Raw genomic sequence first — 114098 nt, 5'->3', positions numbered from 1 at the left:
TGATTTTCCTTTTGTTATTTCGAGTGTCGGCAGCGCTTTTGGCTCACGTGAAAGCTGCGTCTCTACCTGCTCGATATGATTCGTGTAAATGTGCGCATCGCCAATCGTGTGGACGAATTCGCCCACCTCTAAGCCGCATTCATTCGCAATTAAATGCGTCAGCAGCGAATAGCCGGCAATGTTAAATGGAATTCCAAGGAAAGTATCACCCGATCTTTGGTAAAGCTGGCAGGAAAGTTTGCCATCCGCTACGTAAAATTGAAACATCGTATGGCATGGCGGCAGCGCCATCGACGGCACATCTTCTGGATTCCAGGCGGATACAATCAAGCGTCTGGAGTCCGGTGTTTTTTTGATCATCTCGATTACATCGCCGATTTGGTCAATGGTTTCGCCCTGTGAGGTTTTCCATGCGCGCCACTGGCGGCCGTATACGTCACCGAGTTCGCCAAACTTTTCCGCAAAGTCCGCGTCTTCAAGCACACGCTGCTTAAAGAGCGCCATCTGCTCATTATACTGCGCCGCAAATGCTTCATCAGCCAAAGCACGCCGGCCGAAGTCAGTCATATCCGGTCCTTCGTATTCCTCGCTTTCTACCCAGCGTTTAAATGCCCATTCATTCCAAATATTATTGTTGTGCTGAAGTAAATAACGGATATTGGTGTCTCCTTTTAAAAACCAAAGCATTTCGGAGGCTACCAGTTTAAAAGACACCCGCTTCGTCGTTAAAAGAGGAAAGCCTTCCGCTAAATTAAACCGCATCTGCCGGCCAAATACAGAAATGGTTCCCGTACCGGTCCGGTCTTCTTTTCTGTTTCCGTTCGCTAAAATTTCCCGGCTTAAGTCAAGGTATTGTTGTTCACTGCTACTCACCTGTTTCCTCCTACTGATCCGTGTGGACCGTTCATTTCTCTGTACCCTCCGCATCATACCAAGAGAACTTTTTCGATTCAAGCCCTGACCCGGTCTTTTGATGGGACACAAAAACAATTGGGTCCTTATACGGTAATCCACCTTCTTCACCGATTGCCTGCACAGATCGAGCGCGTTCTAGAAATCGATCAGCTCCCTCTGTCACAATGGAAATAGCCAAGCTTAGTGATCGGGATCAAATAAGCCAAAAAGCGACCTTCCCTGTGATGGAAGATCGCTTTTTTTGCCTGTACGTATATAAAATATGTCCGTAACCGTCCATTCATATCGAGCAGCTGTGTGTGCAGAAAAAGAATGAGTTTGTGAGCACCTTTCAAAATCACTCTTTGAGAACTATACTTTATGGAGACCACATTCTGTTTTCTCAAGGGAAGCCCATCGGCCTGCACGCGAATTTTGCCCTGCCTCAACCGCAATGGTGCAATATTCGCAGCCAATACTCGGGTAGCCTTTGTCGTGAAGAGTATTATACGGAAGTCCAAATGCTTTGACATAATTCCAGACATCTTCTTCTGTCCAATGAATTAACGGGCAAACTTTAATCGATTCAAATTTGTTGTCAAAGTTGATAAATTCAACATGACGCCGTGTTTCGGATTGTTCTCTTCTTAAGCCGGATATCCAAGCTTTTGGGCCCGTCAATACTTTCTTTAAAGGCTCTACTTTGCGAATACTGCAGCAAAGATCGGGCTGGCTTTTCCAGAGCTCCTCCCCGTACTGTGCAGCTTGCTCTTCCGGCGTTAATTCTGGTTTTTGCATTTCAATACGAAGTGTCGGATACTTTTTCTTTACTTTTTCAATTAATTCATACGTTTCTTGAAAGTGAAAGTCTGTATCAAGAAACACAATCTTTGCGTTTGGATTTACTTTTGAGATAAGGTCGATTAAGACAATGCCTTCTATTCCAAAGCTGCACGCATATACAATTTCTTCTCCATATTCTTCAAAAGCCCACTTTAATACATTGCGGCTGCCTTTTAAAGAATTGTCTATTGGAAAATCGATCTGCACGCCATCCCAGTTTTCATATGTTAAAGCTGCCATTTTTCCTGATCCTCCAATCCTGAGTTTACATTCAGCTTGAATATAATTGCTTTACATTCATCGCGGCAAACTGTAACGATTTTTATTACATTTAAAGCAGATGAAAACACGAGGTAAAACCATTATTCCGGCTTCACCTGTGTAATCCTCTTTTCTAAGGAACCATGAAGAATCATCATCAGAAGTGATTCTTTATTAAGTGCTTCGAACGAGTTATTTCCATTGTGCCACTCGGTTTATTGGAAGGCGGACAGACGTGTGCCCTGTATCTGCAGCTTTGCCGATAGAGATCAGCATAACCGGCACATAACGTTCCTTGTCTAAACCAAATGCTTCGGCAATTTTGTCTTTTTCATAACCGCCGATCGGATTTGTATCATACCCATATGCTCGGGCAGCAAGCATGATCTGCATGGATACAAGGCCGCCGTCCACTAGTACGACATCTTCCATCTCTGCACGGGAAATGGTTTCAAAGTAGCCAGCAAATGACTTGTGAATGCCTTCTTTTACTTCAAGCGGCATATGCCCCTCTTCTACTGCTTTTCCATAAATTTCTTCAAACTTCTCAAAGTTGTTGATATCGCCGAACACTGCAATCACCGCAGCAGAAGTTTCCACCTGGTTTTGATTAAAGCGTGCCAGAGGAGCAAGCTTTGCTTTTGCTTCGGGACTCTCGATCACAAGAAATCTCCACGGCTGCATGTTAACGGAAGAAGGTGCGGTAGTCGCGAGTGTAAGAATCTCTTCCATTTCCTGCTTGCTGATTTTCACCGCTGGATCGTAATTTTTAATGGACCGGCGTCCTTTTACAATTTCATTAAAGTCGTTTATTTTTTGTGTAATCATAGCTGTAAAACTCCTTTTATTAAATCGTTATGTTTTCAAAATTACCTGTTGTACATGAGTGTTTTTAAATCCATGTCTAATTTGCTGCCAGCAGAAGCTGCTCGTTTATTTCGGCCTGCTGCTGCATTTGTTGTGTATCCTGTTTTTATTTTATATCCCTTGTTTCTTTTTGTAGGTTTCCTAAAATTTGTTTCATTTGCGCTAGCAAATCCACATACTGCTCTTGTGTAATACCGTAATGAGGGGAACACATTTGCGATACACATACCGCTTCTTTCCTCATTTCATTTGCTTTCTCTGTTACCTCAATCCATACCTTCCGTTCATCATCCAATGACCTTACACGCTTGACTAAGTCCATCGCTTCCATTCGCTTTAGCATGGGCGTTAATGTACCGCTGTCAAGATGAAGCAATTCTCCAATTTCCTTTACTGTAAGCCGATTATGCTCCCAAAGTACAAGTAACGTTAAATACTGGGGGTACGTGATGTTAAATTGCTCAAGGACTGGACGGTATAACCGGGTGATTTCACGGGAACAAGCATAGATCGCAAAACAAAGCTGATTCTCAAGCTTTAAGTTCTCATTCACAATTCCACCATTCCTTCGCCTATATAAATTGTCCGAAATTATATTTTTTAAAATTAAGTTGTGCACAATTAAATATTACACAATCAAAGTGAGGTTGTCAACAATCTTGCACAGTTCCTCCCTGTTCTTATTTAAAATCATTATTTCCAGGAAGATCTCTTTAAGCTGTCCCGAATTTCTACAGACCGTTTTTTAGTATGCCTATTCCCATCCTGTTCTTTACGCCTTTTTCTCAAAGAGAAGACTGGCTTGGCGGAGTGATCTGCTTGCCTAGGACAAGCAGCGAGCGGCTTCTGAAGGTGGGACTGCAGCAATTCTTTCTCCATTAACGAATAAAACCATGCCTCGATACCAGGCATGGTTTTATCATTTCAAAACAATATTTTTATAAAAAAAGGCCGATAAAGTTCATTTACCGGACTCAGACTGTGGACAACTGATATGAATGACCGTGCAGATAAATGGGATGGATCTTCAATACCACTTAGTGAAGCCTGCCGGACGAAGACTCCTGCGGGAAGTACAGTGAGTCGGGAGACCCCGCAGGCGCAGCCGAGGAGGCTCCCGCACTGCCCGCGGAACGCGAAGTCCGGCAGGCTTCACTTATCGGCTCTTGTTTTAAAGCAAAAGACTTTGTCTACACAATGAGACCGATAAAGTTCATTTATCGGCCTGATAGTATCTTTTCTTGATTGTATTTTTTAAAGGGTACGACTAATTTTACTTTTCAATCGTGCCGAAATGAAACTTCGATGTTTTACGGATGTGCTGAGTAAAACCGAATTCTCCAAACCGCTGAGAACGGAAATGGTCTTTCAGCACCACGCGATGTCTGGCAACCCGCTTTGCTTCCCCGACAGCCTCCATGGTCAAATCATGGTAAGCGGCAAATGACCGAAGCGGAGCAATTCCGCTTGAATCAACCGCGGTTTCAAACATCGGATCAAAATAAACCACATCAAATGATTCATCCGGCACTTCTTTTAAATACGTATGATAATCGGCCGGCCGAACCTCGATTCTTTTCATGGCCGCAAGCAGCGGCTCCGGTCCGTCTGTCCATGACCCAAGCCCTTCCCCGACAATATGGGCAATAAAAGGATTTGCTTCTATCGATTGCACGCGTCCTGCCTCTCCTACAGCCGCAGAAGCTGTAATACTGTCGGCCGCCGGTCCCATTGTGCAGTCTAAAAACGACATGCCGCTCTTCAGGCCGCACACGTTTACCAGCTCATCTTCTCCGCCCGCGAGCAGCCGCTTGACGCGAAACATCGCAGACCCGGGATGGAAAAAGAAAGGCGTCCCGCTGCCATCATGCAGTTCAAGCCGCTCCTTTGATACCAACAGAACCGGACATTCATAAAAAGCAGCCAGCTTATTCACCGGCTGCTTTTTCCGTTCTATAAAGGGCACTCCAAACTGCTCAGCAAGCGCCGCTGCCCTCGCTCTTACCTGGGCATCAGCCCGCTGAGATGTAGTGACAATCACTGGCAATGCTGATCAAAAGCCGTTGTTAAATTCGAGATAATCGCACCGAGATCCTGGCCTTCAATTTCCTCACGCGGCACAAAATGTACGACTTTATTTCCTTTTAAAAGCGCCATCGATGGAGAAGATGGTTCGAATTCCGGCATCCAGGCGCGCATCGCAGCTGTTGCTTCCCGGTCCTGTCCGGCAAAAACCGTCATGAGGCGGTCCGGTGCAGGCTCATTCATAGACGCTTGAACCGCTGCCGGGCGGGCAAGGCCTGCCGCACAGCCGCACACTGAGTTGATCACGACAAGTGTTGTGCCTTCCGCGGATTCCATAAAACTATTTACTTCTTCTTCTGTTGTCAGTTCTGTAAAACCGGCGTTTGTCAGTTCCGCACGCATCGGGATCACCATTTGTTTCATGTATTCTTCGTAAGCATTCATCTTTATTCCTCCTTATTGGTTCCGGGCTTCTGTCATTTGCTTCCACACTGAGCCTTTTGCTTCTTCTCCGCCTTCGATCCGTTCAATGGCCATCAAAACCTGCATTTTCACTTCAAATTCCGGATCCTCCGCTGCCTCGCGCAGGGCCGGAAGCGCTGATTCATCGCCTGCTTCATATAAAAACATTGCGGCGCGCCAGCGGACAATTTTACTTTTATCCTTCAGCGCCTGAGTCATTGCATCTGCTGCTTCCGGAAAACCAAGATCACTCATACAGTCACCCGCTGTGCGGCGCACCGTCACGGCTGGATCTTCGAGTGCTTTACGCAGTACAGGCAAAATACGCTTGTCTTCAATCATTCCCGCATACACGACTGCCAAACGCCGGATGGCGGCTTTTTCGTCCTGAAGCGCGGCTTCTAACAGTGGCATATCCGCAAGATCGGGATCTGGCATTTGCTCCAGCTGCTGGTATCGTTTGCGCCAGTCTGCCTCCTTGAGCCACGCTTCTTTGTCCGGCTTTACGCCGTGCTCTTTATGCTGCACAAGCGGGCCTCCTGCCTGCGCTGCTTCGACAAGGCGCTCCACCCGTTCTTTCGGATAAGCGGCCATCACTTCTTCCAGCAGTTCAGGGGCAATCGCATCCAGCTCTCCGTAACGGATACCGAACTCCTGCCACTTACGTTCTAAAATGTAATTATCACCGCCGCTTTCAGTCAGCTGCCGGAACGCATCCTGGCAGTAGTCCGGGAGCGCCAGCCGTTTTTCTTCGTCTGCTGATACAAGCTTTAGCTGCAGGGGAATGCCTTTATACACTTGAATAAAGGTTTCCACTTCGCCAAAATGCTCAAGCGGTTTTGTTTCTCTTTCTTCTGTGCTGCTTTCGCCAAAGGCGGCGCGGACGTTCGGCAAAATATCCTGCCAGTCGTAACGGCCGTTTCGCTCAAGCGCGATAAAGTCTGCCACATGGTAAACACCGCGGACGCCTTCAATTTTCAAAATTGCTTGAATGACTTCAGGCGCCCCTTCTGCCGTTTCCGGCTTGTAATTCGTACTTTTACCAGCCGCAAGCTCCTCGTCCAAAATCACTTTCATCGTATTCGGGCTCGGTGTCGGCTCGATTTTTAAAATCTTCATGCTGGACTCCTCCTCCTTGTTTGGAAAAAAATCCGCCCTAAATGAGGGACGGATTCATTCCTTGTTTCGGTCATTTACTTTTTTCAGCGCTTCGATGCGCGCCGGGTCTTCTTCAAAGTATTCGATCAAGTCCGCGATCCGGTTGATGGAGTCGGAACTTAAGTGGTGTTCAATACCTTCCACATCTTCGTAAATATGTGCTTCATCCACCCCGATCACCGACAGAAACCGTTCAAGCAAATCGTGCCGTTCCACTAAACGCCGGCCGATTTTTTGCCCTTTTGCTGTTAATATAAGACCCCGGTACCGCTCGTACACAAGGTATTCATCTTTATCAAGCTTCTGCACCATTTTCGTTACGCTGGACGGATGAACCGACAGGGCACCCGCGATGTCCGAAACACGTGCATACCCTTTTGTATCAATCAGCAAATAAATCTGTTCTATGTAATCCTCCATACTCGGTGTCGGCATAAGGACGTTCCCCCTGACATTGTCATCAATAAAAGTGTACTATAACTATTCTTTTCAAACAAGGAAAAAGCCGGGCATAGGCCGGCTTAAGAAAGCTTATCTCCGTACTGTTTTAATTTTTCTCCGATTGTGCATTGGGTAATACAAAATTTATGAGCAGCGGTTTTGCCTCTTTCTTTACGCAGTGTATTTTTTACGAGGCAGTCTTTGCAGTACGTATTCAGCAACTCTTCTACTTCGAGTAAAAGTTCTGTTCGGTTCAACGCGTGGCACCTGCCTTTCCCATTAACTCCCAATCTCGGCATGACTTGAGATGGGTGTGCCTTCGAGCGCTTGCCTCGCAAGCTGGTCAGCTTCTTTATTGTGCCTTCTATCCACTGGTTTGTAAAGCGGCTTGAGTCGCATGGATGCAATTTTTTCTTCAATCCGTGCCAGGAACCGGGCATGGCTTTCCTCAAAACACGGCCAGTCTCCGCCAAGCTGGTTCAACACGGTGAGCGAGTCACCCGTGATGGTCACCGGCTGGCTGTTTACCCCTAGTTCCTCAAGCTTTTGCATCGCAAAGTAAAGAGCCGCATATTCTGCTTCATTGTTTGAATCAAGCCCTTCAAGCCGGGCATTTTCACGCAGCCGGTAGCGGCGGCCTCCTTTTGTATAATAAATCGCCGTACCTACCCCTGTACTAGCCGATTCGACGTCAAAGCCGCCATCAAACAGCACCGTAATATTTTCCGGCTCTTCGTCCAGTTTTTCATTCAGCTTTTTAAATTCCTTCAATGTCCATTCCTGGCCAAGCTCATCCATGATCTCTACTTCTTTCACGCGGCCGGTTTTCAGCAGGTCATCGGCGGTTTTCTGCACAAGGTGCCGGTCAATCGGTTGGGACGTAAACGTCGTTTTCACACCTTTAAAATCATACATAAAGCGGATTGTCATTTGCATTTCGCTGCCTCCATTCTTTAAAATAAAAAAGAAAAGATCGGGGGGAATCAATATGTTTGAAGTATACACAGATGGAGCCTCAACCGGCGATCCCGGCCGGGCAGGCGCAGGTGTCGTGATTCGCTGGGATGGCAAAACAGAACGATTTTCCATTCCGCTTGGAGAAATGGATACGCATGCAGCCGAGTTTACCGCTGTTATTAAAGCACTTGAGCTGTGCAAGGAGCGGGGCGCCCAGACCATCTCACTCCGGAGCGATTCTCAAACGGTTGTAGCGGCTATTGAAAAAGAGTATATCCATAAGCCGGATTATAAACCGCTATTGCAGACTATTTTAACGATGGCGGATGAATTCCCGTTATTTTTTGTTAAATGGATTCCATCGAAGCAAAATAAAGCAGACCAGGAAGCCAAAAACGCCATTCGGGCAAACCCTTAAACGGTGTTTTAAAGACTTTCTCCTGATCAGTTTCTTCAAAAAAAGAAATGATTATGTACACGTCCTGCCTCAATCAAAGCCAAACGGATCTACTTCTGTATAGCCTGTATGGCGGGCGAGGCGGGACAGTCCCTTCATTCCATTTTCCTCAATAAAGCGGACGGCCTCTTCTGTTGTCCCTGTAAAAGCGGCCTGCTCCCACGTCCACTCAAGCGGTACATCGCAATGGATCTCCGCCAGTTTTTCCGACATGCGCAGCATATCTTCCCCTTCACGCAATTTTTTTTGAAGCGCAGGGGTCATATCATTAAGTCCTGCTAATACACCTTCTGTCGTTCCATACTCGCGAATGAGCTTCAGTGCCGTTTTTTCTCCAATTCCTTTTACACCGGGATAGCCGTCGGCTGCATCTCCCATCAGCGCCTTCACATAATGAAACTGCTCCGGGTCAATCCCATATTCCTCACGAAACAGCGCGGCGTCATATGACTTCCAATTTCCATAGCCCGTCTGCAGCAGCCACACATAATTATGGCCATTTAACAGCTGCAAAAGATCCCGGTCCCCGGTTAAGATGTAGGTTTCCTCTCCTTTTGTCCATTTGGAAATGGTGCCAATGCAGTCATCTGCTTCGTAGTTTCTTACCCCGGCATTGTGAAGAGAAAACGCAGCCGTTGCCTGCTGCGCTAAATCGAATTGCGGCGCAAGCTCTGCCGGCGGAGCCGGGCGATGTGCTTTATACGAGTCGAACATATCGGTACGAAACGTGTCTTTCCCCATATCCCAGCAGACCGTAATGTGCGTCGGGCGAATGCGGTCTGCCGCCGCAAACAAATGACGGATCAGCCCCTGCACAGCGTTTGTTGGAATTCCTTTTTCATTAAACATAAAACGGCCGCTCGGCGCCGTTTGAAAAAAAGAACGGAATAGAAGAGCCATTCCGTCCACAAGCAGTAATTTCTTGGTTGTCATCTTATCGATCATGCCTTTCCGTTTCAATCGGGCGCGATTCGTCACTTGACCATTCGCTGTAGCTGCCCGGATAAAGCTTTACATTGGTGAAGCCCGCCTGCTGCAGGGCTAAAATATTTGGTGTTGCGGATACGCCTGAACCGCAATACACAATAACCGGCTCATCCGGCTCTATCCCGGTAAACCGTACCTGCTGCGCTTCGGCAGGCTTCCATTTGCCGTTATCCATCGCTTCGGCGAAAAAACGATTGATCGCACCTGGAATATGGCCTGGCACCCGGTCAAGCGGCTCGGTTTCTCCTAAATAGCGTTCAGGTGCCCTCGAGTCAATTAAAAGCGCTCCCCCTTCTGCGACTTCTTCGGCAGAGGCGATCATACCCGGCTGAAGCTGAAGGGTGAGCTCACCTGTTTTGCGCGCCGGCTGCTTTTTTGTTACCGGCAGTCCTTCGCTTGTCCAAGCAGAAAAGCCGCCGTCTAAAATGCAGGCATGTTTGTGGCCGGCATACGTCAGAAGCCACCAGAGACGGCCGGCAAACATCGATACGCCATCATCATAAGCGACTACAAACGTGTCGTCCGACACACCGCAGCTTTCCATAAACGCAGCAAAAACCGTCATATCCGGCAGCGGATGGCGTCCGCCTCCCTGCCCTTTTTCACCAGATAGATGATGATCTAAATGCGCATAATAAGCGCCTGGAATATGGCTTTCTTCATATAAAGCAGCTCCTTTTGCCGGATCGGCTAAATCAAACCGGCAGTCAATCACTACCACTTGATCCTCGTTTTGATTCTGCTTCTCTCTCAGCCATTCCGTTGTGACGATCATCCAACCACTCCTTTTTCATTAGCTTTTTTACATGCTCCTTCGGGTCCCAGCAGTCGAACCGGTAATCCGGCTTCGTCTCGAACCCGAGCCGGCTGCATGTATACTTCATTCCGCCCGGCTGTCGTGAGGCTTCGAAATGCCGGCACGTGGCACAGGCGTGAAACCGTGAATTAAGAAATGTCACGAAGAACCTGCTCCCACTCTTCGATATTGCCAGTTTGTTCGAATAGGAGAAGCCACGCGTCAAACTGCTCCGTTACATCAAGGAGCATCGCTTGTTTTAGTTCCTCGGTTTCCTGATCAATAAACTGGTTTGCACTCATTAACAGCCGGCTTTTTTGTTCGGATAAGTAGCCGTCTGCCAGCTGCTCGATTTGCTCCTGCAGCTTTTGCATCATCGTCTGCTTTTCATTTTTCTCAAAAAAGGCTTTTGCATTTTTAAACAGGGACAGCGTACCGGAAAACGGCTCAAGCGGCTGATCTTCAAAAGCTGTTTTAAAATCGGGTACGATAAGCTTTCCAGTTTGAACGTTTGAGAGCAGCAGTTCCGGTTCAATCATGCTGGCTTTGTTTGTTAGCCGCACTTGCTTATCCTGCATCAATTTCGCGCCATGATTTTCTACGCGGATGGATGTAGCACGCATTTCCTGCGCAAGGTCATAGCCGACTGATTGAAGCAGTTCTGCGAGTGCCCGCTGGAGTGCCCTTTTCGTTTCGTTCTGGCCGCTCAGCGTAGCTGGATTAAACGATTCCTTGAATAAATCTGAGAACCGGTAAAAAACACGCTGCTTCACATAATGAACCAGTTCATCGAGCTCCTGCGCCAGCCGTTTTTCCTCTACCTCTGTTGTCTCAGCGTCGATCGCTGCGATCATTTGGGCCTGCTTCGTTGTTAGTTCTTCCCGCTTCTGCTCTCCTTGATGGACACTTTCTTTGGCAGCGGCAATCAGCTTTTGAAGCTGGCTGACACCCCGCTCGGCTTCCGCTTCAGCAGATTGAACGGCCATCTGGGCAAGATCGCCCGTTAAAAAGGCACGGAATGATTCTTTAAATGGCTTCATGCCTGACTGCGGATGATCCCACTCGCCGCGCATAGCTTCTTCAACCGCCAGCATGCTCGAGACACCATGCAGCCTTGGAAACCGGATTCCATACTGAAGCAGCTGATCCTGAACATACGCTTTTACATCGTTTAGTTCTTCTTCGTCTGCTGCCAGGTCGATCGCGTTAATCACAAAAAACATCTTATCAAGCTCGAACGCATCTTTTACACGGCCAAGCTGAATTAAAAACTCGCGGTCTGCTTTTGAAAAAGCATGATTGTAATACGTAACAAACAAAATCGCATCGGCATTTTTAATGTATTCAAATGCCACACCCGTATGACGGGCATTGATTGAGTCTGCTCCCGGCGTGTCTACTAGTGTAATGCCAAGCCGTGTAAAATCACAGTCATAATATAAATCGATCGAATTTACAAAACAGCTTTTTTGCTCTTCGGCTACGAACTGGCGGAACAAATCAAGATCAACGCGCAGCGTTCCATCCGGCTGTCCCTTATAATCGTCAAAGCCGGCTGAAAAAGCCCGCAAGAAAGATAAGTGAATTTTTTCTTTTCCTTCTCCTTCATTCGCAGCGAGAACATCCGGCACCATTTGAACCGCTTCTTCAAGAGACGCAGCACTCCGGCCAAACAGGCCAAGAGAGGCATTAACGTCTTGAAGCATCATTTCTTCCGGCTTTAAGTGCACATCGGCTGTCCGGTGGTGATGCTCACTGTCTACCGGGTGAATACGGTTCACAGCAGCCGTTGTCGGGTTGGGCGATACCGGCAGTACCTTTTCACCGAGCAGTGCGTTCGCAAACGATGATTTTCCGGCCGAAAAAGCGCCGAACAGGGCAATGGTATACGTCTGGTTTTCAAGACGGGCGGCTTTTTGCAGAGCACCATCTACAAACCGGGCAAATCCCGGTATATGATGAAGGCGCTTTGCCATTTGGCGCAGCCTGTTTACAACCGCTTCTTTGTCGCCTGCTGCCTGAAGCTGAGGCCCTTCGGACGCCTTAATGAACTCTACACTGCTTCGTTCTTCTGTCTGCCACTGCTCCACACCGTCATATAAAACCGCTTCTGCATCTTCTGCCTGCCACTTTTCCTGCAGTGTCTGTACAATACGGGGCAGAATCGGATCTTCTTCGGATACGATGCGGCGAAGCAGTGCTTCTCTTTCTTCCCGCTGCTTTTGGAGCTCCTCAAGCGTTTCTTTTGCCTGCAGCCGCTTTGCCCACACTTTATGCTCTTTTTCATATTGCCCATATTCACTGTTGAACTGCTCTGTAAGGACAGGCGCTGCTTCTTCTTTCCACGCCTCTGACACAGCACGCGCCCGCTTTTTCACAAGAGACGCAACATCCTCGGCATAATTCAAAACGGCATCTCCCGTTACACCGGCTCCCGGCTTTACGGCATCCACTGCCAAAGAGGCATCTACCGGTACGGAAAGCTCTTCTGCTTTCAAGGCAAGTGCAGGGTCGTCCAGACGGCTTTCTTTCACCCAGGCCGCGCTTACCTGGCGGATGGCCCATTCAAGCTGCGCTTCCGTTTGTTTTTGGATATCTTCTACAAATAAACGAAGGCGCTGCTCCCGCTCTTCTTCCGTTTTCTTTTTCGCAAACAACAAGCCGACTTTAAAGTCCGGACGGGTTGATTCAAGATAGCTGCGCGCCTTTTCACGTGTGGCAGCCGGCATTAAAATCGCATTTTTTAATACATCGTCACGGTTGGCTTCATATTGCTTGAGCCAAAGAGAGGCGTCCCGCTTTTCCATTTCTGAGCGGATGGCTGCTTCTCTTTCCTCAATCGACTGGGAGCCTGCTTCGGCTACAACCGCTTCGAGCGGCTCTGCCGTTTGTTTTTGCTGCTCGGCCAGCCATTCCATATGCTCATGCACCAGTCGGTTCATCATCGTTTCCGCTGACTGCTCCGCCAGCTGCTCCCGATTTCGGATACTGTCCTGAATGAGTGCCTGCACTTTCTCAAAGTCGTTATACGGAAGGGAACGGTTGCGCAGACTCGTAAAATAAAACGCTTCCGGTTCTACATTCCACGTCGCAAACGAGTCTTTCACTGACTGGCGGAATGCATCAAACGACAATTCTTCTTCCTTGTGCTTATCAATTTGGTTAATAATTAAAAACAGCTTTACGCCATGTGACAAAAGTTCTTTCGTATAAATGAAATTAAGCTCGGATTGAACGTGATTGTAATCCATCACATAAAAAACCATATCAGCCAAGTGAAGCGCAGATTCCGTGGAAATGCGGTGAGCGTCGTCAGTAGAATCTACTCCGGGCGTATCCATTACCGTTACATCCGGCGGCAGGCTGGAGCCGGCATGCCCGATTTCGATTGAAGCCACTTCATCGCCATCTTTGGCGAACTTTTTAACATGTTTCATATCATAAGGCGCTTTGAATAGAAGCGGACGCCCGTGATGATAATGAATTTTCGCAAAATTTTCTTCAGACGGCTTGATTTTCACGACATTGGCGCTCGTCGGGATCGGGCTGGATGGCAGAAGCGCTTCTCCTGTCAGTTCATTAATCATCGTTGATTTTCCAGCTGAAAAATGCCCGCAAAACGCTACAATCAATTCTTTTTCATGCAGCTTGCGCAAAAACAAAGCGGCTTTATCAGCACGCTCCGTGTCCCCATTATGTAAAAACTGCTCATACAAACCGGCGGTGCGTATGCGAATCCCTTCCAGTGTCCGTTCAGCTGTTTGCGTTCCCATATGAACATTCCTTTCGATGCAAAGCGTTTTCTTTTTATTGTATACGATTTTGGCCCAATAAAAAAGGATACAGAGCCCAGCTTCTGCCGGTTTTCTGTACCCTCTGCCACTTTATTTTTTTAAGACAAGCGCTTTGCTTCCTTTTCCAGTATGATCAAGCACATATTTCATCACACCGCCATATGTAACGACTGTTGCGGTAACAAATAACCAGATCATGCAAACGCCCACTTTCTTAATTGATAATAATTTTCATCCTCATTTATATGTTATCACCTTTTAAAAAAGAACTCAACAAAAAAAAGGTGCTTCTTTAAGCACCTTTTTCAATATTGAGCACAAGCCGGTAATCGCCTGCTTCTTTAAACGAAAGCGGCAGTTCAATGGCCTGTTTAAATCCTGAAATTTTCGAATCGCCTACAATGATCGTTGGCGGTGTAATATCGATCTTGATTCCTTTTGCAGCCAGTGCCACACCCATATTCCCAGCAATCATGTTTACGACTTCGCCCGCAAAGGACTCCACCATTTCACCTTCAATCGGCATACCAAACATTTTCTCACCAAGGCAGGCAAACGCATTTTCCGGTCCGTCTAAAATAATACGGCCTGGCAGATCACCGGTAATGCCAATAAACACACCAATCGCATGGTGGTTAAAAGATCCGTTTAAAAGCGTCGGCCGGCCTACCGTCAGCTCTAATGGAACAATCCCTTTAATTGATTCTACTGCGCAGTTAAGCACTTCTTTAATAATCGTATTTTGATCTTGTTGTGTCTGCACCACTTTAGCACCCCCGTGTTTTCTTTTTATTTCACAAGAAAAGCCATATTTCATCACTTTTTCATAATCCATTAGTACTATCGGTCTACTTTTTTATTTGTTTAGACAATTTTTTAAAAATAATGTGCATCATCTTAACTTTTGGAAAAAAAAGACGATACACTACTTATATACTATTCATCTAGTCATTATATCTTAATAATTTGGAGGAATTTAGCATGCGTTTCTTTTTTTTGGCTTTTTACAGCCTCCTGATTTGCTTTGCTGCAAATGGGCTTTTTGTACATCCAGCCAATGCGGCTTCGGTTGTAAAAGGCACTTTTGTGGAAGCAGTCTATGAGTATGTGCAAATTGACGATGAGACAAGTGAAAAACGGCTCACAGGGGTAATTATACAAAATGATCAGGGAAAAACCGCCACATGGGCAATCGATTCAACAGCGGCCTTGTCTGTTAATTCAATCGGCGTGACCATTGACGCTTTTAAAACGGGGATGGCCATCGAAGCGACTGTGAACCTTCGACGGATTAAATCAATGAGCGGCAAGTCTTATGAGGCTCCCGGAGCCATTGACACCCGCGATCGAGCAGTCACCGGCACTATTAACCGGATCGACCCGAATGGAGAGTTTCTTTCAATCCGTTTCGACAACGGCCAAACCAAAACATACTATCTTAACGGCCAGACAGAAGTTTACAAAGGAACCACCCTTGTTGACTTAAGTGTTTTATATGAAGGTGACAGGGTGAAATTAACCTTTTCTTCTTATAATACTTCCTATATACAGTCCATTGATGTCAATACACAAGGAATCAAAATCGAGCGTTTAGTCAAAGGAACGATTCAAGCGATAGATCCGATTCGCCGTAAACTGACGATTAAGAATGAAACGACATTTAAAGACTGGAAATGGGATGACAAACTTCCACGCCAGACGAGTTATACATACACAGCGAAAACGCCAATTTATATCGGCAATCAGCCGATTGCCATTGATAAAGCCCGCTATTATCAAAACAATGAAGCGTATTTTGTTACCGTGCGGCAGTTTAATAAGGAAGTGGTAGAACGAATTGTAATTAGGAAAAACAATGAGCGAACTTTTTATGAGCCTCTTTCTTCTGTCACTCTGGCTCAAAAAAAGCTGACCCTTCAAAAATCAGGTTCTGTTTCGTATCATACAGGCACAATTCTTATTCGAAACGGGCGCATTGTTGATCCCAACAGCCTGCCGTTTAAGGGAGCTGCTTTTGTTGCAACAGACGGGCGGCAAAAAAGCGAATATGCGAACGTTATCCATATTATGAACGATGGCTTTGAAAGTCCGAATCTTGTCAATCATGCTCTTTATTTTGGTCGTATCCATTGGACAAACGGCTACCAGCTGACTTTATCCAATGCACAAAAACTATTAGAAAACAGATGGACATCTGTTTTAAGCCCTTCTCTTGCATTCAGTAATGATACAGCAGCTGTTCATGATTTTGGTTCAGGTGTCCTTAAGATTGTCCCACAGCAGGATGAAGTAAGAGAGCATCTCGGTTCTTACGGATACTTTTATGTAGCAGACGGCCACATTGTCGGCATGCATCTTGTAGGCAAAGACAAGGCGCCACTTATTTCAGTTGGCCGTTTAGAGAAAATCACCTATGAAGCCTCAAAAGATGATCCGGAAAAAATGGAACCTATAAAAATAGATGTCCGAAATGTGAGCCGGATCGTTAATGGTGCCTGGGATGAAGCAGGCCAGATCAAAAATATGGACATTCAGCAAACGACCTTTATCCGTGATGGACATATGATTTCAGCAGATGAATTGAACATCCATGACCGGCTGTATATCGTTCACGAGTCTGTTGTAAAAGGACGGATTATTCTTGTTAATTAATGATTTTTCAATGAAAGGATGTTTCGATGAATAAGCTATTTGCTTTTACCGCAGCAGTTCTGTTTTCTTTAGCTGCCTTTGTTCTTTTTTCCGGAGCCGCCTCGGCCGCTCCGCTTGATTATAATGGCGGTGTGTACAATGAATATGCGTATGAAGAATATGTATTTGTCTCTGCCGAGCCTGTTCAGTTCAGCGGGAAAGTAACGATCTCCGAGCGTGAAACTGCCACTCAGCGGACTGAAACGTACCGTTACACCTTAACAGGCCCGGGAGATAAAGATAAGCTGACCCGCAGTGTTTCTTACGTGACGAATATGAATGTAAAAACAGAAAAAGGCCAGACAACCTCTCAAACATCTGTTAAAAGTTACTCTGAAAAAATCACGATTGGCAGTGAAACATATACACTGGATGATTATCAGCTCTCGCAAGGGACCATTACCGATAATCGCCCTGCTTCAGACTACTATTCCGGAAATATGGCTGGGCGCAAAACGTATAAACTAAAAAGCAATGGAGCGCTTGTTACCATTCATTTCAACGGCAAAAATGTCGGTTATGAGAATTTCTGGGGCGCAACCGAAACGCAAATTATCGATTCCGAGATTGTAACGAATGAAGGTACCTTTTTTGTAACGAGCAAAGTATCCGACAGTAAAACGAAATTTTTGCAATATGAACCGCATGATCCGGACCTATCAAGTTTCACCGGCGGCTACGCTCGTATTAGCGAGCAGTCAATGATCGGTGAATATGCCTATACCCTTCTCGGCAGCAGTATTGAAAAAACCGTTCAAGTCGGCCAGGAAAGAGTTCCGTTAGTTGAACGACTGATTGTGCCCAAATTCCGTGACTTAAATGGACATTGGGCAAAGGAAAATATTGAACAGCTTTATGCCCTCGGTGTATTTGATGATTCAAGTTCCTTCTTCTCGCCAGGCACACAAATGAACCGTTATCCATTTATTGTCGGGGTCATGAAAGCGGCGGATATCCGTGTCCTGGAACAGCCGAAAAAACAAAAAACACCGAGAAAAGCGATTTTCACTGATCTTGACCCGCAGGAAAAAGACTATTTATACATCGAAAGTGCCGTAGCAAAAGGGATTTCCAAAGGATACAGCGCAACAAAGTTCAGCCCAAACAGCGCACTTACCCGGGCCGAAGCAGTGGCCATTTTAATTCGTGCCCTTGGTCTTGAGCACCGTGCGCCAGATCCGGGTTACCATACTGGTTACGTGGATGATTCCTCTATTCCAAAATGGGCCAAGGACAGTGCATACGTAGCTACGGAAATCGGTCTTGTGTATGGTGATTTAAACAACCGTTTTAACCCGACCAAGCCGATGACAAGAGCAGAAGCATCTGCTCTGACCATTCGATTTCTTCATTTTCTTGAAAAAGATTTAAAGCAGAATTATCGGGATGATATGTTATTTTTCCAATAAGCAAAAAGGTGGCTTTTATGAAGGTATTCACTCAAACAAAACGATTCGTTTTCTTGTTAGCTTTTTTCATGATCGGCCTTGTTTCATCCGGATCCGGACAAGCAGCCGTCCCTTTTTCTGATATCAGCTCCAAGCATTGGGCCTATACATCTATTAACTGGGCTTATACAAATAAGATTATATCCGGATACTCAAACGGAACATTTGGACCAAAACGGACTTTGACGGAAGCGGAGTTTCTCGTCATGCTGACCCGGTATGACTGCTCGGGTGATCCATGGCCGAAAAGCCAGCCCGGCGACCGTCACTGGGCCGCTACGCAATATGCGTATGCCAAAAGCAAGCATCTTCCGCTTAAAGGCTACAGCGATTCAACAATTCGGGACAAGCCTGTTACCCGCGGGCAGGTTGCCCGAATCGTGGCGGCTTTTCATGGTTTCGACTTAAACGAGTATCATGCTGTTCAATATATGTATATAAATCAGCTTTCAAGCGGAAAAACAGGCATTAAAAACTTTGCAGATTATGGAGCGGACGAGTCACTAAACCGCGCCGAAGCAGCTGTTTTTCTGCATCGCCTTGCTAAGCAGGGCAAATGTGAAATGAAAGGCCTGAACACCAGCCCTTCAGGTAAAGACAACAGTAAATATCCGCTGCCTGCCAATTTTCTCCCGGAAGGAACAGTCACTTTTCCAGAGTCTGAAGGAGAAACACCGCCATCAGGCGGATCTCCTGCTGGCGACTCGCGTCTTCAGGCAGCAGATATCGAAAAAAGAACGCTCATTGCCAATGGCATTGATTCAACGTTCATTACCTTGTCGCTCAAAGACTGTTATGGCAACCCTATTTCTTATGATGAGTCTCTTTCGTTTCAAGCTTCGTCAAAATCAGGCGGCATGATTTCTAATGAAGACTATTATGAGTACGAACATTGGCCTGAAGAACCCTACTATTCGGCCGCTTCTTCATCCTCTTACGTACAGACTGACGGTCCGGACGTAACGGTAAAAGTGACAGCACCTGCTTTAACAACAGGAAAAAACGACACTATTTCATTACAAGCTACTGAAGGAACCTCGGTAAATGAAAGAATGGCGTGCTACAGGACGCCGGTTACAGTTGATTTGTCCTATGTGCCAAAAGCCGAGCTGCAAGTATCTTCAAGCCAGTCTAAGATTGCAGCAAACGGCAATTCAACGGCATACGTAACAGCGAAAATCGTAAAGCCGGGCGGACAGATTATCTCCGATTACAATGGACAGGTCCGCTTTTATTCAGCAAAAGGCGCTCTTTTATCAGCGAGCAATGTTTCATTCTCAAACGGAACCGCGTCCGCATGGGTGACTTCACTGTCTTCTTCTTCACCAGTTGAAGACACCATTTATGCAGAATTGGTTCAAATGGATTCGAGATATCAAGCAGTAAACAGTGAAATTAAGTCAGCAAAACACAGCACATCGATTTTATATGATCCAGGCCTTTCAACCATTGAAGGATGTGCAAGAGAAAACTTGGAAGTGGCCTTCATTATTGATTCGTCGGGCAGTATGAAACGAAGCGATCCCGAACGGCTGCGTGTGTCTAAGTCACGCGAATTAATGCAAACTTTAAATGCATTGAATAATACCGCTGTAGATTTTAACCATAAGGGCAGATATTTAAGCGGGCCTGATAGTTCAACAATAGTAAGTCCTTACTTAGAATATGTTTTTCAATCAGGCGGCACTAATATTGCCGATGGGATGGATGAAGCCTTCAGCCGATTTACAGCCGGCACAAGAAAGGTAGCCATTCTCGTTACAGATGGAAAATCGAATAAGCAGCAGGTTCTTAACCAAATAGCTGAAGCCAAAAGACAAGGTATCACAGTTTATACTGTTGGGCTCGGTTCAAAAGAGCAGCTCAATGAAGCATTGTTGCAGCAAGTCGCACAGGAAACCGGCGGCCGCTATTTTCATGTAGAAAAAAGCAGTGAGATCAGCACGGCTTATCAGACGATTTTAAATGAATTGTCCTGCGGCGAGCTTTATCTTGGCTGTTCCCCGTCTGGCATGGTTTTTGCTTCGCCGTCACTTCGCCTGACCGAGGATACATTTTATATGGATACGTTTATTGACGAAGGCTGCAGTGAGGTCGAGCGTGTTATCGTCCGCTTCCACGCAGCGGACGGAGACGTGGATTATGACTTGATCTACAGAGGACAGCGGTATTTCGCTTTGAAAAAAGACAGGTCCGAAATTGATCCGTTAGCATTAGAAGACGAAGGTACTTTTCTTGCCTTTGATAAAGACGGCAATTTGATTGGCAGCCGGACGATCCCAATAATATTAAAATGATAAAAAGGATGCCTTCCTGATGGAGGCATCCTTTTTTGCGGACTGCTGTCAGCTTTGAAAGTTATGCTGTTTCTCAATTTGTCCATCTTCGTCATGAATAATAGCCATTGTTCCTGCTTCTTCTGCCATTTTTTTCGCTTCATCTACTGCTTCGGATTTTGAACCGAACGTGTCATTGGGTTCGTCTTTCCCTTCTGTTTTCACAGCCCATTCACCATCACCGTGAGGAACAACATGAAATCTCGCCTCGTCTGTACCAGCCCGGTCTTCAAAATATTCATTGCGCCTATGGTTCTCAGCTATAAGGAATCCTCCTTTTGAGACGGTATTTGTATCACGGTATCTTTACCCGGTTCATCAGCTTAAAAACACAAAATATTTCTCCCCGTCACCAAACTCTTCTGTACTTATAACGGTCTTTAATAAACGCGGCATGATATTTGCCGTGTGAATCTGCTCTCATTAAACTTCTGTAAATATGTTCAGGCACCCCTTCATAGTCATAAATACTTTGGTCCTGAAACTCGATTCGAAGAATTTGGTGAAAAGGATTGTATCCGACTCGTTTTAAATGAGAAGAAAAGACATTGGCCATTTCCATTTTCTCTGCCTCCCCCCTCTTGCTTTTTTCATCTTAAATAAACGCTATTGTTTTCTTTAGACTTTCCTTTTTAACGTTTTGTTTAAACAAAAAAGCGGCTTCTCTTACCGTTCCATATAAAAAAGAGCCATCCGCTCAGGACCGCTCTTTATGCGTTGTAGGCTGCCAGGTATTTTTCTTTCAGCAGAGCGTAACGGCCTATGCTTTCTACAGACTCTTCGGCGCGGGCTGCGTCAAACAACTTGGCCAGCTCGTCAGCATTTGCACGAATGCCGCTTACATCGATACCATCCAGACTCTTCCCTTTAATTTTCGCCAGTAAAGCTTCGTCACCTTTAATGACCATTTCTTCGCCCGTATACAAAATTTCCATTTATCTCTCCCCCTTTTTTAAATTTCAATAAGCCAGCACGCCGTAAAGCTGCCTGCTTGATTCGGTATATCATACAATAATATCTTCTGCCGTACTGCTCTTTCCAGCGCTTAACACCTGATGCTGTTATTGTTTCACCAGCGGCTGATTTCATTCTACATATTCTCCTCGCTGTCACCTTCTGTTTTTGCTTGTTTTAAAAGCAAAAACGAGCCGCCCGCACGGGGCCGCTCAAAGTGATCTGTTATTTAGTTTTTTGTTAATCAGCCATGTCGACTTATTCAACATACGCCTATTTTTGATTTCATCATTATCTTATATGATTGTGAGCGTGTTCATCGTCAAACACATGATTGTCTAAGTACTTATGGAAGAACCATTCACCAGCTGCTACAAGAATCGCTGAGATAAACGCCGCTGTTAAAACATCCCCGCCGTTAATTAAAAGTGATCTGCCCATAAGCGACACAACAAAAAAAGCTAGTATCGCATCTGACACAGAAGCAAGAACGTTTCTTTGAACGTGATCTTCCTTACGCTCATAATCATCGCCTTCTTTGTGGAATATAAGCAAATCGCCGATGATATATGCAACAACTGAAAGAACAGCACTAATGAGGAGTGTATCACTGAGTTCTCCCTGGTAAAATCCAGTAAGCACGATCCCCAGTACAATTGCAATCATCACAAACTTAATGATAATCGCTTTAACGTGATCCAAAAACATTTCCTCCTTTTTCTTCATTGCTCAGTTAATACCCTCTATAGAAATAATAAACATGGAGTTCATGTTTTTTAATATTTATGTAAAGAAGCAATATTTTGTCATTAAGCTGTTATCTTTCTTTTAATGCTTTATATAAGCGTAGATCTTCTGCCGTAAAATGAACCGAAATGAGTCCTGCGCTGCATGAAGTATAATAGACAATACTGTAGGTATGAATGGCATAATCTTTACATTTCCAGCTGGCAGAAAGACTGCCTGCTTCTGTCATATAAACATATCAGTTAAACACAGTTCAATTTTTTTTAAAGTTGAATTTTGCACATTTTGATTTTTGCTTCCTCATGAAGATATACTGATTCTTTTATTACAACAGTCTAGCTGTGAACAACGGCGGCTTCAATGTCCAAATAAAAGCATTATTTCCCTTGATATCTTCAATCAATTGCACTTAATGCTGCGGTTCGTACCGAATTATCACTGGATTGCTTTTCTGATTTCGTCTTCAAATACGGTATACTTTGAACCGTCCGCTTGATCATGGTCACGGCAAAACCATGCAATATCGCGCAGGTTCGGCAGGTCCAGCGCTTGAAAATCATGTCCAATTTCGCGTCCGGCTTCGATAATCTTTTGATTAACGCTCTTTTTCAATGCTGAATAAGACGCAATAGCATAAAGATAATGGGCTTTTGCGGCTTCAATCTCTGCAAGAACTGCTGGCAGCTTCTCCTCATAATCCGCAGCAGCTTCCGCTTTCGCCCGTTCAAAGATTTCTTTTGCACTGGCTTTTAGTTCCGGCGGAGCGACTACCTTATCCTGATGTTCCTTCTGTTTTGCCCGATGCTCCGTGATTAAAATGTTCAATGATTTTTTCCCCATATTAAAACTTCTCCTTTATTTTGTCATTTTCTCAGGTAGAGACAGCTGTCAATGCCCTGCCAATGTATGTAACGAATTAATCGAGTCACTATTTCTGCTTTATCCGATGCTTTTGCTTCATTTGGGCTTAAACAGCTGTTGATTTCTGTTTTAATTTGCACAAATCCATGCCGATCAAAACACCGGTCGCCGCTGGTATAAGCGCAGCTCAATACGTATTTCATTCAGCCCAGTCACTTCTCTGAGCGCTCCATCGCTGCTTCTGCCGCTTTGTATATGTCTTTGTGGGAAGCGTTTTGTAACGATTTTTAACCATTTTATAAAAAGCTGGAACGCACAAGGTGACTTTTTATTGTCGGCTGCCTTCATCCTTAGGATTTCTTTGCTGAGGAAAAATAATCGGAAGCCGGCTGAAACGAAAAGGTAAACTCCTTTCATCGTTTAAAATTTTTTTGTATACAAAAAAGACGTCACCTTCATTTCTTTTAATCGAAAGCAATGAAGGTGACGTCTTTCAAACATGAGAGTTTTTTATCCCGAAACTTCCAGAACCCCGCAGCAAGTTCCGCCAGATAGGCAGCTCCCAGTGCAGTTGTCTCATTATGTCCATAATCGCCGAAATAATGAACTGCTCCGCCTTTTAAAGCCATTTCCGCATGAGTTGGACTCTTCGGAGTTGTCTTACCCAAGTATGCGCGGTGCCTTTTACCTTTTTCAAGCTGGAAGTCCTTACGCGGTTCCCAACGATAAAGCTGCATACAGGATACGCCGACGACCTCCGCAATTTCTGAGCGGCTTAACCGAAGATTGCGGCCACGTTTTTGGTCATAATACGGCTTTATCATAAGTTCCATGGCAAGGTAATGTTGGCCATCTAGCGGCGGCCCTTAAGAGAGCTGTCTACTGTGTTTCTTTTTGCTTTTTGTCATCCGTTTGATACCTCCGGTTTAAATTTTTTGTTCTCTTTCACAAAAAGAGATTATTAGAGAGACAACCGCTCAATCGGATACGCATCTCCGTTCATATCCTATAACATAGATTCAATTATTATAGATTAATTCCGATAGATTGATTTATATAATTGTTTCGCTATCCTTCTGTAAAGGAGGTGAAATGGTATGGGTATGTATGGTGAAGGCGGATACAGCAACGGCAGTGGTTTTGCGCTGATTGTAGTGCTGTTCATTCTTTTAATCATTGTTGGTGCTTCATTCGTTAAATATTAATTAAAAAATGCCCCCACGCTATATCCTGCCGTCAGGCGTCATTTCATCGATTCCCTAGCCCAGAGTTCTCAATCGCCTAGAAATGGCGCTTTTATCGCTGCGGATCTCTTTCCGCGGCTTTTTTTATGTAACCCGGTTTACATTAGCGCCCAAGTGGGTAAATATTATCGTGTGGCACACACCCGCCACTCTATCTCCGAGTTTTACATAGTTCATCTTGTGTGCTGCGGATCTTTTTCCGCGGCCTTTTTTTTGTGCGCCTTTCACCAAACCTGCAGCGGTTCCGTTAATGGAACGGATTCCTGCTGAATCACATCGCGAATATAACGGTCTAGCATACGGCTGATAATACCGTTAAAGAAGCCCGGCAGATTATGAATACGGCGGTTTTTGGTCGACATAACAGCGACATGTAACGCGCTTATAGCGATGTTTTCAAGGTCGCCCTTGTCATAAGCGATTAGGATTGCGGTCTGCCCTTTGTAAACACCAAATAAACGGATGATTAACGGTTGGTTTTCGCCAATGGTTGACGAGATGAGCGACTTGAAACGTTGGTAAAACGTAAGCGGCGCCGTAGGCTGATACGTATTGATATTAATATTAGTACTAGCCTTAAAAGAGTTATTGACTTCATGCTCCCCGTTTTCCTCCGTCTCTTGTCCACGTTTTTCATCTTCCGCTGGCTCAGTCGGCAGTATTTGCACCAAATTTACGGTCTGCTGCATCGTCGGGCTGTGCTTTGTGGGCAGTATGTTAACGATACCTAAAGACGCCAGTTTTTTTAAGCCGTACGCCGATCGTGTCCGGCTCCTCTACGCCAAAGTCAGCAGCAATCGTACGCTGCTTACGGAATGACAAGCCTGGGTACTCACGAGAAATATCGCGCAAATAGTCAAGTAAAATGACAAAATCCCAAAACTGGGGAAAGTTCTCTTTATTCGGTATCTCAAATAATCTTTTTAGTTCATCATCCGTAAGCTTCGTAAATTTCCTTTCATCAGATTTCAGGAGCTTGATCTTGTCGATACTGTTGTCTTTGATTAAGTTCTCATCTTCTAGAAAGCTGTAAAATGTTTTTGAAAATCGCAGCCTTGCGTTGACTGTTTGTACACTTAATCCATTCATTTTGGTTTTATAATTGTAATGATCGTTTTGCATGTAGACTAGATACACTGCCGCACCGTAAACGAGGTTAAATTGGAAGCCATTTTTATTTCTGGATGCGTTCCGGTTAACCACGTCATAAAAAGTTATAATGTTCAAGGTGACTTTTTATTGCTGGCTGCCTTAATCCTTCAGATTTCTTCGTAAATAAAAAGTAGTCAAAAGTCTGTTCAAGTGTAAAACTAAATTCCAATTCGTCACTAGAAGTTTTTTCTTTTTGTTAATCTTTTTGAACACAAAAAAAACGCCACCTCCACCTCTTTTTGTAAAAGAAATGTAGATGACGTCGCGACGTTTTCACGCTTTTAAAATGTGGGAGTACTTTTATTTTTTAATTACGAAACTTTGTTTTCCACTACAGAAACCGATGCTTTTTTACGGCCTAATTCGTTAAATACGATATTAAGGATGATCGCCGTCATACTGCCGGCTACAATACCGTTGCCTGTGAGGATTTGAATGCCGCCTGGCAGGCCTTTAAACAAGTCCGGCACCACTGTTACGCCAAGACCCAGACCGACTGAGCAAGCAATAATAAGCAGGTTTTCCTGCGCATTCATATCCACGCGGCCGAGCATTTTAACGCCCTGCGCAACAACCATTCCGAACATCGCGACCATCGCGCCGCCTAACACGCTAGATGGAATAATCGTCGTAAATGCGCCGATTTTCGGTACAAGGCCAAGGATGATTAAAAAGCCTGCTGTATAGAAAATGACGCTGCGTGATTTTACGCCTGAAAGCTGCATGAGCCCGACGTTTTGTGAAAAAGCCGTGTACGGAAAAGCATTAAAAATGCCGCCAAGTACAATCGCCAGTCCTTCTGCACGGTATCCTTTGGCTAAATCTTTTTCTGTTACTTTTTTATCGCAAATATCTGAGACGGCAAAGTATACACCTGTTGATTCAACGAGGCTGACCATTGCCACTAAAATCATCGTTAAAATGCCTGTCCATTCAAATGACGGCGTTCCAAAATAAAACGGCTGAACTAAATGGAACCATGAGGCATCCGCGACAGCGGAGAAATCGACTTTACCCATGAAAAAAGCAAGGACAGTCCCGAACAATAAACCAAGCAAAACAGAAATCGAGCGGGCAAATCCTTTGAAAAAGCGGTACATCACAATAATGACAGCAAGCGTTGCAAACGCAAGCGTAATATTTTCGGCAGAGCCGAAATCAGGGCTTCCCTGTCCGCCGCCCATATTGTTCATCGCCACTGGAATAAGAGTAACACCAATAATCGTCACAACGGAACCCGTCACGACCGGCGGGAAAAAGCGGACAAGCCGGCTGAAAAATGGAGCAATAACCAATACAAAAATACCAGAAGCGATAATCGCGCCGTAAATAGCGGAAACACCATTTGCCGCCCCAATAGCAATCATCGGGCTGACGGCGGTAAAGGTACAGCCGAGTACAATTGGCAGGCCGATGCCGACCCATTGGCCGCGGTATACTTGAAGAAGCGTCGCAATTCCGCACATAAAAATATCAATTGAAACAAGGTACGTTAACTGAGCCGGCGTCATACCGACCGCTGCGCCTACAATCAGCGGCACAATCACTGCTCCTGCATACATCGCTAACACATGCTGAATACCGAGCGAAGCGGTTTTTAAACGTGTCGGTTTCATTGGTGTACCTCCACTTTAAATTGAATTTTTCCATCATGAAGAGATTCGATTCTGGCAAGTGACTCTACCCGTACGCCTTCCCTTTCCAATAAAGCTCGTCCATCCTGGAACGACTTTTCAATCACGATGCCGATTCCGGCAATCTTGCTTCCTGCCTGCTTTACAATATCCATTAAGCCAAGCGCTGCCTGGCCGTTTGCCAAAAAGTCGTCAATAATAAGCACTGTATCGTCTTCGCTCAAGAAAGATTGAGCAACCGCAATCCGGTTGGTTGTTTCTTTTGTAAAAGAATATACATCCGCCGTCAAGAGATCATCCGTCATCGTTAAAGACTGGCGCTTGCGTGCAAACACAACCGGCACCCCTAACACAAGGCCGGTCATCACAGATGGAGCAATGCCGCTCGATTCTAATGTGACAATTTTTGTGATTCCTGCTCCCTCGAACAACCGGGCAAATTCTTCTCCGATTTCTTTCATTAACTGCGGATCAATCTGGTGATTCAAAAACGAATCTACTTTTAAAACGTGCTCAGAAAGCACGCGTCCGTCCTGTTCCATTTTTTCATGAAGACGCTTCATAGTGTGGGTTTCCTCCTTTGATTCGTCTTCAGGCATAAAAAAAGCCTGAAGCGCAACGTATTCCTCAAAAAAGAGTGAACAATGCCTTCAGGCTTCGAACAGACGGGTCCGTTCTCTTGTTCACTCATAGTCGGAGCATTTACGGTGTCCGGTAGAAACTTGCAGGCCGATTCCTGCGATTATATGAGTGAATATGTTTAGTTGATAATCATTATAATAGCATAACATTCAAGAAAATCAATACAAAACACGAACATTTTATTTTTTTGTTTTCTGATTATTCGTTTTCTTTTTACATATTCTTGCCGCCGGATGTTTTATAGGACAGAAAAAGCCTTTGACAAAAAAACGGTCAAAGGCTCAGTGTGTAGATAAAGTCTTTCCCTTTTAAAAAAGAGCCGATCAGTGAAGCCGGCCGGACTTCGCGCCCCTTAGGGCAGTGCGGGAGCCTCCTCGGCTGCGCCTGCGGGGTCTCCCGACTCACTGTACTTCCCGAAGGAGTCTTCGTCCGGCAGGCTTCACTAAGTGGTATTGAAGATTCACAAACAAGGACTGAATAGGCATTTTCTCTTTTTAAACAGAAAGATACGACCTTATAAGCTCTAAACAATCTTGTCGCAAGCCACTTGGCGGCGGGAAGACGGTGCAGACTCCTATGGGACGAGCGGGCAGCTGAGACCGGTGTAGCCGCCAGGCATTTTATAGAGTAGAAAAAGCCTTTGACCGCAAAATAGTCAAAGGCTTTTTCGATGATTAACTTTCGCGGCGAGGCGGACGTTTGCCCCAGTATTGATAGTAATCACAGCGGATAAATCCGTTAAACAGCTTGCGTTTTTTCGTAGCCGGACGGCCATATACTTCTTCAAATCCTTCATGAGACGTTAATACATAAATGGACCACGTATCGAGCGGCTTAAAAGCACGTCCTAAATCAGCATACAGCTTTTCAACGCCCGGACGGTCGCTGAGGCGTTCTCCGTACGGCGGATTGCCAACAATTACACCATATTCCTTATCAGTTTGAAATTTCGTTGCATCTTCTGTGCGGAACCGGATCAAATCTCCAAGCCCTGCTTCAAACGCGTTCGCTTCGGCAATCCGGGCCATTTTCGGATCTACATCCAGCCCTTCGATATCAAGCGGCTGATCGTAATTCGCTTTATCTTCTGCTTCCGTTCGTACTTCATCCCAAATACTCCCGCCGATCCAGTCCCAGCCTTCGGAAATAAATTCGCGGTTAAAGCCTGGAGCGATGTTCTGGCCGATCAGTGCCGCTTCAATTGGGATGGTACCAGAGCCGCTGAACGGGTCTACAAACGGCTTGTCAGGATACCAATTTGTCAGCTGGACAAGGGCAGCGGCCAGCGTTTCTTTCAGCGGCGCTTCTCCCTGCCCGGTCCGGTAGCCGCGCTTATGCAGGCCGGCACCGCTTGCGTCGATTGTCAAGGTTACTTTATCTTTTAAAAGAGCCACTTCGAGCGGAAAACGCGCTCCTGTTTCAGCCAGCCACGTTTCCACGTGATAAGCGGATTTTAACCGCTCCACGATGGCTTTTTTCACAATCGCCTGGCAGTCAGAAACACTAAACAGGGTAGATTTAACGGACTTCCCTTGTACAGGAAACGAGGCGTCTTTTGGCAGATAGTCTTCCCAGCGAAGCGCTTTTGTTTTTTCAAAAAGCTCATCAAATGTTTTGGCATAAAATTCAGCCACAACCACTTTTATACGGTCAGCTGTACGCAGCCACATGTTGCAGCGTGCAATCGCAGTAGCATCTCCTTCGAAATACACTTTTCCATTTTCTGTTCTCGGTTCATATCCAAGATCTTTTACTTCTTTGGCTACGATGGCTTCAAGTCCCATCGCAGCAGTTGCGATTAATGTATACATAACATCCTCTTTTCGTATCGATTCATTTCGGCCAATCATTTTGCAAAAAAGTGATCAGCTCGGATAAAGAAATCGGTTTTGAATAAAAATAGCCTTGAACGATATCACATGACTCTTCCTGCAGCAGCCGAAATTGACGCTCATTTTCAACACCTTCGGCCACAACCTTCAAATGAAGGCGATGCGCCATCGTAATAATGGCTTCCACAATCGAAGCATCATCCTCGTCTTCATCCATCAGCTGAATAAAGCTTCGGTCGATTTTCAGCTGGTCAATAGGAAATCGGCGCAAATAACTGAGCGACGAATACCCTGTCCCAAAATCATCAATAGATAACCGGAAGCCGAGCCCTTTTAACTGGTCCAGCTTTTGGATGGAAGACTGTGCGTCTGGCATAACGGTACTTTCTGTTAACTCCAGTTCGAGACGCTCCGGCAGAATATTTTCTTCATATAAAATAGCTTGGACGGTTTCCACAAATCCATCCTGTAAAAATTGCAAAGCCGATATATTTACCGCAATTGGTAAATCGGTAAACCCATGTCGGCTCAATGTATGTAAATCACGGCATACCTGCCTTATAATCCATTTTCCAATTGGAATAATCAGGCCGGTTTTCTCTGCCAGCGGAATAAAAACAGCAGGCGGCACATAACCATAATGCTTATTATGCCATCGAAGCAGCGCTTCTGCACCCGCTGCTTTTTTAAAAACTGCATCAACCTGCGGCTGATAATGAAGCATCAGTTCATTTCGCTCAATGGCACGGCGCAGCTCCATTTCCATGGTCAGGGCTTCTTTCGTTTCCTCGTTCATCTCTTCACGGTAAACCGAAAAACGGTTCCGCCCTGTTTGTTTAGAATGGTCCATGGCTTTGTCTGCATGCCGAATTAACGTTTCCACGTCATGGCCGTCTTCAGGAAAAAAACTGATGCCCATACTCGTTGAGATATAAATATCCTGCCCTGCAATATGAAAAGGAGCCGAAAAAGAGGAAATTACTGCTTCCGCCAGCTGAAAAGCCTCGCGTTCGTGATGGAGATGGGTCAGTGTAAGAGAAAATTCATCTCCCCCGAGCCTGGCGATCATATCTTTATTGCCAAGCAGCCGTTTCAGGCGGCTGGTTAAATCCATCAGCAGCTCGTCTCCCGCTTTTTGACCGAACGTATCGTTAATTTGTTTGAAACGATCCAAATCAAGTAAAAATACAGCTAATTTTTGATTGTATGTTTGAGAAGTTTCTATCACAGAAGCCATTCGCGTATAATAAGCGTAACGGTTGGCCACTCCCGTTAAAGCATCCTGATGGGCCAGTCTTTTTGCTTCTGCTTCTGCAGAGCGCTGATCGGAAATATCGGTAAAAACACCAATATAGTGTTCCGCTTTTCCCTGGTCATCATGCACGGCCAAAATGGTCAGCCACTCTGGATAAAGCTCACCGTTGCGGCGCCGGTTCCATATTTCACCGCTCCATTGTCCTTTTTGGGTGATGGTTTTCCACATTTGTTCATAAAATGGGCGATTGTGCAGGCCCGACTGTAAAAAGCTCGGCTGTTTTCCAATCACTTCTTCTGCTTTGTAGCCAGTCACTACTTGAAACGCTGGATTTACAAATAAAATGACACCCGTTTTATCCGTAACCATAACGCCTTCACGGATGTAGTTAACGATTAATTCATTAATTTGTTTTGGATAATCCTTCATAAAAAGGAGTCAGCTCCCCCGCCAAATAGAACAAAAGCTCCCCTATAAAGGAGAGCTGTGTTAGTTAGATTTCATAAACCCTGAATAACGTTCTGTAAGCCATGTTTTGTACCATTGTACTACAAACGGCCAGGGTATGGCCTCGTACTCCGGTGGCAATCATCTATCTGCGAAACACCTATATGTTTCACCTTTCCATTCGTTCGTTTTCGTCCGGAAAGTGCCCCTACCAAAATTTGGGTTGCTCACTCACGGGGTTTACCTCGTTCCACCTTTGCCATTTCTAGCAAAGCTACGTCACTGTGGCACTTTCAAGGTATTCACACCATATCCAAGAAGGACGTAGGTGTTTTCCCTGCCGTCAGCAAAATAAATTGCTGCCCTGGCTTATGGTTTCGCCAGGCGTGATCACTACAGGCATCACAGCACTGTGTGAGCATGGACTTTCCTCTGCGAGCGCAAGACTCACAGCGATTACCCAAACGTTATTCGATTTCGTTCCTTATTATAAAAGAAACCGCGAGATTTCGCAATGGTAATTTATTCATTATGGAGACGGTCGCCAAAAACGTGGCGTTCCAAATTCGATAAGCGTTTTAAAATATCGAAATTGGTTGATCCCGGAGCCGGCTGCTGCTGGCGAATTGGCGCTTCCGGAATCGGCTTCCGGGCTGAAATCGTGCTGTTTTCTTTTTTCAAGCGCAAGTTTTCCTGCTGCAGCTCTTCAATTGCCTGCTGAAATACTTCATAGTCTTTTATGACAAGGTCTAAAAATTGATCTACTTCATCCGGGCTATAGCCCCGCATCGATGTTTTAAATTCTTTTTCCAGGATATCTTTTCCTGTTAACTTAAGTTTATCCGACAACATTGCCTTGCACCACCTTCATCGCATCCTGCCTATTTTTTCATTAATTGTTTCAAAAACAGGGTCGTTTGTCAATCGGAAAGCAGGCAGACAAGAGGTTTTTTTCTTTCCTTATAACAATGCGTAAAAACTATCTTTTAAGTTTGTTAATACGAATGCAGTTAAGCCGACAAACACGAAAAATAAAAATAGAATTGCACGATACAACCTGTCATTCACCCCATATTTATAGTTTATCTCAAAAACAACCATTTATCATTTTACGGTGTTTTTAAAAAAGTTACAACTATATGACAGTCATTTTCGGGTTATTTCGACAACTTTTTTTCAAGCCGGCACAAACGGTGTAACAGCGCGGCTTCAACTGCCGGATTTTCCTGCTTTTGCTGCAGGGCCCATTTGGTTTCTCTTGCCGCCATCGGAACATCCTTCCATTTATGCTCATACAGCTTGGCCAGCTCAACGGCTGCTTCGATGGAGCGGTCCGCCCCAGCCTGACGGACACGGGTAAACAACTGCACCGCTTCTTCAAAAGAATGTTCCTTTTTCAGCTGCATCGCAAGCCGGAACGCCGCATCTAAAGCGACGTCGTCCCGGCTGCTCTTGGCAGCGTTTTGAAAGGATTCTTTTGCTGCCGCACGGTTTCCTGATGCTTCAAACCACTTCCCTACCTCAAGAGTCGTTTGGTCATCGCTTCCTCCTTCTTCATCAAGCACGAGACGGCTGATATGCGTATATAAAGTAATTAAGCTTAAAATGTCGCGCTCGTTGTGCTTCATCACCTGCAGGACACCCTCTGGATCTCCCCGATCGATAAAATCAAAATAAATAATCGGTGCCAAATGGCCGGGAACATCATTCACCCGTTCGAGTCCGAGGTGCTCTTTTTCTACGTTGACAAGCTTAACCGAATCCATTGTATGCTTAAAAAGCCGGCGGGATGCATGATAAAGGTCAAAATGCCCAAAAGCCGGCAGTGCCGGCACCCGCTCGCGCACAAACGTATGACGTGACTTTACCTGCGGCCAGTCAAATGATTTCCCATTGTACGTTACCAGGGTCGTATAGTCCGTTTCCTGCAGAAATTTCGCATACAGTGCCGTTTCATTGCCTGGAGAAGGGAGAAAAAATTGCTTAACCGTCACTTGATGGTCATGAATGCGCGCAGTTCCAAGTAAAAAAATAACACTTCCTGAACCGCTGAGCCCGGTCGTCTCAATATCAAAGAAGTATAAATCAGATGGATGAAATCCTTTAGCCGACAGTGGATGATGTCCACTAAAAGATGACCACTGTGCTATCGTTTTTTGCGCCTCACTAAATGTATACAAGCCGTGGAGCGTGTCGAGCGGATGGTGCGTTTCACGCGTGATGCAATATTCCCCTTCAAATTCAAACAGCTCGGCTCCCGCTGCTCTCCACGTCTCCCAATGCCGAATCTCTTTTGGTGCTTCCACTTTTTTAGCAGCCGGTTTTTCCCCATCACGTACAATATGCTTTTTCTGCCGCTGCAGCTTTTTCATTAAACTCATTGTTAGCCCCCTTAAAACCGGTTGAGCAGCTCAATGCTTTTTTGCTTCACATTCATTCCCTCAAACCCCATGCCAACGCAGGAAGGACAGCCGTTTTCACACGGACATCTGCGAATCAAATCAATGGCTGCCGCCTTGACACTGTCGAACCGCTTGTACACATCTTCTGCAAGACCGATGCCGCCCGGATAATGATCATATAAAAAAATAGTCGGCAGTCCTGTATGGGCCGCTTTAATTTGTGAAACGACGTGAATATCACTCCGGTCGCACATAGTGTGGATGGGCACCACATGGTGCAGAACGTTCGCAATGCCCATGAGCAAATGTTCCAGTGATTTTTCAGGCTCATCGATTTTCAGCTCCAGCCAGACTGCACTCGTATGAATTTCTTCTTCCGGCAGTGTAATCGGCCCGGAGCCAATGTTTTCGAAAGTCGTCAATTTAATTTTTTTAAAGATGGTCGGCAATATATTCACCGTGACGTCACCGTAATGAACAGAGGAAAGCGATTGCTCCCGCGTCCGGTCTATTTCCAGTACTTTCAGCTGAACCGCCAAATTAGCATCTGTATAATATTCCACATCCACCTGGCGGACGTATGCTTTTTTATGCTCCCAATCCAGCTTTTCTACTTGAAACTGCACTCCTTCGTGCAAATAAATCGCTTCATCGTGCAAAAGCGTCATCGCGCTGAGCCGGTCCATTTCGCCGATAATCTTTACATTAGCTGTTTCAGTCTGATCAACAATAACGACATTTTCCTGTGCAGCCGAGCGAAGAGAAATATTGGTCGCCGGAAACGATTCATGAGACCAGTGATATTTGCCTCCATTGTAATGAAGAACCCGCTCCTCCTGCAAATATTCCAGGATTTCGCCTACCTCCATCGGGCCGAACAGTTCGTCTTCCCGAAACGGCAGCTCGTACGCTGCGCACTTTAAATGATCGACTAAAATAATTAAATTTTCGGCATTAATGCGGGCTGATTCAGGATTTCGCTCAAAGAAATAATCCGGATTTTGCACGACATACTGGTCAATCGGCGCCGAGCCTGCCACCATAATGATGACTGCTTCACCATGACGCCGCCCGGCACGGCCGGCCTGCTGCCAGGTGCTTGCGATGCTGCCCGGATAGCCGGTCATCACGCAGACCTGCAGCTGCCCAATATCGACGCCAAGCTCTAGCGCGTTCGTACTGACCACGCCTAAAATGTCTCCGCTTCGGAGCCCCTGCTCAATCGCACGCCGCTCCTTCGGCAAGTAGCCGCCCCGGTAGCCGCGGATCGTTTTCGGGCCGATCTCCCGCTTCACCAGTTCCTGAATATGACTTAAAATCACTTCAACCCGGACCCGGCTTCTCGCAAATACAATCGTTTGAATGTTATTTTTTAAAAATTCCTGCGCCAGGCGGTTTACTTCAACGGTCGCACTACGACGAATATTCAGCGGTTCATTCACAACCGGCGGATTATAAAAAACAAAGTGCTTCCGCCCCCGTGGTGCTCCATTGTTGTCGATCAGCCGCATCGGCCGGTTCGTTAACGCTTCAGCGAGTTCTTTCGGATTGGCAATCGTGGCAGACGTACAAATAAACTGCGGGCTGCTTCCGTAAAAAGCACAAATACGCAGCAGGCGGCGAATTACATTCGCAACATGGCTGCCGAATACACCGCGGTACGTATGCAGTTCATCAATGACGATATATTTTAAGTTCTCAAACAAACTGACCCATTTTGTATGGTTTGGCAAAATAGCCGAATGAAGCATATCAGGATTGGTCATCACAATATGCCCCGCCTGCCGGACTTTTTGGCGGATCGTCGGCGATGTATCTCCATCATAAGTAAAGCTTTTAATATCGGCACCCATTTCAGCAATTATTTCGTTTAATTCACTTTTTTGATCCTGTGCCAGTGCTTTCGTCGGAAACAAATAAAGAGCCCTGCTTGTTGAATCTTCCGCAATTTTTTGCAGGACCGGCAGATTATAGCAAAGCGTTTTGCCCGAAGCGGTCGGGGTCACTGCTACAATATTTTCTCCTTTTTGCACAGCTTCTAAAGCTGAATACTGGTGGGTGTATAACTCGCGCACCCGGCGTGCTTCCAGTGCCCTTTTCAGCCGCTCATCTAAAAAAGCCGGCATCGGACGTGTTTTTGCTTCTACTGGCTCCAATTCATGCCAGTGGATGACATTTTCATCCTGCCGCAGCTCTTCAATCATCTCTACAAGTGTTTTTTTCCACATTGCCCTGCTGGCACCTCTTTTCCTGCTGCTTTCGATCTTAAAAATCGGTTCTTTTCCTTCTATCTTATCGAACAAACGATCTTTTTAAAAGCAAAAAAAAAGAACGCTTGAATGCGCTCTTATTTTTCCAAGTTATGATAAAGCGATTCAAGCACGTACAGGGCTGAATCTGCTGATTGAATAAACTTTGCTTTTCCTGTATCAAAAAAATGGGCATGAGCACCAACCCGCCGGGCGTTATCAGCTGCCTGGATAATCTGGGCAGCATGCACGTATTTTTGCGGATGCTCTTTTAAATACGAAAGCGCCGCTTGTTCCCAAGCGTCCGCTGCAGCATCTACCTCGTCTGCAAACGGCTTTACGGTTTTGAAAAAATCAGCCGGTTCCTTTGTTTGGCGGCCTGCTTCAAAAATAGCTTTCGCTTGTTGGATTAATTCCTGTAATTTCACTGTTTGATCGCCTAAAGACACGTTCTACCCTCATTTCATATTGAGCCAGCTGCTGGCTTCAGCGGCATCACTACATCTCCGCACAAAAAGCGTGCTCCTTCTTCCACTAGAAGCAAACGGTTATGAACCCGCTCTGCGTGGATGCGAAAGCCGGCAATTTTGCGGCTTCGTTCGTCTGCCACCCTCATTTTCAATCGCTGCTCAAGCTCTAATGTATCTTTTTCCAATTGTGCCAGCTCTTCCATCCACTCTTGCTTTGTCATTCCCGTCACCCCTTTGCTTTGTTGACTAGTAAAATTCGCCGCCGGAAGAAGATCTCCTTCCTGCTTGACAAAACTAGTGAACACACGGCAAAGAAAGCGGCAATCCGACAATTTACGCAAAAGTCATGCCCTTTTTCTTCATTAAAAACTGAAGCGCGTGACGGAACGTTAAAAACGTATTCAAATCCGGACGAATCCGCATGCCGCTTCGCATAAGCTCCTGGGTGAACGCTGGTGTAAATCCGACTAAAAATGTTTCAGCACCCATCAAGTTTAACGAACCAACGAGCTGATCGATGGACTGCCCAAGCAGCTCGGTTTCTTCAATTTCTTTTTTGGTAATGGCCGTAAAGTCAATAATAACGGTTTCTATTTCGTTTTGGTAGCATGCATCCATCAGTGCAGAAATAATAAGCTCAAATCGTTCCTGCGACATTTTCCCGGTCAATGGTACTAATATTGTTTCCGGGATAATAGACGGAATAATCGGAGCGGACGTATCCTTCACTAACTGCTTGTATTCGGCCAGCTCTTTTTTTAAAATTCGTATTTCTTCTTGAAGAGCTTCAATCTCTTTGGCTTCTTTTTTCATTGCACATCCCCTGCTTTTATCATGATTCTATTTATCTTAATATACTAGCCGAATGACCGTCGCTTTTCAATGTTCTGCTTCCGGAAAAAGGCATAAAGGAATATGTCTTTTCAAACAGGCGATTTGTTCGCTCATGTGGTATGATATTGATTGGATTCAAGAGGAGGGAATGAGATGGCGATCCGCTATCCGAATGGAAAAGAATATACGCAGCCCGCTCAATCGTCCCAGGCGAAGCAGCAGAACAAGAATCCTGTTTTTTCAAACCGCGGCATGACGCTTGAAGACGATATTAATGAAACGAATGCGTATTATTTGGGCCGAAATATGGCGGTCATTCACAAAAAACCTGTTCCCGTTCAAATTGTACGGGTCGACTATCCAGCCAGAAGCGCGGCTGTCATTAAGGAAGCTTACTTCAGGCAGGCTTCTACAACAGATTACAATGGGGTTTATAAAGGAAAGTATATTGATTTTGAAGCGAAAGAAACGAACAGTGAAACGTCGTTTCCGCTCAAAAACTTTCACGCCCACCAAATTGCCCACATGAAACAAGTGGACGAGCATGGCGGTATCGCTTTTGTAATTATCCGTTTTTCTAAAACGGACGAGCTCTTTTTTCTGCCGTTTCATGCATTGAATGCTTTCTGGGAACGTATGCATAACGGCGGCCGCAAGTCTATTACAAAAGCAGAGCTCACCAGCTGCAGTATCGAGCTGACACTGGGCTTTTCTCCGCGCATTCCATTTTTGGATGCCGTGGAAGATGTATACTTTTAATTTTGAAAGTGAGGAAAAGAGACAAATGTCTGGCGAATACAAATCAAGAACTGAAAAGCGGAACCAGCAAAAGAAAAAGCCGGCCCGCGCACAACGAAAAGCAAAACCAGCCAAATCACCTTCGAACAAAAAACGTTCGATCTTCAAACGGGTTTTTCTCGGCCTGCTTTTAGTTGCTTTACTCGTTTTGATCGGTGGTGCAGGACTGTTTGCTTATTACGTAAAAGATACACCGGAAATTGATGAATCACTTCTAAAAGATCCGATTTCATCAAAAATTAATACCGATGACGGCAAACTGTTGACCAATGTTGGTGCAGAACGCCGTGAATATGTGAAATATGACGATATTCCTGCTTTGGTCCGCGATGCCTTTATCGCAACGGAAGACAGCCGCTTTTTTGACCATCACGGAATCGATCCGATGCGCCTTGCCGGTGCAGCAGTGAAAAACGTGACAAACGGCTTTGGCTCACAAGGGGCCAGTACGATTACCCAGCAGGTTGTTAAGATGTCTTTCTTGACAGCTGATAAAACGTTGAAGCGGAAAGCCCAGGAAGCTTATCTTGCTTACAAACTGGAGCAGAAATACTCCAAAGAAGAAATTTTTGAAATGTATGTTAACAAAATTTATATGTCGGGTACTCCGGCGGTGATGGGTGTTAAAGCAGCTGCCGATTACTACTTCGGTAAAGATTTAGATGAATTGACCCTGCCGGAAGCAGCTTATCTTGCGGGGATGCCGCAAAGCCCGAATAATTACAATGCCTTTAAGCATCCGGAAAGTGCGGAAAAGCGGAAAGACGTTGTTCTCTCTCTCATGAACCAGCATGACAAAATTTCTGAATCCGAAATGAATGAAGCACAATCCGAAAACATTACTGATTTCCTTGTTGAAGAACCAACGAACAAATCAGGTGTCGACAAAGAATATGACGCTTTTGTTGACCAGGTAATTGAAGAAGTAGAAGATATGGGCTACAACGCCTACACAGATGGACTGACGATCGAAACAACGCTTGATAAAGAAGCGCAGGACTTTATGTATGAGCTGTTAAACAGCGATGAGTACATTGACTACCCGAGTGAACTTTTCCAGGCCGGTATCGTTTTAACAGATACGGAAACCGGCGAGATTCGGGCGATTGGCGGAGGCCGCAACCAGGAGGTCGAGCGCGGCTTCAACTACGCGACCGATAACCGGACGCAGCCAGGCTCAACGATTAAGCCTATCTTGGATTATGGCCCAGCGATCGAATATTTAAAATGGTCAACGTATGAACAAGTTGAAGACAGCCCGCTTCAATATACAAATGGCGGTTCCGTTGGAAATGCGGGCGGCTCTTACGCAGGTATGATGTCTATGCGCGATGCGCTCGCCCGTTCAAAAAATACACCGGCCGTCCGGACGTTCCAGGAAGTCGGCTTTGACGACGCTTATGAATTTGCCGGCAAGCTCGGCATCAATTTGAAAAATGAATTTGAATCCTATGCGATTGGCGGAATGGATGGCGACGAAGGGATTTCACCGCTGCAAATGGCCGGCGCTTATGCTGCATTTGGAAACGGCGGTATTTACAACAAACCGCATACGGTTAAACAAATTACACTCGCAGACGGCACAGTCGTTAAAAATGATATTAAATCCGAACCAGCCATGAGCGATTACACGGCTTATATGGTTACGGATATGTTAGAAAGTGTTGTAGACTATGGAACCGGAACGGCAGCGAATATTCCTTCGCTTCATATGGCCGGTAAAACCGGAACAACGAACTACACGCAGGATGAGCGCGAGAAATACAATATTCCATCCAGCGCTTCTCCAGATTCATGGTTTGTCGGCTATACAACGAAATATACAGCGTCCGTTTGGACAGGTTATGAAAAACGCAATGAGTACTTGTCCAAGGACAGCCAGCAGATTGCAAAACAGCTGTTTAAAGAATTGATGACAAAAGTATCTGAGGACGTAGATACACCTGATTTTGAAAAACCAGACAGCGTCATTGAACTGCCAATTGTCAAAGGATCGAATCCAGCAGTTGTGGCAGGAAGCGGTGCTTCAGACAGCGATGTAACATATGAATTATTTGTCCGCGGCGAACAGCCGAAGCGTTCTGCTCCGAAAAAGGAAGAAGAACCGGAAGAAGATGAGCAGACAGAAGATGAAGAACAAACAGAAGAAGAAACATCCAGCGGTGAAGTAACCGGCTTATCGGCAACCGCAGACGAGAGCGGAAATATGTCTGTTTCATGGTCCTATAGCGGTGAAGGCAGTCCATCCTTCAGCGTATCAAATGGATTGGAAACACAGTCTATCGGCGGCTTCTCAACCGTCTTTGGCGGCGGACAGCCGGGGCAGACATACTCCATCACGGTCACAGCCATCGTCGACGGCCAAAGCGTTGATTCGGCTTCTACATCTGTAACCGTTCCTGGTGGTGAAACAACAGAACCGGAACCAACAGAACCGGAACCAACGGAACCGGAACCAACAGATCCTGAACCAACAGAACCGGAACCAGCCGATCCTGAGCCAGCCGATCCGGCTCCAGCAGATCCTGAGCCAGCCGATCCGGCTCCGGCAGATCCTGAGCCAGCCGATCCGGCTCCGGCAGATCCTGAGCCTTCTACTCCACAGCCAAGCACGCCTTCCACAGGCAACAACGGCAATGGAAACGGTAATGGAACTGGTAATACAAATGGAAACACTGGCGGCAATACCAGCGGTACTACTGATGGCGGTACTGGTACAACGCAAGGCAATGGTTCAGCTGAACCAGCACCTGACGTTCAAACCGAAACACCATAAAAAAATCCCCGATGAGATTAAACTCATCGGGGATTTTTTATTGCGTAAACAGCGGCGGCTTTTTTCAGCTCTGTCATCAGCTCGATCAGCTGGCGATAAGCCATGTATGTGTAAGGACGGTTATCAATATAAGTGAACCGCTCCAAAAAATTAATCGGCTTAACCGCAAAATTCGCTTGTTTTTCTTTCCAAAGCACCGGGGCTGCCGGCTGTCCGTTTACCCAAAACAGCGCCATAAAAAACATGGCCAACAGCGCATCCACTTCTTCTTTTACATCTTTACTGCGTATACGCTGTTTTTCATCAAGTGCCTGTTCCATCTTTGCCCAGGCAGACTCAAGCAGCGGGAGACCGCTTTTTTCACTCTCCCACGGTTTTTCTCCGCCCAATTCATATTTAAAATATGGATATACACAAACGGATTCGGGCAGTTCTGCTTCCCCTTCAGTTGAAAAATACCGAAGCTCTTCAGGGATCCTTACTGTCATACACGCGTGCCTCCAAGCTTCATACGTTTTTTTCCTTCCCGGCATATATCAAGCAGCGGACATTCCGGACAGCGAGGTGCCTGCGCTTTACAGTGATAGCGGCCGAAGAAAATCATTCGATGATGTGTATCTGACCATTCTTCCTTTGGAATTTTGCGCATAAGCGTGTTTTCCACTTCGGTTACATTGTCCTTCCAGCGGCAGAAAGCGAGCCGCTTAGACACCCTCTCTACATGTGTATCAACCGCGATAGCAGGAACACCGAATGCAACAGAAGCTACAACATTGGCGGTTTTTCGGCCGACACCCGGCAGCTTAACAAGCTGATCCTGTGTGTCAGGGACAATACCGCCAAAATCCTCCAGCAGCATCCGCGACATTTTTTGAATGTTTTTCGCTTTGTTTCGGTACAATCCAATGGAGCGGATATCCTGCTCCAGCTCTTCAAGCGGAACCGCTAAATAATCTTCCGGCGTTTTGTATTTCTCAAACAGCCCTTTGGTTACTTTGTTGACGAGCGCATCCGTACATTGCGCTGACAGTGCGACTGCTACGGCCAGCTCAAACGGATTTTGGTGATTTAATTCGCAGTGTGCGTCCGGAAACATCTCAGCAAATGTATCCAGGCAGCGGCGAATTTGAATTTTGTTCAGCATATTGATCTGTTCTCCTTACTGCTCCAGCCAGTTGTAAAACGGGACGGCATGTTCGGAACGGGAAATTTGTTCGGTTCCAGTGGGTTTACGAAACTTTTTCCCCTGCTCGCGCGCCTGCTCCACCGTTTTAATCCCTTGCTTTTTCCATTCAAATAAAATGCGGTCAATATAGCGGAAGTTCAATTTCATAGACAGAACTGCTTCTCTGAGCGCTGCTTTGATCACAGGCGGCTCATGGCCATCCTGGTCAATCCAGAGCGCCAATGTTTCACATTCAATAGAGGAAAGCGGCCGGCCGAATTCTTCTTCAAATAAACTGTATAAGTCTTTTTCTTCAACCATAGCCTGCTGCACCGACTGGCCTCTCGCATCTGATTCAAAAATGGAAGCCAGCTTGTGCCAAAGAGGTTCCAGCGAATAAAACTCATAGCCGGTCTGGCTGCCCTGTTCGATTGCGACGACCTGCTTTTGAATCAGCTTTTTCACGCAGCCTGCACAGTCAGAAGACGACATCGACATACGGTTCGACAGCTCTTCAAAGCTCGGGAAGGTAATGCCTTTTTGCGCATATGCGTAAATATGCAGCAGCACCATCATTTCCTGTTCATTTAAGGACAGCCGCTTGTAGTTTTCCAACAGAACGTTCGGAATGCTTGTTGCACCCTTTTCCATCCAGCGAATCATCATTTCTTTTTCTTTCATGTTCATTCCACCTCGACCCTTTGCAATGCTTCATATTATACTAGGACACGGAAAAAAAGAAAAGCCGCCCGAATGGACCGCTTTTCTAATCGATATTACCCTTTTTGGTTTGATTTTACATAATCCGCAATGCGCTCAACTGCTTTTTCCAGCAATTCAAGTGATGTCGCATAGGAAAGACGGATATTATCCGGTGTGCCAAAGCCGCTGCCTGGCACTACCGCTACATTTGCTTCTTCAAGGAGTGCTGTCACAAAGTCATCCACATTTGCGTGACCTGTTAGGGCCGCTGCTTCTGTTACATTCGGGTACAAGTAAAAAGCACCTTGCGGCTTTAAGCATGTAACCCCTGGAATTTCATTTAATTTCGCATGAATAATATTTAAGCGTTCTTCAAACGCTTTTTTCATCACTTCTACAGGCTCCTGCGTGCCTTTATAAGCTGCAATCGCACCGTATTGAGCTGTCGACGTCGGATTGGATGTTGAATGGCTCGCAAGGTCTGTCATCGCTTTGATCACTTGCGCATTACCAGCCGCATATCCGATGCGCCAGCCTGTCATGGAGTGAGATTTCGATACTCCGTTAATCACAATCGTTTGCTCTTTTAATTCAGGAGACAATTGGGCGATCGATACATGCTTGTTGTCGCCGTATACAAGCTTCTCGTAAATTTCATCAGATACAATCCAGATATTATGGCGGAGGGCCACTTTTCCTAACGCTTTCAGCTCATCCGCAGAATAAAGCATGCCCGTTGGGTTGGATGGAGAATTGATAATCACAGCTTTTGTTTTTTCTGTAATAGCAGCTTCAAGCTGATCCGGTGTAATTTTAAAATCGTTGGATTCTTTTCCGTCAATATAAACCGGAACACCATCTGCAAGCTTTACCTGCTCAGGATAACTTACCCAGTAAGGTGTCGGGATGATCACTTCATCGCCTTCGTTTAAAATCACTTGAAATAAATTGTAAAGAGCATGCTTCGCGCCTGTTGTGACAATAATTTCGTTTGCTTTATATGTAATGCCCTGATCCTGCTGGAATTTCTCAATAATCGCATTTTTTAATTCCGCTAAACCGCCAGCCGGTGTGTATTTCGTCTGGCCGCCTTTTAACGATTCATAGGCTGCTTCAATAATATGATCCGGTGTATTAAAGTCCGGCTCCCCAGCTCCAAGGCCAATCACGTCTTTACCCTGTGCTTTCAATTCCTTCGCTTTTGCTGTAATCGCCAAGGTTGTTGAAGGGGTTAATGCTTTTACGCGTTCTGCTAATTGTACATCCATGAATCCATTCTCCATTCTGTTAAATGTTTTCAACCTTTTTCCACCATGTACCATCTGTAAAAGACAAATAGTAATAATTCAAGCGGCCGTTTTTATTTTCAAACGTAAACAGCCAGACAGGGGTTTTGCCTTCTAAGCCAAGTGTCTGCGATAAAATGTCTGCATCGCCCGCTTCCTCCTTGAAGAGAGCGCGTGCTTCCTTTTCCGTTACATTGCCTTTGAGCGGCTGGACGATTGGATCGGACTTGCCGTTTTGCTGGAGCCAAACCGCTACATCTTTTCCGCTTTCATCTTTCCCTGTACCCGTATAATACGCTTTTGTGCCGTTATATACGTACACATCGTCGATTTGCGAAAGAGACGCTTTTTCCTGAAGCTGTTCTAAAGCAGCCTCTCTGGCTTTTTCATACGGTTTTTGTGCATTATTATACATTATTGCGACAATAATCGCAATTAAAAGCAAAGGAATTCCGATTATTAATAACCACTTTTTAAAATTTGTTCGCATATTCACCACATCTTCATTACGTTCGGTAAATTGTAAAAACAGCTTTTGTTTGATCTTCCGCATCCAATGCAAGGCCGAACATTAAGTTCTCCCGCTTCAGCGTCCGGTTCAACGTATCGACAAGCTTATACAAATCGCCGTTATTCTCTACTTTCACCGTGGAAAGTACTTCGATCTTTGACTCCATTAAAATCCCTCCTGGCTCAAATTATAGCAGGAATAATAAGCCTTCATACAATTATTTTTCTCCTGGAAGCCACTTTTCGATCAATTCCATTGTGCCGGTGATATCGAGCTCTTTCGCTGGAACATCTGGAATCGATTGGAGAAACGCTTTTCCATAGCGGCTTGATAGGACACGACGATCAAACAGGACGGCTACTCCCCGGTCTGATTCCGTGCGAATCAGCCTGCCAAATCCCTGTCTGAACCTGATGACAGCCTGCGGAAGCGAGTAGGCAGAAAATGCATTTTCCCCTTCCCGCTTCAGCTGCTCGTTTTTCGCCTCGACAAAAGGATCATCCGGCGGAGCAAATGGAAGACGCACGATAAACAGAACAGATAAATCCTCTCCCGGAATATCGATGCCTTCCCACAGAGCGCCGGTTCCAAGCAGAATTGATTTATCATACTGGCGGAAATTTTTAGCCAGACGTGTTACACTGCCGCCTGTGATGCCCTGTGCAAAAATCGCGTATTCGGCCAGCAGCTCTGTTTCCCGAATAAAATCGTGTGTTTTCTTTAAAATATCAAACGAAGTAAACAAAACAAGCATGCGTCCGCCTGCTGTTTCTGCGGCCGCAATAATATAATCAGCCACAGCCTGCGCGTATGTGTCCTGATCGGTTTCTTTCACATCCGGCACATCGTTTGGAATGACAATCCGGCAGTGGTTCGCATAATCAAACGGTGAAGGAATCACGTGTTTCCGGTATGAAAAAGCTTCCAGACCCATTTCCCGTGCAAAGAATTGGAAAGACTGCTCAACGGTCAGCGTAGCGGAAGTAAAAAGGACGTGATGCCGTTCCAATAAATATGACTGAATAAGAGCACCCGGCTGAACGGGCTGTGTCCGCATGGTCAGCGTATTGGACAGTGAGCGTACATCGCCCTCGATCCACACTACTTCTTCTTCATCAGGACGAAACACGAGTTCAAACAGCTGTTGATTCCAGTTTCGGCACCGGTCTAAAAACAAAAGGGCATCATCCACATATAGTTCATCCCGGGCGGAAAGCTGCTTGCGAATATCTTCAATTGGAAGGACTTTCTCTTCTACCACTTCCACTAAACGGGACACCTTATTGTATAAACGTTCAGCGCCATACTCGATTTGCTGCCAGCCGGCCATATTCCGGCTTTTTTCCGTGATGGCGAGCTGGCGCTTCGCATGGTTTATGCGGGATGTCTGCCGTTCAAAAAAAGCAGAAACAACGCCAAGCCATTCTTCTGCCTCCGTTAAAACGGCGGATACAGCAGTCATTATTTTTTCCGCCGGCCGCTCTGTAAGACGCTTTGATTCAATTCGATTTAAATGATACAGAAGCCGCCTTTCCTCCGTTGTACCGATTTTCCCCATAAAAAACTTTAAGTCTGCTACTGAAAGCTCCCGGCCAAGCCGTTCTCTTGCCGCTCGTTCGAACCGGTGTGCTTCATCGATTAAAATAAAGCTCCCCGGCACCAAAATCGGCTTTGCCGCCTTCATATCGGCAATTAAAAAGGAATGGTTTGTAACAATAATATCTGCACTGGCCGCTACTTCCTTCGCATACCGGGCAAAGTCATGCTTTCTCCATGCCTGCTTTGCTTTATTCATATAATCGTCTGCCTGGCAGACTTCTTTCCAAAATAGGGCGCCGCCTGAAGATAAATTTAATTCATCGCCGTCACCGGTTTCAGTTTCAAGCAGCCAGACAAGCATTTGCATTTTTGTGATAATCCGGTCATAATTCCGCTCTTTTTCACGCAGCGACCGAACAAAGCGGGACAGATCCAGATAGTGGCGCTTTCCCTTTAGTACGGCGGCTTTTACGTGAAAAGGCAGAAGGATTTCAAGCTTTGCAAGCTCCCGTTCAAGCAGCTGATGCTGCAGCAGAACCGTATAAGTGGATACAACAACCGGCCGGCCGCTTCGCCGGCTTTCATAAATAGCCGGCAGCAAATACGCGAGCGACTTGCCGGTTCCGGTTCCGGCTTCAATGACAGTATGCTCTTTGTTTTGGAAAAAGTGCTGCACCGCCTCCATCATTTCCATCTGGCCGTGACGTCTTTGCATGCCGGGAGCCCCTGCAAGCAGCTCCCACTTTTCTTCCTCTGTTTGAGGAAACGAGATCGACTCGTCTGCTTTGCGTTTTTCCGGCTGTTTTTTTGTGCGCAATGCAAGTCCCCGGTACACAGTCCATTCCTCTGGCAGCATTTCTACACGCTGCTTTTTTTCCGCTGCGATACGCGACAGCAGCAAATGAATATCACTTTTCAACCCGGTTGACAGCTTCAGCAATTGTTCAATTGTGACAAGCGGAAGCTCTTCCAGACGGTCGACAAGGTAAATAAACAATTCCGCTGTTGCGCGGGCATCACTGTCCGCTCGATGCTTCTGCCCATGGCTCAGACGAAATTGATCGGATAAATCCCCCAGTTTATAGCTGTCCGAGACAGGCAGGACAATTTTTGCAAGCTCTACTGTATCAATAAAAGAACCGGTAAAAGGCGGATAACCGGCCGCCTCCAGTTCGCTGTTTAAAAAAGGCAAGTCAAAAAAAACATTATGGGCCACAAAAACCGAATCGGCCAGCCATTCCCGAAAGCGCTCTGCTTCTTCCTGAAAAAAAGGCGCCTGCTGGACCGCTTCATCCTCAATTCCAGTCAACTCCTGAATAAAAGGAGGAATCGGCATTTCCGGGTTTAAATACGTGCTGAACTGACTTTCAATCCGGCCATTTTCAACTGCAACAAAAGCAGCCTGCATAATACGGCCGCCGCTTGCGTAAGAATGACCCGTTGTTTCAAAATCTGCCACGGTAAATCGCATATCATTGATCACGGCAAACACACCTTTAAGTAAATTCTTTATCAGTTTACCATAAGAAGAGCAAAAGGTGCCTGCTTATCGGTATCAATTCAAACAAAAGCATCCGCCAGGCGGCTTTTCTCCAAAACAACAGAAGTTGGCAGAACAAAAGCACCTTTGCCAAATTGGAGAAAAAAAAGACCACTGCATAAACAGCGGTCCAGATTGTAGACAAATAAAATCTATTGCCAAGGGATTTCTTTCGTTTCTCTCTTATGCAAGGCGTGCAGGCGGTTGGGATGAGAGCCGATAAGGCGGCGGACGCGCGGCTTCGCTTTCCATGGGGCAGGCGCTGAGCCCCTAGGAGTCTTTGCCGCACACCCGCCGCCTGTACTACACACCCTGACAGATATACTTACCTCTATTACCAAAGCGCTAAAAGCGTATGTGGACATACCGTATTTGCTGCTTTTTCGAAACAAATGGGGAAGCAGGCCGGACGAAGACTCCTGCGGGAAGTACAGTGAGTCAGGAGACCCCACAGGCGCAGCCGAGGAGGCTCCCGCACTGCCCGCGGAAAGCGCAGTCCGGCCGGCTTCCCCTATCGGCCCTTTTTAAGAAACGATGTTTTCCGAAAAGTCTCCTGCCCGTTTCGATGTTGAAAACATTCATAAAAAAAGACTGACGACTTTGTCGCCAGCCTGAGACCGCTAGATAACCAACGGACAACATCCTTACATAATGGTGGAAGCTGGTTCTTGATGAAGCATGTCGGCAATCCGGTTGTCAGCGTCCATAATCAGCACTTTTGGTTTGTGCTCTTTTACTTTTTCTTCCGCTACTAGCACATAAGAAATAATAATAACGGTATCACCGGGCTGAACAAGACGCGCCGCTGCACCGTTTAAACAAACGACGCCGCTGCCGCGCTTACCTGGAATAATATATGTTTCCAGACGTGCACCGTTATTGTTGTTGACAATCTGCACTTTCTCATTCGGCAGCATGCCTGCTGCATCAAGCAGATCCTCATCGATCGTAATACTGCCGACATAGTTTAAATTGGCCTCGGTCACCGTTGCACGGTGGATTTTTCCGTTCATCATTGTGCGGTACATGGCGCACTTCCTTTCACTGGTAAAATCACATTATCAATTAAACGCGCCTGCTTGTACTGCACAGCTGCGGCTGCAATGATTGTTTCGTTTACTTGCTCAACCTGCTCAAGGGCAGGATAAGATAAAATCTCAAGGTAATCGATCACTGCTCCTGTCTCTTCTTCCAGTACGTAACGCGCTTTTTGCTTTAAGGAAGCGATATCGGTTTCTCCTGCTTCAACGGACTGCTTGATCAGCCGAAGCGCTTTATAGATGGCTGGCGCTTTTTCCCGTTCTTCCGGAAGCAGGTATACATTCCGTGAACTTTTTGCGAGGCCGTCCGGCTCTCTCACAGTATCCACACCAATAATTTCGATTGGTACGTTCAGCGCATCCACTAAGCCATGAATCACAGCAAGCTGCTGGGCATCTTTTTTCCCAAAATAAGCACGGTCTGCTTCGGTTAAATGGAACAGCTTCATGACTACCGTTGCCACTCCGTCAAAATGGCCTTCTCGTGAAAGACCGCACAGCGCATTCGTCCGTTTATGAACGGTCAGCGTCACAGCCGGCTCTTCCGGATACATTTCTTCTACTGACGGCAGAAACAAAAGGTCTACGCCCACTTCCCCTGCAAGCAGTGTATCCCGTTCTTCATCACGGGGATATCGCTCAAAATCTTCATTTGGCCCAAATTGAAGCGGGTTGACAAAAATAGACATCACCACAACGTCATTTTGGCTGCGTGCCTGTCGGGCAAGCGTCAGATGGCCTTCATGCAAAAAACCCATCGTAGGCACAAAACCAATGGACTGTCCGGCCGATTGAGCCGCCCGTATTTCTTTTTTTAAACCGGAGATCGTACGGACAATTTTCATCAATGGACGCCTCCGTACAAACGATCCAGCTCTTCTTCCTTCATCGTAAAGGTATGCTCTTTGGCTGGAAATACGCCTGCTTTCACATCTGCTACGTAAGAAGAAACAGCTTGTATGCCGGCTTGGTCAAAATCCGCATAACTTTTCACAAACTTAGCTGTCCGGTCCACTCCATAACGCGTGATGTCATGATACACAAGCACTTGCCCGTCTGTTTCCACACCCGCTCCAATACCAATAACCGGAATGTGAAGCGCTTGTGCAACCGACTGCGCTACTTGATGCGGTACACATTCAAGCACCAGCATAAACGCTCCGGCCTGCTCCATCGCCTTTGCATCGGCTAACAGCTGTTGCGCAGCTTCAGCTGTTTTCCCCTGTACCTTATAGCCGCCGAGTACACCGACGGACTGCGGTGTAAGCCCTAGATGTGCACATACCGGCACCCCGGCTGCCGTTAATTCACGGACGCGCTCCACCACTTCGCCGGCCCCTTCAAGTTTAACGGCATCGGCGCCTCCGTCCTGCATAATGGCACGGGCTGTATTTAACGTTTGTTCTTTGTTTACGTGGTAAGTCATAAACGGCATATCTGTTACGACAAATGTATTGCGGGCGCCCCGCTTAACAGCTTTTGTATGATGAACCATATCTTCAGTTGTCACGTAAACCGTGGATTCATACCCAAGCACGGTCATGCCGAGAGAATCACCGACTAAAATAATGTCTGAACCGCCTGCTTCCGCCTGCTTGGCTGACGGGTAGTCATACGCTGTAATCATCGCGATTTTTTCCTGACCGGCTTTCATCTTAATAAAATCTGCTGTTCGCTTCACGCTGTTTCCTCCTTTTGATCAGAGGAGACGAAACAATAAAAAAAGGGTCCTTTTGCTGGAAAGAAGCAGAAGGACCCCGCTGTAAACGGAATAATGTTTCGACCCTCTGTCCCTGTCCATTCGGATCAAGGCAGTGTTTGTCTTGTTATAAAATACGTTTCACTTTCGGAACGCGGTGCAGTTCAAGCATGATACCGCCCTTGTTCACGATTATTATAACAGGCATCCCCTCATTTGACTACCGTTCAATTTCAATGTCCGCTGAGTAGATCGAGTGAATGATGCCTTCTTCATCCTGCAGCTTTAATACGCCTTCTTCTGTAATCCCAATTGCCTTCCCTCGAATCGAGCCATTCACGGTTCGGGCCGTAATATGACGGCCAATCGAAACGGCAAACGATTCCCATTTTTGTTTGATCGAGGCAAACCCATTTTCCACATACTCTTTATAGTAGATTTCCATATTTTTAAGGATAGCCTGTACAAGCTTAGCGCGGGAGATGGTTTCTCCTTTTTCAATGGCGAGTGAAGTAGCAATGTCTTCAAGCTCAGCCGGAAATGCCTGCTGGTTTACATTCATGCCAATCCCAATAATAATGGAACGGATACGGTCAGCATCCGCTTGAAGTTCTGTTAAAATACCGGTTATTTTTTTCCCGTTCATCAAAAGATCATTGGGCCACTTGATTTCCGGCGTCAGCCCGGTTACATCCTGAATGGCTTCAGCAACGGCCACAGCCGCAATCAACGTAAACTGCGGCGCTTTCACAGGCGGAAGGTTTGGCTTTAAAATAAGGCTCATCCAAATTCCTGTACCCTTAGGAGAATGCCACGCTCTGGTCATGCGGCCGCGCCCTGATGTTTGCTCTTCCGCAATGACCAGCGTTCCTTCCTCTGATTCTTCCGCGATTTTATGTGCTTCTTTCTGCGTAGATTCTACTGTTTCTTTAAAAACAATTTGTTTACCGAGCTGGTCCGTTTGAAGACCGATTAACAATTCATTTTCACTTACTTTATCAGGCTTCCCTGTAATACGGTAGCCTTTGTTTCGTACTGCTTCAAGCTCAAAGCCTTCCTGCCGCAGTGATTCAATATGCTTCCAGACGGCGGTTCGCGAACAGCCAATGTGATCTGCCAATGCCTGGCCGGATACAAACTCACCGTCTGCTTTTGAAAACACCTCGAGCAGCTTATGCTTTACAGAAGATTGCATGCATGCAGCCACCTTTCAATTTCCGTTCGCTCGTTTGGAACGTCGCGTGCAATAACAGCCCGCTCCGTTCGTTCAAGCACTTCTTTTATCCATGGACCCCTTGGCTTGGACGCCCATTGGATCAAATCATTTCCTGTAATGGCGAGATCGTGACGGCTTTTTATCGGAAGCGATTCAAAACGGCTGGCTGCACTGCCGCCATCCAGCTCTTTTCCACCGGTCAGCGCGTACCCTGCAGCCGCTGCGTCAACAGATGACTGGAGCCCGCCTTGAAAAAGCTGCCAATCGGTAACGCCTTTCGCTAAAAACTGAATTAACGTTCGAACACTTCGGCCGATGCTTTTAATTCTTTTTTGCGGAAGCCGCCATTGTGTTAAAAATGGAACCGGATCTTCCTCCGCACACAAGTAAGCTGCCGCTGTCCAAACCTGATCCACTGTCAGCCCTTCAATCGGAAGACCTGCCAATCGGGTAAGCGCGGGCTTTTGTCTATCCAGCCCCGGCAAAAATTGATAAAGTCCTGTTTCAATTAATACAGCCACCGCCTGGCGCTTATCGCACCCGCTAAACAGTTTATCCATTTCGTTCAGCTTCCGCTCAACGGCGATGTGACCGAGCAGCGGCGCATGCTCGGTCATCGCTTCCTTCGTATCGTCATCCAAATGAAAAGACAACTGACTTACGAACCGGGCAGCACGCATCATTCGGAGGGCATCCTCTGAAAAACGTTCGCCTGCACGGCCTACAGTCCGGATTACTCTCCTTTGGATATCTTCTTTTCCGCCAAAGGGGTCAATCCATTCGCCATTTTTATTCATCGCCATTGCATTCATCGTAAAATCACGGCGTTTTAAATCTTCATACAGGGAGCGGACAAACCGAACCTGATCCGGCCTCCTGAAATCAGTGTAGTCGGATTCAGTCCGAAAGGTGGTCACTTCGAATCCAATACCGTTATGCAAAACGAGGATTGTCCCATGATCAATACCGACATCGACCGTATTCTTAAACACTGCTTTTACTTCAGTCGGCACTGCTGATGTGGCAATATCGACATCATGAACAGGACGGCCCAGAAAAAGGTCCCGGACCGCTCCGCCGACAAAAAATGCTTCGAAGCCCGCTTCTTCCAGGCGTGCAATAACCGGCAGCGCCTGGCGAAAAAAAGGATGGTCAATCATAAATGGCTTCCTCCAGCAAGCTGTAATAAATACGTTCATATTGCTTTACAATATCAGATGAATGAAACTGCTCCTGAACGGTCTCCATTGACCGCTGCTTCATCCGTTCATATAAGGCTTCATTTGTCAGCAATTCGATCGCAGCCTCGCTGATCGCTTCGACGTCACCAATGGGACGGACAAAGCCGTTTTCACCGTCCTCAATCACTTCTGGAATGCCGCCTGCATTCGTTCCGATACACGGCACGCCGCATGCCATCGCCTCAAGAGCGACGAGTCCAAAGCTTTCTTTCTCTGACAGAAGAAGCTTTACATCGCTGATTGTGTATAATTCCGCTAAATTGTTTTGCTTTCCAAGATAAAGCACTTGTCCTTCAAGTCCAAGTGATTCGGCCAGCCGGCAGACAACCGTCATCTCCGGCCCATCTCCAACAAGAAGAAGCTTTGCGGGCATTTGCTCAGCAATGTTGGCAAATACTTTTATTACATCTGTGACTCGTTTGACGGCGCGGAAATTCGATACGTGAATCACCACTTTTTCATCATCTTTGATGCCAAACTCTTTTCTTAAATGGCGGGCCGTCTCAACAGGGCGGTATACACGCTCATCAATAAAGTTGTACACGGTTTCAATATGCTTATCCGGCGCGATCATCTCTTTTGTCTGCTTTACAAGCGAGTGAGAAACAGCTGTGACCGCATCCGATTGTTCAATACCGAATTTAATGGCTGGTGCCAGTGCCGAATCTGTGCCAAGCACCGTAATATCTGTTCCATGCAGCGTGGTCACGATTTTTACGTTCGACTTGGCCATCTGCTTGCCTAGAATAGCGCAGACTGCGTGCGGGATGGCATAATGAACGTGTAAAATATCAAGCTTTTCACGCTCAATCACCTCAGCCATTTTGCTTGCGAGGGCAATATCATAAGGCGGGTACTGAAAAACCGAATATTGATTGACTTCCACTTGATGAAAAAAGATATTTGGGTATACCCGATCAAGCCGAAACGGAACAGCCGATGTAATAAAATGAATGGTATGCCCCTGCTCAGCCAGAAGCTTGCCAAGCTCCGTTGCCACGACGCCTGACCCGCCCACAGATGGATAGCATGTAATACCAATGTTTAATCCCATATTTTTTCTCCTGCCGATCATTCACTCTGTTCTTCAATAATACCATCAATCAATACGCGTGCTGTTCCAAGGTTTGTTGCAAGCGGAACAGAATATACATCACAAAGACGGACAAGCGCGGTCACGTCCGGCTCATGCGGCTGCGCCGTAAGCGGATCGCGGAAGAAAAAAACAAAATCCATTTCTCCCCGTGCGATACGGGCGCCGATTTCCTGGTCGCCTCCAAGCGGCCCGGATTGAAACCGGTGCACATCAAGTCCTGTTTTTTCCATTACGCGCGTGCCGGTAGTGCCTGTTGCAAAAAGCGTGTGGGCACCAAACACTTCTTTATGAAGGTCTACAAATTCGATCAAATCGTCTTTTTTCTTATCATGTGCAATCAGTGCAATATTCATTAGAATCCCCCATTAATCCAAGATATTTTCGAGACCATACACCAATGTTTTTGTTTTCATGACCGTTTCCACGCATACTTTTACGCCAGACATAAAGGATGCCCGGTTGTAAGAGTCATGACGGATTGTTAAGGACTCGCCATCCGCACCAAACAGCACCTGCTGATGTGCAATTAAGCCCGGCAGGCGTACACTATGAATATGCATGCCGTCCATTTCGGCACCGCGTGCTCCTGGAATTGTTTCTTTTTCTTCTGGATGTCCCTGGCGTTTCGGTTCACGCACTTCGCTGATCATGTGCGCTGTTTTCACGGCTGTACCAGACGGTGCATCCAGCTTTTTATCGTGGTGAAGCTCGATGATTTCTACGTCGCTAAAGTACTTTGCTGCCATCTGGGAAAACTTCATCATCAGAACGGCGCCAATGGCAAAGTTAGGGGCAATAATGCATCCAAGCTCTTTTGATGAAGAAAGCTCTTTTAGTTCCTCCAGCTGTTCATCGGTAAAGCCCGTTGTCCCTACCACTGGACGAATACCGTGCTCAAGTGCTGTTTTTGTATGTACATAGCCGAATTCAGGTGTTGTTAAATCAATCAATACATCGGCTGGATGCTCTGAGAAGCAGTCTTTTGCGTCTGTATAAATCGGTGCTTTCGAGCCGGAAAACCCGATATCCTCTAGTGTTTCCCCGGCATGTTTTCGGTCCAGGGCCGCCACCAATTCAAACTCTGGTGTATTCATCACCATTTTAACTGCTTCTATTCCCATGCGGCCGCGCGGGCCCGCGATAATAACACGAATACTGCTCATTTTTACTTTTCCTCCTCAATTTTGGTCCAGCGGTCTTTGTCTCTTGTCTGGAATTTGTGCATGACCCGGTCGTGTGCGGTCTGCAAATCAATCTCGAGCGAATTTGCCAGGCAGATGGCTACAAACAAAACATCCCCGAGTTCCTCCTCGATCGTTTTTTCTTCTTCGGATGTTTTCTTTGGCTTCTCTCCGTAGTAATGGTTGACTTCACGGGCCAGTTCGCCCATTTCTTCTGTCAGGCGGGCCATCATCGCAAGCGGACTGAAGTAGCCCTCTTTAAACTGGCCGATATAGCCGTCTACTTCTTTTTGCATATCACGCATCGATTTATCCATTTTTTTCACCACTTTCTTTCTTTTATATGTTACATATTATATAGAGGAGGTGCAATTTTTTCTTATTATTCATCACAATAAAAAGGAGAACGTATATGAAACACGGCATTAAATCCAAAAATGTATTTTTTATTTTGGTTGGCTCAGCTATTTTTTCATTTGGGCTTGTCCATTTTAACATGCAGAACAATTTAGCGGAGGGCGGTTTTACGGGCATTACCCTGCTATTATACAATTTATTTGAAATTGATCCTTCCTACTCGAATATACTTCTTAACATTCCCATTTTTTTGATTGGGTGGAAACTGCTCGGCCGTGTCTCTTTTTATTATACGCTGATTGGCACCTTCAGCGTTTCCTTCTTTTTATCGATCTTTCAAAACTGGCAATTTCACATTCCACTTCGGGATGACCTGTTTCTTGCCGCGCTGTTTGCAGGGGTTTTTATCGGCGCGGGCCTTGGGATTACGTTTCGGTACGGAGGCACAACAGGAGGCGTCGATATTATTGCGCGGCTTGTACATAAATATTGGCAGGTAAGCATGGGCAAAACCATGTTTTTATTTGATGCAGTCGTGATCACGGCTTCTTTTTTAACATACATCAATTACCGGGAAGCGATGTACACGCTCGTTGCCGTTTTTGTTGCAGCACGCGTCATTGACTTTATGCAGGAAGGAGCATACGCGGCACGCGGCGCGATGATTATCTCTTCTGCTCATGAAGAAATTGCGGACGAAATTAACAAACGAATGGAGCGCGGAGTGACGATTTTAAAAGGATATGGCTCTTTCACAAAGCAGGAACGCGATGTTTTATACTGCGTGGTGGGCCGAAATGAAATCGTCCGGCTGAAGAATATTATTCATGCGGTGGATCCGCACGCATTTGTTTCGGTGACAGTTGTGCATGATGTATTCGGAGAAGGCTTTACTCTTGATGAAAACAAACAGCCGATTGAACGTTAAAAAGCACCGGGAAAATTCCCGGTGCTTCAGGCTGTTGACAAACGCCCGCTTTCGGCGTCACTTGCCAGCTGTGAATGCTCATGACCCCAAAAAGGTCACTCCGCTTCCCAGCCGGCGGCGTTCCTGGAAAGTCAGACGTTTTCAATCAGCCTGCTTTCTTACTTTGTCTACACTCTCAAAGCACCGGAAAATTCCGGTGCTTTTTTATTAATCGTCGTTTTGAGCCATTCCCGTGTACATTAGTACGAGGCGAAGCAGCTCTAGAACGGCTACAGCAGCCGCTGCTACATAAGTCATGGCAGCCGCATTTAACACTTTGCGTGCTTCGCGTTCCTCATTGTTGCGGATAATGCCAGAAGCAACAATTTGGTCCATGGCCCGGTTTGATGCATTAAACTCTACCGGCAGTGTGATAACTTGAAATAGGACACCAGCAGCCATTAAAATAATCCCGAGCAGGAGCATATTTGTAGCGCTGGCAAAAATGCCAATCATAATGAAAATCCATGACATATTTGAGCTGAAATTCGCAATTGGAACAAGCGCGTGGCGGAAGCGAAGAAACGCATAGCCGACTTTGTCCTGAATAGCGTGTCCCACCTCATGAGCCGCGACAGCCGCTCCAGCAATAGAATGACCGTGAAAGTTATTCGGTGACAGGTTCACTGTTTTTGTAATTGGATTGTAATGGTCACTTAAAAACCCGCGTGATTCCACTACTTTTACATGCTGCAGACCATTATCGTCCAAGATGCGGCGTGCTGCTTCTGCACCAGTAATTCCTGTTGAAACGGCTACTTTTGAATACTTATTATACGTGCTTTTCACCTTAAATTGCGCCCAGAGCGGCAGCAAAATCAACAGGATAAAATAAATGATCCAAATCATCTAACTCCCTCTACCTCCGTTATGTTGTCGTATTTTGTCTTATCTTTATTTTAACGATTTATACCCCCGGGAGTCAAAGATTATGCTCGTTTTTCCTTTCTTCTTTCATACCTTTGTACTTTTTTCTGCCTGTGTATATGAGCGCTGCCATGATAACCCCGCCCGTGAGCGCAGTAACGTGAATCAGGTCTTCTTTTTTCTCAGGATTCATTTCTTCTGCTCCGCTGACTGGTACAAATATGAGAAGGAAACTCCAGATAAATGCGATAACTTTGTCCATTCTCCATCCCCCCGCCCATCTGCTTTTTTCAGTATATGCGCGGAGATGAAGGAATGATGCCGTTTCTCACCACATTAATCGCTTTGAACGTACACACACCCACCATGTGATGAAAATAGAGAGCAGGCTGAGCCAAAATGTAAAATAACCAATTTCTTGAATGTATAAATCAAGCTGTGAATACACAGGATACTGCATAAAAACATAATCAATCATTTCGTTATGCACAGTCCAGACCGCAGCCACAATCAGGTGAATCGGCTGGACCCGAAAAAATGGTGCATAAAGCAGTCCCTGGACAGCCATGCCCAAATGTGAGGCGACCAGCATCCAGCCAAGCCAGGAGAGATCTCCTGTAACAAAGAGCGTCAGCCCATTCATCACAACGGCCCATATTCCGTATTTAAATAAGGTCATAACAGCGAGCGCCTGCATAAGCCCCCAGTTCCGGCCAATCAAAAGGCCAAATAAAGCGATGGTAAAAAACAAGCTCGCAGTCGGACTGTCAGGCACGAACGGAAGAAAAACAGGATCTGTCTGCTCTAACTGAGGCATGTACCATATGTATCCGTAAATTGTTCCAAGTAAATTAATGATAAAAAGCACCCACATAAACGAGCGGTTTGATAAAAGAAAAAACAGCATATATATGCCTCCATGGAAAAAAAGGACTGCCCATCGAGCCGGACAGTCCCGTTCATTTCGTTTTATTTTGCTTCTAGTGTAGAAATAAATTCAGACAGCTTCTTTAAGTCTTCTTCATTTCCTTTATACATTCCCGGCGGCATGGAACCTTTCCCATTTTTCGCGATATCGGCGACTTCTTCCGCCGTTAGCCCGGTGCCGACAAGAGACGGTGCCGCCGATCCTCCTGACAATGTATCACCGTGACAGTTGATACAGCCATTTTCCTGATAAATTTTAAACCCATCAGAGTTTGTGTCGATAGCGGCTTCTTCTACAATCGCCCCCTGCGCTTCCCTTGCTTTCCAGTCTACTGCATTTACAGCTTCCCAAGTTAGGAAAATGACCGCAGCGAGAGAGAGAAGCATAAAGCCAGTTGCAAACGGGCGATCAATGGGCCGGCGCTTTGGACCGCGGTCAATAAACGGTGCCAGCATAAGCCCGCCAAAGGCAAGACCTGGAATAATAAAAGCACCAATAACGTTATAAGGTCCGGATGCGTACGAGTATTTTAAAAGCTGGTATAAAAACAAGAAGTACCAGTCTGGCAGCGGCAGGTAGCCGGTATCTGTCGGATCTGCAACACGCTCAAGCGGTGATGGGTGAGCGATGGTCAAGCATAAATAGCCTATTAAAAACACCGAACCGACCATCCACTCTTTCAAAAGGAAGTTCGGCCAGAAAGCCTCGGTTTTGCCTGGATATTCTGAATAATCTTTCGGAATATTCGGTTTTCGTTCAGCAGGAACCCGCGAGTCTCCGACAAACTTCATTCCTTTTCCACGATGCATTGCGTTCCCCTCCTTTGAATTGGACTGAAATGGGCAAGGCCGATTTTATAATGGACCGGAAATCCCCTGCTTGCGGATCATGATAAAGTGGGCACCCATTAAGCCAAGCAAAGCAGCCGGCAGGAAAAAGACATGAATGGCAAAAAAGCGTGTGAGTGTTTGTGCACCGACAATATCGGGGTGGCCGGCAAGCAGCACTTTTAATTCATGACCGATCAGCGGCGTGGAAGCGGCAATTTCAATGCCTACCTTGGTAGCAAAAAGTGCTTTCATATCCCAAGGCAGCAAATATCCAGTAAAACCGAGACCCAGCATCACAAAGAAAATTAAAACACCGACAATCCAGTTTAACTCACGCGGTTTTTTGTAAGCCCCCTGGAAGAAAACGCGCAGTGTATGTAAAAACATCATGACAATAACAAGACTTGCACCCCAGTGATGCATACCGCGTACAATAACGCCAAAAGCGACTTCATTTTGAAGATAGTAAACCGATTCCCATGCATTTTTAATATCCGGCACATAGTACATGGTTAAAAACATTCCCGACAGAATTTGAATGACGGTAACAAAAAACGTCAAGCCGCCAAAGCAGTAAACAAATGCCGAGAAGTGATGAGCCGGATTCACGTGCTCAGGTACTTCATGGTCTGCAATATCGCGCCACATCGGCGTAATATCAAGACGTTCATCCACCCAGTCATAAATTTTATTGAGCATATTGTACGCCTCCCTACACGATATTGTTTGCCTGTGGTTTGCCAAGCTGAAGGAGCCCGTCTTTTTCCGCAGTTGGATAGACATCAAGCGGTCTCAACGGCGGTGTATTCGGGACATTTTTTCCGTTTTTTTCATACATGCCGTTATGGCAAGGACAGAAAAACTTGTCTTTGTGACCGCTTCCTTCCCAGCTTACCGTGCAGCCAAGATGCTTGCATATTGGAGACAATGCAACAACCTCGTTTTTATCGTTTTTGTAAACCCAGGCCGTACTTGTGACTTCCGATGTATACCATGCGTCAGTCTGCTCATAAGAAAAGTCAACGCGTACCGGTACATCTGTTAAATCAGCTACCTTTTGTTGTGTAGGATGAAAATCGCCGGCCGCTTCCCCTTTAAGCACCGGATCAACCGCAAAACGAACCATCGGCATGAGCATACCTGCCGCCATGAAACCGCCTACACCAGTGAGAGTGTAATTCAGAAACTGACGTCTTGATACAGGTTGTTTCCCCATACTTTCCCTCCCCCTTATACACTTTGCGTCGCCCGTTGTGGACTAATATATGAACATAAATATAAACTAGGACATTATTATGATAATCTATACCGGATAGCAGGTCAATAACCTCGGGATGAAAACGCTTTTTTATTGTGAAATTTTTCTGAATTATTCAATATTATCCTGCCATTTCTCTACAACCGTCTGAATAAGCTGTTTTGCCTGGTGGGAGATGAGCGAGTGCTTAACTGACTCCTCCATGTCACCAAGGGGAACAGACGGAACCAAAATGACTGAGCCGCCCAGTTCATTTTCCCTCGTACGCCACATGGAATCTGCTGTTAGAAAAAAAACGTGCTTAAACGCTGCTGAGCGTGCTCTTTCTGACCAAAGAGCAGCGTTACCTGCCATCTCCGATACATAAGCGTACGGCGGTGTTACAACGACCCTTCCTTTAAACTGACGTTCAAGAAAATCAGCCAGCAGTCCAATAAATTCATATTGCTCAGCTGACTGCCTGAACTCTGTTCCAAAATCCAGCGGAACAAGCGGTATAAGAACCGTATCAATGTAGTTTTTTTGCTGCTCAACGAGTGCAGCATCTTTCCCATTCCAATTCATTTTATCACCCTCTTTTATCATATAGTGCTTTTCTTCCGGTTGTAAATACAAGGCTATGGAAAAACGCATCCGGTCAGCAGTCGGATGCGTTTGTATGTTCCAATAATTCATTGAGCTGGCCGGTCAGCCGGAAAAAGGTTTCTTTGTCTCCACGGTCGAGCGCCTCATCAATCTGTTCTTTTAAGCGGTCGCGCTGAAAATCGTACACGCTCCATTTTAAAAATTGCTCGGCCAGCTCTTTTTCTTTTTCCGTCAGCCGAACCCGTTTTGGCATAAACGGATTTTCGACCCGTACAGCCGCATATTGATGCGACAAGTGGGCATCTTTGAATTTTAATTCGATAAAGATATCTTCATCTTTATTTAAACGAATATCATGAAAAGACTTTTCTGCATCTGTTGTCATAATATTGTCTTTAAAAAAGCGAAACGGTGCGCTGTCCACACAATGGGATGACATAATCATGCCTCTTGGACAGTACTGGGCGTCATCCACAAAATGCACATGTTCCATAAGCTGGTCATGGCTCATTAAATAGTTTAAAATCCAGACAGATTCTCTGCGCTTTAGCTGATAATGATTTAAAAACCAGCGGATAAAATCCTTTTTCTCATGAACGGAAACCGGAGCAGTCATCATCATCACTCCTCTGCCTTTTTAATAGGTATCTGTATTTAAGCGTTCTACAAGTTCTGACCATTCCTCATTAAGCGGCTCCTCTTTCATTAACTTTTGGAAAATAGAAAGCGCCTGCTGGCGATGTCCGTCCTCAAGCAAGAAATAGCCGTACTCGGCCAGAAACTCTGTATTTTCATTTAAAATCGGATAAAGGTATTCATATAGTTCTGCCGCTTCTTTGTACTCCTCCAGCCGCTCTGCAGCTCTAGCCGCATCCCACAGCAGCAAAGGCTCTGCACTGCCCGCTTCGCGGAAGACCGAAGCAATTTCAAGCACTCCTTCGTATTCTTCCTTTTTCATCAGCAATGCATTCAGTGCGAGGGCAGCCTCTGTATATTCCGGGTCCAGGGCGAGGGACTCACGAAGATGAGCCTCCCCTTCTTCTTCAAGGCCCCGTTTTAAAGCCAGCTTTCCTGCAAGCAAAAACAATTCTTTTTGATACGCATCCCGCGCAATTCCAGAGCGGGCCGCTTCAAGGGCCGCTTCTAAATCTTCTTCCATTTCATGCGCGCGTGCTAAGTACAAGTAAACAGAATGATAATCAGGGTCAAGCTCTGCTGCTTCTGTCAGCTTCGCTGCGGCCGTTTTGTATTGGCCTGCTTGAAAAGCGGTAAAACCATACATAAACAACGTATCAATATCTATTTTATCATCAAGGGCCTGCTCGAAGTGAGGCAGGCTTTCTTCAAAAGCACCGCCGGCACTGTATGCTTCTGCCAGGCGCTTTTGAATCGAAATGCCGGCAATCTCCTCCACGCCCGCTTCTTCAAGTTCCTTGTACTGCCGGATGGCTTCTAAAAACTTGCCTTCTTCTAAATACAGCTCTCCAAGTGCAAGCTTAATAACAGGCTCGTCCGGTTCTGCCTGTTGTGCCTGCAGGAGCTTTTGCTCGCTGACTTCATACAGACCCTGCATTTGATATAAATCGGCCAGCACGAGCAGTGATCGCGTATAAAATGGGTCACTATCATCAATTTCGTCTAGAATAAGCATCGCTTCTTCTTCACGGTCAAGTTCTACAAGCGTCTCTGCCAAAAGCAGCGAAAGCTCTCCTTCTCCCGGAAAAGAACGCAGCAGCTCTTCAAACAGCTGCCTTGCTTCATCTAAAAAGCCAAGCTGGAGCAGCTGCTCCCCCAGCATAAATTGTTCTTCTGCATCACTAGAGGCGAGCACCTTTTCATATAGGGCAGATGCACCTGCCATATCTCCCTTTTCCAGGTGTGCGATCATATTTTCCGCATTGTTCATGTTTACCGCCTCTTCTTTCTCCGTCTTCGTTTCTTAATTCCTTATTTTAATCAAAGATGGTCAATCGGGCAACTTTTTGGTTTGTACTTCATGTATTCTACTTTGACCGCTATATTCCTTCTTTCCAAAACAGAAAAACGCCCTCATTAAGAGGACGCTCCTTTAACCAGTGTATTTAAATGATCGAAAAATTCGGGATATGAAACGGCAATGGCTTCATGGTTCTCAAGCTCTACAGCACCATCTGTCAGCAGAGAGGCAATGGCCATAACCATACCGATTCGATGATCTCCGTGTGAAGAAACGGATCCGCCATGAAGCGAAGACTTTCCGCGAATAATCATTCCATCCTCGGTTGCTTCAATGTCTGCTCTAAGCTTTTTCAGCTCATTTACAACGGTGTCAATACGGTTTGTTTCTTTCACTTTTAATTCTTCCGCATCTCGAATCACCGTTTCGCCTTCCGCCTGCGTCGCAAGCAGGGCAATAATCGGAATTTCATCAATCAGCCGCGGAATAATAGAGCCGCCGATTTCGATTCCTTTTAATTGAGACGTTCTCACGGTAATGGTGCCCATTTCTTCACCTGATTCCGTCGTTTTCTCAATCGTTATATCTGCACCCATCTGCTTCATTACATCAATGATTCCCGTTCTTGTTTCGTTCAAGCCGGTATTTTCGAGCACGACTTCGCTATTCGGCGTAATGGCTGCTGCTACCATAAAAAAGGCAGCTGATGAAATATCCCCCGGTACATACACATCTGTTCCCTGGAATGTCTGGCCGCCACTTACAATAATCCGGTCACCCTCCCGGCGGATCTGGCCGCCAAACTGCTCGATCATTTTTTCGGTATGATCGCGTGTGGCTTCCGGTTCAATGATAACCGATTCTCCATCTGCCTGGAGCGCTGCAAAAATAACGGCCGATTTTACCTGTGCACTCGCCACTGGCAGGCGGTACTCGGCTGTATTCAACTTACGGCCGCGAATGGAAAGCGGCGTGAAACGCCCATTGTCGCGTCCGGCGATATCCGCACCCATGTTTGCAAGAGGCACTGTTACCCGGTCCATTGGACGTTTGCCGATCGACTCATCCCCAATCATCACAGAATGGAATGGGCGTCCGGCTAAAATACCAAGCATTAACCGTGTGGTTGTCCCTGAATTTCCTGTGTCTAGGATGGCAGACGGCTCCTGCAGCCCTTCCCACCCTTTTCCGTGGACAATGATTTCTTCATCTGTTTCCTCGATTTGTACGCCAAGCTTGCGGAAGCAGTCAATCGTGCTTAAGCAATCTTCCCCTTTTAAAAAGTGGCGGACTGCTGTTCTTCCTTCTGCGAGCGCTCCGAACATAATGGAACGGTGAGAAATAGACTTGTCACCCGGCACTTCTATACGCCCGCCAAGAGACGGATTAGTAAACGTCAGTTTCATGTTTTGGACCCTCTCTTATGCTAAGAATAAATCATATGTTGTTTTCTGCTCAATGCACTGCTTGGCGCGAAGGCGGTCCCTTTCGCTTTGAAAGCTGATCACCAAAACACCGAACACATCTTCACGTGTTTCGACAATCCGAATGTTGGTAATGCTGATACGCTCATCCGCCAGATAGCCTGTTAATTCAGAGATGACGCCTGGATAATCCGGCACATCTACGTACATTTCATAGAAAGCAGGAATAGCTCCTTTTGAAGCAGTCGGAAGGCCATCCCGAAATTTTTTCGCGTCGCTAAAATAATGGTAGAGCTTTTCTCCATTTTCTGTTTCCAAAAGAGATAAAACCCCGTCCATCTCATCACGCCAATTGGTTAATAACGAGATGAGCATTTCTTTATTGTGAAGTGAAATATCCCTCCACATTTCCGGGTTTGAGGAAGCAATGCGGGTAATATCCCGGAAACCGCCGGCAGCCAGCCGCTCAATCAACGGATTGTCTTCATTGAATTTTTGAGCCTGGTGCACAAGCGAGGCGGCAATAATATGCGGAAAATGGCTGATTACACCTGTCATTTTATCGTGCTCTTGGGCTGTTACTTCTAAAATGTTTGCCCGCGTGCCTTCCAGCCATTTTCTTAAAATCGCAACGTGTTTTTCTTTCGCGGCGCCCCCTGGCGTCAGCAGGTAAAAAGCATTTTCAAATAACAGCTCTTTTGAAGCAGCGACCCCGCTTTTATGAGAACCTGCCATCGGGTGGCCGCCAATAAACACAACTTCTTTTTCTTCAAGAAGCTTGGCCTGCTCCATGATACGGCTCTTTGTACTGCCTGTATCCGTTACCAGCACGCCTTCTTTTAGCGGGAGTCCAGCGAGGATCTCAATCATTTCCTCCGTTTTTAAAACCGGTACCGCTAAAATAATTAAATCCGCTCGTTTGGCTCCTTCTTCAAACGAAGAAGCCTTTTCATCTATAATGTTAAGTGCTTCGGCAAGGCCCAGTTCGGATTCTCGAACATCAAATCCGATAATATGAGCCTGCTCATGGGCTTTTTTTATCGCTTTTGCAAGAGATCCGCCAATTAAGCCAAGACCGGCAATAAAAACATTTCCTCTCATCGGCGCATCACCTTCTATCTTTTTACAGTTTCAGCCAAAAAGCTTTTCATCGCCTCGATAACACCTTCGTTTTGTTCTTTTGATCCCACTGTAACCCGCACCGTTCCCGGAATGCCAAGAGCAGCGCCTGAGCGGACAATATATCCTTTTGACATTAAGTATTCAAACAGCTCGTTGCTGTCACAGTTGAAATCGATCAAAATAAAGTTTGCTTCTGATGGATGAAACGCAAGATTATTTTCACGGCAGAACGCATAAAACTGCTCTAAGCCTTCTTTGTTTGCTGTACGGCACTGTTCAATAAACGATTGATCCGACAGAGCCGCTGCTGCTGCCACTTGTCCGACCGAATTCACATTAAACGGTTCACGAACTGGATCAAGCTGTGCGATAAGCGATTCGTCTGCAATTCCATAGCCGACACGGAAAGCAGCTAAGCCGTATACTTTAGAAAACGTGCGCAGCACAATCACATTTTTATATTCTTTAATAATTTCAAGCGCATCATAGTAATCAGACGCTGTTACATATTCGTAGTACGCTTCATCAAGCACAATCAAAACGCCTTCAGGAACCCGGTCTAAAAATCCGCGAAGCTGTACATCCGTAATGTGGACACCTGTTGGATTGTTCGGGCTGCAGAGCCAGACAATAGCTGTATTTTCATCAATGGCTTGAGCCATTTTGTCCAAATCGTGTGCACCATTCACAAGCTCTACTTCCCGTATTTCGGCACCTTCTACAATGGCATTATGGCGATACTGCGGAAATGAAGGCGTTGGCATAACCGTGTTTTTTCCGGGCTCAAGCATAGCACGGGAAAGCATTAAAATAATTTCATCCGAGCCATTTCCGAAAATCAGCTGCTTTTCGCTTACGTTTAAGAAAGAAGCAAGCTCCTTGCGAAGACTCGTTGTATAGCCATCCGGATAAATGGCAAATGAGTCGGCATATTCACGGATACTTTTCGTTACTCGTTCTGATGAGCCAAATGGGTTTTCATTGGATGCAAGCTTGACAACGTCCTGCAGGCCATACGCTTTTTTTACTTCATCCGTTGTACGGCCGGGCTGATATGCTTTTAATGTGAGTATTTGTTCTTTCCATTTCATTTTTTTCCGCTCCTTCAGTTTGTTGATTGCTGCAAGTCCGGACGCAGGACGGACGCTCCTTCTAAATAAACGTGCTGAATATCTTTTTGCGCCACATCTGTGTTCACGTGCATCATAATTCGAATGCAGCGTTCTAAACCGCCTTTGATCGCCAGCTCCTGCATGCACATAACCGGAACGTATTCCCACCCGTTCTGCTCGCGCAGTACCTTGGCTGGAAACATGGCATCTAAATCATTGGTAGCAGATAAAAACGCCGAGCAGACGGTTTCCGGATCAATGTTATTTTGTGCAATCATCTCTTCCATGAGACATTTCGTCGCTTCTTCCATTAAACGGCTATCATTTGCTGACACCGTAATGGCTCCACGGATTCCTCTTACCATGTGTCGGACTCCTTTCGAAAGTGCTCGTCAATATGCTGAAGCTCTTCTTTTGTCATTTCTGTTACGTACGGCTTGCCTACTTCATTCAGCAAAACAAATCGGACCGTGCCGCCGTATGCTTTTTTGTCGCGGGCCATCACAGCGTAAATGTCTTCAAACGAAAAAACTGTACCGGCTTTTACCGGATATCCCGCTCGCTTCAGCCATGCCGCAAACGAACTGGTATCGAAGGAAAGGTCATTTTTAAACTGTGAAGCATAAAGGGCAAAAATCATGCCGCAGGCAACCGCCTCGCCGTGCGCTGTTTTTCCGTAGCCGGACAGCGCCTCTACCGCATGTCCGTATGTATGGCCAAAGTTTAAAAAAGCCCGGACGCCCGTTTCTTTTTCATCTTCTTTTACGATTGCACTTTTAATTTCGATTCCTCTTTGCAGACAATGCTCTAAAAAAGAGCCTTTTATATCTTCCGCGCTTTTCACCGACTGCTGAATGTTTTCAAGCAGTGATGGGTCCGCAATAAGGGCATGCTTGATCACTTCCGCAAAACCGCTTCTCGTTTCCTTCTCAGAAAGCGACTTTAAGAAAGCTGTGTCATACACCACCGCCTCCGGCTGATGAAACGCGCCAATCATATTTTTGCCGAGTGGATGATTGATGGCCGTTTTGCCTCCGACAGCACTGTCATGCGCCAATATCGTTGTCGGAACTTGAATAAATGGAATACCGCGCATATAACTCGCCGCGCAAAAACCTGCCAGGTCGCCGCAGGCGCCTCCGCCAAATGCGATCACAAGCGAGCGGCGGTCAAGCGCTGCTTCAAGCATAGCGGTTAAGCATTGTTCGAAAACAGAAAAGGACTTGGCTGATTCGCCTGCCGGAACGAAATGCCAGTCTGTTGCAATCGAAGACGGCAGTGCGTCCCGCAGTGCCTCGCCGTGAAGCGCATAAACGGCTTCATCGGCAATGACAAACAAGCGGGTTGGTGCTTTGGGCATATCAAGAATAACGCGGCTGATTTCCTGTACCGCTCCTTCCCCAATGATGACTGGGTAGGTTTTATGAGTCGTTTCAACAAGTACACGGTTCATCATTAAAACTCCCTTGTGTACGCTTCATGTTCCTTTACCTGGCGGATTAAATGATCCATCCGATCACTGTTAAACTGTTCTAAAATAGCGTTAGCCAGCTCCCAGGCAACCGCTGCTTCTGCCACAACCGCCGCTGCAGGAACAGCGCAGGCATCTGAACGCTCAATGCTTGCTGTAAATGGCTCTTTTGTATCGATATCAACACTTTCAAGCGGCTTGTACAGGGTTGGAATTGGCTTCATAACCCCGCGGACAACGACCGGCATCCCGTTTGTCATACCGCCTTCAAAGCCGCCCAGACGGTTTGTTTTCCGGTAAAATCCCTGCTGCTCACTCCAGGCAATCTCGTCATGCACTTCGCTGCCGAATTTGCGTGCTGCTTCAAAGCCAATGCCAATTTCTACCCCTTTGAATGCGTTAATGCTGACAATCGCGGCTGCGACCTTCGCATCAAGCTTGCGGTCATAGTGAACATAGCTCCCAACTCCGATCGGCATTCCTTCTGCAATCACTTCCACAACACCGCCGATTGAGTCACCGTTTTTCTTCGCGTTATCAATCGCTTCAATCATTTTTGCTGCTGCTTCTTCATCCAGGCAGCGGACAGATGATGCTTCACTGCGCTCCTGCAGTTCAGCAATCGTTTCAAATTGTACATTTTCAGCACGAATACCACCAATTTCCACAACGTGTGAGGCAATTTCTACACCGAGTAGTTTTAACAGCTTTTTCGCTGCTGCCCCTGCGGCTACACGTACAGTTGTTTCACGGGCAGATGAGCGTTCCAATACATTCCGCATATCCCGATGACCGTATTTGATACCGCCATTTAAATCTGCATGTCCAGGACGAGGGCGTGTAATTTTCCGCTTGATCTCCTCCGCTGCTTCCTCGTTTTCAAGTGGTTCAATTCCCATGATTTTCGTCCAGTGCTTCCAATCATCATTTTCCACAACCAGCGTGACAGGCGAGCCAAGTGTATATCCGTGGCGGACGCCTGATTTGACCGCTACTAAATCTTTTTCTATCTGCATGCGGCGGCCGCGCCCATGCCCTTTCTGGCGGCGAAGCAAATCATGGTTGATGTCTTCTGCAAGAAGCTCCATGCCGGCCGGAAGCCCCTCGATAATCGTTGTTAATTGTGGTCCATGTGATTCTCCAGCTGTTAAATATCTCATTCTCCTGCTCCCTTCAATACGTTAAAGCGGTTATGTACTACTATATCATATTTAAAATTCATTGGAACAGCCGAAACGACTGTTTTTGAGAATTTTATCACAATTTCTGCGCTGCATGGAGACAAATTTAAAAAAGCCGGCATGCCGGCTTTATACTTTTTTATAAAAAAAGGTATCTTCTACCTGAAAACCGTACCGCTCCGGATTAAATATTTGTTCCGTGCTTCCGACAAACAGGACACCGCCAGGCCGAAGTGCTGCATTAAATTTCCGGTACAGCTCATCTTTTGCTTCTTCTGTAAAATAAATCATCACATTCCGGCAGACGATCAAGTCGAAGCTGCTTTCAAATCGATCCGACAAAAGATTTTGTTTTTTAAACGTGACCGTCCGTTTAATATCATCAGAAATTTTATAAAAAGCACCTTCCTGCCGAAAATACTTCCTCTTCATAGGTTCCGGCAGTTCAGCGAGCGACCGTTCCGGATAAAGACCCAGCTTTGCTTTTTGAATCACATTTACGTCAAGATCTGTCGCCTGAACAGACACGGAGGCAAGCGGCATATAAGCGGACAAAATCATAGAAAGCGTATAGGGCTCCTCTCCTGTAGAGCATGCCGCACTCCATACTTTCAGCCGCTTGTTTTCCTTGAGCAGCCGCGGCAGAATTTTTTTCTCTAATACTTCCCACCGCTTGCCATTCCTATAAAATTCTGACACATTGATGGTCATCCGGTCTAAAAATTCATTCATCATCGTTTGATTTGAATTTAATGCGTCAAAAAACGTAGAAAAGGATGGATACCCCTTTTTTTCGTATAAAGACGTCAGTCTTCTTTTCATTTGTGCTTCTTTATATAAACCAAGGTCAATGCCTGTTTTTCGCTTAATCGAGCCGACAAACTGTTCGTAATCCCCCATTGTGCTCATCCTTCCTGTCGATTCGCTTCTTTTTTCTTTATTATAGCTGATCTCGGGAAAAGAAGTGGGAAAAATTTCACAAAAAAAAGAGTTTCCAGCCCAGCCGGCTGAAAACTCCAGGAATGATTAGTAGACCCATTCAGATCCTGATTTTTCGTACGCTGTCAGCTCATTTTCTTGGAAGAAAAGGCTGATTTCACGCTTGGCGCTTTCAGGAGAATCGGAACCATGAATGACATTTTTCCCTACAATAACGCCAAAATCACCGCGAATCGTTGCTGGTGCTGCATCTTTTGGATTTGTAGCCCCCATCATTTGACGAGCAGTCGCAATGACATTTTCACCTTCCCACACCATGGCGAAAACAGGTCCAGAAGTAATAAAATCTACTAATTCACCGAAAAATGGGCGTTCTTTATGTTCCCCGTAGTGCTGTTGAGCTGTTTCAGGTGTTATATGCATCAGCTTTGCAGCCACAAGGCGGAAGCCTTTTTTCTCAAAACGCGACACAATTTCCCCAATCAAACCACGCTGTACTCCATCAGGTTTTACCATTAAGTATGTTTGCTCCATCTTTCACCACTCCTGTGTTATGTATACCGCTTACATGCGGACAAGATGAATCGTAACACTTCTTTTGTAAATTTACAACGCTTTCATGGAAAAAATTAATATTTTCTTTTGCCAATAAAATGGGCAATATCACGTAATGAATTCCGGTGCCGGCCCGGCGGTAATTCTGTTAAAATAGCCAGTGCCCGATCGAGATATCTTCTGCTTAACGCATGAGACTGTTCAATCGCATCGCTGCGCTTTAAGCGGACAATAATATCATCTATTTCTTCACGGCTTGAATGAGCGTGAATAGAAGTAATGCGCGCACGCATGTCACTATCCTGCATCGCATACAAAACAGGAAGCGTAATGTTTCCTTGAAGGAGGTCACCGCCGGCTGGTTTGCCCAGTTCTTTTTCACTTGCTGTAAAGTCGAGAATATCATCGGTAATTTGAAAAGACATCCCTACATTGTAGCCGAAATCGTACAGCTTCCGGTGGATCGAAGCCGGAGCGCCCGCTGCAATAGCCCCAAGCTGGCAGCTGGCTGCGATCAAAATAGCCGTTTTTCTCTTGATGCGGCGAAGGTAATCGCGCAGATGCTGATCATACCGGTACTTATCCTGAATTTGAATGATTTCTCCGATACACAGCTCTGTCATCGTATGGGATAGAATCTGATGAGCCTCTACTTCTTCAATTTTTGTCATAGAGTCAAGCGCAGCGGCAAAAATGTAATTGCCGGCATACATGGCGATCCGGTTATCCCACTCCGCTTTAACCGTGTGCTCTCCCCGGCGGATAACGGCATCATCAATAACGTCGTCGTGAACAAGTGAAGCCATGTGAATCAATTCAAGAGAAGCAGCTGCATATTTCACACGATGAATATCGTAATCACCAAACTTCGCGCCAAGCAGAAGCATTACCGGGCGAATGCGTTTTCCGCCTGCTTGAAGAAGATGTACAGACGCCTCCTCCAGAATGGACGATGACGAACGAACGGCGTGTTCCAGCTCCTGCTCAATCAAATCGATATCCGCTTTTAACCGCGTATAAATTAGTTTTATGTTCATTTCTTTTCACCCGGCTCTTGGTCTAGTATTATTTGTTTCCGTAATGTGTGGCAGCTACACCGCCTGTGTGAGCTTTAAAACGCACATTTTGAAAGCCGGCCTGCTGAAACATACGGGCAAGCTCTTTCATGTCTGGAAAATGGCGCGCTGATTCCTGCAGCCATGAATATTCTTCATAGCTTTTTGCGAAAAGACGGCCAACCGCCGGCATGATGAAGCGGAAATACAGCTCGTATCCTTCCTTAAAAACAGGCATTTGCGGCTGGCTTGTTTCGAGGCATACGACCGTTCCACCTGGTTTTAACACACGGCGCATCTCTGAAAGCACCTGCATATAATCCGGTACATTTCGAAGACCAAAACCAATCGTCACAAAATCAAACGTATCGTCTTCGAACGGAAGCTCCATTGCGTTGCCGTGAATCAGTTCTACCTGTTCCAAACCGGCGGCCTCTATTTTCTGCCTGCCAACAACGAGCATATTTTCACTGAAATCAAGCCCCTTGACCACTCCATGCGGCCCCACGGCTTCCGCCAGCGCTATTGTCCAATCGCCTGTTCCGCAGCATACATCAAGCGCTTTTGCACCTTTAGGCACATTCATGATTTTCATTGTTTCATTTCGCCAGCGCTTGTGCTGCTGAAAGCTGATAATAGAATTCATTTTATCGTAGTTACCGTATATTTTTTGAAATACACTGTGCACTTTTTCTTCTTTAGATTGCTGCATTTGTCACCCTTCTTCCACGAGCCGAAGCGGCCTGCTGCCAAAAAGGCGGTCACGCTCCGCTTCAATGACAGCCGCTTTATAGGAATCTATGCTTTCTATACACTTTGTTACATCCGCATGGATCTCTTTAAGCCGCTGCTCGATAACCTCGATGACCTGCTGGTCTGTCTCGTATTGTTGTTTTAATGCTTCAAAAAGAATAAAGGGCTCATTTTTCTCACGAAGAAGCCGGTCTGCCGTCAAAAGCTGCCGCAGGGCACGAGCCATTATTTCATCTGTACCCTTTTCGATGTGCACGGCGCCAATAATATCGCCTTCAATCACTGCAACAGCGTTCAATATGGCGTCTTTTGTTTCAAGCTGATACCGATGAAGCGATGTTTTCGCTTCATTCACCCTTTTTACCGCTCCTGCAAGAACGCCTACCCAGTGGACACAGCCCGCTTCTGCAAGGGTCCGGTAATACATCCCGCTGAAATAATCACCCGCTAATACGATCAGCTGGTTTTTTTGTGTGATTTCTTTGGTCACAGACGGAATGGCATCATGTACATCCATTGCCAGCCCAATGAGAACAGCTGCCTGCATCAGCTTTTGCACCTGTTCACTTTTTCTTTCCTCGTCTGTAAATGCCAGCATTAAAGCAGATGCCCGAAGCGGGTTTATAACCGGCCTGCCGATCACTTTATCTAAAAAAGGCTGCCGGCATGCCCGATTGATTTCTTCAAGTAGTGTACTCTGTTGCTCCTGCCACTCCTTCATTGTGAAAACCCCTCACTCGCAAATCATTTCAAATCGTTTCGTTCCTTTTCATTACGCAAACTTAGTATATCACACTCGTGTTCTCATGACGAACGAATGAGCGAGAGCAGCTCGGTCCGAAGCTGGGCGTCATTTTCGTACAAACCACGTGCGGCTGTGGTGACCGTTTTAGCGCCTGGCTTTTTCACCCCGCGCATAGCCATGCACATATGCTCCGCTTGCACAATCACCATTACCCCTTGCGGCTGAAGCATGTCCATAATGGCGTCTGCTACTTCATTTGTAATCCGTTCCTGCAGCTGCGGACGGCGGGCAACCGATTCAACAGCCCGTGCCAGCTTGCTTAAGCCGGTTACTTTCCCGCCTTTTGGCATATACGCTACGTGAGCATGGCCGAAAAACGGCACAAGGTGATGCTCACACATCGAGTAAAAAGGAATGTCCTTTACAAGAACAAGCTCTTCATATTGCTCTTCAAATACAGTTTCGAAATAAAATCTTGGATCCACGTGAAGACCTGAAAATGCTTCTTCATACATTTTCGCTACCCGTTTCGGTGTATCTTGAAGACCTTCCCGGTCCGGGTTTTCACCAACCGCTTCTAAAATCAGGCGTACGGCCTGCTGAATTTTGGCGTGATCTACTTCAGCCATTTTTATCCACTCCTGTATACATGTATTGCATGTGTAATATTATTTGTACTGCACTTCATCTTAGCATATCGGGTCAACTCCGGGCAAAGTGAAGTGTTCAAAAAAAGAGACTGCCCAATGGGGGCAGTCCCGCTTTAGCCAGAGTAGGCTATGTACTTATTTAACCGCGTCTTTAAGCGCTTTACCCGGTTTAAATGCCGGTACTTTGCTCGCAGCGATTTCGATTTCTTCACCTGTTTGTGGGTTACGTCCTTTACGTGCTGAACGCTCACGCACCTCAAAGTTACCGAAACCAATCAATTGTACTTTGTCGCCTTTTGCCAATGTTTCTTGGATGGCATCGAAAAGAGCATCAACCGCTTTTGTCGCGTCTTTCTTAGAAAGTTCTGCTGTTTCTGCAACTTCATTGATCAAGTCAGTTTTGTTCATGCCATTCACCTCCTCCCGCATGAGACCCGATAAACATTGTTATATCAATGTTTTACCGTAATTCTGTTAAAAGATTATCACATGTGTTCGGGCATATCAAGCAGAATCCACCTTAAACGGGTATTTTCCCCGGTTTCATTAAAAAAAGACTCCCATTTTGAGAGTCTAGCCCGTTTTAAAGCAGTATCGCAATCATTCCGCCTGAGCCTTCATTGATGATTTTTTCAAGCGTATCTTTTAACTTGCTTCGGGCATGATCAGGCATCAAGGATACTTTCGACTGAATACCGTCCCGGACGATAGAGCTTAAATTACGCCCGAAAATGTCACTGTTCCAAACGGACAGCGGATCATCTTCGAAGTCTTTCATCACGTGATGAACGAGCTCTTCACTTTGTTTTTCTGAGCCGATGATCGGTGAAAATTCCGATTCAACATCTACTTGAATCATGTGAATAGATGGCGCCACTGCTTTCATCCGTACGCCATAACGCGAGCCGTGGCGAATAATTTTTGGTTCTTCCAAGCGCATTTCGTTGATGGACGGAACCGCTACACCGTAACCGGTCTGCTTGACCATTCTCAGCGCTTCTTCTACCTGCCCATATTCTTCCTTAATATGAGCATAATCTTGGATAATTTCTAGCAAATGCTCTTTGCCGCGTAATGGTTCCCCAATAATTTCGTTGACGATCTTTTCATACAAGCCATTTGGCGCATTCACGTTGATTTCTGCAATTCCCTGCCCCATATCCATTCCTGTTAAGACAGCGGACTCAATATACTCACCGCCGCCAAACTGGTCGACAACACGGTTCACATCACGGAGCCTTTTAATATCCTTGACCGTTTCTTTTACCATTTCGTTGTATTTATCCCGAAGCCAATGTGATTCATCTAACGCCATAATCCAGGAAGGAAGATGAACGTTCACTTCATGAACCGGGAATTCAAATAAAGCTTCCTGCAAAACATGCAGCACGTTCGATTCTGTCATCGATTCAACCGACATGGCGAGAACCGGAATATCATATTTTTCGGCCAGCTCCTGCTGCAGCTCTAAAGTTTCCAAATTTTCAGGCCGGGCCGAGTTTATAATCAAGATAAAAGGCTTGCCTACTTCTTTTAATCCTGCAACGGCCCGTTCCTCCGCCTCAATATAAGTGTGGCGGCGCAGTTCACCGAATGACCCGTCTGTTGTGACCACTACCCCAATCGTCGAATGCTCTTCAATCACCTTTCTCGTTCCAATATCCGCTGCTTCATCGAACGGAATCGGTTCATCATGCCATGGTGTCTGAATCATCCGTGGACCGTGTTCATCTTCATATCCTTTCGCTTCTGGCACAACATAGCCTACACAGTCTACCAGCCGAATATTAACGAGCACACCGCCCGCCTGCACAGCCGCCGCACGACTCGGAACAAATTTTGGTTCTGTCGTCATAATGGTTTTGCCGGATGCGCTTTGCGGCAGTTCATCCTGTGCACGGCGCCGTTCCGATTCACTATCCATGTTCGGCAGCACCAAAAGCTCCATAAACTTCTTTATAAATGTTGATTTCCCCGTCCTGACAGCACCGACAACGCCTAAATAAATATCGCCTTCGGTCCGCTCGGCAATATCCTTAATGACTTCTGTATTTTCCATCAGCAGCCCCCTCCCGTTTCGAACGGCTCGTCCGCCGCCTGCCATACAGTGTATGAGCGTTTTTTTAAATGTATGCAAAAAAAGAAGCCTGCATGTTAAGCAGGCTTCAGATTGTAGACAAATAAAATCTATTGGGAAAGGATTTCTTTCATGTCTTTTTTATGCAAGGTGTGCAGGCGGTTGGGATGAGAGCCGACAAGGCGGCGGATGCGCGGCTTCGCTTTCCATGGGGCAGGCGCTGAGCCCGTCTTTCCAGCCGTGCTGCCCAGCCGGTCTCAGCTGGCCCGCTAGTCCCATAGGAGTCTTCGCCACACCCTCCCCCCGCCGCCTGTGCGGTTAAATAAGACTGCACAGCTTAATAGATACACATCCCTGCCCTATCACCAAAGCGATAAAAGGCAGGTGGAGATGCACTTCTTGCTGCTTTTTCAGAACAAATGGGGAAGCCGGCCGGACGAAGACTCCTGCGGGATGCACAGTGAGTCGGGAGACCCCGCAGGCGCATGCGCCGAGGAAGCTCCCGCACTGCCCTAGGATGCGCGAAGTACGGCCGGCTTCCCCTATCGGCTCTTTTTAAAAAGTGAGGTTTCTCAAAAAGTCTCCTGCTCGTTTTCGGCGGTGAAAACTTTCATAAAAAAAGACTGACGACTTTGCCGTCAGTCTCAAGCCTGCATGTTAAGCAGGCTTCTTTTTATTCATAAAAACAGGCTCTCCTTGTTCATCGACCGTATAAGGCAGTGAAAATGCCGGTACAATCGGAGAAGACTCGATAAGCAGGCTGCGAATATCTTGGCCAGGCGCAGGAAGCTTGTCCAATTTTTGAAGGGCTGTATACAAATCAGCCGCATAATCTACATAAAGCGTTCCGTCACCACTTATGACCAGTGGAAGCTGCCGTCCGGAATAAGGACTTGTTACATAAGGCTCTTCTGCAAATCCAAGTTCCTTAAAATCGAGTGAATATACATTATCGGCCAGTGTCTCTTTAAAAGGAGGATAATTGTGGGCAAGAAGGCGAATATTCACGCTTCGAATTTGTTCAGCTATGCGCAAATCAATCAGTTTGACGGTTGGATTTTTTTCGACATCTACAAGTACGTACTGGTAAATGCCGCCACTTTCAAACGCATTCCCTGGCGGCTCCGCCATAAAACGAGGTGAGATTTTTCCAAAATCAACCGGATACTTTTCATAAAGATCGGGATTATTTTCCTTTGTTTTAATCGGCAAAATGCCATCCTCTTCCCTTTGGAATTGATCAACCGCCGTTTGAACGGCTCGTAACTGGTCTTCATACGGCTGTTCATTTTGCCTTAACTTCTCCTCAGGATATAAGCAGCCGCTTAATATGAAAGAGAGCGCTGCCGTCCAAAAAAGAAGCAGGCTGTTTCTCCTTATCATGGTTACTGGTTCACCCCTTCATTAACGGGTCGGGCCGCTCAAAACCACATAAACAACAATAAGCCCGCCGACAATCATGCATATATAAGCGAAAAGTGCGGTTATTCCTTTTAAAAAGCGGTTACGAAACTTGTAACGGCTCATGTAGATTGAAAAAATAGAGACAATCATCAGCCCCATTCCGGCAAATGAAATCCACATTTTCAGCATGGATGGTGACATGGGCGTTCGTCCTTTCCACTAATCCCGCTTTGTATCTAAAATATCGATTAAGTCTTCCAGCTCATGTTTTTTTACACGTGCCATTAAATCATCTACGGCTTTTTTAGGATCCTGCTCTTTAAATAAAATATGATAGAGTGCTTGTGTAATTGGCATTTGCACATCATATTTTTGAGAAAGCTGATAACCAGCTTTTGTCGTGCGGACTCCTTCCACAACCATCCCCATACTTTCGAGCACTTCATCCAGCTTTTTGCCCTGGCCGAGCATATTTCCAGCCCGCCAGTTTCTTGAATGAACACTTGTGCACGTGACGATTAAATCGCCAATACCGGCAAGACCCGAGAAGGTAAGCGGATTCGCTCCCATCTTTGTGCCAAGCCGGGCAATTTCCGCCAATCCGCGGGTAATAAGCGCTGCTTTTGCATTGTCACCATAGCCGAGCCCGTCCGAAATTCCAGCGGCAAGTGCGATAATATTTTTGAGCGCGCCGCCGATTTCTACACCAATCATGTCTGGATTTGTGTAAACCCGGAAGTTCTGGTTCATAAATAAGTCCTGAATGCGTTGAGCCGCTTCTAGCGAGCGGGAAGACACCGCCACGGTTGTTGGGTGGCGAAGGCTTACTTCTTCTGCATGGGAAGGTCCTGACAGTACCACTACGTCTTTCAGTACACTTTCAGGCATTTCCTGCTCAATCATCTCAGAAATGCGAAGCAGTGAATCGGGTTCAATTCCTTTAGACACATGTACAACGGTAACCGGTGATGAAGCCGTCTGAACGATTTGCCGTGCCACTTCCCGGATCGCTTTTGTTGGCACAGCAAGCACAACCGTACTGCATCCTTCAAGTACCTCAGAAAGTGATGTTGTGCCGCGAATAGAGGCAGGCAGTGAAATATCCGGCAAATACCGGCTGTTTGTATGATGTGTATTTAATTCGGCTATCCGCTCTTCATTTTTCGCCCACATGGTCACATGGAGGCCATTGTCGGCAAGCACAAGGGCAAGAGCTGTTCCCCAGCTCCCTGCCCCCAGCACTGCAACTTTTTCTGTCATATGAAACACAGCCTTTCCTTCTTATTTTCTTGCGCGCGCAATAATGTGAATCGGCGTTCCTTCAAATGAGAACGCATCACGAATGCGGTTTTCAAGAAAGCGGAGATAAGAGAAATGCATGAGTTCCGGCTCGTTCACAAATACAACAAACGTTGGCGGCTTGACCGAAACCTGTGTTGCATAATAAACACGCAGCCGTTTTCCTTTGTCTGCCGGTGCTGGATTCATCGCCACAGCATCGGTAATGACATCATTCAACACACTTGATTGAACTCGCATTGAGTGGCTTTCGCTTGCCCGGTCAATATATGGCATCAGTGTATGAATTCGTTTTTTCGTCTTGGCAGACAAAAACACGATAGGTGCATAGTCTAAAAATTGAAAATGACTGCGGATGTTTTCTTCAAATTCACCCATTGTTTTTTCATCTTTTTCAACAGCATCCCATTTGTTTACAACAATCACAACAGCCCGTCCTGCTTCATGCGCGTAGCCGGCAATGTGCTTATCCTGTTCACGAATGCCTTCCTCAGCATTTAACACGACCAGCACAACGTCAGAGCGTTCGATCGCTCTCATCGCACGCAGTACGCTGTATTTTTCAGTTGTCTCATACACTTTACCGCGTTTTCTCATCCCGGCTGTGTCAATGATTACATACTTTTGGCCATTGTACGTGTAAGGAGAGTCAACCGCATCGCGTGTTGTGCCTGCAATATCACTGACAATAACACGGTCTTCTCCGAGCAGCGCATTTGTAAGAGACGACTTTCCTACATTCGGACGGCCAATTAATGAAAATTTAATGACATCATCTTCGTACGGTTTGTCTTCTCCAGTCGGAAAATGCGAGACAACTTCGTCAAGCAAATCTCCAAGGCCAATACCGTGCGAACCGGAAATCGGAAAAATCTCACCGAAACCAAGTGAATAAAAATCATAAATATCCGTCCGCATATCCGGGTTATCAATTTTATTTACACCAAGTACAATTGGCTTTTTAGACCGGTATAAAATTTTGGCTACTTCTTCGTCTGCCGATGTGACCCCTTCACGGCCATTTACAATAAAAATAATCACATCCGCTTCATCAATGGCAATTTCAGCCTGCTGGCGAATTTGGTCTAGAAAAGGCTCATCACCCAAGTCAATACCGCCTGTATCAATCAAGTTAAATTCATGCGTCAGCCACTCGCCTGAACTGTAGATACGGTCGCGGGTTACACCCGGCACATCTTCGACAATCGAAATACGCTCACCGGCAATCCGGTTAAAAATCGTTGATTTACCTACGTTTGGCCTTCCAACGATCGCAACAGTCCGTTTCATCATTACATCTTTCCCTTCAATGGTTCACCCAATTTATTCTCAGTACTTCTTTATTTTGTTCAAAAGAAAACCCTTCTACTATGAGAAGGGGTTCAATCAACAATTTATTTTATCATATTTTGGTTATGAATCAAATGGCACCGGCACGCGGAGAGCAAATCGCTCTGGCTTTAACCCACGGGCCTGCAGCCATTGGCACGTTTCTCCTGAGATGATAAGCGGAACGCTGTGAAGATGGGAAATGGACCGGGCACCGAGCGCGCACATCATCATTTTTATATCTGCTTTCATTTGTTCGATATGCTCTACCAGGGCTTCCTGTCCGTTTGTCATCAATACGTTTAGCAGAAAGCCGGACAACCCGGCTGCTGAAGCGCCCAGTGCCAATGATTTCACCACATCATCAGCATATTGCAGACCGCCTGAAGCGATAACAGGACGACCTGGAGCCCCCGAAAGGGCTTCAACAATAGATACAGCAGTCGGAATGCCCCAGCTGTTGAAAAAAGCAAGAGGGCGTGCGGCCCGCTCATTTTCAACAGCAGCAAAGTTTGTTCCGCCAAACCCCGCTGTATCAATTGCTGCCAACGGAAGATCATTTAATAGCCGGGCCGTTTCAGCGCTTATCCCGAAACCGGTTTCTTTTACAATCACCGGTACCTTTACCGTTTCGCAAATAGAAGCAATCCGGTCAACAGCTCCACGAAAATCCCGATCCCCTTCAGGCATCGCAAGTTCCTGAACGACATTTAAATGGATTTGCAGAATGTCTGCTTCAATCATCTCACACACGGCACGAGCTTCTTCCACTGATGCCTCCGCTCCGATATTCGCCATCATGATGCCCTTTGGATTAGCTTTCCGGGCGGCTTCAAACGTGGCTCTTTCTTCCGGATGGCGAAGCGCTGACATTTGAGAACCGACAGCCATTGGGATGCCGCATGCTGCGGCTGCTTCTGCTAACTGCGTATTAATGCGCGCTGTCACTTCTCCGCCTCCGCCTGTCATCGCATTCACAAAAATCGGCGAACTCCACTGAAGTCCGCCGATTTCCGTTGATAGCGATATATCTTTGACAGAGGAACCCGGGAGGCTCTGGTGAACAAATTGAATATGATCCAATCCTGTCCGCCGGCTTTGTCCCGTTGACAATGCATAATGAATATGGTCAATCTTACGTTCCGCTCTGCTCAAGTTGTCATCACCGTCTTGTTTATTTTAAATCTTTTAGCTGGTCGCCTAAAATATCACCGATTTGGAAGCCTGAGCTTTCTTCCGGTAATTCATAGGAATCAACCGTTTCTTCCGGCTCCGCTTCTTCAAATGATTTCATGCTGAGCGATAAACGATGCTCCTGCTCATTGGCATCCAGCACTTTTACTCTAACAGTCTGTCCTTCTTCCAATACTTCATGAGGAGTGCCAATGTGGCGGTTAGAGATTTGAGAAATATGAACGAGACCTTCTACGCCTGGGAACACTTCTACAAACGCACCATATGAAACAAGGCGTTTCACTGTACCTTCATGTTCTGATCCAATTGGTGCACGATCTGCGATGTTTTCCCATGGTCCAGGCAGTGTTTCTTTAATAGATAGAGAAATTCGCTCGCTGTCGCGGTCAATAGACAGCACTTTTACTTTTACTTCTTGACCTTCCGTAAGTACATCGGATGGTTTTTCTACATGCTCATGTGAAAGCTGGGAAATGTGCACAAGCCCATCGACACCGCCGATATCAACAAAAGCGCCGAAATCAGTTAAGCGCTGCACTTTTCCATCAATCACATTACCTGCTTGAATGTTTTCAAGCACTTTTTGTTTATTTTCTGCTTTTTCAATATCCAATACAGCCCGGTGTGAAAGAATTAACCGGTTTTTATCTTGTTCAAGCTCGACGATTTTAAGTTTCATTACGCGGCCTTTGTAATCTTCGAAATCTTCAACGAAGTGATCCTCTACGAGTGAAGCCGGAATAAATCCACGGATGCCAAGATCTACAACGAGACCGCCTTTAACGACTTCTTTAATCTCCGCTTCAAAAATAGCGCCTTCTTCAAATCGTTTTTGCATGTCGTCCCACGCAGTTTCCGCATCGGCTTTGCGTTTTGACAACACATATAGATCATCTTCTTCTTTTGTGACAAGCAGTTCAAGCTCGTCGCCTTCTTTGACGACATCTGATGCTTTTTCTACGTGAAGGCTTGACAGTTCACTGATGGGAATAATACCGTCTTTCTTGCTGTCCGGAATTTCCACCTGGACCTGCTTTTCTTCGACTTTCACAACCGTAGCGCGTACTTTGTCGCCAACGGAGTAGTTATTCACTTCTGCCTGGTTCATATCCTCTGTCATATGTAATCCTCCTCAATACAAACTGCGTCAATTTTAAAAATTCTTACTTCTAACTTCTTACAAACCGCCCAATTTGTCAAGCCGGAAGCTCAGCCCTTATGCTCTTTTATTAATTTTGCGATGGCTTCCATTATAGCTTCCGTTGCTTCTTCAGCTGAGGCTTTTCGCTCACGAAGAGAAGCCATATCAATAGGCGGTCCATACACAACTTGCAGCGGCTTCCCTAGTTTATAAGGGCCAATAATTGCACAGGGTACAACTGCTGCATCCGTCCGAAGAGCGAAAAATCCCGCACCGGCAAGTCCTTTCCCTAACTCGCCGTTTTTCGAACGCGTGCCTTCCGGAAAAAGTCCCAGAACTTGTCCTTCTTTTAAAATTTTCAAACCAGTTCGAATGGCTTCCCGGTCACTCATGCCGCGCTTTACCGGAAAAACATTCAGTTCTTTCATTAATTTCCCCATCCACTTCTTTTTAAACAATTCTTCTTTCCCCATAAAGCGAACGGGACGTTTAGAAGTAATGCCTACAATCGGCGGATCGAGATTATCAATGTGGTTTGCACAAAGAAGCACCCCGCCTTCTTTCGGAAAATGTTCATGACCTTTAATATGAATTCGGTAGGCGGGGGTTAAAATAGATTTTACGACTGTTTTAGCGAATGTATAAAAAGTGACCATTTTACTCCCCCGCTCCTGCTGCAGCCATAATCGCCTCAGCTACCTCTTCAATCGACATATGTGTCGTGTCAATTTCAATCGCACCTTCCGCTTTTTTAAGCGGTGACTCTTCCCTCTCTGTATCCATTTTGTCGCGTGCGGCAATCTCTCTTTTTAAATTCTCCAAATCAGATGAAAATCCTTTTTTCAAATTTTCAGTATGGCGGCGCTTTGCGCGCTCATCCACACCAGCCAGCAGAAAAATCTTAACATCCGCCTCCGGAAGCACACTTGTACCAATATCACGCCCATCCATCACAACGCCGCCTCTGGCCGCTAATTGCTGCTGGCGGCGTGTCATATCACGCCGAACTTCACTGTGACGGGCCACTGCCGAAACATTGTTTGTTACTTCGTCTGTCCGAATCACTTCGGTTACGTCTTCTCCATCCACCAGAACAATTTGGCCGTTTTCTCCCTGTTTAAGTGAAATGGTTGTCTCGGCAAGAAGCTTTCCGAGAGCTTCCCCGTCTTCTACATCTATGTTATGTTTAAGCGCTTTATGCGTAATCGCTCTGTACATAGCGCCTGTATCAATATAAATATAAGAAAGCCGTTCTGCCACGATTTTTGCAGCTGTGCTTTTTCCTGCAGCAGCAGGGCCATCAATAGCAATTTGCAGTTGTTTTTCCATGTCGTCACCTCATCCAAAAATTCTTATTCATTTTATCACAGATTGGTTTAGACACAAAAAAGAACCCAAACGATGGGTCCTTTATCATTCCAATCCTTTCCTGCGCAGCCGCAGCTGCTGTTCAAAGCAGAAACGCATTAATATTTGCTGCTCCGTATAAGGGAGGTCTTTAAATTCGAAGGAACCAATGCAGCGTCCGCTTTTTTCATCCTGATGGGTACGCACCAGCTCTGCTTTCGCTTCAAAATAGAAGGGTTCAGCCTGCTGAGAGGGGATCACCCCGTATACGATGGCTTCTGTCCCAGGCTCTGCCTGAACAGAATTCGGCAGTACAATCGCTGCGCCGCCTGCACTAATATCTTCCGTCAGCGAAGAAAAAGGCGGCATTCCGTCAAAGTGGACCGCTGTATCAATCGCTTTTTGGACCCGTACGAACTTTCGGCGCTGTATGCGTACATATTGATTCAAACCCGGGTCCTGCAATACAAGCATAGGAATTTTCTTTTTGACCCGGGCGATCACTTCAGTACGGAATAAAAAAACAGCGGATGAAGCAGCCGGATCAAGGAAACTGACAGCAAGCTGCATTCCTTCCATCAAAAAAACCGCCCGGTTTGTTTGAATACTAACCGGGTAGTCAATAAACAGCTTTCCGTCTTCTATATCGACTACTTTGCATCGATACTCTTCTTTTTTATCTATTTCTTCAAATGGTTCCAGTGTCAGTACGATACCAGGCTGAAGCATTCATATCACTCTCTTTTTTCCTTACTGCGTTTTGTAGGCCAAAACGCTTATTGGAAAAAATTATAAAGGATTTAAGACCTAAATGCAATATGATCTTATTGCCTATAGGCAGCTTCCGCTTCTGATAATTTTTCGATTCGCTCTTCTTTCCCGTTGTCTGCATTAATAAAGATCCGGTAAGAAGCTGTTCCATTCTCGGCTAAAAATTCATAACACATCTTATCCTTCATTTCTTCATTCGTTACAATCGCTTTTTTCGTTTCCATTACCGTTAATTTCGGATGCAGCTCTTTTTTCGCTTCCTCTTCGCTTAAAGCAGGATCCTTAATGTTCCGTTCTTTTTTATTTTTCCAGTAGTTTTGTGCTTCAAGCCCTGTAACTGCACCTGTATCAAGCGCCACTTTGATCGTCACAGATTCTGGATAAACGAGCGTGTCTTTCACTTTTTTAGTGTAGGTAAAAACGCCAGTATGGTCATACTGCGCACTGTTCGTCATAACCATCCCTTCAAATCCGTGCTTTTCTAAAAAATCTTCCGCTTTCTGAGAAGCATCATATAAACTTATCCGGCTTTTGCCCGGGGTTCTATTTACGGTAAATGTTAAAGGATAACCGCCTTTTTTGGTGATATCCATGCTGGCTTCTTCACCGTCTTGTCCTGTAACAGATACGTGATAAAACGGAACCGAAGCTCCTTTTAAACTGCTGTCTACAGACGTAACCTCCGCATCAAACTGAAAATAGTCCTTTGCTTTTTGAGCCGCTTCTTTTTTGGTGATCATAGGCCCTTCCAGCTTTTTGAGCGCATCGTCCGAAACGGATTTTTCAACTTGAGTCGCCCGGAAAGTGTCTGATTCGGAAAATTCGGATGCTTTTTTCTCAATTGTATTAAACCCATCGATAACCGTATTGTCTCTTGGTTCATCTCCGTCAGCCGCTGCATGGGCTACATCTGTCCAGCGCAAATTTTTATCTAACACATTCATTTGTACGGCCCGAAGATCATTTTGAATATCAGCAGACTGCTTATAAAGCGACTCAAGCTGCTCATATTCTTTATCCGTTAACGGCTGGGTATCCAAGTCCCGCACCGCTGTGTTATAGGTGAAATCACCGCTTTTCCCTAAAAATTCTTCGGTTTTTGAAAACGGCATAAAGCCGAGTGGAAGGCGGCTGATGGCATTGTGCGCTTCAGAGGTAAGGCGCCATACATCTGTCAATGCGGGTGTTAAATTGTCTTTTGAATTCATCGCGAGCGCTTCTCCGGTTCGATCGTGAATCACATCTACCTGGTACACAAGTTCGTGAAATGCCTGCTGGTATCCATTCTCCGCTTCGATCGCCAATCTTTCTTTTTCCTGGTGCTGCCTGTATCCCCAAACTGCCGTTACAGCTAAGAGCACAGCGAGTGCGACTGTGATAAATGTCCGCATGTTGATCGCCTCCTATTCGCAAAAAATGTGCTGCCCGATTTTCTTAATTTGCGGCCGTGACCAAATCCAGTCACTTGTAGCGGTGTCTGGATTAAAATAATAAAGTGCTTCGCCCGTCGGATCCCATCCGTTAATAGCGTCCAATACGGCTTCCTTCGCTCTCGGGTTTGGTGTCAGCCAAATTTGCCCGTCTGCTACAGCCGTAAAAGCACCCGGCTCGAAAATAACACCAGAAGCGGTATTCGGAAATGATTCACTGCCAATCCGGTTCAATATAACCGCTGCAACGGCTACCTGGCCCTCATAAGGCTCTCCCCGTGCTTCGCCGTAAACGGCATTCGCCATCAGCTGAATATCATTTTGTGAAAATCCAGTCGGTGTATTCACTGATTGGGCCGACGTTTCGGCTCCACCGTAATACGTAAATGCTTTTCCTTTACGCATTTGGCTTTTTACATGCTGTTCATCGTATTTAGACACCTGTTCAAGTTTTCGTTTTGTAGCTGTGCCTGCCAGCCCGTCTACCGGGAGGCCAAATGATTCCTGAAAGTTTCTTAATGCCCAGTACGTTGACCAGCCAAATACCCCGTCAATTTGATCACGGTAATAACCGGTATATTGAAGCCTTGATTGCAATTCGATGACATCGTCCCCTTCAGCTCCGCGCTGAATCACCTGTCCTGAAAACGCCCCCGCTTGCCCAGATGCAAGCAGCAGTACAAGCGTTAGAAAAACTGCAATCTGCTTTTTCCACTTTGTCAATTTCGTTCACCATCCTATCGAAATATACAAGTAGTTTGTCATCCTCCTCCTTTTTTTATACGAAAAAAGAGGCGCTCGGTTGAGCAGCCTCTTTTACAATTTCAGCTTATGGTATGCATCTGTCAGAATGTGTGCTTTTTTTACTTTTTGCATGGCAAACCACCACAAAAACAGCATAAACGGAATCATATAATAAATCCAAGTGCTTTCGATAACCAGAATGTAGTCAAATAACCCGTGAAGCAGAAACGGCACAAAAAAAGCCAGAGCCAGCATTTTCTTTTCTAAACGCCGGTCTCCGAATTTGGCACGGCTGATATAATACCCCATAATCGCGCCAAACAGCGCATGGCTTGACACAGGCAGGAGCGCTCTTACAAAAGCATATTCTACTCCATGCGCGATTAAATACAGGACATTTTCTGCCGTAGCAAATCCAAGCGAAACACTCGTTGCATACACAATTCCATCATAAGGCTCATCAAAATGTGTATGCGAATAAATAAGAAAATACAAAATAAACCATTTCATAAACTCTTCCGGGATAGCAATCGCGCAGAACGCCTGAATAAAGCCTTCATCGACGACTTTTTCCTCCATCAGCACATATTGAAAAAACATAACCGGAAATGTTACCACAATACCGTATAAAAACGCTTTGGCAACCGTTGAGATCGGTTCTGTTTCATAGCGATCACGCAAATAAAAAAAGACTAAAAGTGCAAGACCAGGTGCAATCCCTGCTGAAAGAATCGGGATCATCCATGTTCCCTCTTTTCTTTCTGTTTTTTCCATCGTATCATGAGACATAAAGATTGAAAACAAGGAGCATAAAACATGTCGAAAAAACACATTTTACTGCTACATACCGGCGGAACGATTTCCATGAAAGAAAATGCAGCCGGAAGCGTAGCTCCAGATGGTGCCAACCCTATTGCCGAAGTGGTCCATATCCCCGGGGTTGAAGCACGTTATACGGTAAAAGAGCCATTCCAGCTCCCTTCTCCCCACATGAATGTAGAGAAGATGCTCGTGCTGAAACAGGAAATCGAGGCATCCGATGCAGATGGCGTCGTGATCACACATGGCACTGACACGATGGAAGAAACCGCGTTTTTTCTCCACTTAACGCTGAATACGGTTATTCCTGTTGTGCTGACAGGTGCGATGCGCTCAAGCAATGAGGCAGGTGCAGACGGCATCCCCAATTTAATAGCTGCTGTTAAAACAGCGGCCAGCTGCGATGCGCGCGATAAAGGAGTGCTGGTCGTGATGAATGACAGTATTCACAGTGCTGAATTTGTGACAAAAACCAATTCAGGCAGCCTTGATTCCTTTCAAAGCCCTAGCAGCGGGCCCATTGGTACGGTTTTAAAAAGCGGACCCTACTTTTTCTTTGCACCGCTCAAAAGAAAAACATACGCGGTAAAAGAGCTGCATTACCGCGTACCCATTTTAAAAGCATATGCTGGAATGGATGCTTTTTTGATTGAGCAGCTGGCTGCCCGTTGTGATGGAGTCGTCATCGAAGCGATGGGACAGGGGAATGTGCCGCCTGAAGCTGCTAAAGCACTTCTTCCACTGATTCGATCTGGGTTTCCAGTCGTCATTACTTCAAGATGTGAAAGTGGAATGGTCCAGCCTGTTTATTCCTATGAAGGCGGAGGAGCTGCCCTCAAAGAAGCGGGTGCTTTTTTTGCCGGCGGCTTAAATGGCCCTAAAGCCCGATTAAAGCTGATTGCCGCTCTATCAGCAGGATATAGCGAGCAGCTGCAGCACGTATTTCTGTAAAAAAGACGGAGCGTTACGCCCCGTCTTCTTCTTTTTTCCGAATGGCAGCCGCGATTTCACCACCGTGAAAACGGCCGTTTTCAATAAAAATTTCATTCGCATTATTGCCGGCAGCAATCACACCCGCAATAAAGATATTTTCAACATTTGTTTCTTTGGTTGCCTCATTATAAATAGGCCGGCCTGTAATGTCATCAATTTCAACGCCCATTTTTTTTAAAAAAGCATGGTCTGGATGATAGCCAGTCATGGCAAACACAAAATCACTTTTAATGGTATGCTCGTCACCACGCACTTCATACGTTAGCGTTTCCCGGTCAATTTTTTTCACGTTCGCGTCAAAAACCATCCCAATCTCACCATTTCGAACGAGTGCTTCAAATTCCGGTAAAATCCAAGGCTTTATGCTTGGAGAATACGTGCTTCCCCGGTAAAGAACCGTTACTCTGGCTCCCGCTTTATGAAGTTCAAGTGCTGCGTCTACCGATGAATTTTTTCCGCCGATAACGACTGTATCTGTATCGAAGAAAGGGTGGGCTTCTTTAAAGTAATGAAAAACGTGGTCCATTTCTTCTCCGGGGATATTCATATAATTAGGATGATCGTAATATCCTGTTGCAATCACCACATAAGGTGTTTCATATGATCCTTTAGACGTATATACATGGAAAAGCCCGCTTTCTTGTTTGTCCACACGCTCAACCTGTTCGAACCGGTTGATCCGCAGCTCTTTCCGTTTCACAACTTCCCGGTAATAAACAAGCGCCTGGTTTCGATGAGGCTTCCGCTCTTCAATAATAAAAGGCACATCACCAATCGCAAGCTTCTCACTTGAACTGAAAAACGTCTGATGGGTTGGATAGCCATAAATAGCATTCACAACATTTCCTTTTTCAATTACAAGCGGATTTTTGCCTGTTTCCTTTAGTGCTATCGCAGCTGCAAGCCCGCATGGCCCGCCGCCCACAATAATGCATTCTTCGGTTTTCATTTCATCCGCTCCCGTTCTTTTTCTCTGCTATCCTATTGTAGAAAAAAAGCCAGCTTATTTCAATTAAGCCGCTTATAGACGGCTGTTCATCCACTCGCTCCATTCGCTTTGAGTGGTGCCGACGATATACTGGCCGGCATGCTCGGGAATAGGACCTGCCGTCGCTGTACCCCCAACACCAATATGCATATCAGGGTACGTTTCTTTGATATCCTCTGCAAGCTGCAAAGTCGGCTCCAAATTCTGGCGGAGTGTACAAGAAAGAAAAACGAATCTTGGCTTTACTGTTTGGAGCACTGTAAAGATATCGCCTTCTTTCAGGCTTGCCCCCAGATAAACCACTTCGTAGCCAAGACGTCTGACAAACAGGGTGAAAATGAGCAGGCCGACCTCATGCCACTCATCCGGCCCGCAGACCGCCACTACTTTCGGCAGAACTCCGTTGTGAGGAAACGAATGCATGACCATTCCGATACGCGCACGCAAAATAGAGGTGGCAAAGTGTTCATGAGCAGTCGTAATCTTGCCTTCCTCCCAAAGCGTTCCAATTCGGACGAGCAATGGAGCTAAAATATTAATGGTTACGTTATCTATTGTATAAAGTGCAAAAGCCTTGTTGATTAGCTCCTGTGCTTTAACTTCATCGAACCGAAGCAGCGCTTGAAGCAGCTCTTCAGACAGCGCTTCATGCTGGCTTGCTTCAACATGCTGAAGACTCGTATGAGTATCTTCATGCTGATCGAGAAGAGCGGCGGCCTGGCTGATTGTAAAGCCCTGCTGTACTTTTTCCGAAAGCCACTTCAGCTTTCGAATATGTTCTTCCGTATAAAGCCGGTGACCTGCTTCATTTCGGACTGGTTCCAAAATGGCATAACGCCGTTCCCATGCGCGGAGAGTACCAGGCTGAATCCCGGTTAACGTCGATACCGCTTTTATATTGTATTTCCCTTCAGTCATAAAGCTCTTCCCTTTCACGGATAGGTTGTACATTTATTATACGAGTCGGCCTGGGACCCGTAAAATTTAAGTCGTCTGCCCTGGCCGGCAAATCGTAATAAGGTGTGTTTCTGCCCTGGCGCCCAGCCGAAGCGGAAGTCCGGTTGTTCCATATCCGTTTGATACAAGCATATGAATACCACCCGCGTTTTTCCAGCGGCCTTTCTCATACATCCCCCACGGGCCTAAACGAATCTGGCCGCCATGGGTGTGGCCACTAAGCAAAACTGCTACCTGGTCCTCTGGCTCAATGATTCGGACAAAAGCGGGATTATGGCTCGCAATAATTTTAAATGCGCTGACTGGAACATTGTGAAAAAGAGCCGCTTTGTCACTTTTTCCTTCGCTTAAATCGTCCGTTCCAAGCAGGTATACATCATCCGCCAGTACCGCCCAGCTGTTTTTTAATACTGTTACCTGCCACCGGGCAAGCATAGCCGTTAATTGCTCTATACCTGCTTCGTAATCATTATTGCCCGGCACAAAATAAACCGGTGCAATGGAAGACAGGCGCTTGATATTCTCACGGATACGCTCTCTTTTTACACCGCCTTCGCATAAATCGCCGCCAATAATGACAGCATCCGCGCGGCCTTTAACGGCTGAGATAATAGAAGGATGAACGAGGCGGCGGTGAATATCGGAAATAAAAAAAAGCGCGAGCGGCGCTTTTTCCGGAAATCGATCATCAGTTACAACCGTTTCTTTTACCTCGTTTCGGAATGCTTCCTTCCACATATATAAACCAGCTGCCGCTATTGGAAGTACGGCACCTGTCATTAATTGTTTCCACATAACATTTTTCAGTCCTCTTCTGTTGGTTACTGCTCGTTTTGAGCCGTTTCCTGATGCGCATCCTCCGGCTGTTCGTGTACGATTTGGTTCACTGCCGGCTTTTCTTCTTTGAAAGCATACACCGCTAAAAAAGGAGATGCAATAAAAAATACGAGCAGCGCTGTAATGAGTGGAAAATGGTTTCTTTTTTCAGCTTTTTCTTTTACAGGGCGCTGCAGTGTTTCACCTTCTGCCAACACAGGCTCTTTTACTTTTTCAAGCGGCTGCTTATGCTGCTCTGCTATTTCACGATAAGGGTCCTTCATGATTATCGTTCCTCCCATTGGTCATCGTAAAAGAAATTATTTCTATTATACCCGACCAGCTCCAATAACGTAATAGGTTAAAATCCTGGCAACAAACTATTTAGCCGTTCCCGCCAGTCCAGCTGCTCCTCGGATGCTTCGCTCCCGCCGCTCGTTTTGTACGGCGTATGATCAAGCCCGCAGCGGTCACAGCACTGCGGCTGCTCAATCGGTTGTTCATCAAACATACGCATGTAAGAGGCACGGCGGCACTCTGTTGACTCAATCCACTGCTTGATCTCATTCCGCTTAGCCGCTTTTTTGTCAAGAAGTGTCATTCGTGCTCTACTGATCCATGCTCCTCTTGGTGCGCCGCGTTCATCGGCAGCTTTTGCATAGTGGATCAAAAAGCGTTCCTGCGTTTCCGAAAGCGGCGGCTGTACATCTCGCGGATGAAAGCCGTATTCTGTTACCTGGCGGATCTGCCCTTCATCAGGGAATTCAGATTCTGCGATAAATTCGTGCAGCTTCTCATCTCCGGGCACATACAAAAGAACCGCAATCGCCGGAGCCCCGTCCCGTCCTGCCCGGCCAATCTCCTGTAAATAAGCTTCTATTTGTGACGGCATGTGATAGTGAATAACAAAACGGACATTATCTTTATTGATTCCCATTCCAAATGCGCTTGTTGCACATACCACATCTACATCGCCGTTTAAAAATTGATGCTGAATCAATAAGCGGTCGCCTGCATCCATTCCGCCGTGGTAAAAAGCGGACCGTTTTATACCATGCTGTTTCAAGTAGGAAGCCGCTTCTTCTGCAGCTCTTCTTCCCGAGAAATAAATGATGCCTGGTGTTTTCAAAAAATGCAGCCATTCTAACAGCCGGGTTCTTTTTTGCAGCGGCTCTCCCAGCGTTTCAATTTCAAGTGCGATATTCGGCCGGTTCACAGAAAATACCCATTCTGCCACCTCATCGAGCCAAAGCTTTTCACAAATATCCGCCCGGACTCGTTCGTCAGCCGTTGCTGTCAGTGCAAGAGTAAGCGGGCTGCCAAGCGCTGCGCGGGCCTTGCCGAGCAAACTATAATCCGGGCGAAAATCGTATCCCCATTGTGAAATACAATGCGCTTCATCAATCACAAACAAAGCGATCGAAAGAGCACGCAGTGCCTGCATCACATTCGGCATTTGCAGCATTTCCGGTGATAAAAAAATAAACTTGTAACGGTCAAGCCGCAGGAGCGCCGCATTTTTTTCTTTATACTGAAGAAACGAATTCAGCGCAATCACCCGCTTTTCTCCTCTTACTTTTAATTGCTCCACTTGATCCTGCATAAGGGAAAGAAGCGGTGAAACAATCACAACTGAACCATTTAACATATACCCGGGAAGCTGATAACAAAGCGACTTGCCTGTTCCGGTAGGCAGCATGCTCAGGGTGTGACGCCCGCTCAACAGCGATTCAATTGTTTCCCGCTGCCCGGGACGGAAGGAAGAAAAACCAAATGTCTGGCGCAGATGTTCATCAATGGTCATATTGTTCCCCCGCTTTCCTTCGCTAAAACAAGCCTGATTTCAAAATACGAATGATTTGGCAATTGATCTTTAAGCGGCTTGAGCTGGCGCACGCCGCTTGACCCGCCTGCTTTTAATACTTCCGCTTCTTTTTGCTCATCAATAAATGGACGAATGGAAAAGTGAGGATCGTTTAAAGCCAGTTCTACTACATGGTCTTCGATGGTCGCTTTTTTCAATCTTCTTGCAGCCGCCACTTCTTCAATGGTCTTTCCTTTATGTAAATAAGCGGCTGTTTTCCGTGCAGATTCAGTTAAAGGGATGGATACCGTGATATCGCTTAAAAGATGCTTTAAAAGAGGAAGCTGGCTGCCTTTTTCCATGACAGTCTGTACAACAGCGTGCAGGCTGTGTAAAAAGCGAAACCAGTATTCTGTCGGTTCCATTTCGAGGATGTCCGCTGTCTGCTGCACCGTTTTGCCTGTTTGCGTATATCCGGAAAACCGCAGCAGCAGACAGTCCGGGTGTTCCGGCTGTTCTTCCAGCACAAAACGGATTTCCCGGTGAAGCTCGGCGGCAAGCCGTCCTTTTTCAAAGCCGCTTTCTTTTACAAATTGTTTGACCCATTGCTGTACGCCTTCGTCGCGCGTAATGGGATAATATGTCCGATCTTTATAAGCAAGGTGTGAGACAACTTGAACTGCCAGCTGGAGGCGGCTGAAAAACACAGGAGCAGTGCCTGCCAGCTTCCAGCCTGACAGCTGAGGAAATTCACCCGTCTTTTCAAAAGCGGCTCTCATTTTATTCGTTCCTTCCGCTGTGACAAACAGGCGCTGCCGCTCACCCTGGAGACTGCCGGATGCCTGGAGCCCTTCTACCATCCGGTCAAACAGCTCCATGGTAAGAAACGGTGTGGTTTGAAACCATTTGTCCAGTTTAAACAAATGGGCATCCTGAATAGTCTGGGCCGACTTTTTTCCTTTTAACAAATGAAAAACAGACGAAGCTGTTCGCTCCCCCTCTACTTCTTTCAGCATACAAAGCATCACCGCTTCAAGACATTCCAATTTGTCCCCCCACCTTTCTATACAGCGATAGTGTATCACAAAACATGCGTTCCTGTCTTTTCTTTTCGCTCCCCTTCTTTATGAAATCCCTTTCATGCAGGATATGGGAAGTTTTTTATTGAAAAGTAAATTAATCAGACTTAAAATGAACAATAGAAGTGTTTTCACATACGCTTACTGACTGATTTTATGGGAGGTTTACATTTTGGCGAAGTATACGATTGTCGATAAAGACACATGTATCGCTTGCGGCGCTTGTGGAGCTGCAGCCCCTGATATCTATGACTATGATGATGAAGGCATTGCATTCGTTATTTTAGACGAGAATGAAGGAACGGCTGTTGTCCCTGACGTTCTTGAAGAAGATATGCAGGACGCGTTCGAAGGCTGCCCGACTGATTCAATTAAAATTGCCGACGAGCCATTTGAAGGCGACGCGTTAAAATTCGAATAAAATAAAAATCCGGTTTCCAAAATGGAAACCGGATTTTTTTATGCAGCCATCGTTTTTTTCGTCCAGCTCTGCAGCCGGAAAAAGATCGCGTAAAACGCAGTACCGACAACGAGTCCTTTTACGAAGTTAAATGGCAGAATGCCCGTTGTAATCATTTGGCGCATCTCTGGACCGCTCATGGCCGGAGAACCAAGAAACAGTGTATAAGCAGGCAGAATAACAAAGTAGTTGAGGATACTCATGATGACTGCCATAGAGACAACACCTGTTAAAATAGCAGCCGGCATCGCTTTTTTTGTTTGAAAACGCTGATAAATAAAAGCGATTGGTAAAATAAATGATATGCCTGCAGCAAAATTGGCCACATGACCAACAGGTACACCAGTTGGACTGCCGGTCATAATAAAATTAATCACATTTTTTAGAAGCTCTACTGTAATACCGGCAATCGGCCCAAAAACAATAGCAGCAATCAAAGCAGGTATATCACTAAAATCAATCATTAAAAAACCTGGAAATGGCGGGATCGGGAAATTAAGCAGCATCAGCAGGTAAGCAAGTGCAGATAATAAACCAACCGCCGTGAATAACCGTACATTGTTTTCTTTCATTTTCTCATTCTCCTTCTTTTTTATCCATCTTTCTTAAGAAGGAAAGCAGCCGGCGTCCCAAATGCAAAAACCCCTCAAGCGGCAGCCTAAGGGGAGAAAAGTCGTACACAAATAAACGTTCTGTACAATGCTTTTTGAACGCCGGTACACTTTCATCTTCTCCCATCCAGACTATACTGTCGGCTCCGGAATCACACCGGATCCTGCCTTATCGGCTCGCGGGCTTTGGGACAGTGTCCACTTTACCGCCGGTCGGGAATTTCACCACGCCCCGAAGATGAAATAATTTTATTTGCCTTTCATTATCTCTATTGCCTATCATTCTGTCAAGACTGCCTTGGAAGGGTAAAAAAGAAAACAGTGCCATGTCCAAGCCGGCTTTGCACTTTAATTGTCCCGCCGTGGGCCTGAACAATGTTTTTAGCAATCGACAGCCCAAGCCCCGTCCCGCTTCTTCCGCGCGTTCTGGCTTTATCGGCTTTGTAAAACCGCTCGAATACAAAAGGCAGATCTTCCTCCGGTATACCTGCTCCGGAATCTTGAACTTGAATAAGATGAACCTTTTCCTTTATTTCATGCATAACCGTTACCCGTCCGCCCTCCGGTGTGTGGCGAAGAGCGTTGTCAATCAAGTTGGTCAGCACCTGCTCAATCCGGTCTTCGTCAATGGATACGTTTGTTTCTGCTTTATTCGTTTGTGCAGAAAGGACGATATTTTTTTCTTTCGCAAGTCCCTGGAACTTGTTGGTGACACGCTGTAAAAATGGTTCGAGCACTGTATCCGTTTTATGAAGCGTAATATGCCCTGCCTGCATGCGGGCAAGATCAAGCAGTTCATTGACGAGACGGCCCATTCGAAGCGATTCTTCATGAATAATTTGGGCAATTTCCCGCTTTTCCTCTTCGGTTGCGGCAATATCATCAACAATGGCCTCGCTGTAGCCCTGCATCATCGAAATAGGGGTTCGAAGCTCATGAGATACGTTGGCAATAAAGTCCTCACGCAGTTTATCCAGGCGGCGTTCTTCTGTCATATCCCGCACAACCGTGACCGCTCCGCGCACCGAATCATCATTATAAAGCGGGCTGACTATCATAACATAGGAACGGCCCTGCATCGTTAATTCGCCTTCCTGCTCTGTTTCCGTTTTGACCGCTTCTTGAAATAAATTTTGCAGCAGTGTCGGCGTTTCTGCTTCGATTCCAAGTGCTTTTTTTTCAAAATTCCAGTCATGCAAAAACTGCCGGGCCGGCGGGTTCTTAATTAACACCGCTCCATCCTGATCAAGCGTAATCACACCATCTGCCATGGAGCTTAAAATGCTCGACAGCTGTTCTTTTTCTTGATTGAGTGCATGAATGTTTCCCTTCAGCTGATAAGCCATTCGGTTAAAAGCAGTCGCAAGTGCTCCAATTTCATCATTTGTTAAAATCGGAACCTGCGTATCAAAATGCCCCTGGGACAGCTCAGTAGCGGCTGTACGCATAGAACGAAGCGGTGCGGTAACACGGCTGGAAAGAAAAAACGCAAACACGGTTGTTAAAATAATGGCGATCCCAGCCGCAATCAGAATGAGCTTCGTTGTCTGTTCCGTCGTTTCTTTCATCACTTCAAGAGACTGATAAATAAATACCGCGCCTGTCTCACCATTTGTAAGCTTAAAAGGCACTCCGACAATAAAGGAATTTTCAAAGCGGCGGTCCCCGTCCGCTCCCGCAGCTGTATTAATTTCAGCTTTTACTTTTTCCTCACCGTCGAAAACAGCTGCCAGATTAGGGTTGTCCGTAATGATGCTCTGGCTGATTCTGGACTCTTCCTCTTCAAGCGGGGAGAAATGAAAGGTTTGTTCATTTTGGGCAATGACAATATGGGCCGGTTCATCTACAAGCTCCCAGGCCACTTCCAGCCTCGTTTCTTCATCACCGTAATTTTGAATAACCGTGGCAATTTTTTCGGCCGTATTTTCAAGCTGCTGTTCTACTTGAGCAATATTGTACGTCTCGAAGAACTCCAGCAGTAAAATCGTTAAAAAAGCCAGTACAAAGGAAACGAGAAGCAGGATGGTGATCCATAGCTTCCCGACAACGCTTCTCCATATCTTCATTCATTTCCAACCTCGAATTTATATCCGACGCCCCAAACCGTCACAATCATTTTAGCTGCTTCTTCCGAGACTTTACTCAGTTTTTCACGCAGACGCTTTACGTGGGTGTCGACTGTTCTTAAATCGCCAAAAAACTCATAATGCCATACTTCCTTTAATAAATGCTCACGGTCGAATACTTTATCCGGGGCTTTTGCCAGAAAATAAAGAAGTTCATATTCTTTAGGCGTTAAACTCACTTCTGCATGATCGGCTGTTACCCGGTGCGCATCGTTATCGATCGTTAAATGGTTGTAAACAATCAAGTCTTTTGACTTTGTGTCCGTATGTAAATAAGTGGTTGGAGAGGACCGGCGCAGGAGCGCTTTCACCCGCAGCACAACTTCACGGGGACTAAACGGCTTCACAATATAATCATCTGTACCAACCTCAAAGCCTTGAACACGGTTTGCTTCTTCTCCTTTTGCCGTCAGCATAATCACCGGAGTGGCTTTTGCCACACGCAGCTCGCGGCATACCTCAATGCCGTCTTTACCCGGCATCATCAGATCAAGCAAAATGCAGTCATAGTCGTTTTGAAGTGCTTTTTCAAGCGCTTCTTCTCCATTTTCCGCTTCATCGATGGCATAGTTTTCTCGTTCAAGATACATCCGCAGCAGTCTGCGAATACGCTCTTCATCATCTACGACTAAAATGCTCATTTCTTTTTCCAAAAAACATTCCCTCCCATACGCACATTATCTACTATTATAATACAAAAAAAGAGCCCCGCCAAAGGCAAGGGCTAAATTTCTTATGCGTAAGAGTGAAGCCCTGCAATCACAAGGTTCACCGCTACAAGATTAAACATAATAATGCCAAAGCCTACAACAGCAAGCCAGGCTGATTTCTCTCCATGCCAGCCTTTGGACAAACGTAAATGCAAAAAAGCGGCATAGAACAGGAAGGTAATAAGCGCCCATACTTCTTTTGGGTCCCAGCCCCAAAAGCGCGTCCAGGCAATCTGTGCCCAGATCATGGCGAAAATAAGTGCACCGAGTGCAAACACCGGAAAACCAATTAAAACAGACCGGTAACTGATTTCATCCAGTAAATCCGAGCTTACCTGTCGAACAAGCGGCTGTAAAGAAGCAGCCACCCGTTTTCGGGTGATCAAGCGAATCAGCACATATAAGACAATACCGCCGGCAAGCGACCAAATTACGGTATTCAGCTTTTTCGCATTAATAAACGCCGGCACATGGGCGATTGGCTCCATTTTTTCTTTCGTGAGAAGAGTACTTTCATTCGGCCCTACAAGCGCCGGCAGGGTAAATTCCTGCCTGGCTGCCTGCTCTTCCTTATTTACATACTCAAATTCTGCTTTGTAATCCGCCATGGCAAAACCGGTGGTAAGCAAAATAAACGCAATCACTGAAACGATAAAAAACATGACAGCTTCCAGCCACTTTGTTTTTTTCGTGCTTGTTGTCTGATCAATATTTTTCACGAGAAAGATTATCCCTGCAATAAAGCTGATGGCAAGGATCCCCTGCCCCGCTGCCGCCGTTGTTACGTGAATCGCCAGCCAATGACTTTGCAGTGCTGGAATAAGAGGATTAATTTCCCTTGGAAACATGCTTGCATAGGCAATAATAATAATCGCCACCGGCAGTGCAAACAAACCAAGCACCGTTGTTTTGTAAATAAAAAAAAGCAGAATAAAGGCGCCCACAATCATCATCCCGAAGAAAGTGGTGAATTCAAATAAATTGCTGACCGGTGCATGGCCTGCCGCCGCCCATCTTGTAAAAAAGTATCCTAGCTGTGCCGCGAACCCAATGATGGTTACGATAATGCCAAGCCTGCCCCACCGATTCAGCGCTTCCCCTTCACGAAGACCTTTTTGACGGATTGCCCCGCCAAAAAGAAAGGTTGCAGCTAAATAAAAGAAAAAAGCCGCTTCAAGCAGCGTGCTGCTCGCATCCGCTAAATGGACCATACAACGTGTGCCCCCTTACTCCTTTTGTCTGTCTTCCAGCTCCGGAACGCTTGTCCCTTCCAAAACCGAATGAATTTCCCGTTTCAGGCCATGCCAGTTTTTATTCGTATGGCCAGCTGCATATACCCGGCCGTTCTTTTCCCGAATCCATAGACGGCGATGATTCCAATACGAGCCTTGAATCACACCGATCATGAAAATAATGCCGCCCGCTGCCAGAATAGGAAGCGTTAGGTCTTTGCGAATGGTCAGGGCTGAAACATCCCGGGTGTCCAGGCTCTTAAACGCCATTTTAAACGTTGTTTCACCGAGCGGCTCCATTGTATTACGGATTTGGGCAAAGCTCACCTCACCATCTGGCGTCTCTGGTGTAATCATATTAAATAAAAACGCCGGATTGTTCGGCAGCGGTGATTTTGAGGTCGGTTCCCCTTCTTTTGTAAATCCGTCAAAATCCGGATAATAGCCAAGCAGTTCCACTTTATATCCGCTGCCAAGGTCATACGCGGCCTGCTGGTCAAACAAATCAATGACCACTTCCCCGAACTCTTCTCCCGTTTCTTTGTTTGTAAGGGCAAAGTGCATGGCCTTCATCTCATCCTGACGGAAGCTCGTTTGATAAACGGCAAACTGGCCGAACTTCATTGGCTGATTGACCTGGATTGAGTCCTCCTGCACCTTTGTCAGCTCGGGCCCCGCCCCGGGAAGCTCATTGTTTTTATTTCGGTACAATACGGCATCCGTCTGATAATTTTTTGCAACGGTTCCAACACGGTTAATCGCTTCATCAAATACTTCCGGGTCTTCACCTGCTTTGTAATTTTGGAGAGTAAACCCGTTATTTTTCACATAATATTCTCCGTTTGTGCCGGGAACTTGAAGGGTTTCTCCTTCTCGAATCCAAAGCAGCTCATCTACGTACATTCCGGGTACCGAACGAAGAAGCGCACCAAGCAGAAAAATGATGAGCCCAACGTGATTCACATAAGGCCCCCATCTTGTAAAGCGATTTTTCTCCGCTAAAAGAGCCCCGTTTTCTGTGCGGACGTTATACCTCTTTTTTATCAGGGCTTCTTTTATCTTTTCCCACTCTGCAGGCTCAAGCTTACCCTCCCACTGGGCAAAAAGGCGCTGCTTTTTCATAAACGTTTCATGTCGGTCGACGCGCTGGTTTTTCAGTGCACGATACAAGGGAACCACGCGGTCGAGGCTGGCAATCACAAGCGACACGCCGAGCGCGGCAACAAGCGCGCTAAACCAGACGGAATTATATAAATCATGAAAACCGATCTCGTAATAGAGCTTGCCGAATGTGCCGTATACATCCTCATAATAGGTCTCAGCAGAAACGTTGGATGGAATGTAAAACTCCTGCGGCAAGATCGTGCCGAATGAAGCCGCTACGAGCAGCAGTACAATAATCCAGATGCCTACTTTTACGGAGGAAAAGAAATTCCAGACTTTATCAATCAGTGTTTTGTTATAGGTTTGTGAACGGCGTGCGCTTCCCTCATAGCGCATGTCCACAAGCTTGTCCTGCTTTGCTTTTTCCGTCAGTGCACGCCCGCACGATTCACACAAAATCGTACCGGCCGGGTTTAGACGGCCGCATTCACACTTCACTTTCCCCATACAAAAACTCCCTTTACGATGATGGTTTTACCCGTTCAAACAGTGCACGCAGCTGATCTTCCTGAACAAGGCCGCCGATGACAATTTGATCAATTGTGCCATCCGGCTTAATCATAAATGTTGTCGGAAGCGGGTCAACCCCGTACGTATCCATCACTTCTTTTCCCTCATCAATCGCGATTGGGAATGTTAAACCGTACTGCTTGGCGAAGTTCTCAACTTGAAAATCCGATTCGCCTACATTTACCGCTAAAACCTCTACCTGGCCCTTATACTCTTTTGCCAGTTTTTCCATGTACGGCATTTCTTTTTTGCACGGTTCACACCAAGTACCCCAGAAGTTCAAAAACACGCCTTTTCCTTCGTAGTCGGAAAGCTGATGCGTTTGACCGCTTACATCCCTCAGTACAAAATCCGGAGCTTCATCCCCTTCTTCCAGACTGCCGCGGGATTCTTTCGTTAAGTTCGTATAAAGCGTATACATAACCAGTCCAGCCAAAACCGCTAAAATAGCGGTTCGTATAACGAGTCGTTTTTTCTTTTTCTCCATTTGACAGCCTCCAGGCCCGTTCTACTACACGGGCAGGAATAAACACTACACTTATTATATCATTATTTTTTGCTGTAAAAGAAAACGGCTTCAATCTTTAAATGTGACATTTTTATGACTTAGCGGAGAGAACCTGTTTCAGCCAGCGTACGCAGCTGTTTCACCTCATGGGCCGTCAGCTCGCGATATTCGCCCGCATTTAAGCCATGCAGCGTCAGATGAGCAAAACGATCCCGGCGAAGCTTTTGCACCGGATGCCCGATCGCTTCAAACATGCGGCGTACCTGCCGGTTGCGTCCTTCGTGAATGGTAATTTCGAGCAGGGAACGGTTTTTCTTCCGGTCAATTGACAGCTCTTTTATTTTTGCCGGCGCCGTCATTCCGTCCTCTAACTTGATACCGCTCATAAGCCGTTTTAACAGGTGGCGCTGCACGATGCCTTCTGTTTTGGCAATATAGGTTTTATCCATTTCATAGCGCGGGTGCGTCATTAAGTTGGCAAATTCACCATCATTTGTGAGCAGCAAAAGCCCCGATGTATCGTAGTCAAGGCGCCCCACCGGAAAAATGCGTTCCTCTACTCCAGGGAAAAAGTCCACAACCGTTTTTCTTCCTTTATCATCTGTTACGGCTGAAATAACACCGCGCGGCTTATAAAACAAGTAATACACTTTTCTTTCCCGCTCAAGCGGCACGCCTTCTACCCGCACATCATCGTTTAATCCTACTTTTGTGCCGAGCTCGGTTACTTTCTTTCCGTTAACCGTTACTTTCCCTTCCAGAATAAGCTGTTCCGCTTTTCTGCGCGATGCGATTCCCGCCTGCGCAATTACTTTTTGCAATCGTTCCATCTATTTCACCTCTATAATTGTCTTTTCGTCCATTAAGCATTATGGCACAAATATTCAAAAAGGAAAAGAAAACAAAAAAACGCAGCAAAAACGCCTTTAAGCAAGTTATACCATCCGGTCACAATAAAATTCTTTCAACTCCAGCCAATCTTGAATAACAAACTGCCTGCCTTGCTTTAACACTGCCACACTCCGAAAGCTTTTATGCAAAAGCGACATGTGTTCTGTATGTAAAATGCAAAAAAACCTGGCTACAGAAGCCAGGTTGCTGCAAGAACGGAAAAGAAAAACGCAGCCGCATCCGCAAGCAGGCCAATTTTCAACGCATCACCGGTTTTCTTGATTCCGACAGCCCCAAAGTAGACAGCCAGCACATAAAGAGTGGTGTCTGTGCTGCCCTGCATAATCGCTGCCAGCTTTGCAATGTACGAATCTGCTCCATGCTCCTGCATAATCTGATCCAGCATGGCTAGTGTCGCCGTGCCGGAAATCGGACGCATAAGGGCCAGGGGTACCACATCAGCTGGAATACCGACCAGCGAAAGCAGCGGCGCAAGCCATGAGGCCAGCTCACCGGCAGCACCGGAAGCGCGGAATATCGTCACAGCCGCCATCATAATGACAAGATGCGGAACGATGGACACCCATGTCTGCATGCCTTCTTTTGCTCCGTCTGTCAGTGTTTCATAAATATTTACTTTTTTAAAGATCCCTACGCCAATTACCACTGCTACAATAGCCGGCACAAGCCAAACAGCCATTATCGTCTCCTTCTGAAAGCGTAGTAACGGTCAAGCACAATGGCAAAGAAAAAAGACAAAATAGTCGCAGCCAGGGCCGGTATAATAATATCCGTTGGATCTGATGCTCCATTTTTCATTCCAATAGCGATCACAGTGGTAGGGATAAGTGTAATCGCCGCTGTATTAAGCGCTAAAAAGGTAATCATCGAGCGGCTTGCTTTGTCCTCGTCCCCACTCAGCTTTTTCAGCTCCCGCATCGCTTTAAGACCGATCGGTGTGGCTGCATTACCGAGCCCAAAAAAATTGGCGGCCATATTCGAGGCAATATAGCCAAATACAACATGTCCAGCCGGTATTTCCGGGAAAAGCCGGGCTAAAAGCGGCTGGACTGCATCCGCCAGTCCTTTTACCATACCAGCGGCTTCGGCTGTTTTCATCACGCCCGTCCAAAACAAAAGAATTCCGGCGAGTGAAATCGCCAATTCAATGGATTGCCCCATGGACGCGAACAAGGCCTCATTCACCTCGGCCATCGTTCCGTTAATGGCTGCAAAAAGAAACCCGGCCAGGATTAAAAAAGCAAAAGCGACGCTTACCATGCCATCAGCTCCTTTTTCAGCTTTGCCCATAGAGATGTGGCCGCCCGTTCTTTTGTTTTATAAACCGTGATCGATGTTTGTTTTTCGTTCCCAATCCATAACTCTGCTTTTCCAGTTTGGCCAGACCCTACGACCAGCCGAATATAAGCAGACTTTTTTTCGTCAGGTGTCATGGGATAGCGGACCTGTTTTTTGGCATAATACAACTGTTTTTCTCCTGGAACAGTAAAAGGCGTTTTGCCGACAATCATGGTTTGGCTGTACGAATCGAAGCCATAATCAAAAAGAGACGTATGGTCAAGCCAGTCACCCGGTGCATTCAGTGTCACGACCGCTAAAGACATGCCATCCTTTTTGGCTGTTGTGACCAGTGTACGGCCTGCCTTTTTCGTAAAGCCTGTTTTGCCTCCCGTAATGATGCCTCCGCTCCGGACAAGCCGGTGTTTGTTTTCCCAAACACGAATCGGCTTGCTTTTTGTTCTGTACAAATCAGTTGAAACAATTTTCCGGTACGAGCTGTTTTTCATCGCTTCTGATGTTAGCAGCGCCATATCATAAGCGGATGAATAGTGGGCCGGATCGTGCAGTCCATGCGGGTTCATAAAAGAAGTGTTCTTCATTCCGATTTCTTTCGCCCTTTTGTTCATTAAAGCAGCAAATTTTTCTGGTGTGCCCCCAACGTATTCACTGATTGCAATGGCAGCATCATTTCCAGAACGAAGCATTAATCCGTATACGAGTTCCTCCAGTGTCAACTTGTCCCCTTTTTCTAAGTAAAGACTAGACCCTTCTACTTGGCGGGCGCGATCGCTGATGGCCACTTTTTCATTCAGCCGTCCGGATTCTACTGCAAGCAGCGCGGTCATAATTTTGGTAATGCTCGCAATCGGCCGGCGCACATGTGCATCTTTTTGGGCTAAAACCCGCCCGCTTTCCATGTCCATCAGCACGGCACTTTGAGCAGAAAGAGATGGTTCTGCTCTTGCAGCTGTCGGCATAACAGAAAGTGCCAGGAGCAGGATGAAAGCGAACAGCCTCTTTTTTTTCATCAGTCCGCTCCTTTCTTTTTTCACTACTATATGAAAAAAGAAAGACGAGCATGACTAATCCTCAAGGGCTTCTTCGAATCGGCCGAAAAACAAGTCGGCTTCCTGCTGCATAGATCCATTGCTTTCTTCGAGCGGTGGCAGATCTTTGATGCTTTTAAGCTGAAAAGCGTCTAAAAATTCAGCTGTAGTCGCATACAAAATAGGCCGGCCCGGGGCATCTGCACGGCCAGCTTCTTCAATGAGCCCCCGTGCGCACAAGGTGGCAATGGGACGCTCTGTTTTCACTCCCCGGATTTCTTCCACTTCGATGCGTGTAACCGGCTGATTATAAGCAATAATGGCGAGCGTTTCCAACGCTGCCTGGGACAGTGTTTTCGGTGACGGCTTTTCAGCGAGCTTTTGAATAAAAGCCGCATTTTCTTTTTTCGTCATCATCCGGTATTCATTGCCAAAGGAGGTAATCACTGTTCCTCTCGCTTCATCTTGTTTCAAAGCTTCCTCCATCGATTGAAGAATGTCTTTGACCTCCTGTACCGGCAAGTCGATGACCTCGGCGATTTGCTCCGCTGTCAGCCCTTCGTCTCCTGCTGCAAACAGCAGGCTCTCTATAATGCTTTTATGTTTCATCCTTTATTTCCTCCAGCCGTTACATATAAGTCGGCAAAATTTCCTTCTTGTGAAACAACAATTTCATTTTGCTTCATCAGCTCTAAAATGGCTAAAAAACTAACCACAAGCTCGTTCCGTTCATGAGAGTCAAACAAGTCATCAAAAAGAATAGGCTCTTTTGACAGCCTCAGCTTTTCTTTGAGCAGCTCCATTCTTTTTTCTACTGAGAGCTCTTCCCGGCGGACCGTCGCTCGTGGCGGCACAGCCAGCTTTTTACGGCGGGCCATTTTCTGAAAAGCGCCGAGCATATCAAAAAGGGACACATTGAGCGGCCCTTCTTCATTAGATGAAAAAAGCTGGTCTGCGGGCGGTCTTGAAAAAAGCTTTGTCCGCTCTTCCTCAAGCTCATGAAGACGGCCGGCTGCCTCTTTATACTTTTTATACTCGATTAACCGGCGGGCCAGCTCTTCTCTCGGATCTTCTTCTTCTATAAAATCTTCTTCTTCCGCCGAATGATCTGGCAGCAGTGAACGGCTTTTCATGGCAATTAATGTAGCGGCCATCACTAAATATTCACTGGCTACATCAAGTTCAAGCTGCTGCATTGTATTTACATATAATAAGTATTGATTCGTAATTTCCGATACAGGAATGTCGTATATGTCTATTTCAAGCTGCTGGATCAAGTGAAGCAGCAAATCAAGCGGCCCTTCAAAAGAATCAATTTTCACTTTATATTCCATTGGTTGCTCCCCTGTACTTCTTGCATTTTTTACATTCTATTCCCTTCTGCTGGCCATCAGCGCATTCAGACGGCTGCTATTGAGAAAAGAATTAAATCATGATACGCTTACTTCGATCCAACCACTTGAACTGGGGGAAACCGAATGTATTCATATCCAGTGCCTTACCTGGCTTTTTTGGCACATTTTCATATTGACCGTGATTATTTTGAATGCCACGAGCTGCTAGAAGAATATTGGAAAAAAATAGATGGCACGCGTGATTCCGTCTGGGTTGGCTTTATCCAGTGTGCTGTTTTCCTTTATCATTACCGGCGCGGAAACAAAGCCGGCGCACTCCGCATGGCTCAAAAATCAATTTCCTGCTTGATTCGCCACCAGGAAGCTCTGAGGGAGCTCGGTGTTGATCCAGAGCACTTTCTTCTCCTGATTGAGCAGGCGGCAGACGATGTAAAAGCCGATGTTCCTTTTGAGCCAATTGAGATTCCAATTGCGGATCCACGGCTTCAAAATGAATTGAAGCAGTTTACTGCTGCTTTTGAGCCGGAATCCGATGAACAATTTCTACTCAACAAACACAAACTGCGTGACCGTACGGACGTATTGGACGCCCGCACAGCCGCAATCGCATTGAAAAAAGCCGGTAAGGTGACGAGATAATCGTCCTTTACCGGCTTTCTTTCGTACACTTTTCAAAAAATCGGTTCGTTGCTTCGCTTGGCGCAACAGTCCGGTCCGAAAATAATTTTGTTACAGCGGCAATCATTTCCGTTCCAATTCCTTCATCGCGGAAAGACGGATTGACCGCTATGTGCAATATTTCAGCTCTTGTATCGCTGACGGCTACACCAATTACTCCTACAATGTCCTCGTCCTCTTTCCAAAGAAACAGCTGTCTGCTGTCATCTGCTTCGTAGCTTTCCATTGTTTCGGTCAGCGTCCGCAGCTCTTTTTCGCGAGGCATGTAGGAAAGCAAGCCCATTGCAATTTTTTTAAACGACTTTTTATATCGAATCAGCATTTAAAATCCCTCTTCAATTAGCAGGATTTACCTGCTTGATATCGCCACGTACTTTATCTTACTAAATCTAAAGCCCGACCGCAAGAGGCGATGTTAACCCGCAATAAAAAACCAGTAATACAGTCCCCATCCCAGTGCCAGCACAGTGAATAAAAGGAGCAAAACAACATTGTTTTTCATGCTGCCTGCTCCAATTAGTTTGTCTGCGGCAGCCCGAGCGGCAAGTCTAATTTCACTAAATCATCAAATGTCTCACGGCGAATGACCAGTCTCGCCTCGCCATTTTCGGCAAATACAACTGGTGGACGCGGAATACGGTTGTAGTTGTTCGCCATGGAATAGCCGTAAGCGCCCGTACAGAACATCGCGAGCAAATCCCCGGCTTCTGCTTTCGGAAGCGGCAGATCCCAAATGAGCATGTCACCGGATTCACAGCATTTTCCGGCAATCGATACCGTTTCTTCAACCGGGTCGTTTACACGGTTTGCGAGTACCGCTTCGTATTTCGCTTCATATAAAGCAGGACGGATATTATCACTCATGCCGCCATCCACAGCTAAATATTTGCGCACATTCGGCACATCTTTCACTGAACCTGTTTCATAAATTGTCACACCTGCGTCACCCACAAGGGAACGGCCCGGTTCAATCCAAATTTCAGGCATACTCATTCCATATTTTTTTGTTTCACTTTGCACTTTGCTGATAATCTCTTCAACATAAGCTGCCGGTTTAAGCGGATCATCCTCAGCGGTATAACGGATACCGAAACCGCCGCCAAGGTTTAATACTTTCGATTCAAAATCGAGACGATGCTGCCAATCAGCCAATTTTCCGATAATTTTCTCGGCCGCTAAAATAAAGCCTGTTGTTTCGAAAATTTGCGATCCGATATGGCAGTGAAGGCCTAATACGTGGATAAACGGCTTTTCAAGTGCCAGTTTCAATGCTTCTTCCGCTTGTCCATTATTTAAATCAAAGCCAAACTTTGAATCTTCCTGACCCGTTAAAATGTAATCATGCGTATGAGCTTCAATACCCGGCGTAATGCGAAGCAGAATATCCATCACTTGACTGCGGGCTTCACTGATTTCACCAATAAGCTCTAATTCATGGAAGTTATCGACTACCATACAGCCAATCCCTGCTTCAAAAGCCATTTCGATTTCTTCACGGCTTTTGTTGTTTCCATGAAAATGAATTCGCTCTACCGGAAACCCGGCTCTTTGTGCTGTATATAATTCCCCGCCCGATACAACATCAAGCGACAGTCCTTCCTGTTCTGCCAGCTGCATCATGGCTACCGAAGCAAATGCCTTGCTCGCATACGCCACCTGCGCTTTGACTCCCAATTTATCAAATGTTTCTTTAAATCCTCTTGCACGCTCACGAATAAGCGCTACGTCATATAAATAAAGCGGTGTGCCGAATTGAGCTGCCGCTTCTACTACGTCAACACCGCCAATTTCTAAATGTCCGCGGTCATTCACAGCTGCTGTCCCATATGTGTGCATATGCATAATCGCCCCGTTCTATTGTCTTTATGCCTTTTACCCGGCATGAGAATAAAAGTACTATATCATACATTCCCCCCTCGCTCAATACACGAAATATTCCTGTTTACCGCAAATCTGTTCGGTTGATTTCTGGAATTCCGGTTTGCTCTGGTGCCTGCCGTCTAATGAGGATCGTCCAAAGCGATGAAGCGTCAAAGGGAATCAGCGGCCATAGATAAGGAGCTCCGAACGGTTTTAAACGAACGAGATATACAAACACAAGCATAACCGACACAACAAATCCAATTGGACCAAACAGGGCCGTTCCAGCCAGAATAAAAAGGCGTGTCAATTTATTTGCCAGCCCCAGCTCATAGCTGGGCGTCGAGAACGTGCCAATGGCTGCAAGGGCTGTATACAATATTACCTCAGGGACAAAAAGCCCCGTATCAATGGCCATTTGTCCAATTAACACGGCAGCAACAAGGCCCATAGCAGTTGAAAGCGGCTGCGGCGTATGAATGGCAGCAACTCGCAGCCACTCTATGCCAAGATCGGCAATAAAGATTTGTAAAACAAGGGGAATTTCTGTTGTTTCACGTGGACCGATAAACCAAAGCGCTTCAGGAAGCATGGCGGGATAAGCAGCGAATAGGTACCAGAGCGGCAGCAGAAATAAAGACATCCATAAACCGACAAAACGAAGCAGACGGATAAATGTGCCTGCTGCCGGAAGCTGCCTGTATTCTTCGGCATGCTGCATATGCTGCAGAAAAGTAGCCGGCATGATCATAACCGCTGGTGACGTATCGGTATAAAGGAGAACGTGCCCTTCAATTAAATGGGCGGCGGCAATATCCGCTCGTTCAGTATAACGAACAAGAGGGTAGGGGTTATAGTGTTGTTTAATTAAAAATTCTTCTACTGTTTTGTCTGCCATAGGGAGACCGGCTGTTTTAATAGAAGTGACTTCTTTCTTAACTCGCTCAACCAATTCATCGGAAGCTACACCTTCCATGTAACCGACAGCAATATCCATTTGCGAAACACTTCCCGCTCTCATAATTTCAAACCGAAGACGGCCATCACGAATTCTTCTTCGCGTAAGAGCGGTGTTCACGATGATATTTTCCACAAAACCGTCACGGGAGCCGCGCACGACTTTTTCTGTATCAGGCTCTGCCGGCTGCCGTCCTGGATAACTTCTTACATCAATGATAAACGCCGTTCCCGGTACTGAAATACCAATCAGTCCCGACATGATCGCAGCCGGCAGCTTTGATGGATCCTTGACTTCTTCGACTGCCTGATGGACAAGATGCTCTTTAACGAGGGCAGCAGTCGTTTTCCCCTCCTTTTTTTCAAGCGCAATCAATGATTCCATAATTTCGATAATAAACCGTGTTTCACAAAGCCCGTTAATGAAATAAATATGGAGCGGCTCCCCTGCTACTGTCAGCCTTCTTATGCCGGTATCAAAACTTTTACCAAGCCCTGCTTCTTTTTCTAAGTAAACATCCATTTCTTCTGGCGAAATCATCGTGCTGCCTCCTTTTACATCGGTGAAAGTAAAATCCATTGAATAAGCGAGCCTGTTATCTTGCCAAGCGCCACAGCCATCATCAGCATGTTCACCTCGGCAAAAACCCCTACTCTCCTGGCTAGTATAGGAAACACATTCAGTACTTCAGTCAGGGCAGCCGCACCCATGCCGATAAACAAGCCGCTGAATAAACCGATAAAGGCAGTTGTAACAGATGGCCAGTGAAAATGCGTATTAAAAATATGCAGAAATGTTCCTGTGAGTACACCAAGCACCAGTGAAAGCTCGTACAAGTGAATATACGGCTGTGTTTTCGTAGCTGACATCAGCCTCGGGATCACACCAAGGACTGAAATAAACGCCACATACCCGGCACCTGTAGCCAACCCGCCTGCTAGACCTAAAAACAAAACAAAAAGCGTCGCCATGCTACGGCTTTTCCTTTTCGTTGGCTGCGAGATACGCATTGATGTCTTCCTCATACTTAAACATTTCTAAATCAAGCGGGCCCGGCTCTTCATTGAGTCTTTTTTGCCACAGCCGATTAAAAAATAAAATCATCCCGAGCCCCAGCCCTATAGAATAAGGAATTTGCAGCATAAGCGGGTTTTCATTTTTAATGCCTGTTATTTTTTCATATAAAATCGCATGCACTTTCTGCATGGATACGTCCTCATGAAAATTCATAATGGTCAGTGCAGCACCTGTAAACAGCACAAGCCAGACAAATGCTATTTTCCAAAGCGGGGCTCGTGCACGTACAGGCTGCAGGCTGACAATCGTTTCTGTATCACCTGTGATAACCGTTTGGGCATCAGGAAAAACCGTTTTTAATGCTTTCACAACATCTAAAATCGTTACAATGACTACATTGCCTGATGATGGCTTTGCCGTTTTCACAATCAGTTTTTCTAAAATGGGCTTTGCTTCCTGGTCGACTTCGGCTTCAGCCACATCAAAAAAAGAAATGCGCCGTTCGTCGAGGCGAACATGGCGCTTTAAGGTGATGTACACGATTTGACCCATAGCAAGCACCTCCGCTTTTTACGAAGTTTCCCCGTGCCGACTAGGTTTTATTCATATCTGACCGCAGGCTTTTAATAATCTGTTTTTCGAGTCTTGATACTTGAACTTGGGAAATCCCGAGTCTGTTTGCAGTTTCCGACTGCGTGCAGTCTTTGAAAAAACGAAGAAATACGATAAGCTGTTCCCGCTCAGGCAGCTTTTCTATGGCTTCTTTTACAACCAATGAATCAAACCACTTGGCTTCTGGTGCTGCAAGCTGGTCAAGCAGCGTAATAGGTTCTCCTTCATTTTCATAAACGGTTTCATGAATAGACGCCGGACGCCGGGAGGATTCTTGGGCCATCATCGCTTCCTCCATTGATATACCAAGCTTTCCGGCCAGTTCCTGTACAGTCGGAGGGCGTCCGCTTTCTGCGATAAACACTTCACGTTCACGCCTCATTTTCCCGGCTGTTTCCTTTAAGCGCCTGCTCACCTTTACTTCCCCGTCATCACGCAAAAACCGCTGAATCTCACCGATAATCATCGGAACCGCGTATGTTGAAAACTTAACGTTATAGGAAAGATCAAACTTATCAATACATTTAATTAAACCAATACAGCCGATTTGAAATAAATCTTCTGACTCGTGACCACGATTTAAAAATCGATGCACCACCGACCAGACGAGCCGTGTATTCCACTCAACCAGCTTATTGCGCGCTTCCACGTTGCCCTCCTGGCTTTGCCGAATCAGCTCCTTGACTTCACCATCGGTTAACTGTACAGCCTGCTTCATAAGAAATCCGCTCTTTCCTTAAACACAGTTAACACGCTTTCCCGCCAGCCGCTTTCTAAAGCGAACGACTGTACCCGAAGATGTGCTCGATTCCACTTCCAGGAGGTCGGTAAAATGCTCCATAATCGTAAAGCCCATACCGGCTCTTTCCATTTCAGGCTTTGTTGTAAAAAGAGGTTCCTTCGCTTCTTCAATATTTCCGATTCCGCGTCCTTCATCGCGGATAATCACATCGATTTCTCCGTCCTCAATGGTGGCGCTTATATAAACAATTCCTGCCGGATTACTGTCATATCCATGAATAATAGCGTTTGTAACTGCTTCTGAAACAGCTGTTTTCAATTCGGCTAAATCGTCTACAGTCGGATTCAGCTTTGCTGCAAAAGAAGCCACGGCTACCCGAGAAAACGCTTCGTTTTCTCCCAGTGCGTTAAATGAGATCGTCATTGTGTTTTGCATGAAGATTCCTCCAATCTCTCCAGCGCTTCTTGTTCTGTTTGATCCACATACATAATCTTAAACAGCCCTGAAAGCTGAAACAGGCGTTTCACTTGTGTATTCAATCCACAAACGGTCACGCTGCCGCCCATTTCATTTACCTGGCGGTAGCGCCCTAAAATCACCCCGAGACCTGAGCTGTCCATGAAAGGCAGACCCGACAAGTTCCAAATCAAATGCTGCGTTTGATGGCTGTCAATTTGCTGCTCTGTAAATTCTTTAACCTGCTCGGAATAGTAGTGGTCGAGCTCTCCCGTTAATCGAATAATGAGAACTTTTCCTTTCGCTTCTGCTTTCATGGTTACCATCGTCATTCCTCCTTTACATGCTGATATGTTCAATTCTTTTTCGAGGAGTCATTTTCCTCCCCCTTACCAAAACTAGAAAAAAGCTCTTAATTTTCGACAAAAAAAGAGACTGACATTTGTCAGTCTCTGATCACTTTATGAATAAGCGTCGGCCGTTCCACTTTTTCATTCGAAAAACGATATGCCTGCTTTACTTTTTCAATGGAGTCTTTTGGTGTGGCGTTATCAGCATGGAGCGTAACGAGCACCTCTCCTTTTTGAACGAAGTCACCAATTTTTTTCTTTAATGTAATACCGACAGCATGATTGATTTGATCGTCTTTTGTTGCGCGTCCCGCCCCTAAATACATAGCGGCTATCCCAATGGATTCTGCGTCAATTTCGGCTACGAAGCCTTCTTGCTCTGATTCAACATCAATGTGAAAAGAGGCCTGCGGAAGCTTGGCAGGATCATCAATCATGCTCACATCACCGCCTTGAGCGATCACAAACTGGCGGAATACTTCGTATGCTTTGCCATTTTCCAGATTCGCCTCAAGTGTATCACGTGCTTCTTTGTAATCGCTGAACGCACCGGCCAAAACCGTCATATGAGAAGCAATTTCAAGCGAAAGGGTCCGGAGGTCTTCTACGTTCTCCCCTTGCAAAATGGCCGCCGCTTCCTTGATTTCATTGGCATTGCCGACTTCAAATCCGAGCGGCTGATTCATATCACTAATAATGGCAACCGTTTTGCGGCCAAGATTATTGCCGATGGCGACCATTTCTTTTGCTAAAGCCTCGGAGTCCTCCAGCGTTTTCATAAACGCACCCGACCCTGTTTTTACATCTAATACAATACTGTCTGCACCAGACGCAAGCTTTTTACTCATAATGGAGCCGGCAATCAGCGGAATGGCTTCGACTGTTGCTGTTACATCACGCAGAGCGTACAGCTTTTTGTCGGCTGGAGCGAGATTTCCGGTCTGGCCGGCAACAGCAAGCTTATATTTATTCACATTATCAATAAACTGCTCTTTGGACATTTCAATTTGAAGGCCCGCTATCGCTTCGAGCTTATCAAGCGTGCCTCCGGTATGGCCAAGGCCGCGGCCGGACATTTTTGCTACCGGCACACCTGCCGAAGCAACAAGCGGTCCGACAATAAATGTGACTTTATCTCCAACTCCGCCTGTTGAGTGCTTATCCACTTTATGGCCTTTAATGCCAGACAAATCAATCGTTTCACCTGAATCAACCATCGCTTTTGTTAAAACAGCCGTTTCCTGCGGGGTCATTCCTTGAAAATAAATCGCCATCATAAAAGCGGATGCCTGATAATCTGGAATTTCGCCTTTTGTATAACCTTGAACAAAAAATTGAATTTCCTCGTCTGTCAGTGCCTGTCCGTTACGCTTTTTATGAATTACGTCCACCATTCTCATTCATCCATCACACCTTTACAAAGATTGAACAATCTCCTTCACGTAAGCAAGAAATTCCGCGCGTACTTTTTCTGTTGTTTCAATTACTTCGTCATGTGCCAGAGGCTGGTCTAAAATACCAGCTGCCATGTTGGAAATGCAGGAAATACCGAGTACATTCATGCCGCTGTGGCGGGCTGCAATCACTTCCGGCACTGTAGACATACCGACCGCGTCTGCGCCGAGAACACGTGCCATACGCACTTCCGCCGGT

General features: G+C 46.1%; 121 protein-coding genes, 1 other RNA gene, 1 pseudogene and 2 riboswitches (2 of these 125 only partly in view). Of the genes and pseudogenes, 11 read left to right on the top strand and 112 right to left on the bottom strand.

The window, feature by feature from the left end:
* The 10 genes and pseudogenes from RRU94_RS15490 to RRU94_RS15445 form a co-directional block, all read right to left on the bottom strand.
* Window positions 1–873: the 5' portion of a thymidylate synthase gene (locus RRU94_RS15490; protein ID WP_315695496.1), read on the bottom strand. 81 nt of this gene lie to the left of the window's left edge; the window shows 873 of its 954 coding nt (coding positions 1–873); the start codon lies at window positions 871–873; the stop codon falls past the left edge of the window.
* 393 nt (window positions 874–1266) lie between these two features.
* Window positions 1267–1977 (bottom strand): phosphoadenylyl-sulfate reductase, encoded by a 711-nt coding sequence (locus RRU94_RS15485; RefSeq protein WP_315695494.1) that lies wholly within the window; start codon window positions 1975–1977, stop codon window positions 1267–1269.
* 213 nt (window positions 1978–2190) lie between these two features.
* Window positions 2191–2826 (bottom strand): nitroreductase family protein, encoded by a 636-nt coding sequence (locus RRU94_RS15480; RefSeq protein WP_315695492.1) that lies wholly within the window; start codon window positions 2824–2826, stop codon window positions 2191–2193.
* A 294-nt stretch (window positions 2827–3120) separates the two neighbouring features.
* Window positions 3121–3418, bottom strand: a pseudogene (locus tag RRU94_RS15475) (MarR family winged helix-turn-helix transcriptional regulator); the annotation flags it as partial.
* A 720-nt stretch (window positions 3419–4138) separates the two neighbouring features.
* Window positions 4139–4906: a class I SAM-dependent methyltransferase gene (locus tag RRU94_RS15470; protein WP_315695490.1), complete on the bottom strand. Its 768-nt coding sequence runs from the start codon at window positions 4904–4906 to the stop codon at window positions 4139–4141.
* Complete coding sequence (locus tag RRU94_RS15465; protein WP_315695489.1) at window positions 4903–5334, bottom strand: BrxA/BrxB family bacilliredoxin; 432 nt, start codon at window positions 5332–5334, stop codon at window positions 4903–4905. The genes RRU94_RS15470 and RRU94_RS15465 overlap by 4 nt, the downstream gene beginning before the upstream one ends.
* A gap of 12 nt (window positions 5335–5346) precedes the next feature.
* Entirely contained in the window at window positions 5347–6471 is a 1125-nt protein-coding gene (locus RRU94_RS15460; RefSeq protein WP_315695487.1) for a conserved virulence factor C family protein, read from the bottom strand.
* Between the two features lie 54 nt (window positions 6472–6525).
* Window positions 6526–6945 carry a transcriptional regulator MntR gene (mntR, locus tag RRU94_RS15455; protein WP_242233668.1) on the bottom strand — a complete coding sequence of 140 codons (420 nt, stop codon included), beginning with the start codon at window positions 6943–6945 and terminating at the stop codon, window positions 6526–6528.
* Window positions 6946–7031: 86 nt separating this feature from the next.
* Window positions 7032–7208: a zinc-finger domain-containing protein gene (locus tag RRU94_RS15450; RefSeq protein WP_242233667.1), complete on the bottom strand. Its 177-nt coding sequence runs from the start codon at window positions 7206–7208 to the stop codon at window positions 7032–7034.
* A 22-nt stretch (window positions 7209–7230) separates the two neighbouring features.
* A complete protein-coding gene (locus RRU94_RS15445) occupies window positions 7231–7887 on the bottom strand; it encodes a reverse transcriptase-like protein (RefSeq protein ID WP_251270871.1) in 657 nt (218 codons plus the stop codon).
* A 52-nt stretch (window positions 7888–7939) separates the two neighbouring features.
* On the opposite strand from RRU94_RS15445, the gene RRU94_RS15440 reads away from it, so the two are divergent.
* The gene (locus tag RRU94_RS15440; RefSeq protein ID WP_242233665.1) at window positions 7940–8326 is read left to right on the top strand and encodes a ribonuclease HI family protein; all 387 of its coding nucleotides are present in this window, start codon (window positions 7940–7942) and stop codon (window positions 8324–8326) included.
* A 69-nt stretch (window positions 8327–8395) separates the two neighbouring features.
* Here RRU94_RS15440 and RRU94_RS15435 read toward each other — a convergent pair whose 3' ends face one another.
* The 4 genes from RRU94_RS15435 to RRU94_RS15415 form a co-directional block, all read right to left on the bottom strand.
* Window positions 8396–9298, bottom strand: coding sequence for a 5'-3' exonuclease (locus RRU94_RS15435; RefSeq protein WP_315695985.1), 903 nt, complete (start codon window positions 9296–9298; stop codon window positions 8396–8398).
* Between the two features lies 1 nt (window position 9299).
* Entirely contained in the window at window positions 9300–10127 is an 828-nt protein-coding gene (locus tag RRU94_RS15430) for a sulfurtransferase (RefSeq protein WP_315695480.1), read from the bottom strand.
* A gap of 170 nt (window positions 10128–10297) precedes the next feature.
* A complete protein-coding gene (locus RRU94_RS15420) occupies window positions 10298–13921 on the bottom strand; it encodes a dynamin family protein (RefSeq protein ID WP_315695476.1) in 3624 nt (1207 codons plus the stop codon).
* A 313-nt stretch (window positions 13922–14234) separates the two neighbouring features.
* Window positions 14235–14705 (bottom strand): chemotaxis protein CheX, encoded by a 471-nt coding sequence (locus RRU94_RS15415; RefSeq protein WP_315695473.1) that lies wholly within the window; start codon window positions 14703–14705, stop codon window positions 14235–14237.
* A gap of 218 nt (window positions 14706–14923) precedes the next feature.
* On the opposite strand from RRU94_RS15415, the gene RRU94_RS15410 reads away from it, so the two are divergent.
* Genes RRU94_RS15410 through RRU94_RS15400 form a run of 3 tightly spaced genes read left to right on the top strand, consistent with a single transcriptional unit; the run spans window position 14924 to window position 20378 of the window.
* Window positions 14924–16594: a hypothetical protein gene (locus RRU94_RS15410; protein WP_315695471.1), complete on the top strand. Its 1671-nt coding sequence runs from the start codon at window positions 14924–14926 to the stop codon at window positions 16592–16594.
* A gap of 26 nt (window positions 16595–16620) precedes the next feature.
* Window positions 16621–18042: an S-layer homology domain-containing protein gene (locus RRU94_RS15405; protein WP_315695469.1), complete on the top strand. Its 1422-nt coding sequence runs from the start codon at window positions 16621–16623 to the stop codon at window positions 18040–18042.
* 17 nt (window positions 18043–18059) lie between these two features.
* Window positions 18060–20378 carry an S-layer homology domain-containing protein gene (locus RRU94_RS15400; RefSeq protein ID WP_315695467.1) on the top strand — a complete coding sequence of 773 codons (2319 nt, stop codon included), beginning with the start codon at window positions 18060–18062 and terminating at the stop codon, window positions 20376–20378.
* A 48-nt stretch (window positions 20379–20426) separates the two neighbouring features.
* On the opposite strand, the gene RRU94_RS15395 is transcribed toward RRU94_RS15400, so the two are convergent.
* From RRU94_RS15395 to RRU94_RS15370, 6 genes are all read right to left on the bottom strand, one after another.
* A complete protein-coding gene (locus RRU94_RS15395; protein WP_315695983.1) occupies window positions 20427–20681 on the bottom strand; it encodes a DUF2188 domain-containing protein in 255 nt (84 codons plus the stop codon).
* 85 nt (window positions 20682–20766) lie between these two features.
* On the bottom strand, window positions 20767–20979 hold the full coding sequence (locus RRU94_RS15390; protein ID WP_315695465.1) for a KTSC domain-containing protein: 213 nt from the start codon (window positions 20977–20979) through the stop codon (window positions 20767–20769).
* Between the two features lie 148 nt (window positions 20980–21127).
* A complete protein-coding gene (locus tag RRU94_RS15385; protein WP_315695463.1) occupies window positions 21128–21352 on the bottom strand; it encodes a hypothetical protein in 225 nt (74 codons plus the stop codon).
* Window positions 21353–21662: 310 nt separating this feature from the next.
* The gene (locus RRU94_RS15380) at window positions 21663–22079 is read right to left on the bottom strand and encodes a DUF2512 family protein (protein WP_315695981.1); all 417 of its coding nucleotides are present in this window, start codon (window positions 22077–22079) and stop codon (window positions 21663–21665) included.
* A gap of 474 nt (window positions 22080–22553) precedes the next feature.
* On the bottom strand, window positions 22554–22958 hold the full coding sequence (locus tag RRU94_RS15375; RefSeq protein WP_315695461.1) for a hypothetical protein: 405 nt from the start codon (window positions 22956–22958) through the stop codon (window positions 22554–22556).
* A gap of 485 nt (window positions 22959–23443) precedes the next feature.
* Window positions 23444–23716 carry a hypothetical protein gene (locus RRU94_RS15370; protein ID WP_315695459.1) on the bottom strand — a complete coding sequence of 91 codons (273 nt, stop codon included), beginning with the start codon at window positions 23714–23716 and terminating at the stop codon, window positions 23444–23446.
* 360 nt (window positions 23717–24076) lie between these two features.
* On the opposite strand from RRU94_RS15370, the gene RRU94_RS15365 reads away from it, so the two are divergent.
* Window positions 24077–24184 (top strand): YjcZ family sporulation protein, encoded by a 108-nt coding sequence (locus RRU94_RS15365; RefSeq protein WP_315695457.1) that lies wholly within the window; start codon window positions 24077–24079, stop codon window positions 24182–24184.
* A 263-nt stretch (window positions 24185–24447) separates the two neighbouring features.
* On the opposite strand, the gene RRU94_RS15360 is transcribed toward RRU94_RS15365, so the two are convergent.
* The 13 genes from RRU94_RS15360 to RRU94_RS15300 all read right to left on the bottom strand — a co-directional run bounded on the left by RRU94_RS15360 (window position 24448) and on the right by RRU94_RS15300 (window position 37119).
* On the bottom strand, window positions 24448–24912 hold the full coding sequence (locus RRU94_RS15360) for a hypothetical protein (RefSeq protein ID WP_315695455.1): 465 nt from the start codon (window positions 24910–24912) through the stop codon (window positions 24448–24450).
* A 28-nt stretch (window positions 24913–24940) separates the two neighbouring features.
* Complete coding sequence (locus RRU94_RS15355; RefSeq protein WP_315695453.1) at window positions 24941–25450, bottom strand: hypothetical protein; 510 nt, start codon at window positions 25448–25450, stop codon at window positions 24941–24943.
* Window positions 25451–25686: 236 nt separating this feature from the next.
* Window positions 25687–26991, bottom strand: a complete 1305-nt coding sequence (locus RRU94_RS15350) for a nucleobase:cation symporter-2 family protein (RefSeq protein ID WP_315695451.1) — start codon at window positions 26989–26991, stop codon at window positions 25687–25689.
* Window positions 26988–27572, bottom strand: a complete 585-nt coding sequence (locus RRU94_RS15345) for a xanthine phosphoribosyltransferase (RefSeq protein ID WP_315695449.1) — start codon at window positions 27570–27572, stop codon at window positions 26988–26990. The genes RRU94_RS15350 and RRU94_RS15345 overlap by 4 nt, the downstream gene beginning before the upstream one ends.
* A gap of 107 nt (window positions 27573–27679) precedes the next feature.
* Window positions 27680–27779, bottom strand: a riboswitch (purine riboswitch).
* 546 nt (window positions 27780–28325) lie between these two features.
* Window positions 28326–29462, bottom strand: coding sequence for a THUMP domain-containing class I SAM-dependent RNA methyltransferase (locus RRU94_RS15340; protein WP_315695447.1), 1137 nt, complete (start codon window positions 29460–29462; stop codon window positions 28326–28328).
* 22 nt (window positions 29463–29484) lie between these two features.
* Window positions 29485–31167 (bottom strand): putative bifunctional diguanylate cyclase/phosphodiesterase, encoded by a 1683-nt coding sequence (locus RRU94_RS15335; RefSeq protein WP_315695445.1) that lies wholly within the window; start codon window positions 31165–31167, stop codon window positions 29485–29487.
* Window positions 31168–31257: 90 nt separating this feature from the next.
* Window positions 31258–31653: RNase P RNA component class B (gene rnpB, locus RRU94_RS15330), an RNA gene on the bottom strand.
* Between the two features lie 54 nt (window positions 31654–31707).
* Window positions 31708–32037, bottom strand: a complete 330-nt coding sequence (gene gpsB, locus RRU94_RS15325) for a cell division regulator GpsB (RefSeq protein WP_315695443.1) — start codon at window positions 32035–32037, stop codon at window positions 31708–31710.
* A gap of 305 nt (window positions 32038–32342) precedes the next feature.
* On the bottom strand, window positions 32343–33566 hold the full coding sequence (locus RRU94_RS15320; RefSeq protein ID WP_315695441.1) for a ribonuclease H-like domain-containing protein: 1224 nt from the start codon (window positions 33564–33566) through the stop codon (window positions 32343–32345).
* An 11-nt stretch (window positions 33567–33577) separates the two neighbouring features.
* Window positions 33578–35815, bottom strand: coding sequence for a DEAD/DEAH box helicase (locus RRU94_RS15315; protein WP_315695439.1), 2238 nt, complete (start codon window positions 35813–35815; stop codon window positions 33578–33580).
* Window positions 35816–35934: 119 nt separating this feature from the next.
* Complete coding sequence (locus RRU94_RS15310; RefSeq protein ID WP_315695437.1) at window positions 35935–36285, bottom strand: DUF1798 family protein; 351 nt, start codon at window positions 36283–36285, stop codon at window positions 35935–35937.
* Window positions 36286–36299: 14 nt separating this feature from the next.
* On the bottom strand, window positions 36300–36527 hold the full coding sequence (locus tag RRU94_RS15305) for a hypothetical protein (protein ID WP_315695435.1): 228 nt from the start codon (window positions 36525–36527) through the stop codon (window positions 36300–36302).
* A gap of 112 nt (window positions 36528–36639) precedes the next feature.
* Window positions 36640–37119, bottom strand: a complete 480-nt coding sequence (locus RRU94_RS15300; protein WP_315695433.1) for an STAS domain-containing protein — start codon at window positions 37117–37119, stop codon at window positions 36640–36642.
* Window positions 37120–37293: 174 nt separating this feature from the next.
* Between RRU94_RS15300 and recU the strand changes: the two genes are divergently transcribed.
* Window positions 37294–37899, top strand: coding sequence for a Holliday junction resolvase RecU (gene recU / locus RRU94_RS15295; protein WP_315695431.1), 606 nt, complete (start codon window positions 37294–37296; stop codon window positions 37897–37899).
* A gap of 25 nt (window positions 37900–37924) precedes the next feature.
* Window positions 37925–40714: a transglycosylase domain-containing protein gene (locus RRU94_RS15290; protein ID WP_315695429.1), complete on the top strand. Its 2790-nt coding sequence runs from the start codon at window positions 37925–37927 to the stop codon at window positions 40712–40714.
* A 23-nt stretch (window positions 40715–40737) separates the two neighbouring features.
* Here RRU94_RS15290 and RRU94_RS15285 read toward each other — a convergent pair whose 3' ends face one another.
* The 16 genes from RRU94_RS15285 to RRU94_RS15210 all read right to left on the bottom strand — a co-directional run bounded on the left by RRU94_RS15285 (window position 40738) and on the right by RRU94_RS15210 (window position 55247).
* Window positions 40738–41202, bottom strand: coding sequence for a YpoC family protein (locus RRU94_RS15285; RefSeq protein WP_315695427.1), 465 nt, complete (start codon window positions 41200–41202; stop codon window positions 40738–40740).
* Complete coding sequence (gene nth, locus RRU94_RS15280; RefSeq protein ID WP_315695426.1) at window positions 41199–41858, bottom strand: endonuclease III; 660 nt, start codon at window positions 41856–41858, stop codon at window positions 41199–41201. Before nth ends, RRU94_RS15285 begins: the two co-directional genes overlap by 4 nt.
* A gap of 15 nt (window positions 41859–41873) precedes the next feature.
* Window positions 41874–42560 (bottom strand): DnaD domain-containing protein, encoded by a 687-nt coding sequence (locus RRU94_RS15275; protein WP_315695424.1) that lies wholly within the window; start codon window positions 42558–42560, stop codon window positions 41874–41876.
* Between the two features lie 95 nt (window positions 42561–42655).
* A complete protein-coding gene (locus tag RRU94_RS15270; RefSeq protein ID WP_315695422.1) occupies window positions 42656–43849 on the bottom strand; it encodes a pyridoxal phosphate-dependent aminotransferase in 1194 nt (397 codons plus the stop codon).
* A gap of 19 nt (window positions 43850–43868) precedes the next feature.
* Window positions 43869–44357: a cell wall elongation regulator TseB-like domain-containing protein gene (locus RRU94_RS15265; protein WP_315695420.1), complete on the bottom strand. Its 489-nt coding sequence runs from the start codon at window positions 44355–44357 to the stop codon at window positions 43869–43871.
* Between the two features lie 16 nt (window positions 44358–44373).
* Window positions 44374–44544: a YpmA family protein gene (locus RRU94_RS15260; protein WP_242233636.1), complete on the bottom strand. Its 171-nt coding sequence runs from the start codon at window positions 44542–44544 to the stop codon at window positions 44374–44376.
* A gap of 51 nt (window positions 44545–44595) precedes the next feature.
* On the bottom strand, window positions 44596–47400 hold the full coding sequence (dinG, locus tag RRU94_RS15255; protein ID WP_315695418.1) for an ATP-dependent DNA helicase DinG: 2805 nt from the start codon (window positions 47398–47400) through the stop codon (window positions 44596–44598).
* A gap of 701 nt (window positions 47401–48101) precedes the next feature.
* Window positions 48102–48485 carry an aspartate 1-decarboxylase gene (panD, locus tag RRU94_RS15250; RefSeq protein WP_315695417.1) on the bottom strand — a complete coding sequence of 128 codons (384 nt, stop codon included), beginning with the start codon at window positions 48483–48485 and terminating at the stop codon, window positions 48102–48104.
* The gene (panC, locus tag RRU94_RS15245) at window positions 48470–49342 is read right to left on the bottom strand and encodes a pantoate--beta-alanine ligase (RefSeq protein ID WP_315695415.1); all 873 of its coding nucleotides are present in this window, start codon (window positions 49340–49342) and stop codon (window positions 48470–48472) included. Before panC ends, panD begins: the two co-directional genes overlap by 16 nt.
* A complete protein-coding gene (panB, locus tag RRU94_RS15240) occupies window positions 49342–50178 on the bottom strand; it encodes a 3-methyl-2-oxobutanoate hydroxymethyltransferase (RefSeq protein ID WP_315695413.1) in 837 nt (278 codons plus the stop codon). Before panB ends, panC begins: the two co-directional genes overlap by 1 nt.
* 238 nt (window positions 50179–50416) lie before the next feature.
* On the bottom strand, window positions 50417–51391 hold the full coding sequence (locus tag RRU94_RS15235; RefSeq protein WP_315695411.1) for a biotin--[acetyl-CoA-carboxylase] ligase: 975 nt from the start codon (window positions 51389–51391) through the stop codon (window positions 50417–50419).
* The gene (locus RRU94_RS15230; protein WP_315695409.1) at window positions 51376–52572 is read right to left on the bottom strand and encodes a CCA tRNA nucleotidyltransferase; all 1197 of its coding nucleotides are present in this window, start codon (window positions 52570–52572) and stop codon (window positions 51376–51378) included. The genes RRU94_RS15235 and RRU94_RS15230 overlap by 16 nt, the downstream gene beginning before the upstream one ends.
* A complete protein-coding gene (gene bshA / locus RRU94_RS15225) occupies window positions 52565–53707 on the bottom strand; it encodes an N-acetyl-alpha-D-glucosaminyl L-malate synthase BshA (protein WP_315695407.1) in 1143 nt (380 codons plus the stop codon). Before bshA ends, RRU94_RS15230 begins: the two co-directional genes overlap by 8 nt.
* Window positions 53708–53724: 17 nt before the next feature.
* Complete coding sequence (locus RRU94_RS15220) at window positions 53725–54102, bottom strand: methylglyoxal synthase (RefSeq protein ID WP_242233627.1); 378 nt, start codon at window positions 54100–54102, stop codon at window positions 53725–53727.
* Between the two features lie 12 nt (window positions 54103–54114).
* Complete coding sequence (dapB, locus tag RRU94_RS15215) at window positions 54115–54912, bottom strand: 4-hydroxy-tetrahydrodipicolinate reductase (protein ID WP_315695403.1); 798 nt, start codon at window positions 54910–54912, stop codon at window positions 54115–54117.
* 2 nt (window positions 54913–54914) lie between these two features.
* Window positions 54915–55247: a nucleotide pyrophosphohydrolase gene (locus RRU94_RS15210; protein WP_315695401.1), complete on the bottom strand. Its 333-nt coding sequence runs from the start codon at window positions 55245–55247 to the stop codon at window positions 54915–54917.
* A gap of 95 nt (window positions 55248–55342) precedes the next feature.
* Here RRU94_RS15210 and RRU94_RS15205 point away from each other — a divergent pair, with 95 nt between their 5' ends.
* Window positions 55343–56215, top strand: a complete 873-nt coding sequence (locus tag RRU94_RS15205; protein WP_315695399.1) for a YitT family protein — start codon at window positions 55343–55345, stop codon at window positions 56213–56215.
* Window positions 56216–56422: 207 nt separating this feature from the next.
* On the opposite strand, the gene RRU94_RS15200 is transcribed toward RRU94_RS15205, so the two are convergent.
* From RRU94_RS15200 to prsW, 35 genes are all read right to left on the bottom strand, one after another.
* Complete coding sequence (locus RRU94_RS15200; RefSeq protein WP_251270910.1) at window positions 56423–57103, bottom strand: zinc metallopeptidase; 681 nt, start codon at window positions 57101–57103, stop codon at window positions 56423–56425.
* Between the two features lie 73 nt (window positions 57104–57176).
* Window positions 57177–57383 (bottom strand): sporulation protein YpjB, encoded by a 207-nt coding sequence (locus RRU94_RS15195; RefSeq protein ID WP_315695397.1) that lies wholly within the window; start codon window positions 57381–57383, stop codon window positions 57177–57179.
* A gap of 66 nt (window positions 57384–57449) precedes the next feature.
* A complete protein-coding gene (locus RRU94_RS15190) occupies window positions 57450–58034 on the bottom strand; it encodes a lipoprotein heptaprenylglyceryl N-acetyltransferase LhaT (RefSeq protein ID WP_396120264.1) in 585 nt (194 codons plus the stop codon).
* Window positions 58035–58090: 56 nt separating this feature from the next.
* Entirely contained in the window at window positions 58091–58858 is a 768-nt protein-coding gene (locus RRU94_RS15185) for a menaquinol-cytochrome c reductase cytochrome b/c subunit (protein ID WP_315695395.1), read from the bottom strand.
* Between the two features lie 45 nt (window positions 58859–58903).
* Window positions 58904–59578, bottom strand: a complete 675-nt coding sequence (qcrB, locus tag RRU94_RS15180; protein WP_046173709.1) for a menaquinol-cytochrome c reductase cytochrome b subunit — start codon at window positions 59576–59578, stop codon at window positions 58904–58906.
* 13 nt (window positions 59579–59591) lie between these two features.
* Entirely contained in the window at window positions 59592–60095 is a 504-nt protein-coding gene (locus tag RRU94_RS15175) for a Rieske (2Fe-2S) protein (protein ID WP_251270913.1), read from the bottom strand.
* Window positions 60096–60248: 153 nt separating this feature from the next.
* Entirely contained in the window at window positions 60249–60701 is a 453-nt protein-coding gene (locus RRU94_RS15170; protein ID WP_315695390.1) for a YpiF family protein, read from the bottom strand.
* A 73-nt stretch (window positions 60702–60774) separates the two neighbouring features.
* Window positions 60775–61338 carry a ReoY family proteolytic degradation factor gene (locus RRU94_RS15165; RefSeq protein ID WP_315695388.1) on the bottom strand — a complete coding sequence of 188 codons (564 nt, stop codon included), beginning with the start codon at window positions 61336–61338 and terminating at the stop codon, window positions 60775–60777.
* 21 nt (window positions 61339–61359) lie between these two features.
* Window positions 61360–62628 (bottom strand): tetratricopeptide repeat protein, encoded by a 1269-nt coding sequence (locus RRU94_RS15160; protein ID WP_315695386.1) that lies wholly within the window; start codon window positions 62626–62628, stop codon window positions 61360–61362.
* 146 nt (window positions 62629–62774) lie between these two features.
* Complete coding sequence (gene aroA, locus RRU94_RS15155) at window positions 62775–64064, bottom strand: 3-phosphoshikimate 1-carboxyvinyltransferase (protein WP_315695384.1); 1290 nt, start codon at window positions 64062–64064, stop codon at window positions 62775–62777.
* 15 nt (window positions 64065–64079) lie between these two features.
* Window positions 64080–65183, bottom strand: coding sequence for a prephenate dehydrogenase (locus RRU94_RS15150; RefSeq protein ID WP_315695382.1), 1104 nt, complete (start codon window positions 65181–65183; stop codon window positions 64080–64082).
* A gap of 14 nt (window positions 65184–65197) precedes the next feature.
* The gene (gene hisC / locus RRU94_RS15145; protein ID WP_315695380.1) at window positions 65198–66295 is read right to left on the bottom strand and encodes a histidinol-phosphate transaminase; all 1098 of its coding nucleotides are present in this window, start codon (window positions 66293–66295) and stop codon (window positions 65198–65200) included.
* Window positions 66296–66309: 14 nt separating this feature from the next.
* Window positions 66310–66681 carry a chorismate mutase gene (gene aroH, locus RRU94_RS15140; RefSeq protein WP_315695378.1) on the bottom strand — a complete coding sequence of 124 codons (372 nt, stop codon included), beginning with the start codon at window positions 66679–66681 and terminating at the stop codon, window positions 66310–66312.
* On the bottom strand, window positions 66675–67772 hold the full coding sequence (gene aroB / locus RRU94_RS15135) for a 3-dehydroquinate synthase (RefSeq protein WP_315695376.1): 1098 nt from the start codon (window positions 67770–67772) through the stop codon (window positions 66675–66677). Before aroB ends, aroH begins: the two co-directional genes overlap by 7 nt.
* Window positions 67772–68947 carry a chorismate synthase gene (aroC, locus tag RRU94_RS15130; RefSeq protein ID WP_315695374.1) on the bottom strand — a complete coding sequence of 392 codons (1176 nt, stop codon included), beginning with the start codon at window positions 68945–68947 and terminating at the stop codon, window positions 67772–67774. The genes aroB and aroC overlap by 1 nt, the downstream gene beginning before the upstream one ends.
* Before the next feature lie 150 nt (window positions 68948–69097).
* Entirely contained in the window at window positions 69098–69868 is a 771-nt protein-coding gene (locus RRU94_RS15125) for a CheR family methyltransferase (RefSeq protein ID WP_315695372.1), read from the bottom strand.
* A gap of 126 nt (window positions 69869–69994) precedes the next feature.
* A complete protein-coding gene (ndk, locus tag RRU94_RS15120) occupies window positions 69995–70441 on the bottom strand; it encodes a nucleoside-diphosphate kinase (protein ID WP_315695370.1) in 447 nt (148 codons plus the stop codon).
* A 95-nt stretch (window positions 70442–70536) separates the two neighbouring features.
* Window positions 70537–71499: a heptaprenyl diphosphate synthase component II gene (gene hepT / locus RRU94_RS15115; RefSeq protein WP_315695369.1), complete on the bottom strand. Its 963-nt coding sequence runs from the start codon at window positions 71497–71499 to the stop codon at window positions 70537–70539.
* A gap of 28 nt (window positions 71500–71527) precedes the next feature.
* Window positions 71528–72229 (bottom strand): demethylmenaquinone methyltransferase, encoded by a 702-nt coding sequence (locus tag RRU94_RS15110; protein WP_315695368.1) that lies wholly within the window; start codon window positions 72227–72229, stop codon window positions 71528–71530.
* Between the two features lie 3 nt (window positions 72230–72232).
* Window positions 72233–72991 carry a heptaprenyl diphosphate synthase component 1 gene (locus RRU94_RS15105; protein ID WP_315695367.1) on the bottom strand — a complete coding sequence of 253 codons (759 nt, stop codon included), beginning with the start codon at window positions 72989–72991 and terminating at the stop codon, window positions 72233–72235.
* An 83-nt stretch (window positions 72992–73074) separates the two neighbouring features.
* Window positions 73075–73644 (bottom strand): GTP cyclohydrolase I FolE, encoded by a 570-nt coding sequence (gene folE / locus RRU94_RS15100; RefSeq protein WP_242233604.1) that lies wholly within the window; start codon window positions 73642–73644, stop codon window positions 73075–73077.
* A gap of 156 nt (window positions 73645–73800) precedes the next feature.
* On the bottom strand, window positions 73801–74073 hold the full coding sequence (locus RRU94_RS15095) for an HU family DNA-binding protein (protein WP_242233603.1): 273 nt from the start codon (window positions 74071–74073) through the stop codon (window positions 73801–73803).
* A 175-nt stretch (window positions 74074–74248) separates the two neighbouring features.
* A complete protein-coding gene (gene spoIVA / locus RRU94_RS15090) occupies window positions 74249–75724 on the bottom strand; it encodes a stage IV sporulation protein A (protein WP_242233602.1) in 1476 nt (491 codons plus the stop codon).
* 675 nt (window positions 75725–76399) lie between these two features.
* Window positions 76400–77125 (bottom strand): hypothetical protein, encoded by a 726-nt coding sequence (locus RRU94_RS15085; protein ID WP_315695363.1) that lies wholly within the window; start codon window positions 77123–77125, stop codon window positions 76400–76402.
* A 21-nt stretch (window positions 77126–77146) separates the two neighbouring features.
* On the bottom strand, window positions 77147–77347 hold the full coding sequence (locus tag RRU94_RS15080; protein WP_242233600.1) for a DUF2768 domain-containing protein: 201 nt from the start codon (window positions 77345–77347) through the stop codon (window positions 77147–77149).
* A gap of 18 nt (window positions 77348–77365) precedes the next feature.
* Entirely contained in the window at window positions 77366–78406 is a 1041-nt protein-coding gene (locus tag RRU94_RS15075) for an NAD(P)H-dependent glycerol-3-phosphate dehydrogenase (RefSeq protein WP_315695360.1), read from the bottom strand.
* A 21-nt stretch (window positions 78407–78427) separates the two neighbouring features.
* Window positions 78428–79738, bottom strand: coding sequence for a ribosome biogenesis GTPase Der (gene der, locus RRU94_RS15070; RefSeq protein ID WP_309087700.1), 1311 nt, complete (start codon window positions 79736–79738; stop codon window positions 78428–78430).
* Window positions 79739–79858: 120 nt separating this feature from the next.
* Window positions 79859–80929 (bottom strand): type 2 isopentenyl-diphosphate Delta-isomerase, encoded by a 1071-nt coding sequence (gene fni / locus RRU94_RS15065; RefSeq protein ID WP_315695357.1) that lies wholly within the window; start codon window positions 80927–80929, stop codon window positions 79859–79861.
* 19 nt (window positions 80930–80948) lie between these two features.
* On the bottom strand, window positions 80949–82088 hold the full coding sequence (rpsA, locus tag RRU94_RS15060; RefSeq protein ID WP_315695355.1) for a 30S ribosomal protein S1: 1140 nt from the start codon (window positions 82086–82088) through the stop codon (window positions 80949–80951).
* Window positions 82089–82177: 89 nt separating this feature from the next.
* On the bottom strand, window positions 82178–82765 hold the full coding sequence (locus RRU94_RS15055; protein WP_315695353.1) for a lysophospholipid acyltransferase family protein: 588 nt from the start codon (window positions 82763–82765) through the stop codon (window positions 82178–82180).
* Between the two features lies 1 nt (window position 82766).
* Window positions 82767–83438 (bottom strand): (d)CMP kinase, encoded by a 672-nt coding sequence (cmk, locus tag RRU94_RS15050; protein WP_315695351.1) that lies wholly within the window; start codon window positions 83436–83438, stop codon window positions 82767–82769.
* Window positions 83439–83522: 84 nt separating this feature from the next.
* The gene (locus RRU94_RS15045; protein ID WP_315695348.1) at window positions 83523–84185 is read right to left on the bottom strand and encodes a flagellar brake protein; all 663 of its coding nucleotides are present in this window, start codon (window positions 84183–84185) and stop codon (window positions 83523–83525) included.
* A gap of 95 nt (window positions 84186–84280) precedes the next feature.
* A complete protein-coding gene (gene ypeB / locus RRU94_RS15040) occupies window positions 84281–85618 on the bottom strand; it encodes a germination protein YpeB (protein WP_315695346.1) in 1338 nt (445 codons plus the stop codon).
* 12 nt (window positions 85619–85630) lie between these two features.
* Window positions 85631–86380, bottom strand: coding sequence for a spore cortex-lytic enzyme (gene sleB / locus RRU94_RS15035; protein WP_315695344.1), 750 nt, complete (start codon window positions 86378–86380; stop codon window positions 85631–85633).
* 93 nt (window positions 86381–86473) lie between these two features.
* Window positions 86474–87142: a glutamic-type intramembrane protease PrsW gene (gene prsW, locus RRU94_RS15030; RefSeq protein ID WP_315695342.1), complete on the bottom strand. Its 669-nt coding sequence runs from the start codon at window positions 87140–87142 to the stop codon at window positions 86474–86476.
* Between the two features lie 75 nt (window positions 87143–87217).
* Here prsW and RRU94_RS15025 point away from each other — a divergent pair, with 75 nt between their 5' ends.
* A complete protein-coding gene (locus RRU94_RS15025) occupies window positions 87218–88171 on the top strand; it encodes an asparaginase (RefSeq protein WP_315695340.1) in 954 nt (317 codons plus the stop codon).
* Between the two features lie 13 nt (window positions 88172–88184).
* On the opposite strand, the gene RRU94_RS15020 is transcribed toward RRU94_RS15025, so the two are convergent.
* The 6 genes from RRU94_RS15020 to RRU94_RS14995 form a co-directional block, all read right to left on the bottom strand.
* Complete coding sequence (locus RRU94_RS15020; RefSeq protein WP_315695338.1) at window positions 88185–89162, bottom strand: YpdA family putative bacillithiol disulfide reductase; 978 nt, start codon at window positions 89160–89162, stop codon at window positions 88185–88187.
* Window positions 89163–89234: 72 nt separating this feature from the next.
* Window positions 89235–90119: a MerR family transcriptional regulator gene (locus RRU94_RS15015; RefSeq protein ID WP_315695335.1), complete on the bottom strand. Its 885-nt coding sequence runs from the start codon at window positions 90117–90119 to the stop codon at window positions 89235–89237.
* Window positions 90120–90185: 66 nt separating this feature from the next.
* Window positions 90186–90953: a metallophosphoesterase gene (locus RRU94_RS15010; protein WP_315695333.1), complete on the bottom strand. Its 768-nt coding sequence runs from the start codon at window positions 90951–90953 to the stop codon at window positions 90186–90188.
* 26 nt (window positions 90954–90979) lie between these two features.
* Complete coding sequence (locus RRU94_RS15005) at window positions 90980–91258, bottom strand: hypothetical protein (protein ID WP_242233586.1); 279 nt, start codon at window positions 91256–91258, stop codon at window positions 90980–90982.
* Window positions 91259–91335: 77 nt separating this feature from the next.
* A complete protein-coding gene (locus RRU94_RS15000; protein ID WP_315695330.1) occupies window positions 91336–92778 on the bottom strand; it encodes a RecQ family ATP-dependent DNA helicase in 1443 nt (480 codons plus the stop codon).
* Window positions 92775–93824, bottom strand: a complete 1050-nt coding sequence (locus tag RRU94_RS14995) for a YpbB family protein (protein WP_315695328.1) — start codon at window positions 93822–93824, stop codon at window positions 92775–92777. The genes RRU94_RS15000 and RRU94_RS14995 overlap by 4 nt, the downstream gene beginning before the upstream one ends.
* Window positions 93825–94029: 205 nt before the next feature.
* Here RRU94_RS14995 and RRU94_RS14990 point away from each other — a divergent pair, with 205 nt between their 5' ends.
* Window positions 94030–94278 carry a ferredoxin gene (locus tag RRU94_RS14990; RefSeq protein ID WP_315695326.1) on the top strand — a complete coding sequence of 83 codons (249 nt, stop codon included), beginning with the start codon at window positions 94030–94032 and terminating at the stop codon, window positions 94276–94278.
* A 38-nt stretch (window positions 94279–94316) separates the two neighbouring features.
* Here RRU94_RS14990 and RRU94_RS14985 read toward each other — a convergent pair whose 3' ends face one another.
* From RRU94_RS14985 to RRU94_RS14930, 12 genes are all read right to left on the bottom strand, one after another.
* Window positions 94317–94889 (bottom strand): ECF transporter S component, encoded by a 573-nt coding sequence (locus RRU94_RS14985; protein ID WP_315695324.1) that lies wholly within the window; start codon window positions 94887–94889, stop codon window positions 94317–94319.
* A gap of 150 nt (window positions 94890–95039) precedes the next feature.
* Window positions 95040–95172: riboswitch (FMN riboswitch) on the bottom strand.
* 43 nt (window positions 95173–95215) lie between these two features.
* Window positions 95216–96994: an ATP-binding protein gene (locus tag RRU94_RS14980; RefSeq protein WP_315695322.1), complete on the bottom strand. Its 1779-nt coding sequence runs from the start codon at window positions 96992–96994 to the stop codon at window positions 95216–95218.
* Window positions 96991–97707 (bottom strand): response regulator transcription factor, encoded by a 717-nt coding sequence (locus RRU94_RS14975; RefSeq protein WP_315695320.1) that lies wholly within the window; start codon window positions 97705–97707, stop codon window positions 96991–96993. The genes RRU94_RS14980 and RRU94_RS14975 overlap by 4 nt, the downstream gene beginning before the upstream one ends.
* Before the next feature lie 80 nt (window positions 97708–97787).
* The gene (gene ccsB / locus RRU94_RS14970; RefSeq protein ID WP_315695318.1) at window positions 97788–98975 is read right to left on the bottom strand and encodes a c-type cytochrome biogenesis protein CcsB; all 1188 of its coding nucleotides are present in this window, start codon (window positions 98973–98975) and stop codon (window positions 97788–97790) included.
* Window positions 98976–98990: 15 nt separating this feature from the next.
* On the bottom strand, window positions 98991–100607 hold the full coding sequence (locus RRU94_RS14965; protein WP_315695316.1) for a cytochrome c biogenesis protein ResB: 1617 nt from the start codon (window positions 100605–100607) through the stop codon (window positions 98991–98993).
* Between the two features lie 13 nt (window positions 100608–100620).
* Window positions 100621–101157: a thiol-disulfide oxidoreductase ResA gene (resA, locus tag RRU94_RS14960; protein ID WP_315695314.1), complete on the bottom strand. Its 537-nt coding sequence runs from the start codon at window positions 101155–101157 to the stop codon at window positions 100621–100623.
* Window positions 101158–101276: 119 nt separating this feature from the next.
* Window positions 101277–102008 carry a pseudouridine synthase gene (locus RRU94_RS14955; RefSeq protein ID WP_242233577.1) on the bottom strand — a complete coding sequence of 244 codons (732 nt, stop codon included), beginning with the start codon at window positions 102006–102008 and terminating at the stop codon, window positions 101277–101279.
* Between the two features lie 251 nt (window positions 102009–102259).
* Window positions 102260–102769, bottom strand: coding sequence for a spore maturation protein (locus tag RRU94_RS14950; protein ID WP_242233576.1), 510 nt, complete (start codon window positions 102767–102769; stop codon window positions 102260–102262).
* On the bottom strand, window positions 102769–103350 hold the full coding sequence (locus RRU94_RS14945; protein ID WP_315695310.1) for a nucleoside recognition domain-containing protein: 582 nt from the start codon (window positions 103348–103350) through the stop codon (window positions 102769–102771). Before RRU94_RS14945 ends, RRU94_RS14950 begins: the two co-directional genes overlap by 1 nt.
* Entirely contained in the window at window positions 103344–104399 is a 1056-nt protein-coding gene (locus RRU94_RS14940) for a D-alanyl-D-alanine carboxypeptidase family protein (RefSeq protein ID WP_315695308.1), read from the bottom strand. The genes RRU94_RS14945 and RRU94_RS14940 overlap by 7 nt, the downstream gene beginning before the upstream one ends.
* Window positions 104400–104453: 54 nt before the next feature.
* Window positions 104454–105026, bottom strand: coding sequence for an SMC-Scp complex subunit ScpB (gene scpB / locus RRU94_RS14935; RefSeq protein ID WP_315695306.1), 573 nt, complete (start codon window positions 105024–105026; stop codon window positions 104454–104456).
* Window positions 105023–105751 carry a segregation/condensation protein A gene (locus RRU94_RS14930; protein ID WP_251270953.1) on the bottom strand — a complete coding sequence of 243 codons (729 nt, stop codon included), beginning with the start codon at window positions 105749–105751 and terminating at the stop codon, window positions 105023–105025. The genes scpB and RRU94_RS14930 overlap by 4 nt, the downstream gene beginning before the upstream one ends.
* 144 nt (window positions 105752–105895) lie before the next feature.
* On the opposite strand from RRU94_RS14930, the gene RRU94_RS14925 reads away from it, so the two are divergent.
* The gene (locus RRU94_RS14925; protein ID WP_315695303.1) at window positions 105896–106411 is read left to right on the top strand and encodes a DUF309 domain-containing protein; all 516 of its coding nucleotides are present in this window, start codon (window positions 105896–105898) and stop codon (window positions 106409–106411) included.
* Window positions 106412–106418: 7 nt separating this feature from the next.
* On the opposite strand, the gene RRU94_RS14920 is transcribed toward RRU94_RS14925, so the two are convergent.
* The 10 genes from RRU94_RS14920 to RRU94_RS14875 all read right to left on the bottom strand — a co-directional run.
* Complete coding sequence (locus RRU94_RS14920) at window positions 106419–106772, bottom strand: GNAT family N-acetyltransferase (protein WP_315695301.1); 354 nt, start codon at window positions 106770–106772, stop codon at window positions 106419–106421.
* Window positions 106773–106966: 194 nt separating this feature from the next.
* Window positions 106967–108286 (bottom strand): diaminopimelate decarboxylase, encoded by a 1320-nt coding sequence (lysA, locus tag RRU94_RS14915; protein WP_315695979.1) that lies wholly within the window; start codon window positions 108284–108286, stop codon window positions 106967–106969.
* 106 nt (window positions 108287–108392) lie between these two features.
* On the bottom strand, window positions 108393–109808 hold the full coding sequence (locus RRU94_RS14910) for a spore germination protein (RefSeq protein WP_315695299.1): 1416 nt from the start codon (window positions 109806–109808) through the stop codon (window positions 108393–108395).
* Between the two features lie 14 nt (window positions 109809–109822).
* Window positions 109823–110239 carry a stage V sporulation protein AB gene (locus tag RRU94_RS14905; protein WP_315695297.1) on the bottom strand — a complete coding sequence of 139 codons (417 nt, stop codon included), beginning with the start codon at window positions 110237–110239 and terminating at the stop codon, window positions 109823–109825.
* A gap of 1 nt (window position 110240) precedes the next feature.
* The gene (locus tag RRU94_RS14900) at window positions 110241–110837 is read right to left on the bottom strand and encodes a stage V sporulation protein AA (RefSeq protein WP_285879585.1); all 597 of its coding nucleotides are present in this window, start codon (window positions 110835–110837) and stop codon (window positions 110241–110243) included.
* 40 nt (window positions 110838–110877) lie between these two features.
* Window positions 110878–111615, bottom strand: coding sequence for an RNA polymerase sporulation sigma factor SigF (gene sigF, locus RRU94_RS14895; RefSeq protein ID WP_315695293.1), 738 nt, complete (start codon window positions 111613–111615; stop codon window positions 110878–110880).
* Window positions 111616–111633: 18 nt separating this feature from the next.
* Window positions 111634–112074: an anti-sigma F factor gene (spoIIAB, locus tag RRU94_RS14890; protein ID WP_251270960.1), complete on the bottom strand. Its 441-nt coding sequence runs from the start codon at window positions 112072–112074 to the stop codon at window positions 111634–111636.
* Window positions 112059–112421, bottom strand: a complete 363-nt coding sequence (gene spoIIAA, locus RRU94_RS14885) for an anti-sigma F factor antagonist (protein WP_315695290.1) — start codon at window positions 112419–112421, stop codon at window positions 112059–112061. The genes spoIIAB and spoIIAA overlap by 16 nt, the downstream gene beginning before the upstream one ends.
* Before the next feature lie 119 nt (window positions 112422–112540).
* Entirely contained in the window at window positions 112541–113845 is a 1305-nt protein-coding gene (locus tag RRU94_RS14880) for a pyrimidine-nucleoside phosphorylase (RefSeq protein ID WP_315695288.1), read from the bottom strand.
* A gap of 15 nt (window positions 113846–113860) precedes the next feature.
* Window positions 113861–114098 carry the final stretch of a purine-nucleoside phosphorylase gene (locus RRU94_RS14875; protein WP_315695286.1) on the bottom strand. 578 nt of this gene lie beyond the right edge of the window, so the window shows 238 of its 816 coding nt (coding positions 579–816); its start codon lies beyond the right edge, outside the window — the gene reads right to left on this strand; its stop codon occupies window positions 113861–113863.

Source organism: Domibacillus sp. DTU_2020_1001157_1_SI_ALB_TIR_016 (assembly GCF_032341995.1).
Taxonomy (GTDB): domain Bacteria; phylum Bacillota; class Bacilli; order Bacillales; family Domibacillaceae; genus Domibacillus; species Domibacillus indicus_A.
This window is presented reverse-complemented; position numbering and strand designations above follow the sequence as displayed.

Excerpts from the sequence above, each read along its gene's own strand:
- RRU94_RS15380 (WP_315695981.1), bottom strand. The coding sequence starts at position 22,079 with ATGTTTTTGGATCACGTTAAAGCGATTATCATTAAGTTTGTGATGATT.
- RRU94_RS14910 (WP_315695299.1), bottom strand. The coding sequence starts at position 109,808 with ATGATTTCGCCAGAAGAAATGGATGTTTACTTAGAAAAAGAAGCAGGG.
- scpB (WP_315695306.1), bottom strand. The coding sequence starts at position 105,026 with ATGAAACATAAAAGCATTATAGAGAGCCTGCTGTTTGCAGCAGGAGAC.
- RRU94_RS14940 (WP_315695308.1), bottom strand. The coding sequence starts at position 104,399 with ATGAAAAAAAAGAGGCTGTTCGCTTTCATCCTGCTCCTGGCACTTTCT.
- der (WP_309087700.1), bottom strand. The coding sequence starts at position 79,738 with ATGATGAAACGGACTGTTGCGATCGTTGGAAGGCCAAACGTAGGTAAA.
- RRU94_RS15420 (WP_315695476.1), bottom strand. The coding sequence starts at position 13,921 with ATGGGAACGCAAACAGCTGAACGGACACTGGAAGGGATTCGCATACGC.
- RRU94_RS15195 (WP_315695397.1), bottom strand. The coding sequence starts at position 57,383 with ATGGACAAAGTTATCGCATTTATCTGGAGTTTCCTTCTCATATTTGTA.
- ccsB (WP_315695318.1), bottom strand. The coding sequence starts at position 98,975 with ATGGTCCATTTAGCGGATGCGAGCAGCACGCTGCTTGAAGCGGCTTTT.
- resA (WP_315695314.1), bottom strand. The coding sequence starts at position 101,157 with ATGGAGAAAAAGAAAAAACGACTCGTTATACGAACCGCTATTTTAGCG.
- qcrB (WP_046173709.1), bottom strand. The coding sequence starts at position 59,578 with ATGCTCAATAAAATTTATGACTGGGTGGATGAACGTCTTGATATTACG.
- prsW (WP_315695342.1), bottom strand. The coding sequence starts at position 87,142 with ATGATCCCGATTCTTTCAGCAGGGATTGCACCTGGTCTTGCACTTTTA.
- ypeB (WP_315695346.1), bottom strand. The coding sequence starts at position 85,618 with ATGCGGACATTTATCACAGTCGCACTCGCTGTGCTCTTAGCTGTAACG.
- bshA (WP_315695407.1), bottom strand. The coding sequence starts at position 53,707 with ATGGGATTAAACATTGGTATTACATGCTATCCATCTGTGGGCGGGTCA.
- RRU94_RS15345 (WP_315695449.1), bottom strand. The coding sequence starts at position 27,572 with ATGAAGCGTCTTCATGAAAAAATGGAACAGGACGGACGCGTGCTTTCT.
- cmk (WP_315695351.1), bottom strand. The coding sequence starts at position 83,438 with ATGGAAAAACAACTGCAAATTGCTATTGATGGCCCTGCTGCTGCAGGA.
- RRU94_RS15010 (WP_315695333.1), bottom strand. The coding sequence starts at position 90,953 with ATGTGGAAACAATTAATGACAGGTGCCGTACTTCCAATAGCGGCAGCT.
- RRU94_RS15300 (WP_315695433.1), bottom strand. The coding sequence starts at position 37,119 with ATGAAAAAAGAAGCCAAAGAGATTGAAGCTCTTCAAGAAGAAATACGA.
- RRU94_RS15465 (WP_315695489.1), bottom strand. The coding sequence starts at position 5,334 with ATGAATGCTTACGAAGAATACATGAAACAAATGGTGATCCCGATGCGT.
- RRU94_RS15020 (WP_315695338.1), bottom strand. The coding sequence starts at position 89,162 with ATGAAAACCGAAGAATGCATTATTGTGGGCGGCGGGCCATGCGGGCTT.
- RRU94_RS14965 (WP_315695316.1), bottom strand. The coding sequence starts at position 100,607 with ATGGGGAAAGTGAAGTGTGAATGCGGCCGTCTAAACCCGGCCGGTACG.
- RRU94_RS15235 (WP_315695411.1), bottom strand. The coding sequence starts at position 51,391 with ATGCAATCTTCTGTAAAGCATAAGCTGCTCGAGGTGTTTTCAAAAGCA.
- RRU94_RS15205 (WP_315695399.1), top strand. The coding sequence starts at position 55,343 with ATGAAACACGGCATTAAATCCAAAAATGTATTTTTTATTTTGGTTGGC.
- RRU94_RS15440 (WP_242233665.1), top strand. The coding sequence starts at position 7,940 with ATGTTTGAAGTATACACAGATGGAGCCTCAACCGGCGATCCCGGCCGG.
- RRU94_RS15335 (WP_315695445.1), bottom strand. The coding sequence starts at position 31,167 with ATGAAGGATTATCCAAAACAAATTAATGAATTAATCGTTAACTACATC.
- RRU94_RS14980 (WP_315695322.1), bottom strand. The coding sequence starts at position 96,994 with ATGAAGATATGGAGAAGCGTTGTCGGGAAGCTATGGATCACCATCCTG.
- RRU94_RS15105 (WP_315695367.1), bottom strand. The coding sequence starts at position 72,991 with ATGAAGGAGTGGCAGGAGCAACAGAGTACACTACTTGAAGAAATCAAT.
- RRU94_RS15265 (WP_315695420.1), bottom strand. The coding sequence starts at position 44,357 with ATGCGAACAAATTTTAAAAAGTGGTTATTAATAATCGGAATTCCTTTG.
- RRU94_RS15200 (WP_251270910.1), bottom strand. The coding sequence starts at position 57,103 with ATGATTTGGATCATTTATTTTATCCTGTTGATTTTGCTGCCGCTCTGG.
- RRU94_RS15170 (WP_315695390.1), bottom strand. The coding sequence starts at position 60,701 with ATGAATTGGAATGGGAAAGATGCTGCACTCGTTGAGCAGCAAAAAAAC.
- RRU94_RS15445 (WP_251270871.1), bottom strand. The coding sequence starts at position 7,887 with ATGCAAATGACAATCCGCTTTATGTATGATTTTAAAGGTGTGAAAACG.
- hepT (WP_315695369.1), bottom strand. The coding sequence starts at position 71,499 with ATGAACATAAAACTAATTTATACGCGGTTAAAAGCGGATATCGATTTG.
- RRU94_RS14880 (WP_315695288.1), bottom strand. The coding sequence starts at position 113,845 with ATGAGAATGGTGGACGTAATTCATAAAAAGCGTAACGGACAGGCACTG.
- ndk (WP_315695370.1), bottom strand. The coding sequence starts at position 70,441 with ATGGAGCAAACATACTTAATGGTAAAACCTGATGGAGTACAGCGTGGT.
- panC (WP_315695415.1), bottom strand. The coding sequence starts at position 49,342 with ATGAAAATTGTCCGTACGATCTCCGGTTTAAAAAAAGAAATACGGGCG.
- RRU94_RS15360 (WP_315695455.1), bottom strand. The coding sequence starts at position 24,912 with ATGCAGCAGACCGTAAATTTGGTGCAAATACTGCCGACTGAGCCAGCG.
- RRU94_RS15485 (WP_315695494.1), bottom strand. The coding sequence starts at position 1,977 with ATGGCAGCTTTAACATATGAAAACTGGGATGGCGTGCAGATCGATTTT.
- folE (WP_242233604.1), bottom strand. The coding sequence starts at position 73,644 with ATGGCTGAAGTAGATCACGCCAAAATTCAGCAGGCCGTACGCCTGATT.
- RRU94_RS14945 (WP_315695310.1), bottom strand. The coding sequence starts at position 103,350 with ATGGTAAGCGTCGCTTTTGCTTTTTTAATCCTGGCCGGGTTTCTTTTT.
- RRU94_RS15375 (WP_315695461.1), bottom strand. The coding sequence starts at position 22,958 with ATGGGGAAAAAATCATTGAACATTTTAATCACGGAGCATCGGGCAAAA.
- mntR (WP_242233668.1), bottom strand. The coding sequence starts at position 6,945 with ATGCCGACACCGAGTATGGAGGATTACATAGAACAGATTTATTTGCTG.
- RRU94_RS15000 (WP_315695330.1), bottom strand. The coding sequence starts at position 92,778 with ATGACCATTGATGAACATCTGCGCCAGACATTTGGTTTTTCTTCCTTC.
- RRU94_RS15390 (WP_315695465.1), bottom strand. The coding sequence starts at position 20,979 with ATGGAAATGGCCAATGTCTTTTCTTCTCATTTAAAACGAGTCGGATAC.
- RRU94_RS15005 (WP_242233586.1), bottom strand. The coding sequence starts at position 91,258 with ATGAAGGACCCTTATCGTGAAATAGCAGAGCAGCATAAGCAGCCGCTT.
- RRU94_RS15075 (WP_315695360.1), bottom strand. The coding sequence starts at position 78,406 with ATGACAGAAAAAGTTGCAGTGCTGGGGGCAGGGAGCTGGGGAACAGCT.
- aroA (WP_315695384.1), bottom strand. The coding sequence starts at position 64,064 with ATGAAACTGACGTTTACTAATCCGTCTCTTGGCGGGCGTATAGAAGTG.
- gpsB (WP_315695443.1), bottom strand. The coding sequence starts at position 32,037 with ATGTTGTCGGATAAACTTAAGTTAACAGGAAAAGATATCCTGGAAAAA.
- RRU94_RS15220 (WP_242233627.1), bottom strand. The coding sequence starts at position 54,102 with ATGAATATTGCACTGATTGCACATGATAAGAAAAAAGACGATTTGATC.
- spoIVA (WP_242233602.1), bottom strand. The coding sequence starts at position 75,724 with ATGGAAAATACAGAAGTCATTAAGGATATTGCCGAGCGGACCGAAGGC.
- aroB (WP_315695376.1), bottom strand. The coding sequence starts at position 67,772 with ATGATGAACCGTGTACTTGTTGAAACGACTCATAAAACCTACCCAGTC.
- spoIIAA (WP_315695290.1), bottom strand. The coding sequence starts at position 112,421 with ATGGTAACCATGAAAGCAGAAGCGAAAGGAAAAGTTCTCATTATTCGA.
- nth (WP_315695426.1), bottom strand. The coding sequence starts at position 41,858 with ATGCTGAACAAAATTCAAATTCGCCGCTGCCTGGATACATTTGCTGAG.
- RRU94_RS15080 (WP_242233600.1), bottom strand. The coding sequence starts at position 77,347 with ATGTCACCATCCATGCTGAAAATGTGGATTTCATTTGCCGGAATGGGG.
- panD (WP_315695417.1), bottom strand. The coding sequence starts at position 48,485 with ATGTACCGCACAATGATGAACGGAAAAATCCACCGTGCAACGGTGACC.
- sigF (WP_315695293.1), bottom strand. The coding sequence starts at position 111,615 with ATGAAGCAGGCTGTACAGTTAACCGATGGTGAAGTCAAGGAGCTGATT.
- RRU94_RS15175 (WP_251270913.1), bottom strand. The coding sequence starts at position 60,095 with ATGGGGAAACAACCTGTATCAAGACGTCAGTTTCTGAATTACACTCTC.
- spoIIAB (WP_251270960.1), bottom strand. The coding sequence starts at position 112,074 with ATGCAAAACACAATGACGATCTCATTTAACGCACTGGGAGAAAACGAA.
- RRU94_RS15025 (WP_315695340.1), top strand. The coding sequence starts at position 87,218 with ATGTCGAAAAAACACATTTTACTGCTACATACCGGCGGAACGATTTCC.
- RRU94_RS15275 (WP_315695424.1), bottom strand. The coding sequence starts at position 42,560 with ATGAAAGAAAAAGAAATGATGATTCGCTGGATGGAAAAGGGTGCAACA.
- RRU94_RS15405 (WP_315695469.1), top strand. The coding sequence starts at position 16,621 with ATGAATAAGCTATTTGCTTTTACCGCAGCAGTTCTGTTTTCTTTAGCT.
- RRU94_RS15460 (WP_315695487.1), bottom strand. The coding sequence starts at position 6,471 with ATGAAGATTTTAAAAATCGAGCCGACACCGAGCCCGAATACGATGAAA.
- RRU94_RS15270 (WP_315695422.1), bottom strand. The coding sequence starts at position 43,849 with ATGGATGTACAATTAGCAGAACGCGTAAAAGCATTAACCCCTTCAACA.
- RRU94_RS15435 (WP_315695985.1), bottom strand. The coding sequence starts at position 9,298 with ATGACAACCAAGAAATTACTGCTTGTGGACGGAATGGCTCTTCTATTC.
- RRU94_RS15260 (WP_242233636.1), bottom strand. The coding sequence starts at position 44,544 with ATGGAGTCAAAGATCGAAGTACTTTCCACGGTGAAAGTAGAGAATAAC.
- RRU94_RS15110 (WP_315695368.1), bottom strand. The coding sequence starts at position 72,229 with ATGCAGCAATCTAAAGAAGAAAAAGTGCACAGTGTATTTCAAAAAATA.
- RRU94_RS15340 (WP_315695447.1), bottom strand. The coding sequence starts at position 29,462 with ATGTATACATTAATCGCAACTGCTGCGATGGGACTTGAAGCCATCGTA.
- RRU94_RS15160 (WP_315695386.1), bottom strand. The coding sequence starts at position 62,628 with ATGAACAATGCGGAAAATATGATCGCACACCTGGAAAAGGGAGATATG.
- RRU94_RS15165 (WP_315695388.1), bottom strand. The coding sequence starts at position 61,338 with ATGACTGCTCCGGTTTCCGTTCATGAGAAAAAGGATTTTATCCGCTGG.
- RRU94_RS14905 (WP_315695297.1), bottom strand. The coding sequence starts at position 110,239 with ATGGCGACGCTTTTTGTTTTGTTTTTAGGTCTAGCAGGCGGGTTGGCT.
- RRU94_RS15365 (WP_315695457.1), top strand. The coding sequence starts at position 24,077 with ATGGGTATGTATGGTGAAGGCGGATACAGCAACGGCAGTGGTTTTGCG.
- aroC (WP_315695374.1), bottom strand. The coding sequence starts at position 68,947 with ATGAGATATTTAACAGCTGGAGAATCACATGGACCACAATTAACAACG.
- RRU94_RS15410 (WP_315695471.1), top strand. The coding sequence starts at position 14,924 with ATGCGTTTCTTTTTTTTGGCTTTTTACAGCCTCCTGATTTGCTTTGCT.
- RRU94_RS15320 (WP_315695441.1), bottom strand. The coding sequence starts at position 33,566 with ATGAGTTTAATGAAAAAGCTGCAGCGGCAGAAAAAGCATATTGTACGT.
- RRU94_RS14930 (WP_251270953.1), bottom strand. The coding sequence starts at position 105,751 with ATGGAATATAAAGTGAAAATTGATTCTTTTGAAGGGCCGCTTGATTTG.
- RRU94_RS14955 (WP_242233577.1), bottom strand. The coding sequence starts at position 102,008 with ATGGAACGATTGCAAAAAGTAATTGCGCAGGCGGGAATCGCATCGCGC.
- RRU94_RS15305 (WP_315695435.1), bottom strand. The coding sequence starts at position 36,527 with ATGACAAAGCAAGAGTGGATGGAAGAGCTGGCACAATTGGAAAAAGAT.
- RRU94_RS15285 (WP_315695427.1), bottom strand. The coding sequence starts at position 41,202 with ATGACAGTAAGGATCCCTGAAGAGCTTCGGTATTTTTCAACTGAAGGG.
- hisC (WP_315695380.1), bottom strand. The coding sequence starts at position 66,295 with ATGAAATGGAAAGAACAAATACTCACATTAAAAGCATATCAGCCCGGC.
- recU (WP_315695431.1), top strand. The coding sequence starts at position 37,294 with ATGGCGATCCGCTATCCGAATGGAAAAGAATATACGCAGCCCGCTCAA.
- rpsA (WP_315695355.1), bottom strand. The coding sequence starts at position 82,088 with ATGACAGAGGATATGAACCAGGCAGAAGTGAATAACTACTCCGTTGGC.
- RRU94_RS14920 (WP_315695301.1), bottom strand. The coding sequence starts at position 106,772 with ATGCTGATTCGATATAAAAAGTCGTTTAAAAAAATTGCAATGGGCTTG.
- RRU94_RS14950 (WP_242233576.1), bottom strand. The coding sequence starts at position 102,769 with ATGGCTGTTTGGCTTGTGCCGGCTATTGTAGCAGTGGTAATTGGCGTA.
- RRU94_RS14985 (WP_315695324.1), bottom strand. The coding sequence starts at position 94,889 with ATGAAAGAAAACAATGTACGGTTATTCACGGCGGTTGGTTTATTATCT.
- RRU94_RS15350 (WP_315695451.1), bottom strand. The coding sequence starts at position 26,991 with ATGAAACCGACACGTTTAAAAACCGCTTCGCTCGGTATTCAGCATGTG.
- RRU94_RS15370 (WP_315695459.1), bottom strand. The coding sequence starts at position 23,716 with ATGCAGCTTTATCGTTGGGAACCGCGTAAGGACTTCCAGCTTGAAAAA.
- RRU94_RS15230 (WP_315695409.1), bottom strand. The coding sequence starts at position 52,572 with ATGATTGACCATCCTTTTTTTCGCCAGGCGCTGCCGGTTATTGCACGC.
- RRU94_RS14900 (WP_285879585.1), bottom strand. The coding sequence starts at position 110,837 with ATGGGTCAAATCGTGTACATCACCTTAAAGCGCCATGTTCGCCTCGAC.
- RRU94_RS15385 (WP_315695463.1), bottom strand. The coding sequence starts at position 21,352 with ATGGAAATTTTGTATACGGGCGAAGAAATGGTCATTAAAGGTGACGAA.
- RRU94_RS15095 (WP_242233603.1), bottom strand. The coding sequence starts at position 74,073 with ATGAACAAAACTGACTTGATCAATGAAGTTGCAGAAACAGCAGAACTT.
- RRU94_RS15290 (WP_315695429.1), top strand. The coding sequence starts at position 37,925 with ATGTCTGGCGAATACAAATCAAGAACTGAAAAGCGGAACCAGCAAAAG.
- dapB (WP_315695403.1), bottom strand. The coding sequence starts at position 54,912 with ATGAGCAGTATTCGTGTTATTATCGCGGGCCCGCGCGGCCGCATGGGA.
- RRU94_RS15430 (WP_315695480.1), bottom strand. The coding sequence starts at position 10,127 with ATGATCGTCACAACGGAATGGCTGAGAGAGAAGCAGAATCAAAACGAG.
- RRU94_RS15315 (WP_315695439.1), bottom strand. The coding sequence starts at position 35,815 with ATGTGGAAAAAAACACTTGTAGAGATGATTGAAGAGCTGCGGCAGGAT.
- RRU94_RS14925 (WP_315695303.1), top strand. The coding sequence starts at position 105,896 with ATGTATTCATATCCAGTGCCTTACCTGGCTTTTTTGGCACATTTTCAT.
- RRU94_RS15015 (WP_315695335.1), bottom strand. The coding sequence starts at position 90,119 with ATGACTGAAGGGAAATACAATATAAAAGCGGTATCGACGTTAACCGGG.
- RRU94_RS15150 (WP_315695382.1), bottom strand. The coding sequence starts at position 65,183 with ATGAGAGGAAATGTTTTTATTGCCGGTCTTGGCTTAATTGGCGGATCT.
- RRU94_RS15125 (WP_315695372.1), bottom strand. The coding sequence starts at position 69,868 with ATGGGGGATTACGAACAGTTTGTCGGCTCGATTAAGCGAAAAACAGGC.
- RRU94_RS15085 (WP_315695363.1), bottom strand. The coding sequence starts at position 77,125 with ATGATAAGGAGAAACAGCCTGCTTCTTTTTTGGACGGCAGCGCTCTCT.
- aroH (WP_315695378.1), bottom strand. The coding sequence starts at position 66,681 with ATGGTAAGAGGAATCCGTGGAGCCATTACGGTGTCAGCAAATGATAGC.
- RRU94_RS15480 (WP_315695492.1), bottom strand. The coding sequence starts at position 2,826 with ATGATTACACAAAAAATAAACGACTTTAATGAAATTGTAAAAGGACGC.
- RRU94_RS15400 (WP_315695467.1), top strand. The coding sequence starts at position 18,060 with ATGAAGGTATTCACTCAAACAAAACGATTCGTTTTCTTGTTAGCTTTT.
- RRU94_RS15045 (WP_315695348.1), bottom strand. The coding sequence starts at position 84,185 with ATGCTTCAGCCTGGTATCGTACTGACACTGGAACCATTTGAAGAAATA.
- RRU94_RS15185 (WP_315695395.1), bottom strand. The coding sequence starts at position 58,858 with ATGCATCGTGGAAAAGGAATGAAGTTTGTCGGAGACTCGCGGGTTCCT.
- RRU94_RS15210 (WP_315695401.1), bottom strand. The coding sequence starts at position 55,247 with ATGGATAAATCGATGCGTGATATGCAAAAAGAAGTAGACGGCTATATC.
- RRU94_RS15055 (WP_315695353.1), bottom strand. The coding sequence starts at position 82,765 with ATGGTCACTTTTTATACATTCGCTAAAACAGTCGTAAAATCTATTTTA.
- lysA (WP_315695979.1), bottom strand. The coding sequence starts at position 108,286 with ATGCACACATATGGGACAGCAGCTGTGAATGACCGCGGACATTTAGAA.